Annotated in this window: 81 protein-coding genes and 2 pseudogenes (1 of these 83 running past the window's edge); 37 read left to right on the top strand and 46 right to left on the bottom strand. The window is 42.1% G+C overall.

Annotated elements, in window-relative coordinates:
- Window positions 1-415 precede the first annotated feature (415 nt).
- The gene (gene glmM, locus Q4533_RS01320) at window positions 416-1,771 is read left to right on the top strand and encodes a phosphoglucosamine mutase (protein WP_303501515.1); all 1,356 of its coding nucleotides are present in this window, start codon (window positions 416-418) and stop codon (window positions 1,769-1,771) included.
- Window positions 1,772-1,897: 126 nt separating this feature from the next.
- Here the strand turns inward: glmM and Q4533_RS01325 are convergent, their stop codons facing one another.
- The 4 genes from Q4533_RS01325 to Q4533_RS01340 all read right to left on the bottom strand — a co-directional run bounded on the left by Q4533_RS01325 (window position 1,898) and on the right by Q4533_RS01340 (window position 7,551).
- Window positions 1,898-3,292: an RsmB/NOP family class I SAM-dependent RNA methyltransferase gene (locus Q4533_RS01325; RefSeq protein ID WP_303501518.1), complete on the bottom strand. Its 1,395-nt coding sequence runs from the start codon at window positions 3,290-3,292 to the stop codon at window positions 1,898-1,900.
- Between the two features lie 193 nt (window positions 3,293-3,485).
- On the bottom strand, window positions 3,486-4,820 hold the full coding sequence (locus Q4533_RS01330) for a BamA/TamA family outer membrane protein (protein WP_303410882.1): 1,335 nt from the start codon (window positions 4,818-4,820) through the stop codon (window positions 3,486-3,488).
- A gap of 195 nt (window positions 4,821-5,015) precedes the next feature.
- A complete protein-coding gene (locus Q4533_RS01335; RefSeq protein WP_303501521.1) occupies window positions 5,016-6,695 on the bottom strand; it encodes a phosphoethanolamine transferase in 1,680 nt (559 codons plus the stop codon).
- Window positions 6,696-6,879: 184 nt separating this feature from the next.
- Entirely contained in the window at window positions 6,880-7,551 is a 672-nt protein-coding gene (locus Q4533_RS01340) for a DUF2461 domain-containing protein (protein ID WP_102437567.1), read from the bottom strand.
- 230 nt (window positions 7,552-7,781) lie between these two features.
- On the opposite strand from Q4533_RS01340, the gene Q4533_RS01345 reads away from it, so the two are divergent.
- The 3 genes from Q4533_RS01345 to Q4533_RS01355 all read left to right on the top strand — a co-directional run bounded on the left by Q4533_RS01345 (window position 7,782) and on the right by Q4533_RS01355 (window position 10,117).
- Window positions 7,782-8,210, top strand: a complete 429-nt coding sequence (locus Q4533_RS01345; protein WP_102437565.1) for a RimK/LysX family protein — start codon at window positions 7,782-7,784, stop codon at window positions 8,208-8,210.
- Window positions 8,211-8,350: 140 nt separating this feature from the next.
- The gene (locus tag Q4533_RS01350; RefSeq protein WP_303501690.1) at window positions 8,351-8,989 is read left to right on the top strand and encodes a fumarylacetoacetate hydrolase family protein; all 639 of its coding nucleotides are present in this window, start codon (window positions 8,351-8,353) and stop codon (window positions 8,987-8,989) included.
- Window positions 8,990-9,157: 168 nt separating this feature from the next.
- On the top strand, window positions 9,158-10,117 hold the full coding sequence (locus Q4533_RS01355; RefSeq protein WP_303501522.1) for a diguanylate cyclase: 960 nt from the start codon (window positions 9,158-9,160) through the stop codon (window positions 10,115-10,117).
- Window positions 10,118-10,342: 225 nt separating this feature from the next.
- Here Q4533_RS01355 and Q4533_RS01360 read toward each other — a convergent pair whose 3' ends face one another.
- The 6 genes and pseudogenes from Q4533_RS01360 to Q4533_RS01385 all read right to left on the bottom strand — a co-directional run bounded on the left by Q4533_RS01360 (window position 10,343) and on the right by Q4533_RS01385 (window position 16,758).
- Window positions 10,343-10,903, bottom strand: a complete 561-nt coding sequence (locus tag Q4533_RS01360) for a CBS domain-containing protein (protein ID WP_102520744.1) — start codon at window positions 10,901-10,903, stop codon at window positions 10,343-10,345.
- Window positions 10,904-11,148: 245 nt separating this feature from the next.
- Window positions 11,149-11,293 (bottom strand): annotated as a pseudogene (locus Q4533_RS01365) (IS3 family transposase); the annotation flags it as partial.
- Window positions 11,294-11,538: 245 nt separating this feature from the next.
- On the bottom strand, window positions 11,539-12,408 hold the full coding sequence (locus Q4533_RS01370) for a DMT family transporter (RefSeq protein ID WP_102437559.1): 870 nt from the start codon (window positions 12,406-12,408) through the stop codon (window positions 11,539-11,541).
- Window positions 12,409-12,514: 106 nt separating this feature from the next.
- The gene (locus Q4533_RS01375) at window positions 12,515-14,104 is read right to left on the bottom strand and encodes a PAS domain-containing methyl-accepting chemotaxis protein (RefSeq protein ID WP_303501526.1); all 1,590 of its coding nucleotides are present in this window, start codon (window positions 14,102-14,104) and stop codon (window positions 12,515-12,517) included.
- A 306-nt stretch (window positions 14,105-14,410) separates the two neighbouring features.
- Window positions 14,411-15,886, bottom strand: coding sequence for a CotH kinase family protein (locus Q4533_RS01380; protein WP_102531624.1), 1,476 nt, complete (start codon window positions 15,884-15,886; stop codon window positions 14,411-14,413).
- A 308-nt stretch (window positions 15,887-16,194) separates the two neighbouring features.
- Entirely contained in the window at window positions 16,195-16,758 is a 564-nt protein-coding gene (locus Q4533_RS01385; protein ID WP_102520740.1) for an isochorismatase family protein, read from the bottom strand.
- Between the two features lie 280 nt (window positions 16,759-17,038).
- Here Q4533_RS01385 and lgt point away from each other — a divergent pair, with 280 nt between their 5' ends.
- Window positions 17,039-17,836, top strand: a complete 798-nt coding sequence (gene lgt, locus Q4533_RS01390) for a prolipoprotein diacylglyceryl transferase (RefSeq protein ID WP_102531625.1) — start codon at window positions 17,039-17,041, stop codon at window positions 17,834-17,836.
- Between the two features lie 135 nt (window positions 17,837-17,971).
- Here lgt and Q4533_RS01395 read toward each other — a convergent pair whose 3' ends face one another.
- Together Q4533_RS01395 and Q4533_RS01400 are read right to left on the bottom strand one after the other, a co-directional pair.
- Entirely contained in the window at window positions 17,972-18,394 is a 423-nt protein-coding gene (locus tag Q4533_RS01395; protein ID WP_198589356.1) for a YeeE/YedE family protein, read from the bottom strand.
- Window positions 18,387-18,806: a YeeE/YedE family protein gene (locus tag Q4533_RS01400; protein WP_076537249.1), complete on the bottom strand. Its 420-nt coding sequence runs from the start codon at window positions 18,804-18,806 to the stop codon at window positions 18,387-18,389. The genes Q4533_RS01395 and Q4533_RS01400 overlap by 8 nt, the downstream gene beginning before the upstream one ends.
- 331 nt (window positions 18,807-19,137) lie before the next feature.
- Between Q4533_RS01400 and Q4533_RS01405 the strand changes: the two genes are divergently transcribed.
- Window positions 19,138-20,841 (top strand): FAD-dependent oxidoreductase, encoded by a 1,704-nt coding sequence (locus Q4533_RS01405; protein WP_102437550.1) that lies wholly within the window; start codon window positions 19,138-19,140, stop codon window positions 20,839-20,841.
- A 907-nt stretch (window positions 20,842-21,748) separates the two neighbouring features.
- Here the strand turns inward: Q4533_RS01405 and Q4533_RS01410 are convergent.
- Genes Q4533_RS01410 through Q4533_RS01435 form a run of 6 tightly spaced genes read right to left on the bottom strand, consistent with a single transcriptional unit; the run spans window position 21,749 to window position 41,211 of the window.
- Complete coding sequence (locus Q4533_RS01410) at window positions 21,749-22,006, bottom strand: hypothetical protein (protein ID WP_076537243.1); 258 nt, start codon at window positions 22,004-22,006, stop codon at window positions 21,749-21,751.
- 47 nt (window positions 22,007-22,053) lie between these two features.
- The gene (gene pfaD / locus Q4533_RS01415; protein ID WP_303501530.1) at window positions 22,054-23,682 is read right to left on the bottom strand and encodes an eicosapentaenoate synthase subunit PfaD; all 1,629 of its coding nucleotides are present in this window, start codon (window positions 23,680-23,682) and stop codon (window positions 22,054-22,056) included.
- 9 nt (window positions 23,683-23,691) lie between these two features.
- A complete protein-coding gene (locus tag Q4533_RS01420) occupies window positions 23,692-29,760 on the bottom strand; it encodes a beta-ketoacyl synthase N-terminal-like domain-containing protein (RefSeq protein ID WP_303501693.1) in 6,069 nt (2,022 codons plus the stop codon).
- Between the two features lie 14 nt (window positions 29,761-29,774).
- Window positions 29,775-32,054 carry a PfaB family protein gene (locus tag Q4533_RS01425; protein WP_303501532.1) on the bottom strand — a complete coding sequence of 760 codons (2,280 nt, stop codon included), beginning with the start codon at window positions 32,052-32,054 and terminating at the stop codon, window positions 29,775-29,777.
- On the bottom strand, window positions 32,051-40,357 hold the full coding sequence (locus Q4533_RS01430) for a type I polyketide synthase (protein WP_303501534.1): 8,307 nt from the start codon (window positions 40,355-40,357) through the stop codon (window positions 32,051-32,053). The genes Q4533_RS01425 and Q4533_RS01430 overlap by 4 nt, the downstream gene beginning before the upstream one ends.
- Window positions 40,354-41,211, bottom strand: coding sequence for a transcriptional regulator (locus Q4533_RS01435; protein WP_241901113.1), 858 nt, complete (start codon window positions 41,209-41,211; stop codon window positions 40,354-40,356). The genes Q4533_RS01430 and Q4533_RS01435 overlap by 4 nt, the downstream gene beginning before the upstream one ends.
- Window positions 41,212-41,730: 519 nt before the next feature.
- On the opposite strand from Q4533_RS01435, the gene fusA reads away from it, so the two are divergent.
- Together fusA and Q4533_RS01445 are read left to right on the top strand one after the other, a co-directional pair.
- Window positions 41,731-43,761: an elongation factor G gene (fusA, locus tag Q4533_RS01440; protein ID WP_303501535.1), complete on the top strand. Its 2,031-nt coding sequence runs from the start codon at window positions 41,731-41,733 to the stop codon at window positions 43,759-43,761.
- Window positions 43,762-43,953: 192 nt separating this feature from the next.
- Entirely contained in the window at window positions 43,954-44,781 is an 828-nt protein-coding gene (locus Q4533_RS01445) for a 4'-phosphopantetheinyl transferase superfamily protein (protein WP_277869087.1), read from the top strand.
- A gap of 106 nt (window positions 44,782-44,887) precedes the next feature.
- Here Q4533_RS01445 and queF read toward each other — a convergent pair whose 3' ends face one another.
- Window positions 44,888-45,742: an NADPH-dependent 7-cyano-7-deazaguanine reductase QueF gene (gene queF, locus Q4533_RS01450; RefSeq protein WP_102437534.1), complete on the bottom strand. Its 855-nt coding sequence runs from the start codon at window positions 45,740-45,742 to the stop codon at window positions 44,888-44,890.
- 121 nt (window positions 45,743-45,863) lie between these two features.
- Between queF and syd the strand changes: the two genes are divergently transcribed.
- Window positions 45,864-46,517, top strand: a complete 654-nt coding sequence (gene syd / locus Q4533_RS01455) for a SecY-interacting protein (RefSeq protein WP_303501537.1) — start codon at window positions 45,864-45,866, stop codon at window positions 46,515-46,517.
- 139 nt (window positions 46,518-46,656) lie between these two features.
- Here the strand turns inward: syd and Q4533_RS01460 are convergent, their stop codons facing one another.
- A complete protein-coding gene (locus Q4533_RS01460; protein ID WP_303501539.1) occupies window positions 46,657-47,430 on the bottom strand; it encodes a Zn-ribbon-containing protein in 774 nt (257 codons plus the stop codon).
- 44 nt (window positions 47,431-47,474) lie between these two features.
- Window positions 47,475-47,807 (bottom strand): hypothetical protein, encoded by a 333-nt coding sequence (locus tag Q4533_RS01465; protein ID WP_102437528.1) that lies wholly within the window; start codon window positions 47,805-47,807, stop codon window positions 47,475-47,477.
- 191 nt (window positions 47,808-47,998) lie between these two features.
- Here Q4533_RS01465 and Q4533_RS01470 point away from each other — a divergent pair, with 191 nt between their 5' ends.
- The gene (locus Q4533_RS01470; protein WP_102437526.1) at window positions 47,999-48,385 is read left to right on the top strand and encodes a DUF3192 domain-containing protein; all 387 of its coding nucleotides are present in this window, start codon (window positions 47,999-48,001) and stop codon (window positions 48,383-48,385) included.
- Here the strand turns inward: Q4533_RS01470 and Q4533_RS01475 are convergent.
- Window positions 48,382-48,612, bottom strand: a complete 231-nt coding sequence (locus Q4533_RS01475) for a DUF2789 domain-containing protein (RefSeq protein ID WP_102437524.1) — start codon at window positions 48,610-48,612, stop codon at window positions 48,382-48,384. The two genes, Q4533_RS01470 and Q4533_RS01475, sit on opposite strands and share 4 nt — an antisense overlap.
- Window positions 48,613-48,777: 165 nt before the next feature.
- On the opposite strand from Q4533_RS01475, the gene Q4533_RS01480 reads away from it, so the two are divergent.
- On the top strand, window positions 48,778-49,416 hold the full coding sequence (locus tag Q4533_RS01480; protein WP_102437597.1) for a GNAT family N-acetyltransferase: 639 nt from the start codon (window positions 48,778-48,780) through the stop codon (window positions 49,414-49,416).
- Window positions 49,417-49,731, top strand: a complete 315-nt coding sequence (locus Q4533_RS01485) for a DUF962 domain-containing protein (RefSeq protein ID WP_102475703.1) — start codon at window positions 49,417-49,419, stop codon at window positions 49,729-49,731.
- 1,608 nt (window positions 49,732-51,339) lie between these two features.
- On the opposite strand, the gene Q4533_RS01490 is transcribed toward Q4533_RS01485, so the two are convergent.
- The gene (locus Q4533_RS01490) at window positions 51,340-51,726 is read right to left on the bottom strand and encodes a DUF3301 domain-containing protein (RefSeq protein ID WP_102437520.1); all 387 of its coding nucleotides are present in this window, start codon (window positions 51,724-51,726) and stop codon (window positions 51,340-51,342) included.
- On the bottom strand, window positions 51,723-52,751 hold the full coding sequence (locus tag Q4533_RS01495) for a DUF3549 family protein (protein ID WP_102437518.1): 1,029 nt from the start codon (window positions 52,749-52,751) through the stop codon (window positions 51,723-51,725). The genes Q4533_RS01490 and Q4533_RS01495 overlap by 4 nt, the downstream gene beginning before the upstream one ends.
- A 119-nt stretch (window positions 52,752-52,870) precedes the next feature.
- On the opposite strand from Q4533_RS01495, the gene Q4533_RS01500 reads away from it, so the two are divergent.
- The 5 genes from Q4533_RS01500 (at window position 52,871) to purU (ending at window position 57,437) form a co-directional block, all read left to right on the top strand.
- Window positions 52,871-53,188, top strand: a complete 318-nt coding sequence (locus tag Q4533_RS01500; RefSeq protein WP_102520705.1) for a YqcC family protein — start codon at window positions 52,871-52,873, stop codon at window positions 53,186-53,188.
- A gap of 1 nt (window position 53,189) precedes the next feature.
- The gene (gene truC, locus Q4533_RS01505; protein WP_102437514.1) at window positions 53,190-54,035 is read left to right on the top strand and encodes a tRNA pseudouridine(65) synthase TruC; all 846 of its coding nucleotides are present in this window, start codon (window positions 53,190-53,192) and stop codon (window positions 54,033-54,035) included.
- 440 nt (window positions 54,036-54,475) lie between these two features.
- A complete protein-coding gene (locus tag Q4533_RS01510; protein ID WP_303501541.1) occupies window positions 54,476-54,940 on the top strand; it encodes a flavodoxin in 465 nt (154 codons plus the stop codon).
- Window positions 54,892-56,364 carry a PTS transporter subunit EIIC gene (locus Q4533_RS01515; RefSeq protein WP_303501543.1) on the top strand — a complete coding sequence of 491 codons (1,473 nt, stop codon included), beginning with the start codon at window positions 54,892-54,894 and terminating at the stop codon, window positions 56,362-56,364. Before Q4533_RS01510 ends, Q4533_RS01515 begins: the two co-directional genes overlap by 49 nt.
- A 200-nt stretch (window positions 56,365-56,564) precedes the next feature.
- The gene (purU, locus tag Q4533_RS01520) at window positions 56,565-57,437 is read left to right on the top strand and encodes a formyltetrahydrofolate deformylase (RefSeq protein ID WP_102437509.1); all 873 of its coding nucleotides are present in this window, start codon (window positions 56,565-56,567) and stop codon (window positions 57,435-57,437) included.
- Between the two features lie 100 nt (window positions 57,438-57,537).
- Here purU and Q4533_RS01525 read toward each other — a convergent pair whose 3' ends face one another.
- The 14 genes from Q4533_RS01525 to Q4533_RS01590 all read right to left on the bottom strand — a co-directional run bounded on the left by Q4533_RS01525 (window position 57,538) and on the right by Q4533_RS01590 (window position 74,504).
- Window positions 57,538-57,873 carry a rhodanese-like domain-containing protein gene (locus tag Q4533_RS01525; RefSeq protein WP_102520711.1) on the bottom strand — a complete coding sequence of 112 codons (336 nt, stop codon included), beginning with the start codon at window positions 57,871-57,873 and terminating at the stop codon, window positions 57,538-57,540.
- Window positions 57,874-57,967: 94 nt separating this feature from the next.
- On the bottom strand, window positions 57,968-58,177 hold the full coding sequence (locus tag Q4533_RS01530) for a DUF2892 domain-containing protein (RefSeq protein ID WP_102437507.1): 210 nt from the start codon (window positions 58,175-58,177) through the stop codon (window positions 57,968-57,970).
- A 22-nt stretch (window positions 58,178-58,199) separates the two neighbouring features.
- On the bottom strand, window positions 58,200-61,463 hold the full coding sequence (locus Q4533_RS01535) for an efflux RND transporter permease subunit (RefSeq protein WP_303501545.1): 3,264 nt from the start codon (window positions 61,461-61,463) through the stop codon (window positions 58,200-58,202).
- Window positions 61,464-61,466: 3 nt separating this feature from the next.
- Window positions 61,467-62,540, bottom strand: a complete 1,074-nt coding sequence (locus tag Q4533_RS01540) for an efflux RND transporter periplasmic adaptor subunit (RefSeq protein WP_102530718.1) — start codon at window positions 62,538-62,540, stop codon at window positions 61,467-61,469.
- Window positions 62,541-62,754: 214 nt separating this feature from the next.
- Window positions 62,755-64,059, bottom strand: coding sequence for an OmpP1/FadL family transporter (locus Q4533_RS01545; RefSeq protein WP_303410832.1), 1,305 nt, complete (start codon window positions 64,057-64,059; stop codon window positions 62,755-62,757).
- A 404-nt stretch (window positions 64,060-64,463) separates the two neighbouring features.
- Window positions 64,464-65,915, bottom strand: a complete 1,452-nt coding sequence (gene putP / locus Q4533_RS01550) for a sodium/proline symporter PutP (protein ID WP_303501547.1) — start codon at window positions 65,913-65,915, stop codon at window positions 64,464-64,466.
- A gap of 161 nt (window positions 65,916-66,076) precedes the next feature.
- The gene (locus tag Q4533_RS01555; protein ID WP_102475695.1) at window positions 66,077-66,781 is read right to left on the bottom strand and encodes a DUF3379 domain-containing protein; all 705 of its coding nucleotides are present in this window, start codon (window positions 66,779-66,781) and stop codon (window positions 66,077-66,079) included.
- Window positions 66,774-67,337 (bottom strand): sigma-70 family RNA polymerase sigma factor, encoded by a 564-nt coding sequence (locus Q4533_RS01560; protein WP_102437495.1) that lies wholly within the window; start codon window positions 67,335-67,337, stop codon window positions 66,774-66,776. Before Q4533_RS01560 ends, Q4533_RS01555 begins: the two co-directional genes overlap by 8 nt.
- Window positions 67,338-67,433: 96 nt before the next feature.
- Complete coding sequence (locus Q4533_RS01565; protein ID WP_303501550.1) at window positions 67,434-69,056, bottom strand: BatD family protein; 1,623 nt, start codon at window positions 69,054-69,056, stop codon at window positions 67,434-67,436.
- Window positions 69,050-71,038 (bottom strand): VWA domain-containing protein, encoded by a 1,989-nt coding sequence (locus tag Q4533_RS01570; RefSeq protein WP_303501552.1) that lies wholly within the window; start codon window positions 71,036-71,038, stop codon window positions 69,050-69,052. Before Q4533_RS01570 ends, Q4533_RS01565 begins: the two co-directional genes overlap by 7 nt.
- Window positions 71,038-72,042, bottom strand: a complete 1,005-nt coding sequence (locus Q4533_RS01575) for a VWA domain-containing protein (protein WP_303501554.1) — start codon at window positions 72,040-72,042, stop codon at window positions 71,038-71,040. Before Q4533_RS01575 ends, Q4533_RS01570 begins: the two co-directional genes overlap by 1 nt.
- A complete protein-coding gene (locus Q4533_RS01580) occupies window positions 72,030-72,581 on the bottom strand; it encodes a DUF4381 domain-containing protein (protein ID WP_303501557.1) in 552 nt (183 codons plus the stop codon). Before Q4533_RS01580 ends, Q4533_RS01575 begins: the two co-directional genes overlap by 13 nt.
- Complete coding sequence (locus Q4533_RS01585; protein WP_241904013.1) at window positions 72,582-73,529, bottom strand: DUF58 domain-containing protein; 948 nt, start codon at window positions 73,527-73,529, stop codon at window positions 72,582-72,584.
- A gap of 18 nt (window positions 73,530-73,547) precedes the next feature.
- Window positions 73,548-74,504: a MoxR family ATPase gene (locus tag Q4533_RS01590; RefSeq protein ID WP_102437486.1), complete on the bottom strand. Its 957-nt coding sequence runs from the start codon at window positions 74,502-74,504 to the stop codon at window positions 73,548-73,550.
- A 400-nt stretch (window positions 74,505-74,904) separates the two neighbouring features.
- On the opposite strand from Q4533_RS01590, the gene fadI reads away from it, so the two are divergent.
- The 3 genes from fadI to Q4533_RS01605 all read left to right on the top strand — a co-directional run bounded on the left by fadI (window position 74,905) and on the right by Q4533_RS01605 (window position 78,793).
- Window positions 74,905-76,215, top strand: a complete 1,311-nt coding sequence (gene fadI / locus Q4533_RS01595) for an acetyl-CoA C-acyltransferase FadI (protein WP_076537168.1) — start codon at window positions 74,905-74,907, stop codon at window positions 76,213-76,215.
- 5 nt (window positions 76,216-76,220) lie between these two features.
- Window positions 76,221-78,341, top strand: coding sequence for a fatty acid oxidation complex subunit alpha FadJ (gene fadJ, locus Q4533_RS01600; protein ID WP_303501559.1), 2,121 nt, complete (start codon window positions 76,221-76,223; stop codon window positions 78,339-78,341).
- Between the two features lie 263 nt (window positions 78,342-78,604).
- Entirely contained in the window at window positions 78,605-78,793 is a 189-nt protein-coding gene (locus tag Q4533_RS01605) for a hypothetical protein (protein WP_241901111.1), read from the top strand.
- Between the two features lie 198 nt (window positions 78,794-78,991).
- On the opposite strand, the gene Q4533_RS01610 is transcribed toward Q4533_RS01605, so the two are convergent.
- From Q4533_RS01610 to Q4533_RS01620, 3 genes are all read right to left on the bottom strand, one after another.
- Window positions 78,992-80,143, bottom strand: coding sequence for a hypothetical protein (locus Q4533_RS01610; RefSeq protein WP_303501561.1), 1,152 nt, complete (start codon window positions 80,141-80,143; stop codon window positions 78,992-78,994).
- A gap of 88 nt (window positions 80,144-80,231) precedes the next feature.
- The gene (locus Q4533_RS01615) at window positions 80,232-84,521 is read right to left on the bottom strand and encodes an EAL domain-containing protein (protein WP_303501563.1); all 4,290 of its coding nucleotides are present in this window, start codon (window positions 84,519-84,521) and stop codon (window positions 80,232-80,234) included.
- Window positions 84,522-84,811: 290 nt separating this feature from the next.
- Window positions 84,812-87,544 carry an insulinase family protein gene (locus Q4533_RS01620; RefSeq protein ID WP_303501696.1) on the bottom strand — a complete coding sequence of 911 codons (2,733 nt, stop codon included), beginning with the start codon at window positions 87,542-87,544 and terminating at the stop codon, window positions 84,812-84,814.
- 374 nt (window positions 87,545-87,918) lie between these two features.
- Here Q4533_RS01620 and sixA point away from each other — a divergent pair, with 374 nt between their 5' ends.
- Window positions 87,919-88,392 (top strand): phosphohistidine phosphatase SixA, encoded by a 474-nt coding sequence (sixA, locus tag Q4533_RS01625; protein ID WP_102437476.1) that lies wholly within the window; start codon window positions 87,919-87,921, stop codon window positions 88,390-88,392.
- 140 nt (window positions 88,393-88,532) lie between these two features.
- Here the strand turns inward: sixA and smrB are convergent, their stop codons facing one another.
- Window positions 88,533-89,060: an endonuclease SmrB gene (smrB, locus tag Q4533_RS01630; protein WP_102437474.1), complete on the bottom strand. Its 528-nt coding sequence runs from the start codon at window positions 89,058-89,060 to the stop codon at window positions 88,533-88,535.
- Between the two features lie 80 nt (window positions 89,061-89,140).
- Here smrB and prmB point away from each other — a divergent pair, with 80 nt between their 5' ends.
- From prmB to Q4533_RS01660, 6 genes and pseudogenes are all read left to right on the top strand, one after another.
- Entirely contained in the window at window positions 89,141-90,085 is a 945-nt protein-coding gene (gene prmB, locus Q4533_RS01635) for a 50S ribosomal protein L3 N(5)-glutamine methyltransferase (RefSeq protein ID WP_102437472.1), read from the top strand.
- A gap of 56 nt (window positions 90,086-90,141) precedes the next feature.
- Window positions 90,142-91,236: a chorismate synthase gene (gene aroC / locus Q4533_RS01640; protein WP_303501566.1), complete on the top strand. Its 1,095-nt coding sequence runs from the start codon at window positions 90,142-90,144 to the stop codon at window positions 91,234-91,236.
- Entirely contained in the window at window positions 91,236-92,402 is a 1,167-nt protein-coding gene (locus Q4533_RS01645) for an MFS transporter (protein WP_102476950.1), read from the top strand. The genes aroC and Q4533_RS01645 overlap by 1 nt, the downstream gene beginning before the upstream one ends.
- On the top strand, window positions 92,399-93,538 hold the full coding sequence (locus Q4533_RS01650) for an ATP-NAD kinase family protein (RefSeq protein WP_303501568.1): 1,140 nt from the start codon (window positions 92,399-92,401) through the stop codon (window positions 93,536-93,538). Before Q4533_RS01645 ends, Q4533_RS01650 begins: the two co-directional genes overlap by 4 nt.
- 3 nt (window positions 93,539-93,541) lie before the next feature.
- Window positions 93,542-93,817 carry a YfcL family protein gene (locus tag Q4533_RS01655; RefSeq protein ID WP_076537149.1) on the top strand — a complete coding sequence of 92 codons (276 nt, stop codon included), beginning with the start codon at window positions 93,542-93,544 and terminating at the stop codon, window positions 93,815-93,817.
- 18 nt (window positions 93,818-93,835) lie between these two features.
- Window positions 93,836-94,357 (top strand): annotated as a pseudogene (locus Q4533_RS01660) (RNA methyltransferase); the annotation flags it as partial.
- Window positions 94,358-94,459: 102 nt separating this feature from the next.
- Here Q4533_RS01660 and Q4533_RS01665 read toward each other — a convergent pair.
- Window positions 94,460-94,885 carry a hypothetical protein gene (locus Q4533_RS01665; RefSeq protein ID WP_303501571.1) on the bottom strand — a complete coding sequence of 142 codons (426 nt, stop codon included), beginning with the start codon at window positions 94,883-94,885 and terminating at the stop codon, window positions 94,460-94,462.
- 147 nt (window positions 94,886-95,032) lie between these two features.
- On the bottom strand, window positions 95,033-97,039 hold the full coding sequence (mnmC, locus tag Q4533_RS01670; protein ID WP_303501698.1) for an FAD-dependent 5-carboxymethylaminomethyl-2-thiouridine(34) oxidoreductase MnmC: 2,007 nt from the start codon (window positions 97,037-97,039) through the stop codon (window positions 95,033-95,035).
- A 328-nt stretch (window positions 97,040-97,367) separates the two neighbouring features.
- Here mnmC and fabB point away from each other — a divergent pair, with 328 nt between their 5' ends.
- From fabB to purF, 9 genes are all read left to right on the top strand, one after another.
- Entirely contained in the window at window positions 97,368-98,579 is a 1,212-nt protein-coding gene (fabB, locus tag Q4533_RS01675) for a beta-ketoacyl-ACP synthase I (protein WP_076537142.1), read from the top strand.
- Window positions 98,580-98,809: 230 nt separating this feature from the next.
- Complete coding sequence (locus Q4533_RS01680) at window positions 98,810-99,943, top strand: 4-phosphoerythronate dehydrogenase (protein ID WP_102437460.1); 1,134 nt, start codon at window positions 98,810-98,812, stop codon at window positions 99,941-99,943.
- A gap of 2 nt (window positions 99,944-99,945) precedes the next feature.
- A complete protein-coding gene (locus tag Q4533_RS01685; RefSeq protein WP_102437458.1) occupies window positions 99,946-100,962 on the top strand; it encodes an aspartate-semialdehyde dehydrogenase in 1,017 nt (338 codons plus the stop codon).
- A 197-nt stretch (window positions 100,963-101,159) separates the two neighbouring features.
- Window positions 101,160-104,615 (top strand): FimV/HubP family polar landmark protein, encoded by a 3,456-nt coding sequence (locus Q4533_RS01690; RefSeq protein WP_303501574.1) that lies wholly within the window; start codon window positions 101,160-101,162, stop codon window positions 104,613-104,615.
- Window positions 104,616-104,758: 143 nt separating this feature from the next.
- Window positions 104,759-105,544: a tRNA pseudouridine(38-40) synthase TruA gene (gene truA, locus Q4533_RS01695; RefSeq protein ID WP_102437454.1), complete on the top strand. Its 786-nt coding sequence runs from the start codon at window positions 104,759-104,761 to the stop codon at window positions 105,542-105,544.
- A 90-nt stretch (window positions 105,545-105,634) separates the two neighbouring features.
- A complete protein-coding gene (folC, locus tag Q4533_RS01700; protein ID WP_303501576.1) occupies window positions 105,635-106,936 on the top strand; it encodes a bifunctional tetrahydrofolate synthase/dihydrofolate synthase in 1,302 nt (433 codons plus the stop codon).
- Window positions 106,937-106,940: 4 nt separating this feature from the next.
- A complete protein-coding gene (locus Q4533_RS01705; RefSeq protein WP_102437449.1) occupies window positions 106,941-107,567 on the top strand; it encodes an SPOR domain-containing protein in 627 nt (208 codons plus the stop codon).
- A gap of 115 nt (window positions 107,568-107,682) precedes the next feature.
- Window positions 107,683-108,171 (top strand): CvpA family protein, encoded by a 489-nt coding sequence (locus tag Q4533_RS01710; protein WP_076537127.1) that lies wholly within the window; start codon window positions 107,683-107,685, stop codon window positions 108,169-108,171.
- A 39-nt stretch (window positions 108,172-108,210) separates the two neighbouring features.
- Window positions 108,211-109,722, top strand: coding sequence for an amidophosphoribosyltransferase (purF, locus tag Q4533_RS01715; RefSeq protein ID WP_102476956.1), 1,512 nt, complete (start codon window positions 108,211-108,213; stop codon window positions 109,720-109,722).
- 171 nt (window positions 109,723-109,893) lie between these two features.
- Here purF and Q4533_RS01720 read toward each other — a convergent pair whose 3' ends face one another.
- On the bottom strand, window positions 109,894-111,855 hold the full coding sequence (locus Q4533_RS01720) for a hypothetical protein (protein ID WP_303501579.1): 1,962 nt from the start codon (window positions 111,853-111,855) through the stop codon (window positions 109,894-109,896).
- Window positions 111,856-112,258: 403 nt separating this feature from the next.
- On the opposite strand from Q4533_RS01720, the gene Q4533_RS01725 reads away from it, so the two are divergent.
- Window positions 112,259-114,244 carry a DNA topoisomerase III gene (locus Q4533_RS01725; protein ID WP_303501582.1) on the top strand — a complete coding sequence of 662 codons (1,986 nt, stop codon included), beginning with the start codon at window positions 112,259-112,261 and terminating at the stop codon, window positions 114,242-114,244.
- Window positions 114,245-114,528: 284 nt separating this feature from the next.
- Here the strand turns inward: Q4533_RS01725 and Q4533_RS01730 are convergent, their stop codons facing one another.
- Window positions 114,529-115,343, bottom strand: partial view of an alpha/beta fold hydrolase gene (locus tag Q4533_RS01730; RefSeq protein ID WP_102437441.1) — the 3' portion only. 484 nt of this gene lie beyond the right edge of the window; 815 of the gene's 1,299 nt are visible here — the last part of the coding sequence; its start codon lies beyond the right edge, outside the window — the gene reads right to left on this strand; its stop codon occupies window positions 114,529-114,531.

Genomic DNA, 115,343 nt, shown 5'->3' on the forward strand with positions numbered 1-115,343 from the left:
TCATGAGTATCTGCCTATCCTTGACTCTCTATAGAGTACGTGTTGATAAGCAGTTACACAAAATTAGTTACAGTCTCTAGCGGAATGTAGCCGTTCTAGTTGTAATGTTTCATATAAGTAGCCACGCCTTTTTAGAGACTGTTACACCCTCCCAGATTTCTTCATCCATTAAAGATAACAGCACTACATAATCACTATTTTATATATTTGAACTCTTTAAATACCAGTAAGGCTGCACCAAATCACTTTGCTGCTTTGCTTTAACCCACAAAATCCAATAAAGATTGCTGTGGCTTAAAAATGTCGCAATTAGATGAGTCATTGTGCGGGCTTTTCGTATATAATTTGCCTCCACTTAAAAGTGTGACCTTATTTTTGTTTTATACCAACATGGACTGTTGGTTTTGGAGTTGTTATGTCTCGTAAATATTTTGGCACTGATGGTGTGCGAGGAAAGGTGGGTGAGTTTCCGATTAACCCGTCTTTTGCGATGAAATTAGGTTGGGCTGCAGGGACGGTTTTAGCGTCAGCAGGCACCAAAGAAGTGATTATCGGTAAAGATACTCGTATTAGTGGTTACATGTTAGAAACCGCCATGGAAGCAGGCTTTTCTGCAGCAGGGATTAATATTGCTTTGGTTGGCCCAATGCCAACACCGGCTATCGCGTATTTAACTTCGACTTTTAGAGCTGATGCAGGGGTGGTGATCAGTGCATCCCATAACCCTTATTACGATAACGGTATTAAGCTGTTCTCAAACTCGGGTACCAAGCTTAACGATGCTCAAGAATTAGAAATTGAACACTTACTTGATCAAGCCATTAATCATGGCGCAATGTCGTGTGTGGACTCGGCAAAGCTCGGTAAAGTTCGCCGTATTGCTGATGCTGCTGGGCGTTATATTGAGTTTTGTAAAGGGACGTTTGATAAAAATAAATCCCTTGCAGGTTTGAAAATCGTCGTTGATTCGGCTAATGGCGCAGCGTATCACATCGCTAAAGAAGTGTATGCTGAGCTCGGCGCTGAAGTGATCAGCATTAATGATAAACCAGATGGGTTAAACATTAATGAGCGCTGCGGCGCAACTCACCTTGATAGCCTGCAAACTGCAGTGATGGTACATGAAGCTGATTTAGGGATTGCCTTAGATGGCGATGCTGACAGGGTGTTGTTTGTTGATCATAACGGCCATGTGGTTGATGGCGATGAAATCATCTTTATTTTAGCGCAAGCGTATCAACAAGCTGGTGAGTTAAACGGTGGCGTTGTTGGTACCTTGATGTCAAACCTAGGTTTAGAGCTGGCACTTAAAGAAATGGATATTCCCTTTATTCGCGCTAAAGTAGGCGATCGCTACGTGGTTGAGCAGCTTAAAGAAACCGGTTGGCTATTAGGCGGAGAAGGCTCAGGCCATATCTTAAGTCTTAAGCATACCACCACGGGTGATGGTATTGTGGCATCGCTGCAAGTGCTTGATGCTGTAATTGAGTCAGGTAAAAGCTTAGCTGAAGTTAAGTCAGGTATGACAAAACTGCCGCAAGTGCTGATCAATGTGCGCTTAAGTGCTAATAATGCAGACGAAATCATAGCGTCTGAAGCTGTCCAGCAAGCGGTAAAAGCGGCTGAGGTATTTATGGGTGACAATGGGCGTGTATTTTTGCGTAAATCTGGCACGGAACCATTGATTCGTGTAATGGTTGAGTCTACTGATGCTGATATGACCCTAGCTCAAGCACAATCTATTGCTGATGTGGTTAAAGCGGCAAGTTAACTCACCAAGCATCAATGAGTTAAATTTGAATCATTGACAGTATTTTAATAAAAAGGCCTTCACAAATATTTGTGAAGGCCTTTTTTGATAATAGTTATTGCCATCGTTTATTGATAAATAGGGACATTACTTTCTCATCATTCTCGCCACATACATGCCGTCACTATTGGCTTCAAAGGGCCATACGGTAATATGCTCAAGCTTAGCTTGGGTAAATGGGTGTACGCTGGTGATCAACTCAAAGTCACTATTGTGTTGTAAAAATTGCTGCACCACTTGTTCGTTTTCAAGCGGTGATAATGAGCAGGTTGCGTAGACGAGTTTGCCGCCTGGTTTTACCGCCTTTGAACTGCGAGTTAAAATATCTAACTGCAGTGCGGGTTTATCTTCGATACAGCTTGGCTCATCTATCCAGCGCATATCTGGGTTTCTGCGCCATGTGCCAGTGCAACTACATGGGGCATCAACCAGTACGCCATCAAAATGGGCTTTGGCTACCGGTAAAGCATCGCTTTTCCAGCGCGCCACAGTAATGCTGTCAAAATTTGCCCGTTTAGCGCGCTTATTAAGCTCTTCTAGGGCTTTTGAACGAATATCTGATGAGGTAATAGTACCTGCTGTATTGTTGTTTGAGGCGGCATTTTGCAGCATCAATGAGCGCAGCTGTAATGTCTTACCGCCCGCGCCACTACAGGTGTCCCACCATTGCTCGTTTGCTAAAGGCTGACAGACATTGCCGATAACTTGCGAGGCTAAATCTTGAATTTCAAGTTTGCCCTGTTTGTATAAATCAACGTCATTGAGGTTAATGCTTTTGCTGCCAAGGCTTAATGCATCAGTAAAGTATTCATTGGCTAGGGCATCAATACCAGCTGCTTGTAATGTGGTAACAGCTGATGCTGTATCAATGCGCTGCGCTCTTGCCCAAATGGGAGGACGGCTACTCATGGCTTCAATCAATTTTAGTTTGTTTTGCTGATCATCAATGGTGCATAGCGCCCAAAACCAATCGGGTAATAGTTGAGTTTCAGCAAATTCAATGGTCGTGAATAACTGGCCCATAAGGCTATTTTTATGGCTAACATCAAAGTTTGCACTTGATTGCGGATTAGATGAGTTAGCAACAGCATTAGCGTCAATGGTGTGATTTATCAAGCTGACTTGTTCGGGACTTAAGCCGCCAAATTGTTGCCACGCATCAGCAAACTGACGCCATTGATGCTGCTCAAGTAAGGCACAAGTGCTGAGCATTTGATACCAAGTTTGTTGCTCATGCTGAGAACCCAGCTGTTTTAACCAGCCCCACCAACGAAATAGCCCAAATAAGGTTTCGCGGATCACGCGGCGATCTTTTGAGCCATGCTTTTTGTGCTCACGGAAGTAGTTTGCCACAATCCTATCAGCAGGCATTTTGGTGTCTAATACTTCATCGAATAACTTTTTGATGGTGGCAGAGTAGCTTAATGCTCTTTTTTCTGCGGGAGTATTAGCTTGAAGATGGGGTTGATTAACTGGTTCCATGACTCACTCAGGTTGGCTTTGCAGCGCAATGGGGATAATAGTGCTGCAGTTTACCATGACTGCTACTGTTGTTAAATCCGTGGTTGCAAGGTCAACAGCGGTTAAATCAAGGTATGTGACCTCAAATGCGACTAATCCTTAGATTAGTCGCCTTCCATTTTGTGGATAAAAGACAATTTAGTAAACAGCTCTATTAAAATGGGTGGTCTACCATCACCCAAGCATTGGTGGCTTCATCTGATTGGGCGATATCAAACCTTACAATGATCCCTGCGGTTAATGCCCTAAGTGACACGCCGTAATCAAATTTCAAATCGGTTAATAATTCATTGGCGGTATAAGCCTCGCCAACGCGGCCAGCTTCAACAAAGCCCACCAATTGAAACCAATCTAGACGTAAAAATTTAAGCCAGTTTACATCTTCGATGGGGTTGTTTTTGAAGGTATAGCGATATTCTGCAGTGCCGTATATGGAGGCTTTATCATGAAAACGACTGTTGTCATAACCGCGCATTCGATAAAAACCACCAAGTGTTGCGCCTTCGCTGTAAGGGGCATCATTGGTGATCCGCCTGCCTCCTTCGTCGTTATACTCAAGCTTCCATGATGGCGAGTAACCAGTCCAAAAATTTAACGCTAATATACGCTGGGATGCCCAGTCGGAGGCGCCAAAAGAGAAGTATTTACTGGCTTCAAATTCGATAAATGTCCACTGATTATCAGAATCTAGCCAAGCCGCATCATGGGAAATGGCGACAAACTGCTTACTGCCGTAACTGGGGTTTCGTGAAAAGTCGGTATTATCATAAAGCAGTCCTAAACTCATCGCATGAACGGCGCCATCTAATTCTCCGTCTTCAAATTCAAAGGTTTCAAAGCGGTTAAATTGTTTCAGTGTCGCCACTGTGGCTCCAGACTCAAGCGGATTCCAGCTGTCACCGCCAGAGGGTTTTGAGCTCAGCAAGCCGCGGGTTAGTTCATAGTGTACTTGGCCTTTATCACGTGTTGCGCCAATGGGTAGGGTGTATTCAAGCTGTATATTCCACCAGTTTGACGAGCCATCAGCTTGTAAAAACTGTTCATTTGATGAGTCATTACTACCAGGGATAGGTGTGCCTGCAGGGGTATAATTTAAGGTGCCCCCTGCGTAGGCTTTTTTCTGTGGATAATAACCGACAAAGCCAACGGCACTTAAAAAGAAGCGTTCGGTTCGTGGTATTTTAAAGTTCCAAATTCCTGCGCCAACACCGTAACTGACATCGCCACCATAGACAGTAGCGCCAATCGTCATTTGTTCTTGTCCATAACCACTGACCATAGTGCCAATGCCTAAGTTTAATCCCATTGAGTCAGTGCTGAAAGCGTAGGGGAGTATCAGCTCTTCGGTACCAACCCTTGGGGACTCAGCGCGATTAACGATGGATTTGATATTCTTTGGCGCGCTATGGGCAAAAGATTGCGTCAGTAATAGTGAAAAGGCCAAAAGGGCGGTGAAATAGTATCGAGTCGAAGCTCGGGAAAAGCGCATTTTTATCATCCGTGAGCCTTTAACATTGTCGGTGAGTACGTAATTAACGGGCTGATAGCTAATCATTTTATTTATTAGATAAATATAGATGAAGTTGATTAAAAATCTAATTTGGCGGCTAATTTAGGCCATATTTATTGCGACTAGTTTGAGGGCGACGAGTGATAGCAGAGATTAAATCGCTATCACTAAATGCTATTTTGTCCCCAAAAGCTCAGTTGTTTGCTTGCAAGAATGGCTAAGATCAAGCGAAGTATCGAGTAAATGGGTATCGACGCCATACAAGCCGATAAGCGTATTAAACAAATTGTCATGGGAATGTGTCCCCTGACTCACTTGCGTGATGATACATTGACGGTCGAGTTGCTTTGACTGGGTGTAGCTTTCTGGTAACCATAGATACCAAGGCACATGGGTTTGCTCTGCTGGCGCAAAGGAATAAGGGGTGCCATGAAGATACATGCCGCTTTCACCTAGTGATTCACCATGATCAGAGATATACATCATTGCCACTTCATAATCGCTGGCATATAGCTCTAATAGTTTTACGATTTCTGACAAAATATAATCGGTATAAACTAAGGTATTGTCATAGACATTGATGATTTCTTCATCACTGCAATTTTCAAGATCGCTGCGCTCGCAGGCGGGGCTAAAATGCTGCTTATCTTTAGGGTAACGCTTGAAATAGGTAGGCCCATGGCTCCCTATCGTGTGCAATATCAATAATTGATTGGTTAAGGTTTGCTGCTTGTTTTCTAATCTCTGCTCGATATGTGAAGCGAACTCGCGCACCAGAACTTGATCATAACAGCTACTACCGTCACACAAGTCATCACTTGAGTCAGTCGGAATATTAAACTCAATCACATGGGCTGCCAGATGTTTATCACCGCCATCATTGTCAAGCCACACCACTTCTGCGCCTGCTGTATGAATAATGTCTAGTAGGTTGTCACTGGCCAGTGCTTTTTCACGGTTATAATTATCGTGAGTGAGGTCGGAAAACATGCAAGGTAATGAATGCGCGGTCGCGGTGCCACATGAGCTGACGTTATTAACAATAATGAAGTCTAAATTTTCAGTGTAAGGATTGGTGTTTCGATGATAACCGTAATAAGCCATATTTTGAGCGCGGGCTGTTTCGCCGACGACCAGTACAAATAAAGTTGGCTTAGTTGGGTTGATATCGATTAAGCGTGCATCTTGGCCTCTAACGGTATAAGGCAAGGGGGTGACAAAGTTGTTTTTATAAAGATATTTTACCGTATTGAAAGCATGGGCTGGTATGATCATTTTTTTAAGGTAAGTATTATTTCGCCCCATGGACACATAGTCCTTATAAAAGCCTAGCAGCACGACTCCTATTAAACCTAAGCCTACAACCACTAATGTTGAGCGTCTCATTAAGGATTTAACTACGCTTTGTGATGGCGTTAGGCGCACTCGCCACAACCATATGGTTGGAATTAGTCCAAACACCACGATATATAAAATAGACGTGGTGCTGATATAGGACAGGGCTTCGCCAGTATTGGTTTCAAAGATATTTTCAATCATGGCGTAATCAAAATATACCTGGTATTTCATGGTGCCATACATGGCTGCTGCAGAGGTGAGCAGTAAGATTGTCAGTAAGGGTTTAAAGATAAACCGAGACGAAAATAAGCAAAAAACAATGATAAAAATGCCCAAGAGTACGAGCGCCGGCGTAAGAGAGAACACTAAATGGCTATCAGTTGATAATTGAAAAATACGTTGGATAAGCCCAAAGTTAATCACCAGCGCAAAATACAGCGCCATCAGCACTATCATCGTTTCTTTGCTGAGTTCTTTTGGGTTAATGGCAGAATATAGGCGCGAGAATGCTGTCATCTTAAATGCCTGCTGGTGATGTTAGTCTCTAGTTTTATACTAGTTGCAATTTGGATAGTCGTCCGCTAATTCACCGACACTGGTTTTCAGTGTCTTGGTTAGTCTCGTTTAGCGGCGAATGTTTATCTCTTTAAAGCAAACTCTATCCACGGCCGTTTTATCACGATGATATAAGTCATTATCACTAAAAATCTAAGTCTAAGGCAAAGCATAAATAGCTCATTAAACCGATGGTATGCTTGAACTCTTCAGCGCAGAACTCAACAAAATTATCAGCGCAGACTTGCTCAATGGTGACAGGTTTGATGGCAATAAAATCTTTGCGCTTTAATTCTTCAATGAATGGATGATCTTTATCAAATCCACGCGGTGGTCTTATTAAACGGTCCCCAGATAACTCAAACCCAGCTGCGGCTAATTGTACCGAAGCCTTTTTATAACCGTTAGGGTTTTCATCAATACAATGACGAATGGCATTGAGGGCTTTTGATTCAGGATGCCATATTCCTGCCGCTAAAAAACAACCATCATTGGCAAGGTGTAAATATATGCCCGGGGCATGGACATCTTTTGCTTGAAAATGCCGAAACTGAATACCGACGTTAAGCTTATAAGGGCTTTTATCTTTACTGAATCGACTGTCTCGTTGAGGGCGCATCATACTGCCACCGACTTTTTTAGGTACTGCAGTCAGCCTTGGCGATAAGCTGAGGATGGGCCCTTGCATGGCTTCGATAAACTTAAGGGTTGGGGTGCGCACCAAATCTTCATAGGTTTGCTGATGTTGCTTAAACCATTCTCGGTTGTTGTTATCAGCTAACTGACTTAAAAAATTAAAGCTTTGTTGAGAATACATTGGCTGCCTTATTAGTCTTAATCATTCATTGTCTCATAACGGCATATGATAACCATTAGTTCAAATACTTGTTCAATCATATAGATTAAGGTTAAATTCAATCTATTAACAGCTAGGGTTAAGTATCAGAAAGGCTTATATTAAGCTAGCGCTATGCACTGTCAAAGGCTAATTATTGCAGTATTGATAGTCTAGCCTTGGGATTAAACAGAAAACGTTAAAGGTTTACCATGACGACATCGTTACAAGTGCTTGGTTGGTGTGAATGGGCCACATTTCCAGAAATTGCTAATGAACGGGTCAATATGAAAATTGATACCGGCGCCAAAACATCATGCTTACATGCTTTTAAAATTGAACCCTTTATAAAAAATGACCAAGATTGGATTAAAGTGTGGTTTCATCCTCAGCAAAAGTCGCTGCGTGAAGTTGTGTGTGAGTTTGCGGTGTTTGATCGTCGTAATGTCAAAGATTCTGGCGGACATATAACCAGCCGTTATGTGATAAAAACGCCGATTATCATTGGTGAGCATCATTTTGATATTGAGCTGACATTGACTGCTCGTGACAATATGCAATTTAGAATGCTGCTGGGCAGAAGGGCATTATCAGGAAGATTTTTGGTAGATTCATCCGCATCATACTTGCTTGGCGCTTAATTTAAATTGGTTTTTATTCACAAAACTGAGTCATAAAATAAGGACTTATCGTGGCTTTACATTCCGTATCAATCATCAACCCAACCGTTAGCTCATCGTCTTCGGCTTTAGCTGCTATTTCTAATTCAAGCCCTGTAAAGATGACGCCTTCTAAAATCGTCTGTATTGGTCGTAACTATGTCGATCATATCCAAGAGTTGGGCAATGAGATACCTGCAGATATGGTGGTATTTTTAAAACCCAATTCGGCCATCACAACAGAGCTTATTGCCTTTCAACAAGAGCCTATTCATTACGAAACTGAGTTATGTTTTATTATGGAAAACAATCAGTTCTCAGCAGTGGGTGTCGGTTTAGATTTAACCAAAAGGGCACTGCAATCGACACTTAAAGCTCAGCAATTACCCTGGGAGCGGGCAAAAGCCTTTAACGGCTCGGCGCTGTTCAGTGATTTTATTTCCCTAAAGGGATTAGGCGCAACAGCCTGCAGTAAATGGGCTTTTCAATTATCTATCAATGAAAACATTGTCCAAGTGGGTCACAGTGATTTGATGATGTATGACACCACAGCGATTAAGCAATCGTTAACTGAATTTATCCATTTAGAAGACGGTGATATTGTGATGACCGGTACCCCAAAAGGTGTGGGAATGGTTAATGCTGGTGATGTTTTTACCATTAAACTATGGGCAGGAAAAGAGTACCAGGATAGTCATTCAATTGAGGCTTACATGTCGAACAATACGCCTTTGCTAACCCAGCAATGGTTGGCTAAATAGTTTTGTTCAAGATAGTAATCTGATGCTTAGCCGCGAAAGCTTAAAGAGGAAGTTTTGATTTTAAGGTCTATACTTTTAGCGAAAGACCTTTATCTTAAATCCTGCTAAAAGGAAAGTTAGTCTGTTATCAGGCTAATAAATTAGCTATAAATGAGCGGCTAATTAAATATGACATTTCCTAATTCCTGTATAGAAAAGTATTATCATTTATATCAAAACTTGTTCAATTTCTCTGGTGTGTCATGGTGGTTAATCGATTTATCTGAAGACAGTAATACCTACTATTGCAACGATAGTATGTGTGACATGTTTGCTTTAGATAAACAATTAAATCATCACAGCGTTAAAAAAACCTGTCCCATTGCTGGTGATTACAATAAAAATATTGCTATCAAAGACTCCCAAAAAGCCAACAAGATTCGAGATGATTATCTTAAATTAACAAACGGTGTCATCGAAGAGTTTAATAATCGTTTTCCTTACTACGACAGTCGCGTTGACGATGTACTTTATTTTACCAGTAAAGCAAGGGCGGTACTGCGTGATGATAAAGGCAACGCAATCATTTTATTTGGAGTAATTGAGTGTGAACGCACCAGTGCAGAACTGTTTAAACTATTGAAAATAGATAGTTTAACTGGGCTTAATAACCGCCGAGAATTTGATTCTCAATTAGATTTTGTTATTAACTTAGCCAAAAGAGAGCATCAAAATGTCTCTTTAATCATGTGTGATATTGATTACTTTAAAGCTTACAACGATAGTTTGGGTCATTATCAGGGCGATCAATGCTTAATAAAAGTGGCTCAGTGTATTGCCCGAGTATGCAGCCGTTCGACAGATGTGGTGTGCCGCTATGGTGGCGAAGAGTTTGCCATTATTTGTTATGGCGAAAATGTAGATACGGCTGCACTGGCAGAAGATATTCGTAAAAGTGTCTTTGAGTTAAGTATCCCTCATTTTCATGGGGTAGAGCCCGTAGTCACAATGAGTGTGGGTTTTGTTACCATGACGCCAGATGTTGATACAACGGCCAGAGAGTTTATTGAAAAAGCGGATAGTGCGCTTTATCGCGCCAAAGATCAGGGCAAAAATTGCAGCATTGAATTTACACTTGAAGTGGCTTAATCACGGTGTCTTTATCAATATCTGTCGAGATCCCCGTGATCCGAGCGAAGCGAAAGTTGCGGGGTAGTTCACTAAGTTGACTGGATACGGTTTGGGCGATGGTATAAGTACAATTTGGGTTTATCTGAATATATGAATCTAGAATGATAAATCTATAAGCCTTTGAAGTAAGGCTTATAGATTGAATTTGTATCATTGCTAAGAGTTAATTTGCCGCTAATTTCTCTAGCCGGCAGTATTAAAAATGTGGCTAAATGAAGGGCGTTGATGAATTTCAATAGGCACACTGAGTTTTCTGGCTAAGTCACTGGCAGCAATGATACCGCGAATATGATCCTGTTCGTGATCAATCACTAACATATGGTGCAAGCTGTTTTCTTTTAAAATACGTACCACATCGCTGACTTTTGCAGTGGCAATTTGATCATAGTCAAACGCTTGAAGATCTTCTCTTTTTACCATGACATCAGTCACTAGCACTTCATCAATGTTGTGTTCTAGCTTTTTCGCTGTCATTAATAAATTATGATGTGAGAGCTCTTGCATGGTAACCACACCAAGGAATTTATCATCCTTATCAATAACAAGTCGCATATAAGCATGGGTTTTTTCCATGATTTTACCTGTGCCTACCGCAGTGGTTGACGCATCAACTACGATTGGACGGGCAACATCAAAGTCAGTAAAAATATCTAATGCAGGTGAGTCCATATGTGCAACTTGAACTTTGCTTGACCATAGTAAGTGATCGACAGATGCGGTGCTGAATAGTTGTAAATTTCTCATTGGCTAACTCCGTTACATTAAAATAAGTAGATCTGGTAACTGAATATAGCGTTGGCTAACTTTCAGGATTGGTGCGACGTTTAAAATTGAGGGGCATCAAAAAAACCATAACCTTAGGCAGTAAGAATAGCGCTGCTTAAACATGTAAGGCAAGTACATGAATGACATTTAATATTGGTTAGGCCATTGTTGTGGTTGTGAGTTTTATGTGTGGTGTGTGCCTACTTGTGTTAATGTCGAACCTCTCTAAATTGACGAATCCATTTATCCATGGTTGGCTTGCCTACACTCATGGTTTGAGCAGCTTCAACAATTGAGTAATTTTGAGCTAGCACTAAATTGAGAAGATTCAAGTTTGAACCCTGCGCGAAAAAGTCTTCTTGTACGTTGCTCATAGTGTCACCTGTTAACTTATGAGGTGATGATATCATCTCTAACTAGGTGGCCAAATTAGCTATGACACTACTGACTCCACTCCACAAACTAAGTGCTGCTGTTGCAAGACAACGGCTATCAACAAAGTATGGCGACACAGAAATACAACACAGGCATTTTTACAAACCTAAAAACAGCTACGTTGGAATGTGCTACGACCTAAGGCCAACACTTAACGCGAATAGCGCTATAAAGATGCCTTATTGCTTTCGCATCAGTAAATACATTGCCGCACTAAGCAGTAGCATGGCAATGGTTGTATAAATCCAGTTAACATCGATATTGCCACCTGTCATTAATACAAACACCGGGATTAGAAAAATATAAGCTGAAACTTGTTGCGGTGCTAATTTTACACTGGCTTTTTGAAACAGGAAAAAGCTAATCGCAGTGGCAAAAACAGCAAGGTATAAGCACGCCAACCAAGCATTGCCAGAGACCTGTTGCCAGTTGAAGTCGATTATCTGTGGGGTTAAACAAACCGATAATATAATCGCGGCAGCGATTAGGCTCCAGCCAGTAAATACCATAAAGTTCTCTTGTCGATAGCAGGCTTTTATGACCAGAGGATTAGCTGCCATAGCAATGCAGCCCAGCATAAACAGACTGTAACCTGTGTTCCATTCAAAATCCAAGTTAGCATTCGATTGCTGCAGGACTAAAAAAAGTGACGCACTAAAGCCGACAATAAGTGCTAACCAATGGCTTAACTTACCCACCTTTCTATAAATTAGCATGGTTAATACAGCCGTAATTAACGGCAGCGCAGTGGAGAGTGCACTGGTGGCAAAGGCCGAGGTTTTAGTTAAGGCACTAAACATGGCAGAAAAATAACCCAGTGCGGGCAAGGATACTAAGGCATAACGCAATAGGCTTTTAGCGCTAGGTAAATTAAAGCGCCGAGTAACAATTAATAGGACCACAAATAATGAGGCAGCAATAACGTATCTAAGCCAAGTGGCAATCATTGGTGGAACCTCAAGCATTAATTGCTTGCCTACAGGAAAAGTCATCGCAATGATGAAGGTGAAAAATAGCATTTGGATATGGGGACGCGCCGACTTAAACATATGTAAACCTTAAATGAAAAAAGGGGCGAAAACTCGACCCTTTAGTGTTAATTCTAGCGACTTTTTCACATCGTGCTTTTTAAATAGCGACTTTGCTCTATGGGAATTAATGCTCCCTTTGAACGCTTTGTTGCCAAAACTGCTTCGACAAGTTGGCCGTTTTATTGGATAAACGAGTCATTTGCTCACATTTGATTTTAGCTTGGTCTGTTTGCGCTAAGCTGGTATTGGATAACTCATTAATCACCACGATGGATTGACTGATATCTTCGGCTACCGAGGCTTGTTGGCTCATGGCGGTGGCATTCATTTCTGCCATCGCCTGAATATTATCTAACGAGGCGCGTAACTGATCAAAAGCGCTATCGGCATCCTCTGCTAATTTCACTGAAAGATCTGCTTGTGCCTGACCTGCATCCATAGCTTTAGCTGCGCTTTGGGTACTTTGCTGAAAATTGCTCACAATGCTACCAATTTGAGTGGTGGACTCAGTAGTTCGCATCGACAATTGACGCACCTCATCAGCCACTACGGCAAAACCTCGACCAGATTCCCCCGCTCGGGCGGCTTCAATGGCGGCGTTAAGCGCCAACAAATTAGTTTGCTCAGCAATGCCTTTTATCTCACTAAGTACTGTTGAAATAGCATGGCTGTCATGTTCAATTGATTCAACAATGGTTGAGAAATGGGTCACTTCTTGTCTTAACTTACTAATGGCAGCAACTACATTCACCATACGTTCATGACCTAATGTGGAAGCGTTATGACTACGGGTAATTTCTTGAGCTGTGTTATTGGTGTTATCACTGACTTCAGTAAAGCTGGTGGTCATTTCCTCCATGGCTGTGGCGACCTGAGTAGTTTGCTGGCATTGGCTTTGAGCACGCTCACGCGTATCAATAATAGTCTGATTAAGTTGCTCACTTTGTTCACTAATTGATGTGGCTGAATCAGCCATGCGGCCAACGACGCCACCGGTTTCAGTGATTAAGTAATTTAATGCTAAATCGATTTTGCTTATGTCAGTTTGGCTACCGGTTAAAATGCCGCAGGCAATGGGGTCGTCAATGATGGTAGTGGCTTTAACCATTAACGCTTTCAAGGGTTGGCAAAGGTAGTTTATGCCTAGTGCTGCGACAATAGTGCAGATTGTCGCGGCCGCAATGCTAAGGGCTGGAGTTGAAATCATGCTGGTGGCAATTGTGCTGATTAACAAGATAAACATTGCCCATAAACTTAGCTTGCCAACAAAACACATGATGGGACTAGCGAGTTCTTTTGGCGCTATGCCATCATTGAGTTGCTGATAAACCTTTTCTGCAGTCGCAATTTGGGCTTTGGTTGCTTTACGACGAATCGACTGAAATTCATGTATTTCACCATTTTCATATACTGGCGAGATATAGGCATTAACCCAGTAGTATTTACCGCTTTTAGTACGGTTTTTGACGATACCAACCCAAGGTTTTCCGGAGTTAATACATTGCCACATAGACTCGAATGCTTGGGGCGGCATATCTGGATGGCGAACAATATTATGGGGCTGCCCATGTAATTCATCTGCGCTAAATTCTGAGATGTTGATGAACTCTTGATTGGCGTATTTAATGTTTCCTTTAAGGTCGGTGGTCGATAACAGAATGCAGTTATTGGTGAGTGCTCGCTCACTATTTATAATAGGTTGATTTATACGCATGGTAACCATTAGAGGATATAAAAGTGGCTACATTTTGCCTGAGCTGCATTATGGATAAATTGATAGCGGTCAAGTATTTATGATCTATTGTTAAGATTTAAATATTAGCATTTCAATATGTTAACTTTAAAATTAATCTGTTTCACCGTGTCTTATTATTACAAGGGCAAAATGACCAAGTGAGATAAAACAGCTAAGCAGCCAAAAGGGGGAATTACTTTCCTCAGGTCTTTTGTCATTCCCTAATTTGTTGCTTAGACCGAATTTTGCAATAAATAGATTAACAATTTAAAGCTTCAGAAATCACTATTGCTTATCAAGATAATCAACCACGGCCTCAGTGCGATTTTCTGCATGTTCGATTAACTCATCAATAGCGCGATAGAAGTCACTTGAGCTTTCTAAGAATGAATAACCTGACAATTCAGTGGTGGCATAGGGCTCAATTAATGCTGAGTAACTGTTGTAGATCGCCTGCATTTTATTCGTTTCATAGGCATCATTAATTACAGTGAGTAAATATTGGTTATAGGTATCGCGATAAGTGTCATCGGCATAAATTTTAGCAATCAGTGGCCAGCTGTTTGAATTAATATCGGCAAAATCTAACGCTAGAGCGCCGCCCATTTTGCCATCTTGTAAGGCTTCATTATTGTCCCATGGGATCCAGGTGAGTTTTGCGGTATCTGGGTCGTTGTATAAGTAAAAATTATGCGGCATTAGGCCATAGGTGTCCCAGTTTTGAATCACCCCGTTTACGGCTAAATACTTAAGGAACACATCCACATCAAATACCGCTTCAAGGTTTGCGCGCCAGGTTTGTGGGTCAGTGCTGGCAGTATCGTCATGTAAGGCGTCAAATAATGCGAGGATATCTGACCAATCCTCATCATCTTCATTGGTTTTCTTCTCAAAGTTGTCTTGGCTAAATGTGCCTTCAATAAACATGGCACCATCATCTTCTGGTTTATATAGGTTGCCATCATCGCTAGCAAACTGGCTATCAATCACAGTATCGTCGACTTCTTCAACCAGCGTATATAAGCCAAAATATTCAGGGCCGTCACCATGATCAACATACAAGGTGTAAAAAGCGGTATGTGATACTGCAAGGCCCGCATCTTTAAAGACATCAGCAGCGACTTTTTCACGTAAAAGTGACTCATCATCATAGTTATTTTTCAGGCTTAACTTTTTGAAACCATAAAAGCGTTGGTTATCGATTTGGGGGTAATCATCTTCAAATTCATCAAAATCTAACTTAAACGACAACTTAAGCACGCCGTTCTGCCAGCTTGATTGCAACGACGAGTTACCTTTAAAGCGGATCCCAACGCGATACCATTGCTTGCCTTCATAATAGATATCCGCAGGCACCATTATTGGGTTTTCATCGCTATCTAGAAGACTATTAGAACCTGAAGATGTGCCAAAACTGCCGTAGGTGTTCGTCATATCATCGAGCATGCTATTCCAGCGGTCTTCGGTAACCACAAAATCTAAGCGTTTGACTTCAGTATCACTGAATACTTCTTCAAAATTAGGATCGACATTTTTACTGTGAGTCTCATCAGTCCAATCAATGGTCTCAAAATCTGTGTCACTGTAATCCTCTTCTGGAATGATAATGCCAGTTTCAGGTGTGGTGTCTTCGGGCTCTGTGGTTTCGTCGTTACCGCTGCAACCTGAAAGTAATAAACCACAGCTAAGGCTTGCGAGTAATAAAAACTGTAAGGGGATCCCGGTTAATCGAGTCGATGAAAAGCAAGCAATATTGAGCATAAGAAACTCCTGATAATGACGCTATTTTTTGGTAAATGAACGGAATACAAGGTTATTGTCAGGTTAGGGTAATCAATTAAAGTGCAGAACTGGTGCAGAAAGGGTGGAACAAAGCAGTAGTTTTATTGAACTGTCTTGATTGAACCGCCTTGATGGCACCATTTTGATAGGTCGTTAGTTAAGCGGTGCAGTCAATCGCTGCAATCAACTATGGATTTAGGGGGCTGAAAGCGGTTAAAACGATGGGACTGTATTATTAACCTAGTGCTTACTCGTTGTCAGTTAAGACTATACGTGGTCAGTTAAGACTAGGCGTGGTCAGTAGAAACTCTAGCGACAATATCTGCAGTGGTACCGGTTTCAGCCAGCTTTGGGAATATAGAGTTAACGCTATTGTTATGAACATCCATATTAAAATCAGTAATGGCATCTGTAGCGATGGTGACATTGTAGCCCAGCTCAAATGCTTGTCTTGCGGTTGATTCCACCCCCATGCTGGTGGCGATACCACTAATGACTACTTGGGTGACTTTTAATGATGCTAAGTACTTATGCAGCTCAGTTGAAGCAAAAGCGCCCCAAGTGTTTTTGGTTAACTGTAAATCCTCTTGCTGAGGTTGTAACTCATCAATCAAGTGGCTCCAATTTTCTGGTTTTTGTTGCTGCACTCTGACTTGTTCGGTGCGCCCAGGAGCGATGCCATCAACATTAACTAATACAATGGGCAAACTGGCATAGCGAAATAATGACACTAACTTACAACTATTCTCGATGACTTCTTGGATGGGGTGGCAAGTATCTAAGGTCACCAGACCTTGTTGTAAATCGATTACGATCAAGGCTGTTTGGGCATCAATGGTGGTAATACTCATAACGATAGCTCCTAGTTGTTAAGCGGCTTTGACTGACGAGGATCAATACACCCAATATACCATCATAGCTTAACGGACAAGGGCTAGCATTTCTGAGTCGGCAGTATCGTTGGTTTTTGGTGATAAATGACAGCAGTAACGGAAAATAATTTTACTTGGGATAAGGATGATTTTGCTGCTAACTCAGAGCCCTGAGTAATAACTGCTTGAATTACCACCTAGAAGCACGTAATACTCTTGCTAGCATGTTTATTGTTCAATCTGATATGGAGCATCGATTTTGGAGCATATAGTTTGGAATTTAGACCCTGTTATGTTGTCGTTTATGGGGCTAAAAATACATTGGTATGGCGTGTTGTTTGCCACCGCCATTATCAGTGGTTTTTTGGTTATGAGGCGTATTTATGTGCTTGAAGAGCTTGATGTTGAGTCATTAGATGATTTAGTCATATATTGCGTAGTTGGCATTGTTGTGGGGGCGCGTTTAGGGCATGTAATGTTTTATGAACCTGGCTATTACTTTGCCAATCCTTTAAAAATATTTGCCATTTGGAAAGGCGGGCTTGCCAGTCACGGCGGCACGGTCGGCGTGTTATTAGCCATGTACCTTTATAAACGCAAGGTGCAGTTACCGTTTTTATTCTTGATGGATCGCATTGCCATTGCTACGGGGATTTTCTGCTTTTTTGTCCGTATGGCTAATTTTACCAATTCAGAAATTGTCGGGGTGCCAACAGATAAGCCTTGGGGAATAATTTTTCAGCGTATTGATATGCTGCCACGTCATCCGGCGCAATTATATGAAGCAATCACCTATTTAGGGCTATTTATTCTAATGTGGCTGCTATATCGCTTTACTGAGATGAAACAAAAACAAGGGGCATTATTAGGGCTATTTCTAGCGTTGGTTTATGGCTCACGTTATTTAATTGAATTTGTAAAAGTAAGACAGGCTGACTTTGCCCAAGATTGGAGTATGAGTGTAGGGCAAATGCTTAGCGTGCCATTTGTGCTATTGGGGCTAGGGTTAGTGGTTATGGCTTATATGAAAAAGCTGCCAGATGCTTCAGTCAGTTAGCTTTAAGCGATAAAAAAATGCCAGCGATTATATCGCTGGCATTTTTCAAAAAGGGATAGATATTTTGGTGCTGCAAAATGCTAAGCGCTCACTTGAGCTTAATCGCGCAAGGTCCTACTGCGTTTCTTAAGGGGACTAGCTTTTCATTGGCCAAGAGATTTTTTTACTCCCGTAGTAGCCAAGCAGCATACTGGCCATGAACCAGTAAATCGCCGACTCACCGCGTAACAAACTTGCCACCGCAGGTCCTGGGCAAATGCCTACCATTCCCCAGCCAAGACCAAAAATAACTGAGCCAATAATTAACTTAGGTGTAAGCCCCTGTGGCGTCGTTGGCATTTCATCGCCATTAACGGCATGAGTACGGGGTTTGATTAAAAAATGATAACTTGGCAAAAATACCAATAGTGCGCCACCAATAACAAACGCTAAGCTGCCATCCCAATTGCCGGTGACATCCAAAAAATTAAGCACCTTGTAAGGGTTTACCATTTGCGAAATATTCATACCTAAGCCAAATAACAGCCCGGTGATTAACCCTACTAAGACCTTAAACATGCACACCTCCAGACAACCACACCACTAACGCCGCACTTAACATAAATATCACAGTGGCAATCATTGAGCGCATTGATAGGCGACCTATGCCGCAAATACCATGGCCGCTAGTGCAGCCATTAGCGAGTTGGGTACCAATACCGACAGCTAACCCGCCAACCAATAACCAAGTTAATGAATAGTCAGGTAAAGCGGCAGTGTGAAGGCCCATTAAAGGGTCAAACAATAAACTGGCAGCCATGGCGATAACAAAAGCCACTCGCCATGCTCTGTCTTTGTTGTTAGCGCCAAAAATGCCGCCTAAAATGCCACTGATCCCGGCTGTTTTGCCACTCAATAGCATGAGCATGGTTACCGAAAGGCCTAATAGCATTCCGCCAAATAAGGCACTCCAAGGGGTGAATTCTGTCATTCAACACTCCAATATAATTTAACGGCTGTAACACTTAATTGTCAGCGTGGTAACAATTAACGCCATCGTGCAGCATTAATTTCACACAAGCCATTGTTAAAGCAAGGTTTTAGAGCAGTATACAAGAGCGGGTATATTAATAAAATCTAATCTTATGAAATTTTGTTTAACTAGTTGTGCATTAGAAAAAACTTATGGATAATGTGTTTTATTTAATATGTGAACTATATAGAACGATGAATAAAAAGTATGGCAGACGACATCGTCGCAAAACACTAAGTTGCCATTACAGTTATTTCAGTTCAGCAATCGGTTGTAACGGGAGAGAGTCATGTCAAAAATTTTAATTATCGGTGGTGTAGCGGGTGGCGGATCAGCTGCAGCGCGTGCTCGTCGTCTTAGTGAAGATGCTGAAATCATCATGTTTGAACGAGGCGAGTTCGTATCGTTCGCCAATTGTGGTTTGCCTTACCATATTGGTGGTGACATCAAAGATAGAAGCAAGCTATTGCTACAAACGCCAGAAAGTTTCTTGGCACGCTTTAACGTTGATGTTCGCGTCATGAATGAAGTAACTGCAATCAATAGCGTAACTAAGTCGGTCACGGTAAAAGATTTGATCAGTGGCAATGAATACACTGAAACTTATGACAAGCTGTTACTTAGCCCAGGTGCTGGCCCCATTGTTCCGCCTATTGCTGGCATTGATAATCCGCTGACGCACTCGTTACGCAATATCCCAGATATGGATCGCATTCTTAATACCATCAAAACCAATAAACCCGAGCACGCAACAGTGGTTGGCGGTGGCTTTATTGGGTTAGAAATGATGGAAGCGTTTCATCAACTAGGAATAAAAACCACTTTAATTGAAATGGCCGAGCAGGTGATGACTCCTGTTGATCGTGAAATGGCAGGATTTGCTCATGCTGAAATTCGCCAGCAAGGTGTGGATTTAAAACTTGGAGTAGCACTTGAAGCTGTTGAGTTTACTCCTTGCGATCATATCTTAAGTATTGAGTCGGGCGAAAATGAAGCCCACCAACACAAGCAAGGTAAGTTAAGCCTTAGCCTTAATAATGGTGAGTCCTTAGAGACTGATATTCTTATTATGGCCATTGGTGTTCGACCTGAAACCAAACTTGCTAAAGAAGCGGGTTTAAAAATTGGCGATTTAGGCGGTATTTATACCAATGAAAACATGCAAACCAGTGATCCAGATATTTATGCCGTTGGTGATGCAGTAGAAGACAAAGACTTTGTGACTGGTAAGCAAACCTTAGTGCCGCTAGCAGGGCCAGCTAACCGCCAAGGGCGTATGGCAGCAGATAATATGCTTGGCCGCAATGAAACCTATAAGGGTACACAAGGCACCGCAATTTGTAAGATTTTTGACCTTGCAGTTGCTTCAACAGGTCAAAATGAAAAGCAATTAAAGCGTGATGGCGTTGAATACCAAAAAGTGTATGTGCATACCGCAAGCCATGCAAGCTACTACCCAGGCGCAGAAATTGTCTCGTTTAAAATGCTATTTGACCCTAAAACAGGCAAGATTTTTGGCGCTCAAGCAGTGGGCAAAGATGGGGTCGATAAACGTATTGATGTGATGGCGGTTGCCCAACGTGCCGGTATGACAGTTGAACAGCTACAAGACCTTGAACTGACCTATGCACCGCCTTATGGCAGCGCTAAAGATGTCATCAACCAAGCGGCATTTGTAGCCAATAACCTTATCAAAGGTGATGCAAGCGCGATACATTTTGAAGAAATGGATGATTTATCGGCAGATCAACTCTTGTTAGATGTCCGTAACCCAGGCGAGCTTGAAGCGGGTGGCTGTATCGCTGGCGCGATTAATATCCCTGTAGATCAACTGCGTCAACGCATGAGCGAATTACCAAAAGACAAAGAAATCGTCATTTATTGTCAAGTAGGCCTGCGCGGTAACGTCGCTTATCGTCAGCTGGTGAATAACGGCTTTAAAGCCCGAAACCTTATCGGCGGTTACCGCACCTATAAGTTTGCTAAAGCATAAAAGCTTTTTTTAATTTTTAGTTGTTATTAAAAAGCCTGCAGTAATTTGCAGGCTTTTTTTTAAGTTAACTGTCCCGTCCTGAGATAAGTTGAATATGCTTTTATTTCTAATTAGTTATTGTGCTCAGTAATTCAATGGCTAAAACTTTAGTATTGAAATTCAACTTAATCATTTAAATTTACCACTTGTAAGCTGAATTAGCTTATTTTTAAGGCTGTAGGTTACGGCTTATAGCTGTAGCAAGCTAAATAATGTATGTGAGCCTAGAAGATAATAACTGCGACACCCCATGGTGAAAGTACTTTGAGAACAAGGAGGTGGCTACATACTTTTAAACCTTAGGTAAACATGATGAATTACTCAAAGTTATGTCCATGCTGTAAAGAAGAAACCGTTTTTTATAAGATTCATCGTACTTTTTGGGAAAGAAACTTTAAGTATAAAGAGTGGGATAAGCTATGTTGTCACGCTTGCGAATCTATTTTTTTTATTAATAAAGTACACCCACAGCAACATAAAATAGTGTTGAATACTGTACTTAAATCACATTGAATTTTTAAAACATTAATTTAAACAACAAGGATAATTGTGCGTTTTTGACAATTATCAGTTACTTCAAATCATGGCTTTTAATAAAGTTAATTATTATAAGCGAATGGACTACAGCCTTAGATTCGTCATTTGATGGATATGAATACACAAATGTCACAGCTGTGCTTACACGAAAGGTTGACCTTTCACATCCATGTGATCGTGATATTTGTATCTTATACTGCCCCTACGGCAGGTAATTGGGGCTTAAATGCAATCCCCAACTCCAGCCAGATGTTAAAACCTAAAAAAACCAACAAAAAAGGCATCTTTCGATGCCTTTTCTTTTTAGCTTTAAACCCGAAATAACTAAAGGTTATTTCAACAGCGCCACTGCTTCCATATCCAGTTCTATATCAGTACAACCTTTGGCACAATATATTCCTGGTGCTTTGTCTGTCGGCTTCGCCTTTTTAGTATTAGGCGGTAATTGCAGCGTGAGCGGTTTTTTACATTCACTGCATTCTGCGCTGTTGCCTTTCAGCATGCGCTTTATCAAGTTCTTTTGTTGGTTAAATGACTCTTGTGTGGTGCCATTTACCGCTGAAAAATCCAGTTTTTGTGTTTCGCTCATTACCGCTACCTATATGAAAATTGTCTTAGCTTGATTACAGCACTTAATCACTTGACCTGATCAAGCGGGCTCCAACGTTGTAATGCTACTGGTATTGCTACGCCTTGGGCGGTCAGTAGATTAATACGTGCTTGATAAGCTGCGCCGTGCATCAAGTGTTTTGCTAAGTCTACCGCATTTCGCTGGGTATAATCATCTAAATAGCTACCTTTTGCCCATTCATTGAACGCGCCAAGTGCTGGACCTGCCCAAATTTGGTAATCCATTTCACGGCCAACTTCACCTGAATTCGACCAGCGACTTGAAAGGCCAAGGTACCAACGGAAAATAAGCGCCATTTTACGTTTTGGATTACCTTGTGCGCGTTCGATTTGCTTAGGATCGCGTTCGTTAAAATGCGCCACAGTTCCTGCCCAAATCTCATCAAGGCTTGCACGGAATACTTGTTTTTCAAGTTTTTCACGCTCCTCTGCTGGAATCGCTTCAATTGACTCATAACGGCTATAAATCTCATAAAGCTTGTTCGCGCGCATCGGGAATAACGTGCCGCGTTTAACCACTTGCAGTTTCACGCCCATTTCGAACATGTCCGCAGCTGGTGCCATGGTCACGTCAGCCATTTCAGTGGTGGCAAGCAGTTTACGAGTATGTTCACTGGCGCCTGCTTCAACACACGCTTGGTTGATAGAGCCGGTAACAATATAAGCTGCGCCCATATTGAAGGTCGCCAGCGCGGCATCAGGGGTACCCACGCCGCCACCACAACCGACACGAATAGGCGGGTTGTAGTTGTATTCAGCTTGTACCTTGTCTTTTAAGGCCAAGATAGTCGGCAGTAACGTCACTAAAGGTCGGTTATCGGTATGACCGCCAGAGTCAGCTTCTGCAGTAATATCATCAGCCATAGGAACAAGCTGTGCTAGCTCCATTTGCTCGGGGGTGATTAAGCCTTCATCAACCAATTTTTGCAGTATTTTAACTGGCGCAGGTTGCATGAACTTAATCGCGACTTCGGTGCGGCTCACTTTGGCGATAACTTTGTTAGCAACAACCACATTGCCGCTAGCATCACGGCTTAAACCTGCCGTGCGGTAGTAAACAATTTGCGGTGTTAAGCCTAAGAAAGCCGATGCTTCAACGGTGCGTACTTTATGTTTTAAAAATAACTCAACGCTACCACGCTCAAGGGCTGGCTCGCTTGGGCTGTGAATTAAGTTAAACATGTATGGGCCGTTTGGCAGCGCCGCTTGAATGCGGTTAATGGCTTGCTCTACCCGTGAAGGAATTAAGCCCGCAGCGCCAAACGAACATAAGATGCCCGCTTGACCGAGGGCGATAACTAATTCTTCAGATGATATACCATTAGCCATTGCGCCAGCATAGTATGCGTATTTAACCCCGTGTACACGGCGGAAGTTACTATCGCCTAAGCTCTGGGTGCCAAGTGCGGGTGCAAAAGCGCTGACAGGTAAGTCTTGGCCGCTGCTAATGCTTTCTGTGACCACTTGGGCTTTTTGAGAAACCCCTAAGCCTTTTTCAGGATGGCTCACCAAGTAACAAGCTTGGGAAAGCTCTTTTAATTTATTACCGATAGCGGCAGGGTCAAAGCTGGCATCACTTGGGGCAACTTGCCAAGGCCATGGAGATAGCTTTTCGTTTTGAGTGCTAATTGTCATTATTAATCCTTATGCCTCTTCGATACAGATTGCGATATCTTTTACTTCGTAAATTCTTAAGCCATCTTTGCTTAAGTTTGCGTCACCAATAATGATGCGCTTGCCGTTTTCATCTTTCACGGCGCTGATATGCACGTCTAATGACATTTGCTTGTTCAGCGGGTTAATTTGACCGCGATACTTCCACTTTATGTCAGATAAAATCTGGCCAAACTTCGGATTGGTAAAGCCTTTACCTAAGTCTTTACTGATGGCGTAAGTTTGCATTAACTCGATAATAGCTTCAACGCCTAATGAGCCAGGCATAACCGGATCTTGATGAAAATGGAACTGGAAGAACCAATCGCTTGGGTCAATGGTGCGTGAACCCGATAGGTAACCTAGACCATTTTTACCGCCTTTATCAACGATTTCAGCTTTGTCGATAAAGTTAAGCTGACCGCCAGCTAAGCGATAATGTGGCTGGTTAGCAGGGGCGTGGAATACCCGCGACAGCTTATCGAGTAAATCGACAGTAATATCAGCGGCGACATTATTATCAATATGCCAAGGATGAGTAATACGGCCGTTATCAATCCCTAATTGGTTTTTAAGGGCGTCGCCTTTAAAGTAACCAAATACTGCGCTGCCTTTATAAAATGGCTCGCCATCAACACTTAATTCAAAGGTAAAGCTTTGAATGATGTTACTACCTGCAATCACGGTGGATAATAACTTTGAGTCATTGACGATAGTTTTACCGCGTAAATCAACATCACGTAATAGCTCACCGCTACCATCTAGGTTACGGAAGAATAACTCTTGGCCCGGGAAACCTAGTGTGGTGCCCATATAGCCTGAGATAAAGCCGTTAGGTTGCAGAGAAATTTCCATTAATACCGAGTAAGGCATCACTGAAGCGTGGCTGTTTTTTGTAAAGTACCAAGCGTCTGCAGGCACTTCGTATTCAGCGATACACGATGACGGCTTTTTAAGTTCGCCACGTTTACCTTGAATATCGACCACTCGCGTAGTGAGCTGCAAATCACCACAGGGAGTACGCGGTGGAATAAAGCCGCGGTAAATGCTGAAGTCTGGGCCAAAACAGTTTTCAATGTTGCCGGTTGCAAATTCGAACATGTGGTATGGCGTAAATGGTAGCGTATCAGGGCTGCGGTTTGGGTAATCAGGAATAAGCGGCGCTTCAACATGTTGCAGCGGAATAACGCCTTTATTGGTTGCTGCAGATAGGTCAGGTATTTGTGACATTAACGGTGCATTTTTTGATGCTTGGCCGTTGGCTTGATTCGTCTCAGTACTCGAAACAGTCGCAGTGTCGTTAATAACAGTATCGTTAATATATCGCGCGCACTCGCTCTCTTCTTTAAGCATCACACCCAGATTTTGGAAATCAACCACAGCTTTACCGTTAAGCAAAATATCAATATTGGCTTTGGCATATGGGCGAGGGTGAATACCAATCTCAGTCACTTCCATGCGGTAAGTCAGTTCACCGTGTTGTGGCAGAACTTGACCACGACAACGCACTTTTTGCGAGGCATTTTCAAGTGGCTGGAAACGACCATTTTCAACTAAGGTGTGCATACCAATATGCAGCATGAAGAACTGCAGTAATTGACCACAACCTTCAGCCATTAGTGAGCCAGCCATGACTTGGTCGCCCTTAAAGTGACACGGGAAATACCAGTGATCAGGTGCCAGTGTTTTATGACCTTCAATGAAGCCTAAGCCCCATGCGCCGCCATGAACATCTAGATTGACAACTTGCTCAATCATTAAGAATTTTTCAGAGGCGAAGCATAATGAATCTTGCTTACCTGAAGCCAGTTGATGGTTTTGATGCTCACCCGCAAAACAAGCGCCGATATCGGCGTGCAGTAAGTTATGGATTTGACCATAATCAAACTGGGTTTGAGCGCAATGCAATAATGGCTCAAAACGTGGCTTATTCGGGTTGTTAAACGCATCTTCACGCAGTTTAATTTCATCTTCGGTGCGAATTACGCCTTTACCATCATCAAGTTCTTGGTCAGTAAAGAATCCAGCACAGCCACCGTCCATTTTCAGGATCATCTTATCGCCAACAAAACACTCGTAAGAGAAGAAGAATAATAAGGTGTCGCCATTTTTAGCGAAATTATTAATCTTAATGTCATAACGAAGCGTGTCGCCACCGCGTGGTAAGTCGTCTAAAAAGGTCAGCGTACAATCAAGTAAACGATAAACGCGCTCACCTTTGTTTTCAAAATCAATGCCCAAGTAACTGATCAGCATTAAGTCACATTGACCAGATTCAACCGCGACAGCCCAAGGTATTTGGCCATCAACTAAATAGGGCGCATCAACTGGGATGTCATATTCAGTGGTCATTGAACATGGCTTATATTGGTTCATGGTGGCATCTAATTTAGTGACGCGCGAGACCAATAAGTAATCAGTGGTAGGCAGGCGTACGCGGCGTGAGTAGTTATCAATAACAGCGTAATCAGGACCAAATACCTTGGCGATGTCGCCTTCAGCGTATTCAACTAAATCAGCATAATTCCAGATACATGGCTTATCCGCAGGGATAGGCGCGATATAAGGTGGCACACTGGCATGATTTGGGCGCAGTGTCGGCGCGACTGCGACTGCAACTGGCTGAGCTAGCACGTTTACTGCTTGAGTCGGGGCGCTTTGTACTGGTAAAGCGTACGACTGACCATTGGCCTGCGCAAGTTGCTGCTTCATCAGTGCATCAGCAACTTTCAAACCTTCATTACGGCTTTTTAAGAATGCCAGTTGCGCTTGATGTGCTAACCACTGGTTTTGTTCAAAAGCCGTTAGATGTGCTGGCGGAACTTGTGCTTGAGCTTGTGCAAGCGAAGGTGTTTGCACTGAAGATGCAGGTTCCTGTTTAGCAGGGCTGAACTGGGTAGAACGATCTGAAAACGGCATAGGGGACTCTATTATTGTTGATGGTGAATTCACCATCGCTTGTTTAGTCGTTGAAGTATTTTGCTGCTCACTCATTTGAGGTGCTTCAAAATGTCCTCGGCTCGTCATTGCTGTGACAGCAGCAGACGCTAAGGGTTTTATTTGGGCTGTTTTAGCTCGGATGCTATTAATCTCAGCGAGTGGCGCATCGACAATATGTTGGTAAATATCGCGGCCACCAAGGCTAACTTGCTTAACTAAGCTGAGCTTCTTGGCTGTTTGCTGCTGGATATCGATGTCTAAACGCTGCTGACTCGCACCTTGTTGCTGTGAAGTTTGACTCAGCAATAGCTGTGAACATTGGTTTTCACTCAATGTGGCTATGATTGCATGTTGAGGCTCTGCTGCGTTATTGAGAGCAAAAGACTTAGGCAGTGCTAACAAACCATGTAATAAACTGGCGATTCCAGATGCAGCAAAGGTATGGCCAATACAAGATTGAGCAGTAGTGCTTAGGGACTGGCTAAACAACTGCGATAAGGCTTGCGAAGCCTTGATGCTTGACGTGTTTAAACAAGCAGGTGCTTGGTTTAATTCTACTAATTTAATATCCGTACTAGTTAACCCTGTTTGAGTCAGCAAGGTATCAGCGATTGAGTCGATTTGTTCACTATAACCAAATTCAAGGCTTTCAATGGTGCCGTAACTGCCAGCAAAGCCAGATGCATTTATATCTGAATCTGTCATATCTTGATCAGAAAGCGCGCCTAGGGCTTGATGGATCAAATCTATATTGGAAGCATTTGCTGTAGCGGCTTGTAATACGATTGCGCCAGCACCTTCACCAATTGATAAGTTCTGCTTACTGGCACTAGCTTGAGCAAGCGAGGCTGTCTTTAGGACGATATTCTCAATGCTACCTGATAAGTCTACTGCAGCAATAATCACTGCATCCAAAGGCTCTTGGCGAGATTCCATAGCCAGTAGATTTTGCGCCACATCAATACAGCGGTTAACCGATTGCTCACCGGCAGAAATCGTGAAAGCAGGGCCATTGAAGTCCCAAAGTGATGAGATGCGCGATGCCATAATATTACCAATGAAACTGGTATATTGATTTAACTTCGCCGCATCTAACACGCTATCCATCGCAATGGTTTCAAGGGCTTGGTATTCAGACTCTGACAAGTTAACGCCATGAGCTTTTAGGCTGGCTGCTATTTGCGTATGCAAGTTAACACGGCCACGGAATTGATGTAATTCAAGCTCTGTTTCCATTGCGACTAGCACAGCAACCTTACTGCCAGATTCAAGCTTTGCGTCATGAATGGCTTCATCTGCGACTTTCATTAATAGCAATTGTTGCGAGATTAAGCGGTCATCTTCATTTGGCGGCACTTTGAAGCGCAAGAAGTCAAAATCAAACTGATTGATGTACGCACCTTTTGGCGCCGCTTCACCTTCAAGGTTAATACCAAACTGTGATAATAATTCTGGGTGTTTATCTAAGCCTTTCCAACGTTGTTCAGGCAGGGCTGTAAATGCCGATTGTTTAGCATCAATCGCTTTAGCAAAGGCATTAATACTTGATAGTGGCCCGAAATGAGCCGCCATACCGGTAATGTGCATTGGCGCTTGGGCATTGATTGTAGAAGCTTGAGTCGTAGAAGCATTAGTCTTCGAATCAATCGTTTGAGCTTTACCTTGATAAGACTCAATTAATAAATGCGCGTTACAACCACCAAATCCAAATACCGAGACTCCCGCATGGCGAGCATTATTCCCTGCCTTATCAGGCCAAGGCAGTACATCACTTGGCAAGTTAGTGTTACCAAAAGTACTGTTTGGTGAATTGATGGGGGCGCTGACATTGATACTCGGTGGTAACACGCCTTGGCGCATGGCAAAAATCATTTTCATGATCCCTGGCATACCGGCAGCCGTTAATAAGTGACCTAGATTTGATTTAGCCGAACCAATTAACGGCGTATTAGTGCCATTAAGCTTATCTTCAAAGAAGCGCTCCATTGAGGTCAGTTCAACTTTATCACCTAGTGGGGTTCCTGTTGCATGGCACTCAATCACTTCAATATTGGCAGGGCCAAAGCTTTCATCATGCATCGCTGCATCAGCATAAGCACGTTCAAAGGCTTTTACCTGGCCGTCGCTATTTGGGCTTAGTACAAATTGACCTTTACCGTCATTAGATAATCCAATACCGCTCACTAATGCGTATATATGGTCACCATCACGCTCTGCATCTTCAAGGCGTTTTAGTACTAATACGCCAGCACCTTCACCAGCAAACAGACCTTTTGAATTACTGTCAAAAGGCGCTGAAATACCATGATCTGGGTAAGCGTGGAATATGGAAAAACCCATATTAATAAAGAATGGGTCGGCACCTGATACAGCGCCCGCTAACATCATGTCAGCTTTACCAGTATGTAAGTAATCACAGGCAAGTTTTAACGAGTAAACTGAACTAGCACAGGCTGCATCAAGGCTTAATTGCGCCGCGCCTAAACCCAGTGCATCAGCAACCAGTTTGGACGCGTTATGGGCAATGGCACCATTTGACAGTGATGCTGGGATTGGTTGTTGATTAAAGCCTTCACTATCAAATGATTGTAAATTGAAGTTGGGTTGCTGCAATTTATGCTGCAAGGCTTTTTCAACTGCGCTGTGATATAGCGGTACAAATAATTCATTTGATTTTGCGGTTGGGAACGACAAGGTTCCCATGACAATACCGGTGCGATTAAGCGTTAGATTGTGCTCAGCATTATTAATATCTACGCCGGCATCAACCAGTGCTTTACGGGCAGTATCGGTAGCCCATAAAAAGCTGTCGTCTAAGCCGCTAAATTGCTGCGCTGGAATGCGGTATCCTTCAGCATTGAAACTGAAGTTTTGAATGTAGCCGCCTTTGTCACAATAAAAACGGTCTGACTCACCTTGTACACCTTGATAATCGGCCGGATTAGCATTCAGTTTTTGACTGCTAATGGTGCTACGAGAATCTTTTTTATCCAGCAGGTTTTGCCAAAATTTAACCGGCGTGTCTGCGTCAGGGTATTGGGTGGCTAAGCCGACGACTGCGATTTTAGGGACGCTGCCAGCGTTATTTTTATTAGCATCGCTAGAGGCAATATTTTTCATATTCGATTGAGAACTCAAGATTGTTCTCCTTCTAATTGTGGGGCTAAAGTAGCATCCGCTTGAAGATTGTTCACTTCAAACTTAAGTGTGCTAGCCAACAAATTCGCTAACCCTTGTGTAAGGCAGGTCAGCGAAACAGGTGCTTTGTGGCTGATAAGCTGGGCAATACATTTAAGCAGCGCAGTTTGATCGTCTCCACCTTTGGCATTGACGGCAATGGCTTGGCAAGGCTCTGAAACTGTAGGACTTGTGCGAGCAATTTTATCAATCAAGGTGGTTGTTTGGCGATCTGCACCGATTTCAACAAAAAGTTTCGCGCCTAATTTACGTGCGTTGTTAACCAACTCAGTAAAGTTAAGCGGCTGACAAAAGGTGTCAGCGATTGAGGTTGCAATATCAAGGCTGCTGACATTAATCGGTTGTGAACTTGCTGCGCTGATAAATTTTATCTGTGCAGTTTGTTCAAGCTGCTCATTGTGGTGAAGCGCTTGTTGATAGAATTGAGCCACTTCGCGATGAATTAGCATGGCTGGCGCAGTATGCATTGCGGTCACGCGATTTGCTGCAATGCCGCGTTTGCCGATTTGTTTTAGCAGCGCTTTACAACTGGCTTCACATCCTGCCAGCACGCAAGTATCACCTTGAATGATAGCGAGATAACAACGAGGATATTGGGTTAAAACCGCTTCAATATCGGCTGGGGTTGCTCTAACCACAAAACTATTCCACACGATATCGTCGCTTTGATTCAACTGCCATGCCTGGCGCACGCAATCTAAACGACCTGAAATATCTGTAGTAAAAATAGTACTGGTTTGCGTCGCCTCAATCATACTGTGGGGTTGCTTCCAAATACCAAGACTTGCCCACATCGCCGCTTCGCCCATGGAGTAACCCATGGCAAAGTTAGGTTTTACATTAAAATATTCGCTAAGCACTTTGGTTAAGATATAACTTGCACCCACACCTGCAATCGCCAGTTCACCCAAACTCATATCAGTGACTTTAGCGTTATCAGCATAAATGCTATCTGCTTGCAGCATGGCTTTTACATCACCATCACGTTCTAACTGAGCATATAAGTCAGGGAAGAAGCGTGGCAGTTGACTGAACATCTGTGGGTATACAGTGCCGACACCCGGGTAGACGAAACAAAGACCATTCGTGCCCAATGGCTCATTGGCCGTGAGTATCAAACAGCTACCTGATGGGGTCTTGTATTCAACTTCCGATGGCGAGCTTGCTAATGTATCTGAAGTACTTAGCATCGCCAACATGGCTTCAATCTCGCTGCATGCAGTTTCAATTGAATTGGCCATGATCACCGCAGCTTTACCTGCTTGGTGATCAAACTGGTTCAGATTGTTCAACATCAGTGCTAACAGCGTGCTGTGGTTAACATTGATTGCTGCACTGGCGCTAGAACTAGAAATAGCGTTTAACTGGCTTTGTAACTGGCTTTGTAACTGGGTTAGCTGCTGCTGTATACCTGAGACAGTGTTGGCAGATACAGGGAAAAACAATCTGGTGTTATCAAGTAATGAGCTTGCCTCACCAAGTTCAGTTCCCTGAACTAATACCACTGCGTGTTGCATTTCGGCTTCAATAAAATTGAAACTGGCGACGCGGCTTTGGTGCATTTCACTAAACCAATACTGTTTATTCGTACTGTTATTCTCACTGTCATTCGTTGTTGGCAAGCTACGAGTCGCAAGGTGGCCAATCAACTGAATCAGTTCAAAAAATTTATCTTTATAGCTAGTGCAATGAGTCGCATCGATTTGAGTTGGACTAACATGAGCCCGTTTGGCTTGAGTGAGTGCTTGTTGCACGGCATCTGATAACTCGTGGCCTTCGCCCATACCGGTTAAATAGGCATGGGGATGACACCGATGTTTTGCTGCAACAATGGCTGGCATCATTAACAAGCGGTATGGCAAAGCTGGATGGCTTAGCAATACCGTTTGTTGTTGCTCAATACGTTCAATCGCTTGAGCTAAATAGTCGCGAAAACTCATGTTTAAGTTTGTGGCGGTAGTTGATGTGCCATCTAATGACGACACATCAATTTCAAGCGGGATGGCTGTCGCGCCTAATGTTTCAGCCAATGAACAAGGTTTGATAGCAGCAAATGCATTGTTATTTGCATGCAAGGAACCATTAGCTCCATTAGCAGCTTGCGCCAATGATGCAGCATCATTGGCAATCAGTTTTAAGGCGATGCGCATGCTTTTTACTGATGCAACTTTTGTTGGCTCAGGCTTTGACATCACAGAAGTTGATTGATTGCTCACACCGACTCCTGCAAATCAGCAAGTGCTTTAGCCGGGGCTAAAAAAGCCTCATTCAAGCTTTTGCTAATGGTTGTTTTTGCCGCTGTCATGGTGCAACTTAAGCGACCATCTTCATGGTAAAGCGCAATGTCAGCAGTCAAAGAGCGACTAGTACTTTTTACGACATTAAGCACTAAATAACCTTGGTCATTTGATGCAAATGGCGCATAAGTGGTTAGCTCACCAATGGTTGATGGCAAACTTGCTGCGTCATGCTTTATTCGCGCCCACACTAGCATTGCTTGTAGCAGTAGATCTTCTGCAAATGCCTGACTACCACCGATTTCAAGTTGCGCTTCAAAACCTAAACAATCAGTTTGTTCAATTTCTGGTAAGGTCACTTTACAAATAAGCTGGCTATCATTTGCAACCAATACTTGCTTGATCCCTTGTAAACGTGGGCCATGAAATAAGCTGCCGTTTGAATAAAGTTCACTGTCAGTACTAATGGCCTTGTTGTTTTTAACCTTATCAATGATTGACGCTAACTGAGCCATTTTATCGGTTGCTGTAGTGGCAACTTCATTAAGTAATGCACTGTTGACGATTAAGTTCGCTTGGTATTGCGGTCTTAATAACGCGTTAGCATCACTGTTACCGTCAAGTACCCGGCTAGAAATCAATGCTTTTAAGCCTTCAGCGGTTTCAGTTAACTGCAGAGTTAACTCTTGTGGCTGGGCCGACTCAAAAATAATGCCTTTAAGTAACTTATAATCTTTGGTGCTTACAGGTAAACCACATAGCTTTTGCGCTGATTCACGCATCCATTGTATGGCGCACACTGTCGGCAGTACTGGATTACCCGCGATGCAATGATCTTCAATGAAGGGCATTGCAACCGGATTAAGTACTCTTACAACAGATAAGCTGCGAGGCTTATCTGCTGCAGTTGCACTGTTAGATACAGTATTTAAAAAAGATAATGTCAGCGAACTCTCAGCATTTAGCGCAGAGTCCGCATTAAGCTTTTTTACAGCTGAACCAGTTGCTTGTGCTGAAGAATCTGAACCTTGCATGCTCGAACCAATCAGCATTTGAACACCAGTTTCAGATAACAGACTGTGGGCAAATAAGTTTGCGCCTTTATCTAACGGAATAACATAAACGCCACGTTCAACAAACATCTTCTTCAATGCTGAGCTAACCATTCCGCCATCCCAAGGGCCCCAGTTAAAGCTCATTACTTTGGCTTGCGGATAGTTATTGGCAAGTTGTAATGCGGTTTTATTGAGGATCTCATTGGACATTGAATAGTCACTTTGTCCGGTGTTGCCGTAGAAACCAGCAGCAGATGAAAACATAGCAACCAGCTTTAATTTACTGGCATCAATGGCATTAATGATACCTGCAAAGCCGGTGACTTTAGTGCCGTATACACGACCTAATTCAGCTAAGGTTTTGTCTTGGATATGCTTATCAGCCAATACACCTGCGCCATGAATGATGCCGGTAATTGATTTGAAAGCTGAAAGCGATTGCTTAATGGCATCATCTGAGCTGACATCCATACTGATATATTCAGCACTTGCGCCCACTTCAGTGAATGCTGCTAAGGCGCGGTCAATTTCTAAACTACTGGTAATTGGCCATACTAACGCGTCAATTTGTTTTGGCGTTGGCTTGTTACCTTGAGATTGAATAAAACCAATTGCAGCTGCTTTTAACTCTTTAGCTTGCTTGCCTTGAGCCCATGTCGGCAAGTTTGCCCCAAGGTGTTGGCTACGACCTGCAAGGATAAAGTGAGACTTTGTCTGTTTAGCAAGTGTAAGCGCACATTCAAATGTGACGCCCTTAGCACCGCCAGTGACTAACACAGTATCATTGCTATCAAGGGTCGTGGTTTGATAGCGCGTTTTCGCAGTTGTGGTCGCTGTTAATGTATGGCGACCTTCGCTGCTAATACCTACCTCAACAATTTCATTGGCAGCATTAACATCAAATAACTCAGCAATAACGGCATCAGCAAGGTCCACAGCTTCAAAGCCTGGCGCGATATCTAATGCTCGACAAAACACTGTTGGCCATTCATGGCTAAGGGTTTTACTTAGACCTGAAAGCGCTGCTTGATTTAACTCTGCAGTGGCGAGTTCATTAGTGTTTAAGTAACCAAAACCACCATCAATACGACTTACCGTCATAAAGCTTACACGTTCAGTTTTTGCTAATTCGGTAAAGCTTTTCTGTAGGTGCTTAGCCATTAAGAAAGCTTGTTCAACAGCAACAAAACCTGCATCACTTAGCGGCATGACATTGTTCGCAGTGGCAAGTTGTGGTTGTAGGTGAACAAAGCCAGCAACTTTATGATCTTTACTGATTTGTGCAATGACATCACTAATCGCTTCATCATTTACAGCCGTTAGGTTGTAACTTTTGATATCACTGCTTAGCGGTGATTGTGCGCTAGTGACTGATTCTGGACTACGAATAACGGCGACGGTTAGGCCTGTTGCGGTGAGTTTTTCTGCTAGAACGCCTGCATTATGACCATCATCATTGATGACGATACACGCTTCTTTAGAAAAACAATCAACTAACTTATCCGCCGCTGGTAGCTTTTTTAGCGCGACTTCCTGATGTGGAGGTAAGTCAGTTGCTAAATCAGATACCGTTGTCGTTGTCGTGTTGGAAACTACATCAGCTGATAGCTTGCTGTTTATAGCGCCTGTGGCGAGTTTAGAGTTCATATAAGATACGATTTCACCAAGAGTGCGACACTCTGCTAAATCTTCTGGGTTAAGCTCCGGCAAGCCTGGTAGCTCGTCTTGTACCGTACCAAGAATCTCTACACGTTTGATTGAATCAATACCAAGGTCTGCTTCCATGTCCATGCTAAGTTCTAGCATTTCAGTTGGGTAACCGGTTTTTTCAGCAACCACTGACATCATGGTGCTTTGAACTTGTTCGGCTGTTAGACCTGAAGCGACAGGTGCCACTTGAGTTGCAGTTGCTGACGCAGTAGCAGAACCAACTGGTAACTTAGAGTTCATATAAGAAACGATTTCGCCAAGGGTACGACATTCTGCTAAATCTTCAGGGTTAAGCTCAGGTAAGCCTGGTAGCTCATCTTGAACAGTCCCTAAAATTTCTACACGTTTGATTGAGTCGATGCCTAAGTCTGCTTCCATATCCATGCTAAGTTCTAGCATTTCTGTTGGGTAACCAGTCTTCTCAGCAACAACTGACATCATAGTGCTTTGAATTTGTTGGGCGCTCAAGGCTGTCTCAGCGGATAAACCAGAAGCTACAGCAGCGGCAGAAATCGCTGGTGATTCAGAGCTCATAGCGCCTGCGGCTGGCAGTTTGCTGTTCATGTAAGATACGATTTCGCCAAGGGTACGACACTCAGCTAGATCTTCTGGGTTAAGTTCAGGTAAGCCTGGTAGCTCATCTTGTACTGTGCCTAAAATCTCAACACGTTTGATCGAATCAATACCTAAATCCGCTTCCATATCCATGCTAAGTTCTAGCATTTCAGTTGGGTAACCGGTTTTTTCGGCAACCACTGCTAGCATGGTATTCAATACAGTTTCAGCCGATAAACCTGAAACGACATTAGAAGCAACTGGCGCAACTGAAGCTGTAACGGCTCCAGCGGCAGGCAGTTTAGAGTTCATGTAAGATACGATTTCGCCAAGAGTACGACACTCAGCTAAATCTTCAGGGTTAAGTTCAGGTAAGCTTGGTAGCTCATCCTGTACAGTGCCTAAAATCTCAACACGTTTGATTGAATCAATACCTAAATCCGCTTCCATATCCATGCTAAGTTCTAGCATTTCAGTTGGGTAACCGGTTTTTTCAGCAACCACTGCTAGCATGGTATTCAATACTGTTTCAGCCGATAAACCTGAAACTACAGCAGAAGCAACTGGCGCAGCTGCAGCTGTAACGTTTCCTTCCGCTGGTAGCTTAGAGCCTTCAGCGGGTAACTTAGAGTTCATAGCGCCCGCGGCGGGCAGTTTGCTGTTCATGTAAGATACGATTTCGCCAAGGGTACGACACTCAGCTAAATCTTCTGGGCTAAGCTCTGGTAAACCAGGTAGCTCATCTTGTACCGTGCCTAAGATTTCAACACGCTTGATTGAATCGATACCTAAATCCGCTTCCATATCCATGCCAAGTTCTAGCATTTCAGTAGGGTAACCGGTTTTTTCAGCAACCACTTCGAGCATGGTATTCAATACGGTTTCAGCAGATAAACCTGAAGCTACTGGTGCGGCTTGAGCTACTGAAATTGCTGGTGGCGCAGAGTTCATAGCGCCCGCGGCTGGTAGTTTACTATTCATATAAGCTACGATTTCGCCAAGGGTACGACACTCAGCTAAATCTTCTGGGCTAAGCTCTGGTAAACCAGGTAGCTCATCTTGTACCGTGCCTAAGATTTCAACACGCTTGATTGAATCGATACCTAAATCCGCTTCCATATCCATGCCAAGTTCTAGCATTTCAGTGGGGTAGCCAGTTTTTTCAGCAACCACTTCTAACATAGTGTTCAAGACTGTTTCTGCTGATAAACCAGCAGGCATTAATTGCACTGGAGCTGCTGACGCTGAAATAGGTTCTGCAGTAACGGTTCTTGCTGGTGCTAATGGGGCTGTTACTTTTGCTGCAGGCTCTTGTGCTATCTGTGATTGTGTTACCGGAGCTTTTGCTACTGGCGCTGCAACAGGCGCAGGTACTTGAGTTGGCGTTTGAACTGTCGCTGTTGCTGCAACAGCCTGAGTCATTGCTGGAGCTGCTGTTGTTGCTACTGTCTGCGGCTGAACTGGCAGCGAAGTGCCTGTTAGCATAGCAAGGGCAGACTGGCTTGATTGTGCTTGCTGCTCAAGGAACAATGTATGGCTTTGTAGTGTTTGTGCTTGATGCTGGTGGAATAGCTCCATTGAGCGCTGTAAGCTCTCTGGAATAGCGAGTCCTGCCGCAACCATTTTGCTTTGCTCTGTCATCAGGTGAGTAAAGGTATCACCGTATTGTTGAGGAATAGCCAAGAACTGCTGATGTAAGTTTGCAGCTTGTTGCTGGGCATTGAAAAATGCTTCTAAGCTACCAGTTCCTGCAGCAGGTTGCGCTAGTGCATTGCCAGCTACAGGCGCAGTGGTTACTGTATTGCTAACAGCTGGTGCGTTGGCATTGGCTGAGGCCACTTCAATATATTCAGTTTTTATCACTTCTTTTTCCACAATCTTTTCTACGATTTTCTCAACTGGCTTTTCAACAATCTTCTCAACGATGGTTTCAACCACTTGTGATGTTACTTGGCCTGTCGCCAATGATTTTTCCATTTTTGCAAGGGTTGGCGCGCTAATATGGTTCGATGCATTCAGTTTGACGTTCATGCCTTTAGGTTTAGCAGGCGCTGCAATGTCAGCTTGGTATGGATCAATTTCAGTCAAGGGTGCGCCCAATACACAAAGTTGCATAGCAGCAATGCGAAGCTGGGTATCACTATTACCTTTAGGATTCGGGTTTATGCTGACAACAGAAACTGACTCAGCTTTATCGCCCAAGGTGGCTTGTACCAGTTTTTGAAGAATGTTCTTAGGACCAAATTCAACAAATACCCGTGCACCCGCGTCATACATATTATTTAGCTGATCAGTAAAGCGCACTGATTGCAGCATATGTTGCTTGAATGCCGCTTTAATTGATTTAGCATCTGTTGGGTGTTGCTCACCGCTAGCATTTGAGAACAAGGCCACTTTACTTGCGCTAAATTTGGCTTTATCGATCGCTTTAGCAAATGGCTTTTGTGCATGACCCACAAGCGGAGTATGGAAGGCGCCAGATACTGGCAGTGCAATTGCTTTAAAGCCTAATGCGCTAATGGCTTTAGCCGCAGCTGCGCAACTTTCAGTAGGACCTGCAATAACAAGCTGAGTCGCTGAGTTGTAGTTAGCCACTTTTACGCCATCAAAATCACTGATGCAGCTTTCTAATTTTGCGATATTTTCAGCATTGGCCGCGTCAGCATCATTTGCTGGCAAGATAATGGCGTACATGGTGCCTTTATCAAGTGCATTACCGTCTTTATCAACAGCAGATGCTGCCATTGACTCGCCGCGTGCAAAAGATAATTGGTAGTAGTCATCATTAGAGATAACACCCGCTGCACATAATGCAGAAAGCTCACCAAAGCTGTGACCCGCAAACATGTCAGCAGCAAATCCTGCTTGAGTGAATAACTGGTATTGACTCATGCTGACGACACCAATGGCGCTTTGGGCGTTATCAGTGCTCGTCAGTAAAGCTGCTTGAGCCTCTTTATCTGCTTTTTCAAATGCAGGGATTGGAAATAATACTTGTGAAAGCGGCGTTTTGTTAAAGCTAGCAAAGACTTTATCAGCCTTGTTAAGCTGCTGACGCATTTCTGGGAAATGACAAGCGACTTCAATACCCATGTTTAAGTATTGAGAACCTTGACCTGCAAATAACGCAGCGACTTTTGGACTATTAGCAGACTTGCTAGCTTTAGCAGCAGTTATCAATGCTGCAGAGCGGTAGCTAGTGCCAGACGGCAATTGCCAAGCATCACTGTTTTGGCTTTCAAGCTGTTTTAATGCCAATTGTAATTGAGCCGTTAGCTCTGCTAAATTCGCAGCAACTAAGCCTAAACGTGGCGCGTTTACATCTAATGTTCTAACGGCATATTGCTTAGCAATGCGGGTAAGTTCAGCTTGAGCAATACTGGTGTTGTCAGTATCAGTTAGCTTAGCGATGGCAGCGATTAACGTGCTAACTTCAGTTTGAAGTGCCGCTTTATTATCGGCGCTAATTAACACACTTTGAGGTACTTGGCGTTGACGGTATTTCGCATCACGAGCATGTTCTGCTGTGTATTCTTCAAGCACCATATGGAAGTTAGTACCGCCGAAACCAAATGAGCTAATACCAGCACGACGCGGGGTGCCATCAGGGCGCGGCATCCAAGGGCGGGTTTCGGTATTTAAGAAAAACGGCGAATCTTCAACATTTAGTTTGGGATTAGGCTTAGACACGTTTATGGTTGGTGGCAGCACTTTATGATGCAGGGCTAGGGCTGCTTTAATAACACCTGCCGTGCCAGCTGTTGACTTAGTGTGACCCACTTGAGACTTAACTGAACCTAAAGCAATGTGTTGTTTAGTGTCATTAAACTCGCCAAAAACGGACTTAAGACCGTTAAATTCAGCTACGTCACCTGCAGCAGTACCTGTACCATGTGCTTCAATTAAACCAACAGTGTGAGGCTCAAAACCGGCATCATCATAAGCTCGTTTTAATGCTTTTGCTTGGCCTTCTGGGCGTGGCGCATAAATTGATTTAAATTTACCATCTGATGACGCGCCCACACCTTTAATAACAGAGTAGATTCTATCGCCATCACGTTCAGCATCTTCAAGACGCTTCAGCGCCACCATGCCGATACCTTCACCGATCATCATACCTTTTGAATCGATATCAAATGGTTGAATGGTTTCGTTAGTGGTAAATGCAGGCGTTTTAGAGAAACTCATATACATAGAAGGTGAGTTATCAGTACACACACCACCGGTGATCATCATTTCACTGCGGCCTTCAACCAGCTCTGTTAATGCCATACGCATAGCGGCTAGTGAGCCTGCACATGCTGCATCAACCACACAGTTCATGCCACCTAAATCAAAGCGGTTAGCAATACGACCAGCGATAACATTACCTAAAGACCCCGGGAATGAGTTTTCTTCCCAGTGAACATATTGGTCTTGGAATTTCTTGATCAGCATATCGCTGTCAGCATCACTTAAGCCGCTACTTTTAAATACCTTTTTAAGTACAGGATATTGTAGGCGCGCAGTTAGGCTAGCATTGATTTTTTGACCGCCGCCCACGCCGAGCGTAATACCGATTTTATCGGTGTCATATTCAGGTGTTACACCCGCATCGGCAAGCACCTCTTTGGCGATAACCAATGATAATAATTGTGAGGTGTCAGTGAGTTCTAGGATATTTGGCGGTAGGCCAAACTCCATAGGGTTAAAGTCAACGTCAGGGATGAAGCCACCGCGCTTACAGTAACTTTTATCTGGGGTTGTTTTGTCTGCATCGAAGTAATCTTCAGGGCGCCAGTGCGACTTAGGTACTTCAGTAATGGCATCAATTTTTTCACTGATTAAGTCCCAAAACTTATTCAAGTAACGCGAATTAGCAAAGATACTTGCCATGCCGACAATGGCGATAGGCATATCTTTAAGACGCTTATTGAGTCGTTTGTCTTCAACTAACTCTTGTGGGGTCGGTTCTTGGCTCATTTTGAGTCTCCGTTGTTCAGTCTATCCATAGCTGAATTATTTGTAGAGTGTGCTGCTTCCGAAGCATGCATGGTTTTAGCGCCCGGGAAGCGAGCTAAAAAAGTGTGGTAATTTTTTACGAGTAATTTTCTTAAATGAAACGGGCCGTGCTTTAACACATAAGCGATATAGCGATTAGTCGCTTGGGTATGGCTGTCTTGATAGATGTCGAGATAAACCCAGTCAGTTGCGAAATCAACACCCAGTAAAATCGAGTAACTTTCTTTATCCGTTAATTGTGGTGGAATCGTCAGTGACACCACTTGCACCACATTGTCTTGAGTGGCTTCAGGTAAGGATAAGGTTTTGGCTAAGGTTTCTGGGTTCAAAGTATAAGTGGCGACATCAGTGCCTTGAACAATAGGTAACTGGTTGAAATAGCGCTCGGGCACATAGGGGCTTTCGAATTCATCAAGCTTTGATACCCCGTAGCGTTTTAAGCAGCGGGCAAGCCCTGAGCGAGAGACATCCTTATTAATAAACTGCTGGGTTACCTTAAGCAGTCTGTCCAACGGCATTTTTAATTGGTAGCGCAAACCGATCACCACATACTCTTCCATTGGCGACAATGTGGTTTTGAGGTGATGTGGCGTGGTGGGGGTATCGCTGACAGAATCACGCTTACGCCACTTTCTCACGGTGGCCTCTGAAATATTGAGGATTTTAGCTAATTGGCTCACGCTAAAGTCAGACGTTTGAATGAACTGACGCATTTCAGGGGTGGTGGTGGCATTACGGTGACGCACCACTGGCGTGCTAGTGTCTGTCGTCACTGATTTCTTTATCGCAGCTTTTGCGCTTGGCTCTGCTGTCATTTATATAATGCTACTGTCATTAAGGCTTAACCTTGGTCTGTATTTTTGCAATACAATCTGTTGGGACTAGTAAAGATGAACAATAGTTAATCTTCATAATCATCGTTTTAGCACAATCGAGCAAGCAGAGTACCTGAGGTTTCGGGTCGATACAATCACCCGAGACTGATTATTCACAGATCAGACCATAACTAGCGAGCAGTTGTAAGCTCAAATGAGTATTTGTTATGAAATTTAATTGGTGAGTTAAAGCCTGATCTAGGTCAACTTTTAATCATAGTTACAGTTCTATACTGAATTTAAATAGCGCTAGGCACTTGCTTTAAATGACATGAATTATCTCACTTGATTTGCAAGGCGGACAGGCTCTTAAAAGGTGAACAGCAAGGTTTCACTGACTAATCAGTTAATCCTGTCGGCATACTTTTACTGAGATTGAGTTATTACAGCTAAACATGTGAAGCTAACAGTGCTTAAAGCGAAATGGATTGATTAACTATGTGATAAAGGGAGGCCACAATGGCTGATTTCACCACTGAGCAAATCCGTAATTTGGCTGTAATGGGTCACACCAACGCAGGCAAATCCTCTTTACTCGAAGCATTACTGTTTAGCGCCAATGCAATAACCTTAAAAGGCAGGGTCGACAAGGGCACAAATCATGCCGATTTCACTGCCCAAGAAAAAGCCCACCACCACAGCCTAGAACCTTCCTTTCTTAATTTTGACTTCCAAAACCACCATTTAAACGTTATTGATACTCCAGGTTTACCTGATTTTATTGGCAGAGCATTATTGCCTCTTTCTGCCGTTGAATCGGTATTATTGGTGGTCAATGCCAGCACTGGGATTGAATCGGTAACCAAAAGAGCCTTTGAAGCAGCCCGAGCGCAGGGCAAAGCAGTGATCATTGCCATTAACCACTTAGATGGCAACGAAGCTTTAGTTGCTGAATTGCTGACTAATATCCAGCAGCAATTTGGTCATCGCTGCTTACCCGTTAATCTCCCCAATGAAATGGCTAATGATGTGGTGGATTGTTATCTGCATTGCGATCTAAAAGCGAAAACCTTATTCAGCGATGTGGAAACTGCCCGTGATGAACTCATTGATACCGTGCTTGAAGAAGATGATCGGTTAATGGAGCTGTATTTAGAGCAAGGTGATTCATTAACCCCAGAGCAATTGCATGCGCCGCTAGAAGCCGCATTGCGAATGGGTCATTTAGTACCAGTATGTTTTACCAGTGCAGAACAAGACATTGGTATTAGCTCGTTACTGGAAATGCTGACTAAGTTGATGCCAAGCCCTCTTGAAGCTAATCCGCCGCAATTTATCAAAGGCTTTACTGAAAATGCCACCCCTATTGATGTTAGCCAAAAAGCTGATGACCATGTATTAGCCCATATCTTTAGAGTGTCAATCGATCCATTTTTAGGCCGCATGGGCGTTTTTCGTTTATACCAAGGCACCATAGAAGTGGGCATGAAACTGTTTATCGGTCATAGCCGTAAACCCTTTAAAGTGACTAACATTCTTAAGTTACAAGGGGACCAGCATAGTAACGTCAATCAGGCTATCCCGGGTGATATCTGCGCCATTGCTAAAATTGATGAGTTAGAAGTTGGCGCTGTGCTGCATGACAACCATGATGAAGATGAATTTCATTTACCTGAGCTGGTATTGCCGCAACCTATTTTTGGCTTGGCCGTGTCAGCAAAGCGCCGCGGTGATGAACAAAAAATATCGGAAGTGCTACATAAGTTAGTGGCAGAAGACCCAAGCTTACAGATTGCCCGTAATGAGGCAGAAGGACAAACTGTGCTGCAAGGCCAAGGTGATTTACATCTGCAAATTGCATTAGAAAAAGCGCAAACGCAGTTTAATGTTGATATGGACACTGACACTCCAGCCATTGCTTATCGTGAAACCATAATGGGTGAGGCGAGCTTTAGATATCGTCATAAGAAGCAATCCGGTGGCTCTGGCCAATTTGGAGAAGTAGAGCTTAAAGTTGAGCCCCTTGAGCGTGGTCAAGGTTTTGAGTTTGTCAGCAAAGTGGTCGGGGGCTCGGTACCCACTCAATATATTCCCGCGGTTGAAAAGGGAATTAAAGAAGCTATGACAGCAGGTGAGCTTGGTGGGTTTCCGATGCAAGACATCAAAGTTACTGTATTAGATGGCAAACATCACAGTGTGGACTCTAAAGAGATTGCCTTTGTGATGGCGGGTAAAAAAGCCTTTATGGAAGCCGTTAAACTTGCTCAGCCAGTGGTTTTAGAGCCTATCGTTGAAATGAATATTTGTGTTGCTCAGCAACATGTGGGCGATATCACCGCCGATATCAGTAGCGAGCGAGGTATGGTGTGCGGCACACAAGCCGATAGCTCTGGCATGGTTACAGTTGAAGTCGAAGTGCCCTTGGCTAATGTCAGTGACTATTCTACTAGACTAAAATCGATGACGGGTGGTGACGGTCAGTTCTCGATGAGCTTTAGTCGCTATGACGTACAACCTCAGCAAGCGGCAAAGACCACCGCGATGGCTTAATCGCCAAGGGTTCACTATGAGTAGTTAATCGTTGCCAACGGCAATAAACGGGTCTTAATCGCAAGCTAATAGGATTAAAACGGCAGGGGCTGTAATGTTCCAGCCGTTTTTATTTATTTGGCGTATTACACAGACTATAAATTCAGTTAGAAACAAGCGACAATGGCTTTTTGTTTTACTATTGAGTTGATTTTGAATTCTGACACCAAGATAAATCTATTTTTCTGTCCGCTTACCACGGCAGTATTGGATCAAGAAACCACCTCATTGGTGTCATCTTGGTTGCCTGCAGATGAAACCCAAAAAGTGAATCGCTATATTCAACAATCAGCCCGTGAAAAAGGCTTAATGGTTAGAGGTTACTTGCGGGCTTTGTTGTCGCGTTTTGCCGATATAAAGCCCAATGAATGGGTATTTGAATATGGCGAAAAAGGCAAACCGCGTTTAACTGATCTGCAATTTCAGCAAACGGGTTTAGGTTTCAACATCAGTCACAGTGGTGACTGGTTATTGGTGGCTATTTATCAAACTAATGCCCCAATGCAAGCGTTTGAGCTGGGGGCGGATATTGAGCGGCGCCGTGATAGCACCAATATTCATTCGATATTAAATCATTACTTTTCTGAACCTGAAGCGGCAGCTTTATTAGCTTTACCAGCAGTGGAGCATAGGGAACGTTTCTTTGATTTATGGACCTTAAAAGAGTCTTACATTAAGGCCAAAGGCTTAGGCTTAGCTTTATCGCTTAAATCATTCGCATTTGATTTTCAATCGGCTGAAAAAAGCGAGCTTAAGCTGAATAAAGGCGCTGTCATACCTTTACAATTCAATGTCTCTTTGCGGCTGATAAATGATGACAAAGAGCGCTTTGAGATTGAAAACCAATGGCATTGTAGTTTAGGTAAGCTTAATGAGAGCTATCGGTTTGCCATTAGCTTTTATAGTGGATGTGTTGCGAACGAGCCTGAATATAACGCTGAAGTAATAGATTGGGCTGAGCTTATTATTGATTCTCATTAAGTTGCCTTAAAGGCATGCCTAAATTGATCGTTAGCTAAGTCGGTTTACCTGCAGATCAAAAAAGGCACTAAAAAGTGCCTTTTAAGTTGTAATATCATTTTTGAAATTACTGTCTCGCTAAACGATGTGTCTCAGGCGGCTGCTCAAAATCACTTCTAAATGGATTAATATCTAAACCTCCACGGCGAGTATAACGGGCATAAACCGTTAATTTAGAACATTGGCAATAACGTTTTAAGTCAGTAAAAATACGCTCAACACATTGCTCGTGAAATTCATTGTGTTGACGGAATGAAATCAAATAACGCAGTAACTTCTCTCGATCGATTTTAGGACCTTGGTAGCGGATCATCACGCTACCCCAATCAGGCTGAGAGGTAATTAAACAATTCGACTTTAGCAAGTTGGATGTAAGTGTCTCAGCAACATGTTTCTCTTCAGTGCTGTCTTCAAGGTACTCAGGTTTAAATTGATAATCATCAACTTCAATATCAAGTTCATCAATACAGTTACCCGGTAACTCGACAATGCGCTGGGTATTAAAATGTTTTGGCTCGATGATTTTTACCGTGACCTCGCCATTGGCACAGCGGCTAAGATCTTGTTGTAAAGTTTGTTGTACTAGTTCAACACTGTCAAAGCGGGTTTGATTAAAGCTATTTAAATAAAGCTTAAATGACTTCGATTCAATTAAGTTATCACTTTCGATGGCAAGGTAAACTTCAATGATGGCTACCATAGGCTTGCCTTTGGCATTAAGCCAAGATAGTTCATAGCCAGTCCAAATATCAGCACCTTGAAAAGGTAACTCAGCCGTTAATGCAATGGCATCTCTATTTAGCTTACGAGGAACCCCTTGCAGCAATGATGCATCATATTCAGCTTGATATTGCGTCGCTTGACCTAAAGTTAAACCTTTAAGTGCTTCAGCATCACTATAGGGATCGTGATTGTGTGTCATCTAGTGTGTTTCCGTGTCAAAATAGGCCTTTATTATAATACCAATTTATATAATTAGGTAATCACTGTACGTGACAAATACACCAATCTATTTGGTCACAAACAATATTGGAGCATCTTAAGTGTCTTGTTCAACATCATTGGATCAATTTTCTAACCGTTATATTCAAGCTTACCAAGATACCTTAGGGGAATTACCGCGATTTTACCCAATGGGTCAAGGGTCTAGTTGTATTGAGGGCCAGTATGATCTTGAATCTGATGAAGCGGTATTTTGGCAGACTGTTAAGCGTAAAAGCACCGCAGACTTTAGTAATGTCGAACGGGCTTTAGAGCTTAAGCTGCATGATGATATCAATGATTTTTACGGCCACTTCTTTTCAGCATCACTGTATTTTGATTCAAACTGGGGTGAAGGCGAATTACTGCAAGTTTGGAATCAGCAAGACTTTGAATCTTTGCAGCAAAATATCATTGGCCACTTGATGATGAAGAAAAAACTCAAACAAGCACCAACCTGGTTTATCGGTGTATTGGGTGATGGCGATAACATGCTAACGGTTGATAATGAAGATGGCAGTGTGTGGATTGAAGTGCCAGGCAATAAGCCCCATGAAAAGCTTGCTGATAGCCTAGCTGGGTTTATCGATAGCCTAACGCCAAGAGTCACACCAGCAATTGAACCTGTAGAAGAAGATCATGGCCATGTGCCACATCCGGGGATTTGGCAGCGAATGAAAATGATGTGGAATGACTTATTGAGACGAAAGTCATAGATCAACGTTATTAATTTGCGATAAACCAAAAAGCCTGACTTATAGATTAATTAAGTCAGGCTTTTTGTTGAAAAGAAGGTTAATGATGCAGCTGTTCTGATCGATGTTAGATACTTCAGAACAATAACGTTTGAAATTATTACTGATGATCCCATGAGATATTCGACACAATTCTGCATGGCTCACATCTGAAGTGAAACATATCCAATAATGGCTCATCCAATAACCACTGTTTCGATCCACAGCGTGGACAGGCTCGTTTTTTTTCAGACTGTAAACTTTCGCCACCAACGCGATAAAGATAATAGTAAGTCGGAATTTTGGTAATAAATTCAATTCTGCCGCGGATATCCCAGCCTCGTCTAAATAAATCACTTTTATGACTAGTCAGTTCTTCTAATGCTGCAAATTCAGCTTTGGTTGCCGCCGCCATTTGCAGTTCATCACAAGCTTGCCACTCTGTTTGCCAGCGAATAACTCGCTTATGGTCGCCATTAAAGCTTGCTGGAATTTGATATAGCGGAATAGGGAGAAGGTTGTCGCCACTTCTTAATGGTGAGCACATATGTACATAGCTGGTGTAAAGCACCTGCCAGCTGGGAGTGTCGATATTACTTTGCTCTGAATTGATATCTTGGCCGATAAACTTTTCACGTGGCGCCAATAACTTTGCTTCAGTTAGCATAGTTAATGCTTGTTTGACCCATGGGCTGTTGTTACGGGCTGATAAACTGTTTTTTTCAGGTATTAATAGCCTGACTTTAAACTCACCTTCATTAAATGCGACAGCAAATTCTCGTCCTAATACTTGGCCATTGGCTCTGAGTGCTTCTAGAAAGTTATTAATGGCTTTTTCTGCCGCTGTGATAGTGGTATCGGCGAAACATTCAAATCTGAGTTCAGTGACAAACATGGTTTTCCGTTTTTAGCTGGTTAAATGTATTGAGGATGTGGTGCTTAACTTTCTAATTGTACAATTCGTTTTTCAAGTGCTGCTATCTTTAGGGCAAATTCACTTTCGACAGCGTCAAATTTAGCCTGCCATTTTTGTTCTAGCGCCGTTAATGGGTCTTGAGCCGTTTCAGTATTAGCTGGCTGTATCATGGCTGCTAAATCGGGTAAGTCTTGCCATTGCTCTTTGGGGATGGCTTTAAATTGCTGCAACCCCTGAATAAGGGTTGGCATGGCTATCCGCGTACCTAATTTACCTTTTATTAACGCTAATGTTGGTGTATGACCTGCTACAGCAATGGATTTTGCCGCCGCAAGGACTTGTTCAATTGGACTCATAATTAGTGAAAATCCTTAAATATTGGTAGTGAAATTACTCAAAAAGTGAGACATGGTTTTAAATAGTGAATAAAATCAAGCTTTTAACTTTTGGCACACTTTTAGCTTAATCAGTATTGAGAACAGTATAACTTACTCTGAAAAACAGTTTCAGTAGAAATTACATTAGAACCATTTGAAAGGGACGTATTATGAAAGCAAAATTGGGTGCAGCATTAATTATGGCTATAGCAGCGACTTCACTAACTGGTTGCGTATTGAATGTGGGCGATCACGAAGGTAAGCGTAGTGATTCATATTGGCAAAAACAACAACAAACTAATCGTAATAACTTAGCGAAACTTTCAATCGGAATGGCAAAAGATCAAGTCACCATTTTGATGGGAACGGCTGATTTCAGTGAGGCTTATGTGACCCAAGCAGATGCACAAAGTCCGAAGAAAGAGGTTCAGGTGTTTTTCTACCGTACTCAATGGAGTAAAGGTGACGGCAAAACCACAAAAAGTGAATGTACCCCAGTTGTAATAAGTGACAACAAATTAGTGGGTTGGGGTGAAACTGCTTACCAAAACATTTAATTTCTTAATAAAACGTCCAGTTGGTCTATTAATTCAGACCACTGGCCGTCTTGATGTAAGGCCTCTTCAATAAAGTGTCTTTGCGATTCTGACCAAAATCCAGCCTGTGCAATGGTGCTATTTTTAGCCAGTTTATGTTGTTCGATAAACTGGTTAATATCTTCCTTAGATGAACTTAATCCTAATTGCTGAAATAAGTGTTCAAATGTTGTCGTTGTCGTATCCATGAGCTTTCACCATGTATGAATGATATTACTTTACTAAGATTAGGTGACCCTATTTAAATTGCAATATGTTTCAAAGTTGTTAAGTTGAGACTATCAACTGGATTAGTTAAGAGTGACATCATGGAAAACAACACTTTGCCCCCGAAAACTCAAGCTGCGCCGTCTTTGGATGAACAAACTAACGATCAACCTAGAGCGGTTTATTTGACTGCGGAAGATCTAAGAGTTGCAGCATCGATTATTTATAATGCCTATCATGATGATCCATTTTTTATTGAAGCTTTAGCCACTGCTAATAAAGCCAATTACGAACAAAAACTGCGGGCTGCAATCAGAGAAGAGCTCACAGAGTTATGGCAGCAAGAGCAACCATTAATTGGTTGGTTTGAAGGCAAACGTCTCATCGGTGTCGCCTGTGTGATCACCCATCAAGTGCCTCTTGGTGAAAGTCGTTACTGGCACTGGCGTTTAAAAATGGTACTCGGCACTGGTTGGAGTTCAACCCAAGCATTTATTAAAAAAGAGCATACCATCTTAGAAAGTTTACCGAGTAAACAATACGGTATTTTACAATTTATCGCTTTGAGCCCTAATGAGCAAAGAAAAGGTAATGGGGCAAAATTAATTCAAGCGGTGTTGAGTTGGTGCGATGAGCAGTTAGAGCTCGATGGGATCGGAGTATTTGTTAACAACGATAAACATGCAGCGCTTTTTATTGGTGAAGGTTTTGGCCATTTGTCTGATCAAACCATTGGCTCTGTTGATGGTGAGATATTAATTTATCAAAGTAAATCGGAGCAATAAATGGCTGATAAACAGTATCAAGACTTTAAGTCGTTTTATCCTTTTTATTTATCACAACATCAAAATGCCACATGTCGGCGCTTACATTACCTCGGCTCTGGACTGATAGTGTTATTGCTGTTGGTGACTCTAGTTAGCCAGCAATGGTGGCAACTATTATTTATCCCTGTCATCGGTTATGGATTTGCATGGATTGGTCACTTTGTATTTGAAAAAAACAAACCTGCTACTTTTGAATACCCGCTATACAGTTTGCTCGCTGACTGGGTAATGTTTGCGCAAATGTTAAAAAAGCTATTCCTCTCAAAGTCATAAACAGGCAAGTTTCACTTTGGCGTGTAAGACTTATCTCACATACCCTGTAAGTTATCTAACTTTAGTCTGTATGCATTCTCTAGCTGAATTTGTTTTTTACCAATTAAAACATAGCCTTAAGTTTTTAGGTCTGTTTTGGTGACGAGAATTTATTGGTTTGTGAGTAAATGGGGTGTTTTCTCGCCAATGAATTTAGCTAAAATATTCCACAAGGTCGCAACATAAATAAAACAGGGTGTTTTGTTTAATATTGCACTTATAATGAATAGTCATATTGTAAAGCCAACAACCTTTGGTCGTTAATGTCTCAGGATGAGATGAAAATTAAAGGAAGGGGGCTGGTTATTCATTGAGATATTTATATGAGAAAACCTCTTATTAGCTATCTCAAAATATGAATTCAGGACGAAGTCAGGACACGCTCAAGGAAAGGGCATAAGCTCAGTTATGGATAACTGAAACTAGGATGAACCCTCATCAGGATGATGACGGATTGCAGGATGCAGCATACCAGGATGGTAATCTAGGAGTAAAACTGTCAGTCAAAGGGATAGACTGTTCAATGGATTGAAAACTCAAGTATTCAGCAACTGGCAAGAATACAAGGAAATTGAGTAACAGGGAATAAAGGGAGCAGGGAGCAAATAATCGCATGGATGGAGCAGGGAAGCACAATTTAGCCGGATAAGCTAACAGAGCGTAAAATAGGCGCAATCTTAATTTATTAGGATTGCGCTTTTTTACATTTCAGAAATACAAATGTTAAATATGTGAATTTTTTTGCAGTGGTTAATTTCCCTAATAGCCAGATTGTTTGTGCGATATATCTCACAAGGGGTGTAAGCCTTATCGCATTTGAAACGCGCCTTAAATTAGGTTTATTTTAAAGTTGTTGTTTTTATTGATTTTAATTTGACGCCTGCTGGTTTAGTGGTGTTACTACTTTGTAATTACGCTGTAATGTGAATACTTATGACTTACCTGTTGAACCATATGAACTATAATAGATACCAAGAAAGCAAATATGCACAGGAAGTGCTTAAGTTGTATCAATAGGATTATAAGTAAAGTGTTTTCTGCTCTACAGTGACTTTCAAATCAAGGTAAAATGTACGCTATGGACAGTGGCATGATTAAAAGGTTAGTGACAAGGAGTTAACTAATACCCCATCACTGCAGTTTATGGATATAAGCGACTTTATTAGATTGAAGGACATCAATTAAGGGATTTACGCCATAAGGGATTTATGGTGATTGCATTGGATGCAATAACTTGATTAAAGGATGTCATGGAAGAACCCCAAGGATGAATTAAGGACACGCTTAAGGATTTGAGCAGGCTCGGTCAATGGATAATCGAGTAAGATGGAAAGTACTTAAGTGTACAAGGAATATCAAGGATTGAATAAGGATAGCGCTCGGAGCAAGTTAGACGCATGGATGGTGCAGGGAGCACAACAATAGCTGGATGGCTTAACAAAAGCACAAGAGACCGCGGCAATGATTTGTCGCGGTCTTTCTTTTGGCTAGCGTTTAATAAATAACGATTTTCAAGTAAAAAATGGTTTATGCAGTATGGCTTACCTATTGAGTCGTTAAGCCAATAAATTACTTACACTTTCCGGAGTTGCAGCTAGATGCGCCGCCACAACCACCAAACTTACCTTTTGCCATCGGCGCATCCATCCATTCTGGCTCTGGGAAAATAGGCCAATTTATTTTTTCTATTTTTTTACCATGCATTTGGATATGCGCGCGATATTGGTTCATGCCATCGGTGCTAAATTCAAACAAAAATTTAGCACGCCAACAAAGGCCAGTAGTACCACCCAGGCTAGGTCTTGCTGACTCCATTGCGATAGCAAGGAGTTGTACTTTTTGCTTGCCGCAGGCGCTTTCAGCATACTTACGGCTAATTTCTGCCATTTGTCGTAATTGCCAAAAGAATGCGCCCACAACCACGACTGCTACGATTAAAATAAAATCTGACATCATTGGCTTAGTGCCTTAAATAAACCGCCAATAGCCGCTGATAGTTTCTCACTTCGTTCGGTATTTCTTAGTTCAAGCAACAGCGGCTGGCGTAAACTCGGTATAGACACGATATCAGCAAATACTTGGTTAAAGAAGATTTGTGGCTGATTTGCTAAGACTTCTAGATAAAGTTTGCGAGTTTGGTCATCTTTTAATGCAATCCAGTTTCTGGCAGCAATGGTGATCAATAAGTTTTCATCAAGTTGTTGGTAATTAACCAATTGCTTAATGGCTTTTTGAGTTAACTCAGCTTGTGAAGCAAGGGCTCTAAGATAGATATGCTTATGCTCAACCGGCGCTTGAGATAACTTATCAAACAAGGTTTGTGCAAGCACTGCATCAATGGTCACATGTTCTAAGCATTGGCAAATAGCTGCTTGAACTTCAACTGGGGCAAATTCAAAAGCGGCATTAATTTCTGCAGCGTGGTTATGTTGATCTAGGCGCACACAGATGTCGGCAATGCCTTGAAGCCCTAATTGCTGCCACGAGTCATCCACTTTCTTTGGACTTGCTATCAGCGCAGCAAAGTAGCTAGCGGCAAATTGATATTGCGCTGATGGTTGCTGGCTTAATTGACGTTTTACTAAGGCATTAAATAGCGCTAGCTTTTCCTGGCTAGGCTTGAAGCTAAAAGGGTGATTAGCATAGCGCTCTTGTTCTTCATCACTTAATGCTTTGGTTGGATCTTGCCCTAGAGCTTCGAGGATCATTTTGATGAATTGACTGCGCTGCGCTGGAGACAACAAGCCTTGCTCATCCAGTGGCAGCTTTAAAAACCAAATAAAAGGTGGCTGTGCTTCGCGCCAAAACACGATGGCAAATTGTGCATGACCTTGAGTTGGAAAAGGGTAAGGGGTTTTTAATGCTTCAATTTGATTAAACAACATCATATCGATGTTTTCGACTCTGCGGCCTAAATCATAAACCTGAAATTGAGTATTAGCGGTGTCTAAAAATTCACTTAGGGTTTCGAGTTGTGTCATGGTGTTTTTATATAGCGATTAACTTGTGCGTATTATAGGGTTAACTGCCTCCTGATGATATAATTAGTCGCACAAACAATCGTGTTATTTCAAACTTGTGTGAGCGATAAATCACAGTTATGCCGTATATTAAAACAGAGCAATACTTAATTCAGATAGAACAAAACCTTAAAGATGCAAACCTTTGGTCATCGACTAAACCTTCTGCTCAAGCGCTTGCGAGCAGTTCTCCTTTTGCCTGCGATACCATGGGGTTTGAGCAATGGTTGCAGTTTATTTTTATCCCTAAGATGCAACAGCTTATTTGTATGAAGCAGGCTTTACCTACTCAAATAGCCTTAGCCCCTATGGCGGCACATGTGTGGAGTCAGCGTGATGATCTTAATCCTTTGATACGTTTATTGGCTGAGTTAGACACCTTTTTAAGTGAGCAATAACATGATAGATGATGAATATTTCGATGACCAAGAAGATGCAGCGAGCCTTCAAGCTGAAACGCTAGCAGCGGAGGGGCTTGAAGATGAAACGCCGCCTGAGTTAGAAATTCTTTTTGAAGATGAGCATCTGGTGGTTATTCATAAGCCGGCTGGTTTGTTGGTGCACCGCAGTTACCTTGCAAGAAAGGAGCGCTTTTTTGCGATGCAACTGACTCGAGACCTAGTGGGCTGCCATGTGTTTCCGGTGCACAGATTAGATAGACCCACATCAGGAGTGTTAGTTTTTGCCAAAAGCAGTGAAGTCGCCAGAGCGCTTTGTGAGCAGTTTGAACATCATCAAGTGACGAAAGAATATATCGCTTTGGTTCGAGGCAATATGCATGAGGCAGGCCGTTTAGATTACGCTTTAAAAGTAGAACTAGATGATGTTGCCGACAAAAAGGCCAATAAAGATAAGCCCGCACAAGAAGCGGTAACTGATTATAAGCCGTTAATGAATGCAGAGATCCCATACAGTTCTGGACGTTATCCCAGTAGCCGCTTTTGCTTAATTAACCTTACACCGCAAACGGGCCGTAAACATCAACTGAGACGACATATGGCGCATTTACGTCATCCTATTATTGGTGATACCACCCATGGTGATGGTAAGCAGAATAAGTTTTTTAGATCGCACTTTGAGATAAATCGTTTATGGCTTATCGCTAAGTCAATTCGTTTTACTCATCCTGTGACCTTAGAGAAAATGCATATAGAAACAGAATTGGAGCAAGAATGGCTGAGGATATTTGAGCAGTTTGGCTGGGATGATGCGCTTGATTGCTCAGCACCTATGGATATTGCTTAGTAGGCTATAAAAAATTCTTACGTAAAAACTATCACGTAATAATAAGTTACGTAAGAATCTTAAAGATAAATCCAAGTACTTGGTAAGTGCGCTTATTAAGTACTTTGTTTTAAAGGGGTTTTATTGTGTTTTAACAATAATGCCTTCAACTTCTCGAACTCATCAATTTTTGCAAGTGGCTCGCTAGTATCTTGTTGTTCACATCTAAAGTAAAAGTTTCGCCTAATATGGGCGGCCTTATGCTGGAGTTTGAACAATCTATGCCGGTTGGCTTGGCGCATAACAATAACCTTAACGTTTAGATAAGTTGTTACTTTTGTTTGTATTTCATACTTGCAGCCCAGCGCTGGAATGCAGTATGGTGAAGCTATTAACTCAAATTAGTCAGCATTTAAGCTGTAATAATCAATGCAGTCAGTGAGCTTGGGGAAAAGTATATCATGGATAAAGTTAATATAGTGTTCGGAACAGTGTATGGAAGTGCACAATTTGTTGCTGAAACATTAACCGATAAGATCGCACAATTGGATTTTAATACCCAATTGTTTCAGCCAACTGAGCTATTGGGCTATGTTCCAGCTGAAGATGAATTACTGATCATAGTGACCTCTACCACTGGTCACGGTGACTTACCTGAAGATATTGTGCCATGGTTTAATGAGTTGCGCTCAGTAGCGCCTTATTTGCCTAAGCTTAACTACAGCGTTATTGCCTTAGGTGACTCAAGCTATGAAACATTCTGCGGCGCAGGAAAACAATTTGATGAACTGCTTACTGAACTCGGTGCAACCAGTATTACGCCGCGCCTTGAAATTGATGCCTGTGAAACCATGGAACCAGAAACAGAATCCACACAATGGATAACAACTTGGCAAACCGCAGTAACCCAGTCGCAAGACAGTTAAGGTTATTAAGCCAGCGGTGGTTTAAATTTGCTCAGCGTCTTAGTCAGGCGCTGTTAATTCCCATCGCCATTTTACCCGCTGCAGGTGTCATGCTCGGGCTTTCTGCCAATCCCCTTCCTTTTATATCTATCGAACTCGCCATCGTGCTTTCGAATGTGGGTAATCTAATTTTTACCATGATGCCGCTATTATTTGCGATAGCTATTGCCATTGGCTTTTGTCAAGACCAAGGAATTGCCGCCTTTGTCGCAGTTTTTGGCTTTGGCGTTTATATTTCAAGCCTTGGAGCAATGACAACCCTTTATCACTTACCCTCGAGGCCCATTTGGGGGATGGAGACAATGGATACCGGAATTGCTGGTGGTGTGCTCATTGGCGCGCTGACTTGTTTGGTGGTGCGATTGAGTGAAAATGTAAAACTGCCAGCAGTGTTCTCATTTTTTGAAGGCCATCGAAGCGCTGCGTTAATCATTATTCCATTTTCCATGCTGATGGCGTTTATCTTGGCCCATATTTGGCCCACACTGGCCTATGAAATCGATTCTTTATCCTTATGGGCTGTATATCAAGAGCCTGCTGTCGCCTTTGGTGTTTATGGCGCCATTGAACGATTACTTATTCCATTGGGCCTACACCACATTTGGAACGCGCCATTTTACTTGGAAGTGGGACAATATATTGATGACGGTAAATTGGTGAGAGGTGAAATAGCTCGCTATCTTGCTGGTGATCCTGCTGCGGGTAATTTTGCTGGGGGTTACCTCATAAAAATGTGGGGACTCCCTGCTGCAGCGTTGGCTATTTGGCGTAGCGCGGATAAATCTGAACGTAATCGCGTTGCCGGGATTATGCTGTCAGCGGCAACCGCAAGTTGGTTAACTGGGATCACCGAACCCATTGAATTTGCCTTTATGTTTGTGGCGCCGATATTGTTTTTAATTCACGCCATTCTGACTGGTGTGGCCTATAGCGTTTGTGTTTTGCTTGAAGTAAAACATAGTGTGGTGTTTTCCCACGGACTGATTGATTTCAGTTTGTTGTTTGCTCAATCAAGTAATACTCAATGGATTTGGTTTTTAGGGCCATTAACGGGGTTTGTTTATTATCTTTTATTTAGGGTGAGTATTGTAGCATTTAACTTAAAAACCCCTGGGCGGTTAGAAGCTGATGGTCACGGCAATAAAGAAAGCCTACGCAGCATGATTAGTGCTCTTGGCGGGGCAGACAATATTGTTGAATTAAATGCTTGTTTAACCCGCTTACGCATTACAGTCGTGAATCCAAAACTTGTCGATAAACCCAGGTTGATGCGCTTAGGCGCGAAAGGGGTGATCAAAGTGGGGCATGGAGTACAGGTGGTATTTGGGACTAAGGCGGAAAGTTTGCGCAAACTACTGCAAAAGTACCTCGACACCCGTAAATGATTATTAAAACCTCATAAATATAGCAACTCTTTTAACTATTTAATAATTAGGTTGCTATAAAAAAATCAATTATTGATATATCTGGTTATTTAATTACATCTCCCATAAAAGCTATGTTAAAAGTAAAATATAGTTTTTAGCCAGCTGCATTTTATTTGAATGTAAACGTCATCGATTTAATTCTTGTGAGCCAATAGTTTATGAAGTCTAAAAGTAACCCAGTTAACAATACAGCAAGCCTAGAGCGAAAAATTTTGATCACTGATTGTGAAGATGCAAAAGGCCTTATCGCTAAAATTACCGGGGTGTGTTTTGCCCATAAGCTAAATATTATTAAAAACACCGAGTTTGTTGACCATGAACAAGGGCGCTTTTTTATGCGTACTGTGCTTGAAGGGCAAATTAACGATCAGCAGTTATTGGCCGACTTAACTGAGGTGCTGCCTCTACAAAATCACATGAAGCTGGTGGATGCAGGCCGAAAACGTATAGTCATTTTAGTCACCAAAGAAGCCCATTGTTTAGGTGATATTTTAATGAAGTCCTATTATGGCGGTTTAGATGTTGAGATCGCTGCAGTGGTGGGTAACTACGATGTGTTGCAAGGCTTAACTGAAAAGTTTGATATTCCATTTCATCATGTTAGTCATGAAGGTTTAGACCGAGCCCAGCACGAGCAAGCGATGCTTGAGGTTATAAAAAACTATAATGCTGATTACATTGTATTGGCAAAATATATGCGAATTTTAACTCCTGAGTTTGTCGCTGAGTTTCCCAATACCATTATCAATATTCATCACTCATTTTTACCGGCATTTATTGGCGCCTCACCTTATCGTCAAGCGTGGGAGCGTGGGGTAAAAATCATTGGTGCGACAGCCCACTTTGTCAATAATTGCTTAGATGAAGGGCCTATTATCAAACAAGATGTGATTAATGTTGATCATAGTTTCAGCGCAGAAGAACTCGCTCATAATGGCCGCGATGTTGAAAAAAGCGTGCTGAGTAAAGCCCTGCAGCTTGTCCTTGATGAACAAGTAGTAGTCTATGGTAACAAAACCGTGGTTTTTTAGACTTTTAATGAAGTAACAAAAAGGTCTGTCAGAGTTATCTGGCAGACCTTTTTTATATCCAATAAGGGGCTCATTTAGCTGTAAGCGTTAATAAAGCGGGCTATTGCTTATTTGCTGATAAAGTAGCAATGCCGCCACCGTTATAAGTTTGAGTGTAGCCTGCAGCGGCTAACTCATCGTTGGCAATACCGCTTCTGCGGCCGCTGCGGCAATACAATACGATGGCTGTATCTTTGGCAATATTTTGTTTATTTAGCTCTTTAAGGGCGATATTAAAGGGAATATTAATCGCGCCCTCAAGGTGACCTGCGGCAAACTCTTCAGCGGTTCTTACATCCAATATCATCGCACCCTTGTTAATTTTCTCCCACGCAATAACGGGATTCATATCTTGGGCAAGGCTTATTTTACTCACTGTTAATACCATTAAGCACATGGCAAGTAGGGTGAGGGCTTTAACAGCTTGAATAGTAAATTTATTACAATCTAATGGCTGCACTGTGGCTCCTTATTGATATATTTTTGCAATGCTATTGGGTTGCTTTTTCTGCTTCGGTTTTTAGACCGAGTTTTTTCATCACCATAGCGGCGGGACAAAAACCAGTAAAAGCACTTTGAAATAGATTAGCACCAACAAATGCTGTCAGCCAAATAAAATGGTGACTGACGGTAGCGGTAAGCACTAAAGATAACAGCACCATAAAGCCGGCAAAAGCCATAATTGATCTTTCAATAGACATAAGTAACTCCTTAAACGTTAGATTAGTTGTGGATCCCTTGGCGGTTTTTCATTACTGCGTAATACAGCACTGGGATAACGACCAAGGTTAAAATGGTTGAAATAAATATCCCGAAAATAAGGCTGATTGCTAGCCCACTAAAAATCGGATCATCAATGATAAATAGTGCGCCAATCATGGCGGCAAAGGCCGTTAACATAATCGGTTTGGCGCGCACTGCAGCGGCATTGATCACGGCTTGTTCAAACGGCACACCTTCGGTTGCCTGTTGATGGATAAAATCAACCAGCAAAATTGAGTTTCGCACTATGATACCGGCCAGCGCGATCATGCCTATCATTGATGGGGCGGTGAATTGCGCCCCGAGTATTGCGTGTCCTGGCATGACCCCAATAATGGTTAATGGAATGGGCGCCATAATAATCAGCGGCACGGTATAAGACTTAAATTGTGCGACCACTAATAAGTAAATCGCAATCATACCCACCGCATACGCAATGCCCATATCGCGGAAGGTTTCATAAGTGATTTTCCACTCGCCATCCCATAGTACGGCAACTTCATCTAAGCCGTCGGGTTGATTGGCAAAGTATTGGCTCATTGGGTATGCAGCTTCACCACTTTCTTGCTCATGGTTTATTTGAGCTACCATATCAAACATGCCATACAAAGGGCTGCCTGTCGGGCCTGCCATATCGGCAATGACCATGATCATGGGCACCATATTTTTATGGATAATAGTGGTATCAATGCTGGTTTGTTTAATTGAAGCCACATCAGCAAGGGTGACCATTGCTCCTGAGGCTGAAGGGATTTTTAATAACATCACCTGATGCATATCCACCTTGGCGGCTTCATCAAGCTGCAGCCTGATTGGTGTTGGCAGGTGCAAGTTGCTTTGATAAAGGTAACTGGCATCTTTGCCATCAATTGCCGCTTGAATAGTATTAACAATACTTGAGTAAGCCACCCCAGCAATTGCAGCGCGATTACGATCAATACTCACTTGCCATTTGCTTTGCTGTGCGGGTAAATAAATATCCACATCTACAACATGCTCAGTTTGCTGAAAACGGCTCATTAAATCGTTAGCCGCTTGTTCGCGCAGCGCTGTGGTTGGCGCGTAAACTTCAGCTACAATCGGCGACCATACTGGTGGGCCAGGAGGCACTTCAACAATTTTGATATTGGCATTGTAAGCGACACCAATGGCTTGCAAAGGCTCTCTCACTGACATAGCAATATCATGACTGTTTCTATCACGTTCTGACTTTTCAACCAGATTGACTTGAATATCAGCCACTTCTTGGCTTTCACGTAAAAAGTAATGTCTCACTAGGCCGTTAAAATTCATTGGCGAGTGGGTGCCTGCGTACAACTGCAAGTGTTCAACTTCTTCAACAGTCGTCAGATAAAGTCCAAGCTCTTGTAGCAGTTTTTGATTTTGCTCAAACGGCGTGCCTTCAGGTAGATCAACAATCACCTGAAACTCCGATTTATTATCAAAAGGCAGCATTTTAAGCACAACGGCTTGCATGAAGGGTAATGACACTGCCAATGCGATTAACAGCGAAATGCCTAACGCCATAGCTTTACGCGCCTTACTGGCGTGTTCACCATCAAGAAATGGTTTCATGATGAAAGTGAAAAAGCTCAGTAATTTAGTTGAGGCTGTTTCTGTATGGGGTTGCTCATTTAGGTCACTGCTGGTGTTACCTCGGTGAGCTTTGGCATTAAGCCATTTATTACTCAGCCATGGGGTCATCACAAAAGCAATCAATAGCGAGATAAGCATGCCCATACTGGCATTGATGGGAATAGGGCTCATGTAAGGCCCCATTAAGCCAGAAACAAACGCCATTGGCAGTAATGCCGCAATAACGGTAAAGGTGGCCAAAATTGTCGGCCCGCCCACTTCATCCACAGCCTGTGGGATTAATTCTGTGAGCGGTTTATTACTCATCGCCATATGACGGTGAATGTTTTCTACCACAACAATGGCGTCATCCACTAAGATCCCAATTGAAAATATCAGTGCAAAAAGTGAAATACGGTTAAGGGTAAAGCCCCATGCCCATGAGGCAAATAATGTCAGTGCTAAGGTAATGATAATCGCGACGCCAACAATGGCTGACTCGCGGGCGCCCATGGTTAATAGCACCAATATCACCACTGCAGCGGTAGCAAAAATTAATTTAAATATCAGTGTGTTGGCTTTTTCGCCCGCGGTAGCGCCATAGTTACGGGAAACAGCGACATTGACGTTATCAGGAATAAGTAAGTTATCGAGTTTGGCAACTTTATCTGTAATTAAATTGGCAATATCTACCGCGTTTTCACCGGCTTGCTTACCAATAGCAATGGTTACAGCAGGGAATTGACCTTGCTGATTAGCATGCCAGACCTGCTGCTTTTGAATATCGCTTTTTAAGGTGATATCAGCAACATCGGCTAAATAAACCACCTTGGCGCTGGCAGGCTCAGTGATTGAGTTATTAGCGGGTATTACTTTGATAACCAGGTTTTTAAGATCGTCAATTGAGTCTAAAAACTGTCCAGTTTGAACCTTAATCTCTTGATTATTTTGGGTTAATGAACCTGTTGTTGAGACGGAATTATTACTGTTTAGCACTTGCTCAATTTGTTCAATCGTGATCCCAAAACTGTTTAGCTTACTAGGATCTAAGCGAACATTGGCAATAAGCTCATGCCTACCTTGAGAATATATCTCACGGGTGCCTGGGATACGTTTTAGTTCAGTTTCTAGTACCGTAGCGACTTTAGTGAGTTGCTCAGGGTTCATGGTGGGATCATCTGACCATAAGGTGAGACCAAAAATAGGTACGTCATCAATACCGCGAGGTTTAATCAGCGGCTCACCAATGCCTGCGGCTTGATTGAATTTATCAAGGTTGGAATAAATTTTATTGTATAAATCGACAACAGCTTGTTCTCGAGCAATGCCCACTTTGAAGATGGCAATGATTAAGGCGCCGTCAGGCTGTGAGAATGAGTAAAGGGTATCAACACCTTTAATTTCTGAAATAATTTTTTCGGCAGGTAAGGTAACCTGATTAGCGACTTGCGTAGGACTTGCACCTGGATAGGGGATAAACACATCAGCAAAGGTGACATCAATTTGTGGCTCTTCTTCTTTAGGGGTTATGAGCACCGCAAATAAGCCGAGTAGTAATGCCAAAATAGCCAGTAAAGGGGTGATAGCACTGGTTTGAAAGTTCTTAGCAATGGTGCCAGAAATACCTAAACGAGGTTCTGAATTAGCCATGAACTACTCCTTACTTTGGTTAGCTGCGCGCAGTAACACGTAGCGACTGGCGTTAAGGATAATTTCATCACCTTTATCAAGACCTGATAACACTTCAACGGTTTGCTGTTGCTTGTCAATTTTTCCGAGGCGAATTTGTGTTAACAAGGTGTGCTGACCCACTTTTCGGTACACGCCATCCAGATCATTGACCTGATAAAGAGCACTTAAGGGAATAATGACCACGTTGCTGGTTTTAACGGGTACCGCGATTTTAACCCATTGGCCGGTGAGTGCTTGAGGATGACTAAAGTTAATTCTTACTTGATGCTGATGACTGTTGGCATCGGCAAATTGGTAAACATTGATATCGTTGCTGATAACTTTTTCACCATTGGTTAAGGTTAATTCAAGCTGCTTAGCCGCTTGCAGGTTGGCTAAGTAACGCGAGGGAACATTAAAAGTGGCACGTAACTCTCGGGTATCAAAACCGGAAAATAATGGCTGACCGTATGAAATGGTTTCACCGAGTTCAATAAAGCGTTCAGTCACTCGGCCTTCAAATGGCGCAGAAACCACAGTGTAATTTAAACTTTGTTTTGCTTTATTAAGCTGAGCTTTTGCCGCGGATACCGCTTGCTTACTGGATTTGGCATTGGCGGTCGCTTCATCCATTTGCCCTTGAGATATGGCACCTTGAGGAAACAGCGCCGCATAACGAGTTAGTGTCGCTTGTGCTTCAAAGTTCATGGCTTCTGAACTGGCAAGCTGAGCCTCTGCCGCATTAAATTCTGCGGTCTGCTCATCACTGGTAATTTCAAGTAAAGACGCGCCTGCGGTGACCACATCATTGACATCATAATTGACCTGAATAATGCGCCCTGAGGTTTGTGCTGAAACGGTAGCGGCTTTAATCGCTTCCACTTGTCCATCAATGATTATTGATGAAACAGACTCTGTTTCAGTGACTGTTAGGGTATCAAAAGCTTTATCGGTTTTTAGTTTGTCTGTATCAGCTATAGCGCTATAGCTAACAATAGCCAGCAAAGTAGGTATTACTGCACTAAATAAAGATAAGCGTTTGTGAAAGGTTGCCATGTACCACCTCAAAAATTTGTTTATGAGAAAATTCTAATGGACTTTAATGTTAAGCGCAATTCATTTATGAGAAAAATCTAATGAAAGTATAGCAGATATAAAAAAACCACCGATGGATCATCGATGGTTTTTAAATTATTAACCGTTTTAGTGATATAGAATAAGTTTTAATTACTCAATCTGTTTAATGAAGTCTGTTTAAGTCACTGTCTGCTTAAAAAGTGTAGTTGTACTGTAATGAGTAGTAGTTTGCACCTGATTCTGTATAAGCGCCAATAGAAGGAGTTAACAGGCTATCTTCGATAACATGGACTTTCTCGCCAGCAACCAGGGTGTAACCGAAATCAATGCTCGATTTTTCATTAATGTGGTAACTAAAACCTGCTGAGTACCACATACGGTCTGAATCAGGGATTGATAGCGATGATACTTCACCAACCACACCTTGGTCCTTTGCAATACCCGCTCTTACAGTCCATTTATCATTGATGTCATAAGTGGCACCAAGGCTTAAGAACCAAGAATCATCCCAGTTATAATGCTTAAGAATATAACTATCAGAGCCTTTATCACCATCTGTTAATTCGATGTTGTCGAAGTTACTCCAGCTGGTCCACTGGGCTGTATAATGGATAGCGAACTTGTCAGTTAGCTGATGAAAACCAGCAAGCTGGGCAATATCGGCCAGAGGGATATCTATTTCATCAAAATTTTCGGCTACCATAAGTGGTATATTGCCTAGGTTAATATCTTGACCAAATGTAATGTCACCTGAAGCCTTCATGTTCGGGCTTTTGCGATAGCTTAAGCCGATTCTGTTGTTTTCATTGATCTCATAAGCAAGACCGAAAATGGCGCCAAATCCCCAACCATCTGCATCAATATTGACAAGGTCTAGATCTGCAGGTAAATCGCCAATAGGCGTAGAGAATGTGTAATTACCTTGCCTAGTCAGTGTTCCCATACCTTTTATGGCATCAATACCCAGACCTAAACTCAAAGAATCGTTAATACGATATGAAACACTAGCATTAAAGTTAATGGTGGTCACTTCAGTATTACCCAATAAATCAATTGGGGTATTGATGTCATGACCTGAATTTAGCGGGGCTAAATCAGTGCCTGTACCATAGTTACTAAATGCAGCAACACCAAAAGCCCATTTGTCATTAATTGGGTTGATGTAATAAAAACTTGGGATAGGCTTACCTTCAGCGGCATTATCCATAGCACCTAAATATTGACCATCACCAGAACCATCACCAATCATGGCATCAGTCACTTCAACATTCACATCAGCATAAGTACCAACAACCGAAATTGCTGTCTTATCAAATAATGCCATTGCCGCTGGGTTGCGAGCCAATACTGAAGCGTTATCTGCGATGATGGCATCCCCCGCCATTGCGCGGCCTAAACCGGTTGCAGACTGGCTGTTGAGTTGAAAACCTGCTGCGAATGTTTGAGTACTTGCTAAAGCTACAGCTGCTGCCAGTAGTGTCTTGTTGAATTTAGTCATAATTATTGCTCATCTTTATTGTCGCATATGCATGAATACTGCATGTGTTCATATCACTGCCACTTATATTTGAGCGCATCTTAGGTAACACAAGTAAGCTATACAACTCCGACCAGTGACTTTTGGTGTTGAATTTTTGTTAATAATTTGAGCTGTTAAATATAATTGTGAGAAGGTCTTACAAACCTTTGTGGGAGTTAACGCTGTAATTTCAGTGGTTTGAGTTTGATTTTATAATGATAACTTTGTTAGGTTGCTGTAATTAAGAATTGTGACTAGGGCTGCTTTTTAGCTAACACCTGTACGCTGAGTTTAGAATTTTTACTCTAGAAATGAGCCAGCCGACTAATTGTTGTTAACGAAAAAGTCGGCAGGTGTTTACTAAGGGTTAACCTTGTAAAGCACTAAAGTGACTGGCGAAAGACCTTGAATGAGGCCAACGTCTCTGTGCTTGCAGGAAATAGCTTACTGACTAAGATACCTGCCAATGAGGCGAGCAAAAATCCAGGGACTATTTCGTACAAGTCAAAAATACCACCAGAGAGTTGTTTCCAGACCACCACGGTCACCGCACCGACAACAATTGTTGCTACAGCGCCGTTACGACTATATTGCTGCCAAAATAGTGATAGTAATACCACAGGGCCAAATGCTGCGCCAAAGCCTGCCCATGCGTAGCTCACTAACCCTAGGACACTGCTTTCAGGATTAAGTGCAATGACTGCGGCCACAATAGCAATGGCGATAACCCCCAAACGGCCCACGAGCATTAACTCTTTATTACTCGCATCGGGTTTAATCCATTTGCGATAAAAGTCTTCAGTTATTACGCTTGAACAAACCAAAAGCTGTGAATCAATGGTGCTCATGATCGCTGATAAAATTGCTGCAATTAACAAGCCGCCAACCCATGGATTAAACGCAGCATGGGCAAGGTGAATAAATACAGTTTCTGGGTTATCTAGGGGAGTGTCGGCAAAATACAAGGTACCAGCGATACCCGTTGCCAATGCACCAATCAGAGAAATACCCATCCAGCTCATAGCAATGCGACGAGATAACTTAATGTCTTTAGCGCTGCCAATGGCCATAAAGCGAGATAGAATATGTGGCTGGCCAAAATAACCTAAGCCCCAAGCCAGTAATGACACTAAGCCGATGACTGTGGTGTTTTCACTGACAAACGACAGCATGGCAGGGTCAAGTTGCTGCAGGTTTTCTTGAGTCTCAGGTTGGCTGAAGATGGCAACAGGTACAATAAGTAAGGCCACTAACATTAAACAGCCTTGGAAAAAGTCAGTCCAACTGACGGCAAAGAAACCGCCTACAAAAGTGTAAGAAACGATGATTACTGAACCTATAATGAGTGCTAAGGTGTAATCAAGGCCAAATACTTTTTCAAATAATATTGCGCCGCCAACCATACCTGATGAGGTATAAAAGGTGAAAAAGACTAAGATGGTGACCGCAGCAACCATTTTTAATACGCCTTGGTTATCATGAAAGCGATTTTCAAAAAAGTCAGGTAATGTCAGCGAGTTGTCAGCCAGTTCAGTGTAAATACGTAAACGTTTGGCGACAAAAAGCCAGTTGAGCCAGGCACCAAATATCAGTCCAAAACCAATCCAAGCTTCACCTAAGCCGTCTAAATACACTGCACCAGGTAAGCCAAGTAATAACCAACCTGACATATCTGATGCACCAACACTTAATGCGGTGACAGCAGGGCCCATTTTTCGGCCACCCAGAATATAGTCGTCAACGGTATCTGTTTTACGATAAGCCCAGTAGCCAATCCCCATCATTAACGCGAGGTAGCCGATAAAAGTGATTAGAATGGGGGTTTCTATGGTCATGATACTTCCGTATTTTTATTATTGTGGCGCATATGCTAGCAGATGTATGAGCCAGTGCACAATTTGGGAAGTAAATTTGATGTGATAACAAGCACTCAATAAGTTTACATTGACTGCTTATTATCTAATTGATAGGAGATGGTTACAGGTTGTGACTATAACTAGATAAAGGTTTGCTCTATTTCAGATTTAACAAACTGTAAATCAGTATCTTGCTCTGCAACTAACATCATGAATGCCCCAGCTGTTTGAAAGCCCAAGCCCTGATAGTGTTGATCTGCAAAAGCTTCTTCGGTGACCATTCTATTTTCAGCCGGGACAATAAAGAGGGTGACTTTACCGTCTTTACCTTCCATCACTAAGTGCAAGCTTTTAACTCCTTGAAAGTCACAATAGGAGGTATAAAACACTTTTCCGGGCTGTTGAATGAATTTGGCGTTTTCTAAACCGCCAATACCAGCCAGTTTAAAATTAACATCTTCAAAGCCAACATTTTGATCAACCAGCATTGATTTGGGTTCATGGTATACATGAGCGAGCGCATGCTCAGCTAAGTCAACGGGGGCAAATTTTAACATGCTAAAACTTAAACCGATGACTAATGCCACGGATGCAGCCATAGCCATTAAATAACGAGTATGCTTTTTTTGCTCCTGATGTTTATTCAGTTGCTGACGTAATAATAATTTATCTGCTAAATCATTAGGCACATCAATATTAAGCGCATGGGTAAGCTTACTGTCTAATGTTTTTAATTCACTGACTAACTTTGCATCAGACTCAGACGCAGCAATTTGTGCCAAGAAATCTTCATCTTGGCTGTTGGGGTCGTCATAGGCATGGCGACGAAATTGTAGATCATCCATTTGATTGACCTCTAACTTCAGGAGACTCTAAAGCGTCTTTTAATTGATTACGGGCACGAAATAATCGCGTCATGACGGTGTTTCTATTAAGTTCAAGCAACTCTGCAATTTCTTCACCACTAAAACCGCCAATGAGTTGCAGCAGTAATGGCTCTCGATATTCAATCTCTAATAAGCCGATCTGTTTACGTAGCCAATATTGCTCTGTTTGCTCTTCGGTAGTGGAAGACTTTTGGTCTTCAAGCAACTCTTGCTCTACATCACTGTAGTCAAACTGCTTACGTTCAAATCGACGGGCATTCTCTCGGCGCAAGATAGTGATCAGCCATGCTTTAGCGGCTTTGTCATCTTTTAAAGAGTCAAGCGCACGCCATGCACGTAAAAAGGTTTCTTGAGTGACGTCTTCAGCAACATGTTTATCGCCGATAAGCCAATAGGCATATCGGAAGATATCTGCGTGAAGTGCCCGGACGAGGCTGTCGTATCGTCGTTGTTTAGTTAACATGTCAGATATGACCGTGGGTTCGGACTTTTTATTTCGCAAGCTATCAAACATTTTTATCTTTTTGTTAAAAATATTATGTTCGATAGCTTAAAAGGTTACTGATGAATAGCAAGTATAATTATGCTTGCTATTCAATCAGTTTATTCGTTAAGGGTTTAACGAACTCAGCGCAGATGGGGAGTTTACTGCAGAATTATGACTGTAACTCTCAATGGCTTTTAATAAAGCCGCTTTATCAACAAATGTTGAAGATTGGCTGTATTTAGCCTGCTGTAATTGATGAGTTGCTTGAGCTAGCGCAGTTGATAACTGGCTAATATCAGCCAAGTTCATTGGTTTGTTTAGTAATGTAGAAAAATGCTGCTGCAGTAATGTAATGACTTGAGATACATCATTTTTATCACAGGCGAGGCTGATGTCTTTGATGCTCACTCGAGCAGAGGAGGACTGAACATCAACATTTTCAGAGGTAACTGTTAGCGACTTTTGCTTACGGGCGTTTAACCACAGGGCGATTGTGATAAGCCATAATGCGGCAAATAGCAGTGTTAACCAAGGCCAAAAACCAGGATTATTGCTGGGCTGTGTAACCTCAGGTGTAATTGGCGTTGGTGCTTGTTCTGGATTAGCCGCAATGGTCACTATTCTTGCTGAAATGGTGGTAAATTGCTGCTGACGTAGCTGCGAGTTCCACCACGGAATTGTAATTTCAGGAAGGGTAAATGTTCCAGCTTTGGTTGGCACGATAGCAGTGGTAAGGCTGTACTGGGCCACTACATGGTTTTCTCTAAGTACAGTTTGTCTAACTGGTTTTTCTGGATATGATTTCAGCGCACTTGGCATAGCTAATTCAATGTCAGGCAGGCTATTACTGTCAGCATTAGATGCGATGATATTAATGGTGCGGGTGATTGGGCTACCCACTTCAAATTCACTGCTGTCTTCAGGCCACACTTCTTTAGCGATTAATAAATCACTGACGAGCCAATCACCTTGATAGCTGTCAGGTATGGGTTTAATTATGATTTCAGTATCTTCAGCAGCAGCTTGCATCGGACGGCTTTCATTAAAGCCAAACATGCCGCCACGTCGTGGTGCTTCAACTAAAATATCACCTGAAAAACTCGCACCTTTAATGGCGAGTTTACCTGGAGTATCGGCAATCATGGCATAGGTTCGCTCAATTACGCGAAAACGGCGGCCATTAACCACTTCAACACTGTCTTGATCTTCGCCAAGCTGCTTGATCTCAGCACCTGATATTTCTGGGGCGCTAATGACACCACGCTGTAATTCAGCAGCTAAAAATAGCTTAACTTTATAGGTAATTAATTGGCCCACATAAGCTTCTTGAGTGCTAACTTCGCCTTCCACAAACAAATTGCGCATTTGCTGAGGCTGGGAGCCAGCATCTAAAACCGTTAACTCGATGGGATTAGATTGAATACCTTCCATAGTAAAGGCAGGAATAGTCACAGTGCCGCTATTTTTAGCCGATAATAATACTTGCCAGCGGGTTTCTTTACTGGAGTTGAAGTTAACGATTTGCGTGCTTCGTCCCACGCTAGTGCGGCCGACAACAAAGTCTTTTAGCAATATTGAGGTGTCTAATGAGCCTGCATTAACATCATCATCTGCGGTGACGTTTAATACAAAATACTCACCTTGCATGACGGGGTTACGGTCCACCGTTGCTTGAATGTTAGTGACCGCGAGTGCTTGCCCTGTAAAAAGAATAGCGACTAGGGCTAAAATGATTCTGTTTACCACTGTTGTTTATCCTTAGGAAGTTGGCCGTTTTGACGACGCTTTTGATATTCCAATAGCATTTTGTTTCTAATTAATACTTGTGGATCTTCACTGACTGCGCGAAGTGCTCTTTCTAAATCTGCTGGCAGCGGCTCTTCAGATAAAGCCGATGAGGCCACTGGTGTGCCAGACTCAGAATCTGGCTGTTGTTCTGATGTTTCAGCAGCTTGAGCTTGTTGTTGAGTCTTGTCTTGTTGCTCAGCAGTTTCAGGCTCAGCTTGAGCTTGGTTATCTTGACTGTTAGCTTGCATTTCAGCTTCATTATTATCGGCTTGTTGCTCATTTTGTTGAGATGAAGCTGATGAACTTTCGTCAGTCTCATTGGGGCTGTCATCTTGTTGAGAGTCACTAGATTGCTGATCCTGCGGAGAATCATTCGCAGATTGATCTTCTTGTGACGGGTCATTTTGAGACTGCTGCTGTTGAGATTGCTCAGAGCTAGACTCATCACTTTGAGATTGATCTTGCTGTGATTGATCTCCTTGAGATTGATCATTTGATGACTGCTCATCATTTGGCTTCTGGTCAGATGATTGGTTGTCATCACTTTGCTGATCCTGCTCCGACTGTTGCTCTTGTTGCTGCTTCATTTGCTCAGCCAAAGCGAGGTTTTTCTCGGCCTGAGGGAAATCTGCTTGTTGAGTTAATGCTTGCTTATAACGCTTTATCGCCTCATCAATTTTATTCAGCTGCAGTAAACTATTGGCTTGATTATATAAACCATTGGCAGAGTCATCTTGCTCAAAACCGCTTAAGGCATTTTCATAGTTACCAGCCTTATATTGGGCGCTAGCTTGCCATTGAGGCTGGTCAAATTGCTCGGCAGCTTTAGAATAGTCTTCTGCTGATTGAGCCTGATTAAATTGCTCTAAGGCTTGTTGATCGGCGGTTTGCCATAAATCATCCCAGCTATTAGCTGAAGCAGGAGTTGGCTGCATCAATAAGCCTAGCGTGAGGACACTCACCATAGGCAGTACTGTAAACCTAAAACTCAGCAGTACTGGAATAATCAACAGGAGGGCAATATAAGGGCCTAAATCTTGCCAAGCTTCACCTTCAAGTTCGGTGGCTTTTGCATTACCATCATTAGCAAGCCATGCTTCGAGTTGGCCCAGTGCAGCGCCGTCTGCCCGTGCTGGTAACATTAAACCGCCAGTGGGAGTAACCAATTTATCAAGCAATGAAAAGTCAGTTTTATCAACCACGATCTCACCGGCATTATCGCGCATAAGCTGACCATCTGGCAGCTGTATTGCTGCGCCTTGTTGGCTACCAAATGCCATCACCGATACTCGATATCGACTGCCATCCAGCGCTTTTGCTGCCTGCGCATATTGGGCTGCATTAACACCATCGGTCATCACAATAATATCACCGCTGATATGCCCGCCTTGACCTAATAACTGTTGGGCAAGGGTAAGGGCGGCGGCTAAATCTGAGCCTCTAACGGGCATAATGTCCGGGCTTAAGGTTGGGAGCAGATTTAATAGGGTAGAGCTATCACGGGTTAACGGACTAATAGTAAATGCATCTCCCGCAAAAGCGATTAACCCAGTTTCACCTTCTTTTAAATTGGTTAAAAAATCGGTGGCTCGATATTTGGCCTGGGATAGTCGATTAGGTTTTTGATCGGTTGCATACATGGATAAAGACATATCCATTACCAGTACACGCCCTTGCTCGCTAGCGAACACAGGTAGGCTTTGTTTATTCACGGCAGGGCCCGATATGGCCACAACCGCAATAAACCAACACAGCATTAATAACCATTTGGGTTGTTTTTTGATGTGTGCAGACTCACTGATCAGGGTGCTAGCAAGGTGAGGGGCAATATAGTGTTGCCATGCAGAGTTATTTTTACTCTGGCGCCACAAAAATAGTCCAATAATGGTTAATGGAATTAAGGCCAATAGCCATTCAAGGCGGATAAAATGCAAACTCATTATTTATCCTCCTTGTAAAAGGCTGAAGTCAGATTTTTAGGTAAATTCATTTGACTACGTAGACTAATACTTAAACTGATTAATAACGCTAACAACAATGGCCAGTAAAATAACTCGCTTTGGGGGCGGTAGGTTAATTGGTCGCGACTGACTGGCTCTAATTCATCAATTTTTTGATAAATTTCTTCTAGCTCTTCGCTATTACGGGCTCTAAAGTAATGACCATTGGTCATTTCTGCAAGCTGTTGTAATTGCGCTTCATCAAGATCTGCTGACGGGTTTACTTTTTCAGTGCCGAAAATACTGCGTCTTTCCAGTATTTCAGCGCCAACACCGACGGTATAAATAGTGACATTGCGTTCTGCAGCGATGCGAGCTGCCACTTCAGGTTCTATGTTACCTGCGTTATTTGAACCATCGGTGAGTAAAATGAGCACTCGGTTACTGTCGTTAACGTTATCAAAGCGTCTCACCGCCAATGCAATTGATTCACCAATGGCGGTTTGTTTGCCCACTAGGCCAATTTGACTATCGGCGAGGAACTTTGCCACCGAGCGTCTATCTTGGGTCAGTGGCGCTTGTAAATAGGCGTGATCGGCAAATAAAATTAACCCAAGGCGATCACCATTACGGCGTTCGATAAAGTCGCCAATCACATGTTTAATAAGGGTCAATCTATCAACCGTTTTGCCTTCAACAACCATGTCTTCAATTTGCATACTGCCGGATAAATCGACTGCCAGCATTAAGTCGCGCCCTTCAGATGGCAGCTCTATAGGCTCGCCTAACCATTGGGGCCTGACAAGTGCGCACAATAAACATGCCCACATTAACCAATACAATTTACGGGATGGTTTGTCAGCATGGCTTGATATGACCTGATCAGCATTAGCGATGCCAGGAAGTTGCAGGTGACCGCCATTATTTTTTGAAACGCGCTTTGGTTTTAACAGCCAAGGTAATGGCATTAAAAGCAATAACCACGGCCATGCTATAGAGAACATGATGCCTCCTGTGGACTATTTGCTTGCGTATTTGCGCTGTTAGCGATGCTTTTGATGGCATTAAGGGGCGCAAAGCGAGCTTTTTTAGTTAACCAAGACTTGGCTAACTTAAATAACTGCTGCTTTTCAGCTGCATTTAAGCCACAAGCTTGATAACGCTTGGCTAATAACAAGCCAATTTGGCCTTGCTCTGCTTGCGGTAACCTTAGCTCAAGCCATTTGAACCATTGGTCGCCATCAAGTTGTGCAAAATCCTGTCTGGGTAAATAACTCAAGGCAGTTCGTTTTAGTAAGCTATTAATCTGGCTTGGGTATTGACTGTCATTTATATCAAGTTGCTGTAGTTGCGCTAATGCGGCCTTTCTCGGGGCGTGATATTTGGCACGTTTTCGCAGCTTGATGAAAGTGATGACACCAGCCGCGATAATGATAATCGCCACTAGCCAATAACCGGGGGCAAGGGGCAATTGTGATATTGGCTGCGGCAGCACGATATCTTCCATTTGCATTAATGCGGGATTGATTTGAGGAGCATTCATCTAACGTAATAGTTCCAATTGATCGCTAAGACTCTTACCTGCATCGATAAAGCGGGTTTGAACTTTGAGCATTTTCATTAATTCAATAAACTGTTGTTGACGAGCTAACTGTTCATTTAACCACACATCGTAGCTATGGCGAGTTAAGGTAAGTTGTTGCTTACCATCACGTACAGGCAGTGAAAATCGCTTTGGTAACGCTAATGTGCCTTGTCGTAATGGGTCTGTAATAATAAAGGCACCCACATCACAATGGCGTTTAAGCTCGGTGAGTGCCGCTAAACATTCTTGGCTAAAGTGCTGGCCATCAGTAATTATCCATACCAGTGAGCCGGGTTTAGCGATGCGTTGCAATCGCTGGCAAGCCCGTAAAATATGCTGGGGATCTTGGGGTAATTCATCAAAGTGATTTAACTGGTTTTGATGCACTTTGATTAATGCTGATGTGAGCTGCAAAATACCTTGTCGGCGACTGCGGGGTTTTAACTCCACATGTTCGGTTTCACTGGCAATCAATGCCCCCAAACGGTCACCGTGGTTAATGGCGTTCCAGCCAAGTGTTGCTGCGACATGGGCGGCTTGCAGAGACTGTAAAAGCAAACTCGAGCCAAAAAATAAGCTATGACTTAGATCGACCAGCAAGATAATAGGGCGTTCACGTTCTTCAATAAATAATTTGGTGTGGGCCTTGCCAGTTCTGGCCGTAACGCGCCAGTCTATGGTGCGCACATCATCACCATTTTGATAATGTCGCACTTCGGCAAATTCCATTCCACGCCCTTTTATGAGGCTGCTTCTATGGCCTGCAAGGCTGGCTTTTGCGCGGCTACGTTTCTCAGGCATCGCACGGGCAATACTCTGGCAACTTATTAGCTCTTGCTCATTAAGGTTGACGCCATTACTAAATAGCGGCAACTCTTTTTCAATTGACATAGCGGTTACTGACATAGTGGCTATAACTCAACATTAAGGTACAGCCACTTGGCTTAAAATATGATTTATGACGTGATCTGCACTAATCCCTTCTGCCTGTGCCTGATAACTCAACAGTAGACGGTGGCGTAAAACATTAGGCGCCACAGCTTGAATATCTTCAGGTGAGACAAAATCGCGTTGATGTAACCAGGCTCTGGCTCGCGCGCAGCGCTCTAATGAAATTGAAGCGCGGGGACTCACGCCGTATTCAAGCCACTTGGCTAGTTCTGGGCTATAACGCTCTGGCTGACGAGTGGCCATAATAATTTCTACGATATAGCTTTCAAGGGGCTCAGCTAAGTACAGTTCCATCGCTTGTTCACGGGCAGAAAATACATCTGCTTGTACCACAGGCTCGATGGTCGGTAACTGATGAGTCAGTGCTTCGTTACGAGACTGACGCAAAATCTGACGCTCGGTATCGGCACTTGGGTAATCTAAATTTAAGTGCATTAAGAAGCGATCTAATTGCGCTTCAGGTAGCGGGTAAGTCCCTTCGTTTTCAAGTGGGTTTTGGGTTGCCATCACTAAAAAGAGTTTTGGCAGCGGGTAACTGTGTTTACCTACGGTCACTTGTCCTTCAGCCATGGCTTCAAGTAATGCGGATTGTACCTTCGCTGGAGCGCGGTTAATTTCATCGGCAAGGATTAAGTTATGGAAAATCGGCCCCGCTTCAAATTCAAAGGTACCCGTTTGAGCGCGATAGATATCGGTGCCGGTTAAGTCCGCTGGTAATAAATCAGGCGTGAACTGGATGCGATGAAAGTCGCCTTCAACGCCATCACATAATGCTTTTACTGCACGGGTTTTGGCTAAACCTGGAGGGCCTTCAACCAGTAAATGACCATCCGCTATTAAAGCGATCAGCATATTTTCTGTTAAAACCGGTTGTCCCAAAATGACATTATCTAAATAAGCGCGTAAAGAATGAAATCGACTCAAAGGCATGATGATACTCAAATTTATTGTCTAAAAAACGTTATCTAATTCACTCTATGTTAATGAATTTTATTGGCCTTTGGCTAGTAGCATTAACAGAATTTCATTTTTATTTATTCGTGGTGTTCATTAACTGCAACTAAAGGTGCGTTAGCTAGCTTTAATCGATACTTAAATATATTAATAAAGCTAATGCTCTAAAGTTTAACCTTCTGTATTTAATATATAAATCTCAATTGGGTTGTTAATTTTGTTGGAAATTGTCCGGTTATTTTCATACGGGTGTTTTAAACTTGCTAATTAAAAGTTAGAATCAGATCACACTTTTATGGTCAGACCAGATAACGCTGACAAAATGGATTTTCACTGAAAAGCCTATAAAGGCTAAACAATTAAAAGAGGGTGAACAATGAGTGATAGACAACAAGTAACCAATGCCCGCGGCGAGCGCATTGCAATTGTAGCGGGTTTACGAACGCCTTTTGCCAAACAAGCCACCGCATTTCATGGCGTTTCAGCTTTAGATATGGGCAAAATGGTGGTTAATGAATTGCTTTCTCGCTCAGAGTTAGACCCAAAAACCATTGAGCAATTAGTTTATGGTCAAGTTGTGCAAATGCCTGCTGCGCCAAATATTGCTCGTGAAATCGTATTAGGCACTGGCATGGATGTATCAACGGATGCTTACAGTGTCACTCGTGCTTGTGCGACAAGTTTTCAATCGGCAGTGAATGTGGCTGAGTCAATCATGACTGGTAATGTTGAAATTGGTATTGCTGGCGGCGCAGATTCATCTTCTGTTTTACCGATTGGCGTTTCAAAAAAGCTGGCTCATGCGCTTGTGGACTTAAATAAGGCCCGTACCTTTAAACAAAAATTCGCCATTGCACGTCGTTTGGGTTTAAAAGACTTAATGCCGGTACCGCCAGCGGTTGCAGAATATTCTACCGGTTTGTCAATGGGGCAAACGGCTGAGCAAATGGCTAAGACCTATTCAATTAGCCGCGCCGATCAAGATGCACTGGCTCATCGCTCACATACTCTGGCAACAGAAACTTGGAACTCAGGTAATTTACGCGATGAAGTGATGACGGCTCATGTGCCTCCTTATAAGCAGTTTATTGATCGTGATAACAACATTCGTGAAAACTCAGTTTTAGAGTCTTACGCGAAATTACGTCCAGCTTTTGATCGCAAACATGGTTCAGTTACCGCAGCCAACAGTACGCCGCTAACTGATGGCGCATCAGCAATTATCTTAATGAGTGAAGGCCGTGCCAAAGCATTAGGTTATCAGCCTATTGGTTACATTAAGAGCTATGCCTTTACTGCCATTGATGTTTGGCAAGATATGTTAATGGGGCCATCTTATGCTACGCCGCTAGCACTAAAGCGTGCTGGTATGCAGTTAGAAGATTTAACCTTAATTGAAATGCATGAAGCATTTGCAGCGCAAACCTTAGCCAACATGCAAATGTTTGGCTCTAAAAAGTTTGCTGCAGAAAAGTTAGGCCAAAATCGTGCGATTGGTGAAATCGATATGAGTAAATTTAACGTACTAGGTGGTTCATTAGCTTATGGGCATCCATTTGCGGCTACGGGTACGCGTTTGATCACTCAAGTATGTCGTGAACTTAAACGCCGTGGTGGTGGAACCGGTTTAGCCACAGCCTGCGCAGCAGGTGGTCTTGGCGCTGCAATGATAGTAGAAGTGGAGTAATTCTGATGGAAAAGACATTTAATTTACAACGCCGTGAAGACGGTATTGCGGTTTTGACTATGGATGTTCCTGGTGAAACCATGAACACCTTAAAAGCAGAATTTGGCCCAGAAATTAGTGACATTCTTACCGAGATAAAAACTGACGCTAGCATTAAAGGTTTAGTGATTATTTCAGGAAAATCTGACTCTTTTGTTGCTGGCGCTGACATCACCATGTTAGATGCCTGTACCAGTGTTGCTGCTGCCAAAGAACTATCACAACAAGGGCATGTGGTATTTAATGAATTAGAAAACCTCACTATACCGGTTGTTGCTGCTATTAACGGTGCCTGCTTAGGTGGTGGATTAGAGCTAGCGCTAGCGTGTCATTTGCGTGTGTGCAGCGACAGTAAGAAAACTATTATGGGTGTGCCTGAAGTTCAACTTGGGTTATTACCAGGTGGCGGGGGAACCCAACGTTTACCAAGAAAAGTCGGTATTACTACAGCGCTCGATATGATGCTAACAGGTAAGCAGCTGCGTCCGAAACAAGCACTGAAAATAGCCTTGGTTGATGACGTTGTTCCAGAGTCTATTTTGCTTGAGACTGCAGTTGCCATGGCAAAAAAAGGCAAGTCTGCTGCTAAAGTGGTTAAAAAGTCTGCTTTAAACAAGTTGCTTGAATCAACCAGTACGACTCGTGACATTATTTTTGATCAAGCCGCTAAACAAGTGATGAAGAAAACCCAGGGTAATTATCCTGCTCCTGCTAAAATCATTGATTGTGTTAAGCAGGGTATGAATAAAGGCATGATCAAAGGCTTAGAAGTTGAAGCAAGTCATTTTGCTGAACTTATTATGTCACCAGAGTCAGAAGCGCTTCGTAGTATATTCCTTGCAACCACAGAAATGAAAAAAGAAACCGGTGCAGAAGGGGGCAAACCTCGCAAAGTGAACAAGGCACTGGTTATTGGTGGTGGCTTAATGGGTGGCGGAATAGCCTCTGTGACGACAACCAAAGCTAAAATTCCTGCTCGTGTTAAAGATATCAATGAAACCGGCTTAAGTAATGCGTTGGCTTATGCTTATAAGTTGTTAGCCAAAGGCGTTAAGCGCCGTCATATGACTCCGGCAGTTAGAGATAATCTAATGGCGTTAATGACGATAACCACTGAATATAGCGGCGTAAAAGATGCTGATATCGTAGTAGAAGCAGTATTTGAAGATTTAGCATTAAAACATCAAATGGTGAAAGATGTAGAACGTGAATGTCATGAAAATACTATCTTTGCATCTAACACATCTTCATTACCAATCAGCCAAATTGCCGAAGCGGCCAGTCGACCTGAAAATGTGATTGGTCTGCATTATTTCTCGCCAGTTGAGAAAATGCCGTTAGTGGAAGTGATTGCGCACAAGAAAACCTCTCCAGAAACCATTGCTACGACAGTGGCCTTTGCTCGTAAGCAAGGTAAGACACCGATTGTTGTTCAAGACGGAGCCGGTTTTTATGTAAATCGTATTTTAGCCTTATACATGAATGAAGCTGCGCAAGTGCTTCTTGAAGGGCAAAAAATTGAATTTTTAGATAAAGCGTTAGTTAAGTTTGGTTTCCCTGTAGGACCTATTACTTTGCTAGACGAGGTAGGTATTGATGTTGGTGCTAAGATCGCGCCGATCTTAACTAAAGAACTGGGTGAGCGCTTTGAAGCTCCAAGTGCATTTGATAAGTTACTTGCAGATGACCGTAAAGGCCGTAAAAACGGCAAAGGTTTTTACCAATACGGCAACAAGAAAAACAAAGCTAAGCTAGTGGATGAAAGTGTATATCAAGTACTAGGCATTAATAATCAGTTAAGTGGTAGTGAAAGCGATATTGCTATGCGTTGTGTTGTGCAGATGCTAAACGAAGCTGTTCGTTGTTTAGATGAAGGCATTATTGCCAATGCAAGAGACGGTGATATCGGTGCTATTTTTGGAATTGGTTTTCCGCCATTCTTAGGCGGTCCTTTCCGTTATATGGATACCATGGGGATCAATAATCTAGTGTCAAAATTACGTCAGTATCAGCAATTACATGGCGAAAGATTTGCCCCTTGTGAAAGATTAGTCAAAATGGCTGATGAGGGAGCGAGTTTTTATTAGTCTAAACTAAGACTTTAAGGATTACGCATTTAACAAAGCGGCAACATGATGCCGCTTTTTCATTCTAAAGTGGCAGAGATTTGCCTGTTTTATGTACGCTGCGGAATATTTTGACTGTGGCTCAATTAAAAATCCCCATAGCTTTGAGTATTTGGCTTGGTTATAATGTGACCAAAGCTAGCATTGAACACAAAAACTTAATGCTTCGAGCTTAAGAAATGATGTTAACTGAATGAATTGTAGAGGTTTCAGTGGTATTTCTAGTGTTTATTATTTCAATCTTATCGGCGATTTATCTTGGCAATTGTGCTTTTGCTCAAGGTATGGCAGTAAAAAGATGGTCATTTGCCGGTTTGTTGATGGGCCCTCTGGCTTACCCATTGTTCAACAGTCATAAATATTTATTAACCCGTAAACTAGCGGTTAGTAATGAACAGCAACAATACTTTTAGCAAATTCCACGTATTAAAAAGGGAGCTAATGCTCCCTTTTTCTTTGCCTGTAAAATATCACTACAAGACTTAGTTCCACCATGCTTTAGCTGGGATGACCTCTAGATGCTCAAGGCCTTCAGGTAATTTAACTTTCTTACGTTGCGGCTGTGCAATTCCTAGTGCTTTTAATAAAGAGTTAAACATAATTTTATCTCCTTAAGCGATGCTTGAATTGGTGTATTTAATATAAGGGCTGCTGGCTAGTTGAGTACCCGTTTCTGAATACTTGATATATGGGCTGCTGGCTAGTTGAGTACCCGTTTCTGAATACTTGATATATGGGCTGCTAGCTAGTTGGGTACCCGTTTCTGAATACTTGATATAAGGGCTGCTAGCTAGTTGGGTACCCGTTTCTGAATACTTGATATAAGGGCTGCTAGCTAGTTGAGTACCAGTCTCTGAATACTTGATATAAGGGCTGCTAGCTAGTTGGGTACCCGTTTCTGAATACTTGATATATGGGCTGCTAGCTAGTTGGGTACTCGTTTCTGAATACTTGATATATGGGCTGCTAGCTAGTTGGGTACCAGCCTCTGAATACTTGATATACGGGCTGCTGGCTAGCTGAGTACCCGTTTCTGAATACTTGATGTAAGGGCTGCTAGCTAGTTGGGTACTCGTTTCTGAATACTTGATATATGGGCTGCTGGCTAGTTGGGTACTCGTTTCTGAATACTTGATATATGGGCTGCTAGCTAGTTGGGTACCAGCCTCTGAATACTTGATATACGGGCTGCTGGCTAGCTGAGTACCCGTTTCTGAATACTTGATGTAAGGGCTGCTAGCCAGTTGGGTACTCGTTTCTGAATACTTGATATAAGGGCTGCTAGCTAGTTGAGTACCCGTTTCTGAATACTTGATATACGGGCTACTGGCTAGTTGAGTACTCGTTTCTGAATACTTGATGTAAGGGCTGCTAGCTAGTTGAGTACTCGTTTCTGAATACTTGATATATGGGCTGCTAGCTAGTTGGGTACCCGTTTCTGAATACTTGATATAAGGGCTGCTAGCTAGTTGAGTACCAGTCTCTGAATATTTGATATAAGGGCTGCTAGCTAGTTGAGTACCCGTTTCTGAATACTTGATATACGGGCTGCTGGCTAGCTGAGTACCCGTTTCTGAATACTTGATGTAAGGGCTGCTGGCTAGCTGAGTATTAGATTCTGAATACTTGATATGACCACTTACTACTTTAGCTTTCTGGTTAGAAGTATGCAGCCCTTGATTAGAAAATACTGTTTCCGTCGTATTAATAGCAGCGTTAGAAGTTGAAGATAAAATTGCAGCTACGATAATTCCATTAATCATTGTTTAATCTCTCTATTCAGGGTTAATTAAAGTTTTAACTTTTATTTGACATCTGAATAGAGGATTGCAGTTGTTATGCCAATGTTGCTTAAATGGCGGTTTTTTTACTTTGTTTTTTTTGATTGATGTTTAATAATTCGGTGAAATCTTTTTCTGGAACAGGCTTACTAAAGATGTAGCCTTGGATTTCTTCACATTTTAAGGCTTTTAATATATTTAATTGCGCGGTTTCTTCTACACCTTCTCCGACAACAGATAAGCCCATGTTATGTGCGATAGTAATAATGCTATCGACCATTTTTAAATCACGATCTGATTTATCGATATCATCCACAAAAGATTTATCAATTTTCAAACAATGAATTGGGAAATGTTTGAGATATGAAAGCGATGAATACCCAGTACCAAAATCATCAAGGGCTAGAGTCACCCCCATTTGGGCAAGCTGATTCATTACTTTGATGGCATTATCTGGATTTTTAATAATGGTACTTTCAGTAATTTCTAGTTCAAGGTGACAAGCTGGGAGCTTTGTGAGCTCTAATACACTTAATATGCGTTGCTGTAAATCAGGTAGGGCAAACTGTCTTGAAGATAAGTTTATGGCTACACGGCCGTTAAATACACCTTGTTCGCGCCACTTCTGTGCTGCAAAGCAGGCTTTACGTAAAACCAGATCGCCAATTTCGACAATTAAACCATTTTCTTCAGCAAGTGGAATAAATTCATTTGGCGGGATGACACCAAATTCCGGATGAACTAATCTAACTAAAGCTTCCATTCCAGCAAGGCTGTCTTGTTTTAAATCGACTTTGGGTTGGTAATAGACTTCAAAGTAATCTTCTTTTAATCCTTCTCGGATCAAGTTTTCTACTTCTAATTGGCGTAGCGCATTTTTGTTTAAAGACTCTGAATAGAATTGGTAACGATTGCCACCCCCTGATTTGGCATGATACATAGCGATATCTGCTTTTCTTAATAGGGCTTGTTCATTTTGCTCATCTTCAGGGTATAAAACTATCCCGATACTTAAGCTAATAACGAGGGATTCGTTATCAACTTTAAACTCTTGTTTCAATGAGTCTATTATTCGAGAGGCGATAGCCGCACATGAACCAATATCAGGGTTATGGTCAACTAAGATGGCAAATTCATCACCGCCAAGACGATATAAACTAACGTGATTTGGAATATTTTCTTGAAGCCTACGAGCGACATCAATAAGTAACGCATCACCAGTTTGGTGGCCTAGCGAGTCGTTAATACGTTTGAAATTATCTAAATCCAATACCATTAATGTATGGTGGACGTCTTTTTTCACTAGATTGTTCAAGGTTACTTGTAAACTAGAACGGTTAGGTAGCCCGGTGAGCAAATCACTATTGGTTAATTTGCGTAGTTCTTCTTCTTCTTGCTGTTTACGACGAGTAATATCTGAGAATACCCCTACGTAATGACTGGTTTCGCCTTGTTCGTTGTATATAGCATCGACGGTGAGCTCCATTAAGAAATGGCTACCATCGCCGCGATTGGCCTCTACTTCATTACTCCAGCTGCCCTGTTGGGCCAAAGCTGCGTGAATTTGGTTAGAGTAGCTGTCAGGGTAACGAGTAAAGTTAAATAATTGTCCAAGAAATTCAGCTCGGTTTTGGGCGGTTAATTGACAACAAGCATCGTTGACTTCAACAAAATGAAATTTGTCATCTAGAATAAACATGCCTTCAGAAATGTTTTCAATTGCTCTTTCGAATAGTCTTAATTGTTCTTCGGTTTGTTTAATATTATTGATGTTTTTGATGGTACCCGTCATACGCAGCGGTTTTTCTTTGTGATCCCTTTCAACAATTTTTGCTCTATCTAGTACCCAAACCCATTTGTGTTGAAGGCTTTTAACGCGGTATGCAACTTCAAAATGATCTGTTAGCCCTTTAAAGTGGTCATTAAGGGCTGTTTTAACTCTATTTTGATCGAGGGGGTGAATATTGCTTTCTTCTCCAGGTTTTCCTGAGCGATGGCCATCTTGAGGAAACTCTAATGTTCCCCAGATATTGGATCGGTAAATTTCACCGGTTTCAATATCCCAATCCCACATTTCATCACCGCTACCCCATAGTGATAATTTTAATCTTTCTTCACTAAGGGCTATTTGTTTTTGTATTTCTCGTCTGCGTAAAATTGTCTTGGCTATGAGTAGCAATATTAATAAGCCCAATACGGTATAGGATAGTTTTGCTTCAAAAGATAAATACCAAGGCGGGGTTATAGTCACTTGTATTGATTTTGTTTCTCCTTGCTTGCCTGATAAATTATTAATAGCATAAACGTTAAAATAGTAAGTGCCAGCAGAAAGGTTAGTATAAGTTGCTGAGTTAATATTTTGAGCAGGTAACCAATCGTCATTTAACCCTTCCATTTGATAATAAAAAGTGTAATCGTCCAAAGACTTGCCTGGTGTAATAAAAGTAAAGGAGAAAGGATAGTCTGAGTATTTTAACGTTATATTTTCTTGGATGTTAATTGGTTTTGATAAGATATCTCCACCAAGTTTTTCTGTGATGTTAAAAACCTGGAAATCGGTCAGAGCAACTTTTGATGGGATTTCACTAATGATTTCATTATATATTTTTTGAGGGTTGATAATACTTATTCCACTTGAACCAGTAAAAAGCATATCATCCCCAGTAATTATTGAACCTTGAGAGTTATAATCATTTTGCGCGCCATTTTTATTTGATATTGAGGTATTTTTTAGGTTTATTTTGTTAGTGATATTTATTTCTGTATCCGAAGCCGAGACAATAAAACTATCTAAGATTTCAATTGAGTAAACTATTTTGTTATTTTGGAATATTTTTTGTAAACTTAAGTCTTTAGTTGAAAGCTTTAAAAGTGAATTTATTGTACCGAATAGTATGTGATCTCCATCTAAGGCAAGGCTCATTACCATATTTTTATCATATACTTTATCTTTGTTCTTACCCGTGATTCTGAACAAACCACCTTGGGTAGCAGCCCAAAATGTATCATTTTCCCTTAGTACTTGAAATACCGGATAACGCTCACCTGTGGTTATAGTTTGAATTAAATTATCATTTTTTAAAATTAGTATTTTTCCATCAATGGTTGATGCATAAACCAACTTCCTTGCTTTATCAACTGTTACATAGATTACTTGTTCATCAGATAGTTTTATTGTCGTTAATGAGTTTAAATCAACTTTAGTCAATCCATTGATGTTACCGATGTACAAATTGTCATCTAATAATTCAATAGATTTTGGTCCTTGTATATTGTTCAGTTTTATAGTCGATTTTTCTTTTAAATTATTATCTAATATTTTTACTTCAGAATTGCCAGTTGCAATAAAAATACTATTCTCATTTGCTGTTATTGACCAAGTATTTCCATTGATTTTTTTAGAGGTCTTTATTAGATTCTTATTTCTATCGATTTTTATTAGTCCGATATTAACGTCTGCAACAAAAATAGATGATTTTGTTTCTGTTATGATCGGTCTTGTTATTGAAGTGTTGGCAGTAATATAACCGATATTTTTTATTTTTTTATTTTTTGAAACGGTGACGAGATTTGAATTGATTATTGATGTTATACTATCGTTTCTTTTTGATTGTTCCAAATACATGAGTTGATGATTTGAAAACTTCATCTTTAGGTTGTTTTTGAAACTATAAAGACCATTTGGAGATGATATAATAAGCTCATTGTTTAAAAGTCCAATATCATTTGAATTGTGCTCTATGATAGATAAATTGTTTTTTGATAGTTTAAATACTAAGCCATTATAATTTCTGATAAAAAAATCATCATCAATTTTAATTATTCGTTTTACTTCTTGTAATATTTTACTTTCATAACTCCAAATAACCCGAGTTAATTGCTCATTTAAAATGATGATTCTATTATTAAGACCAAGCGCGATACCTTCTGGTAGATGTGCAAGGTGCCAAATCGATTCATCAATAATCTTACCATCTATTACGATGGGGATAAATTTTTCTGAATTTTCATCAAAAACAGCTAAGCCTTTATCAGTGCCAACAATAAGCCTATTTTTTTCATCAATAAGCAGTGTTTTTACAAATGAGCTGGGCAAGTTTGTATTGTTATTTTCTGCATAGAAATGCTTAAAATTGACTCCGTCAAATCGATTAAGTCCGTTTACTGTACCGACCCATATATAACCTTGGTGGTCTTCGACAATACTTGTCACATTCGGTTGTGATAAGCCATTATCGACAGTAAAGGTTTCAATGTTAAGGTTCAACTCATAATCATTACTTTCAATAGCAAAAGCCGAAGACGAAATGCTTTGAAGAATAAAAAATGCGCATATTAAGAATGGTCTAATCATTGACATATTAAGGATACTTTTGTCTGCTGCAATTGATAATTATTTACAATAAAGTACCACTTTTTCAGAAAGTTAAGCCTTTGTCAAAAAATGGTTGATTTCTAAGGTTGTGAATGATCAGTATAGTGTTTTCTTTGTAGGGCATATAGTGTTTATTTAGTGTTATTTATTTCATAATTATCTAATTTTAACGTTTTTATAGCGTATTCCACTGGGTTGCTGTATTTATGCGCAGTTTAGTAAAGTAGTAACAATTAATTATGTGATTAAGTTACGGGTGAAAAATATTACGTTTCTCAAAAATTAAACTTCTCTGCTTGCTGCTTAAAGCCTTTCAAGTCTGTTATCACTTGAGTGTTAGCAATAGGCTCAAGTTGTTGATGCTGCTCTCCAACATTAAATAACACTAATCGGTCACTGTGCTTTGAGCGCATATTTTCTACGATAAACTTAATCAAATCAGCGCGGGTGAGCTTTTTAATTTCCTCTATTACTTTTTCCCTTTGATTAAATTCATAATCACGATTACCAAGACAGACCCAGTAGCGTTGGCTTCGGCTTTTCAAACTAGCATCTTTTTCTGAAATTTGGTTGATCAAACCTTGCTTAGTAGCTTCCCACTGCCCCTTGGTTATCTGCATGACTGCATAGTTAAAGTCCGCGATAAATTCATCGATGGCTTCAAGAAGCTTTCGTGGCGCAGTTGTGGGTGATTGGATGTAGAAAATCATCCCCGGGTGTCGATTTAAAGGTAAATAGCCCGTTCCGACCATATAGCCAAGTTGTTTTTCTGTTCTGAGTTCATGGAAAAATGTCGAAGACATCGTATGATTTAATAAACTAAACAGCCCAATTTGATGGGGAGTTGTTTGTTTTGATTGGTAGTAAATAATGATCGCGCTGTCTTGATGCTCAATGTTGAGTTCGCGCATTAACATGCCGCGATTAGACAGATTAATGAGTTCGCGACTAGATTCGTTACTGGGCTTTGTTACCAATGACAGAACCTGTTTTAAGCGTCTCGCCAGTTGCTGGGCTTCACTCGCTAACCAGTCACCATAGACTAAACCTTCAACATAAATTTTTTCATAAAATGCCCCTACGTGTTCATGTAATTCATCTAGTGTCACTTCCTCTAGCATTTCTGCCATTCTAGTGGGCTCGTAAGAGCGTTTCTGCAGTGTCACAGTCAAGCTAGTGAAGAGCTGCGCGATGGGTTTGGCTTGGGCTGCGTTAGTCCAACTGCGGATAAGCTGCTTTTTGATAAGCTTAAACCTATCTTGGGTAAAGTTTCGCTCTCTGGCTTTTTCAATTACTAAAGCTAATAGCGTTTCTTGATTACCGGTAAAGCCGGTTAGATGCAGTGTTATTCCACCTTGATGAGGGTAAATATTATAATTTAGTCCTGCTACTTCAGCCTGATAAGTGGCTTCAGCGAGGTAATCTAGCACCATCTCAACATACAGTCTTGTTAACGCGGCATGCTTTGGGGTGGGGCTAGCTTGATCTGAGTCCAAGGATAAATATAAATGTCCTTTGGGTACGTTAAACTCATCATCTTTACGATGCCAAAAACGGTAACCTTCATCTTCAGCCACAATGGTCGGCACAGCACTGGTACTTAGTTCACTTCTAGCTTGTGGGTCGTCAACGATAAAAGGATTTTTAAGGGGTAATTTTAGTTCTTTTCTTGGTTTTACCTGCTGCCAATGGGCCACTTTTTCTTTTGAGATCTCCTCAATAGAGTAAGGGGTAAAATACCATTGCGCCTGAGTGTCAGTACTTACTTCCTTTGAGAGTAACTGAGTACGCATGTTGTTAGGATTAAAATAATGAAGTAACTCAAGAGTTTCTGTCTCAATAAGTTTATCCATTCGGTAATCACCGTAAACCACATCTTCAACATCATAGTGCTGCATGTTGATACTAAGGTGGCTGGCAAGATCTAGATTTTTGATTTGTTCTTGAAATTTAAAGGCTGTAGATAACAGGCTTGCTCTTTCTTGATAACGCCAAGGCTCAATGCCTGACTCTTTAATTAATTCAAGGTATTCAAATGTGCAGGTTACGATTTCATCAACTTGCGTTAAACCTTTGTCGGTTAGCTGGATACTGATGCTGTAATCTTTGAAGTTGTAACCACTGACCCCACCACCTGCCGATAAATTATTGGCTAGACCATGCTCTTTTAAATATGACAGTAAACTACCAGGACTTTCATTGCCTAATAAGTGACTAATGAAAGTCAGTGGTTTGGTTTTATAAAAAGGTTCCATGCTAGGCAGGGCAAAACTAATATTGAGCCTCTTTTGCTCTTTTACTGGCATGATATTAATTTTTTTTAGTAATAACTCTTGGCTTAAATAAGGGGTGTCAGGGTAGCTCTTTATTATCTTTTTATTATTAATAGCACTGAAATATTGTTGTACTTTTTCAGCTTGCTGGTCTAACGATAGCGGCGATATTAGGCATAATGTCATAATGTTGGCGCTGTATTTTTCTTGATAGAAATCCAGTAATTCTTGGCGCACATCAGCTTCGTCGCCTGCTAAGGTTTGCAGATTGCCCACTGAAAATTTACTGAATGGATGTGCTGGATTGATTGATTCTTTTTGTACTTGGTAAACCCGTCTAATATCGTCTTTAAGCTTTAAACTGTATTCAGAATCAATGGCATGCCTTTCTCTATCAACGAGTTCTAAGTCAAATTTAGGAGCGATAAAAAATTGACTAAATCGGTCTAAAGATTCTTCAAATTGCTCAGCATCAATACTATAGAAAAAATTAGTTTGTTCAGTGCCTGTCCAAGCGTTGTTGGTACCACCATGGTGATTGATAAACTGATGATATTCACCAGAATCTGGATACTTTTCAGTGCCTAAAAACAGCATATGCTCTAAAAAGTGCGCCATGCCGGGTCGTGAAGTGGGGTCGTCAAAGTGACCCACAGATACGGTCATGGACGCTGCCGCATGGGTAGCCTTGGTATCTTCAACTAATAACACCCGCAATGCATTTTCCAAAACCATATATTGGTATTGGCGATGATCATTTGGGCTTTTCACTATTTCAGGCTGTGTAGTGTCTGGTTTTATGGTCAAGATAATGCTCCAGATGAGAAGGCACTGTATAACGACTTGAGTAACTACTTGGGTTCTTTGTTGCTCACTTTGCAACTATTAAAAAAGTAGTTTGAATATATATAGTGATATTGTTAGCGGTTTTTAGCAACTTTTAGTCACACTGTTGAAAGAGTTTAATAGCTTTTCAGAATAATACGCATAAAATTCATAGAAACATCGACTAAAGACTAATTAATTTTACTTCATAGTTTCTTTGTGGATGAATTATTTAAGGCTACAATTAGCCAATAAACACTATAATAATGAGTAGCGAGAGAAGTATGCAGCTATTTTTAATGCGCCATGGCGAAGCAAGTTTTGACGCCCCATCTGATAGAGAGCGTATGTTATCTCAAGTTGGGCGTAATCAATCAAATACCATGGCCAATTGGTTAACGCAGAAAGTAAACAGTGTCGATTTAGTGATAGTAAGTCCTTACCTAAGGGCACAACAAACATGGCAAGAAGTGGCTAAACATCTACCGGAACCAAACAAATGGTTAGTGTTAGATGATATAACGCCTTCTGGCAGCCCTCAAATCGCTGTTGATGCTATTTTAGCTTATGCTGAACATTACAATGCTCAAAAGGTGTTAGTTATCGCTCACATGCCTATTCTAGGTTATATGGTCAGTGAGTTAGTTGCAGGTATGGAGCCTCCGATATTTGCTACATCGGCTATTGTATCGATTGATAAAAACGAACACGGTTTTCATTTTGAGCTAATGCAAACCCCAACTCAAATAAGCGCTTAAGTTCTTCCAATGAGTGATTGGTAACTGCAGTTATTGAATCTTGGTTGAGTATTTAATATAAAAGAGCCTTTTAAGGCTCTTTTTAGTTTTGGCTCAAGATAATTATTTAAATGCTTGTCGTTATTAACTGTAAATAGCCGCTATCTTCTATGGGGATGCTCACCAATATCAATCAATACCAGTAGCGCAGCATCAGCGCCCCATTCTTTGGTGGCTTGATGAAAGGCTTTGACTTTTGGGTGTTGAGCCAGCCACATGGGTAATTGCTGTTTTAAAATCCCTGAGCCATAGCCGTGCATGACGCAGCAACAGATAACATGCTGTTTCACACAGGCTTGTATTAAGGCTGCAAGCTCAAGTTTAGCTTCAGCTTGTCGCATGCCGTGCAAATCAAGTAACAAGTCAGGTTGGTAATCACCACGGCGAAGTCGTTTTAATTCAATCTTTTCAACACCATCGTTTAACCAGCGCATCGGCCCTTCAACGGGGAGTAACGGCTGATAGTTATCTGAAAAATAACTGTCGGCATAAACCTGCTGTTCTTTGATTTCGACTTGTTGTTTAGTTTTGACTGACTGTTTAAAATGATGCTTATCTTGGTTTAATGGCCTAATACCATCCAAGTGCTCTGAAAACAGTGCAAAGTCAGGGTTATTTTCTTTATTCATGCTGCTATTGTATTGAATTCTAGGTCATCTTAATAGACTTCAGTTACAATGTGCGGGAACAATTTTTCAGGAGCGATGTTTTGGATAAAATCTTTGTAGATGAAGCTGTCACCGAATTAAGAACCGTTGGCGATATGTTACGTTGGGCCGTTAGCCGTTTTAACGATGCCAACATTTATTATGGTCACGGAACTGATAATGCTTGGGACGAAGCGATTGCTTTGGTTTTTTACGCACTGCACCTTCCTGAAGAAATCGGCCAGCAAGTGGTTCATGCCAATTTAACCAGCAGTGAAAAGCATAAAATAGTGGAATTAATTATTCGCCGTGTTCGTGAGCGTCTACCTGTTCCATATTTGACTAATAAAGCACGCTTTGCTGATTTAGAGTTTTATGTTGATGAACGTGTGTTAGTACCACGTTCTCCAATTGCTGAAATGATCAACAATAATTTCAGCCCTTGGCTTTATAACAAGCCAGTTCATCGTGTGATGGATTTATGTACCGGCAGTGGCTGCATCGCAATTGCGTGTGCCTATGCATTTGAAGATGCAGAAGTCGATGCATTAGATATCAGTGAAGATGCACTTGAAGTTGCTCAAATTAATATTGAATCCTTAGACGTGCTAGATCGTGTTTTCCCTATTCAGTCAAATATGTTTTCTGCTATCCCAAAAGGGCCGCAGTACGATTTGATCGTATCTAATCCACCATACGTAGATGAAGAAGATATTGGCGATATGCCAGATGAATATCATCATGAGCCTGCCATTGGGCTGGCATCGGGTCGTGATGGTTTAGATTTAACCAAGCGTATTTTAGCTAATGCATCAGACTACCTAACAAAAGATGGTCTGTTAGTGGTTGAAGTGGGTAACTCAATGGTGCATTTAATTGAGCAGTTCCCAGACGTACCATTTACATGGGTTGAGTTTGAACATGGCGGCGACGGCGTGTTTGTATTGACTTATGATCAGCTAGTTGAAAATGAATCACTTTTCGCCATCTACAAAGATAGTGAATAATAGGGATAGTGAATAATAGCTATTAGCATAAAATTTAGCTGAGGTAATCAGAACGCATGTCAGGAAATAGTATTGGTCAAAACTTTGTAGTGACTACCTTTGGAGAAAGTCACGGTGTCGCGTTAGGTTGTATTATTGACGGTTGCCCTCCAGGGCTTGAGTTAACCGTTGAAGATATGCAGCATGATCTCGATCGTCGCCGCCCTGGGACATCTCGTTATACCACCGCGCGTCGCGAAGCTGATGAAGTTCGTATTTTGTCAGGGGTATTTGAAGATAAAACTACCGGTACATCGATTGGCTTATTGATTGAAAATACCGATCAACGTAGCCAAGATTACTCAAATATTAAAGACTTATTCCGTCCTGGTCATGCTGATTACACTTACCAGCAAAAATATGGCTTGCGTGATTATCGTGGTGGTGGACGTTCATCAGCGCGTGAAACGGCGATGCGAGTTGCTGCTGGCGCTGTAGCTAAAAAATATTTAAAGCAAGTACATGGTATTGAAATCCATGGTTACATGTCTCAGCTAGGTCCTATCTGCGCTGAATCAGTTGATTTAAATGAAGTTGAGCAAAATGCCTTTTTCTTCCCTGATGCCAGTAAGCTTGAGCAACTAGACGAATACATGCGCGATTTGAAAAAATCAGGCGATTCTATCGGTGCCAAAATTACCGTGGCAGCTACAGGTGTTCCTGTTGGTTTAGGCGAGCCAGTATTTGACCGTTTAGATGCCGATATTGCTCATGCGTTAATGGGTATCAATGCGGTTAAAGGCGTTGAAATTGGTGATGGCTTTGGTGTGGTAACCCAAAAAGGCTCAGAAGGACGTGATTTAATGTCGCCAGCAGGATTTGAGTCTAACCATGCGGGCGGAGTACTTGGCGGTATTTCTTCTGGTCAGCCTGTTGTTGCGCATATTGCATTAAAACCAACTTCTAGTATTTCAGTACCTGGTCAAAGTATGACTGCTCAAGGTACCACAGCAGATGTGGTCACTAAAGGTCGTCATGATCCATGTGTTGGTATTCGTGCTGTACCGATTGCCGAAGCCATGCTGGCTATCGTATTGATGGATCACTTACTTCGTCATCGCGCGCAAAATCAGGACGTGGTTTCCCAAACCCCTGTCATCGGAATGAAGTAATGCCTAATTTGTTAAGCACTGAGCCAAAAGCAGTTTGGCTCAGTGCTTGTTATTTCTTTTTCTTTTCCATCCTCGGTTTAATGGTTCCTTATCTCGGTGTGTTTTTCGATAACCGAGGCTACAATGCGCAAGAAATTGGTTTTCTCATGGCAATACTCATGGGAACACGCATCATTGCACCTAACGTTTGGGCGTTTGTCGCTGATAGAACGGGCATGCGCAGTGAGTTAGTTAAGTTTGGATCAGCTGCCGCGGCGATAACTTACATCAGTTTTTTCTTTGATGCTGGTGTGGTTTACCTTGCCATTAGCTTGTTTATCTATACCTTTTTTTGGAATGCAATTCTCGCTCAGTTAGAAGTGATTACCCTTGAAAGTTTGGGTGATGAAGCGCATCGCTATGGCGCGATTCGAAGCTGGGGCAGTGTCGGTTACATTTGTTTAGTGGTGGCTGGTGGCTTTGCTATCAGCCAGTTTGGCGCTGACATATTGCCCTCAATTGGCATGCTGTTATTCATCGGTATGTTTTTGTGTTCCTTGGCGTTGCCTGCTAATCGAGTCAAAGTTGCTGACGCATCTTTAAGGCCCCCTTTAAAAATTACCGCGCCTATATTTTGGTTTTTAGTCTCAGCCTTATTATTACAGATGAGTGTTGGGCCATTTTATGGCTTCTTCGTACTTTACCTAAAGCAAGCGGGTTACTCTGAAGCGAGCGCGGGGTTATTTGTCGCTTTTGGTGTTGTGGTCGAGATCTTAATGTTCATGCTAGCACCAAGGTTACTGGGTCGGTTTGGGGTTAAATTATTACTGCTACTCAGTGTGGCATTAACGGCTGTTCGTTGGTTGTTGTTAGCTTATGGGGTTGATAGCATCTTAATTTTATCCATTAGCCAAGCGCTGCATGCCTTTACTTTTGGTTTAACCCATGCGGCTTCTATTCAGTTTATTCATCGTAATTTTGATATTGCCCATCGCAGCAAAGGCCAAGCCATGTACGCCAGTATCAGCTTTGGTTTTGGTGGCGCGCTCGGTATTTGGATAAGCGGGCTTATTTGGGGTGATGGTTCTGGCTCTACCAATACTTGGATTTTTGCCGCTATGTGTGCATTTTTATCTATGCTTGCCGTTATGGCCATTTCAGAGAAAAAAAAGGACGTTATTTCGTGAAGCGTTTTCGTTTAGGTTTGATTATCAATCCGCTTGCTGGATTAGGTGGTAGTGTCGGGTTAAAAGGCTCTGACGGTGTTGCGGCGCAAGCTATTGCAAAAGGCGCTGAGCCCAAAGCGCAGCTTAGAATGCAACAAGCTTTAGAGGTTGTGCTGCCATTTAAAGATCAAATCGATATTATTACCGCATCCGGCGCGATGGGGCATGATTTAGCCCAACAGCTTGGGTTTAATACTGAGTGCGTTTATCAGTCTGCGAATATAACCGAAGCTAAAGACACTCAATCAGCCGTTAAAGCACTGAACAATGAATCGTTAGATTTACTGTTATTTGCCGGTGGTGACGGCACTGCCAGAGATATTTATAGTGTCATTGAGCAAGATGATACTGCGCTTTTACCTGTGTTAGGTGTGCCTGCTGGGGTTAAGATTCACTCTGGGGTGTATGCGATTACCCCCCATGCTGCCGGTGTTGTGGTTGAAATGCTGTTAAAACGTGAATTGGTGAGCTTGATGGACGCTGACGTGATGGATATTGATGAAGTGGCGTTTAGGCAAGGTGTGGTAAAAGCTAAACGATACGGTGAAATGCAGGTGCCTGCAGAGCCACGTTATATTCAAGCGGTAAAAATGGGCGGCAAGGAAGTCGATGAACTGGTGTTAGCTGATATCGCAGCTGATGTGATTAGTCAGATGGAAGATGAGCTGTATATCATAGGCAGTGGCTCTACTGTTGCTGCGTTAATGGAAGACCTCAATATCGATAACACCTTATTAGGTGTTGATGTGATTCATGATCAAACCTTAGTAGCCAGTGATGTTACTGCTAAACAGTTAATTGAGCTTACTCAGCATAAACCCACAAAACTGGTTATTACCCTCATTGGCGGTCAAGGCCACATATTAGGTCGAGGTAATCAGCAGTTGTCTCCAGAGCTAATAAAACAAGTTGGTAAAGACAATATTATTATCCTTGCTACAAAAACTAAGTTAAAAGCACTTGAAGGCAGGCCATTAATTGTGGATAGTGGCGACCCAGAATTAGATAGAGAGCTTACGGGCTATTATAAAATTGTTACTGGATACCACGATTACGTGATGTACCAAGTGGCAAATCCAGATTTATCGGAGAGCTAAACCATGTTAGAAAAATATGATGCTGCATTAGAGTCATGGATTGAAAGTAACGTTGCCCATGGCGATGATGATGCGTTATTTGCCAGTGGTTATTTGCAAGGCCATATCGCTGTTGTATTGTCACAGCTTGAGCAAGAGCAGACTTCTGGCATCGATGCATTAGATGATAAAATGGTCGATTGTTTAGCGCTAGCAAACGATGAACTAGATGAAGCAGATTTCAGTCTAGTCAAGGCTGCATGGTTACAGCTTCGTCAAATTATTAGCGACATTAAATAATCTATGACTAAGCAAACTGTTTCAATTGGGCTTGTTAACCCAAAAACACCAGTAAATGTTGGCGGCATTATGCGCGCTGCTGGCTGTTACCGAGCTAATTCGGTTTTTTACACTGGTAATCGTTATGCATTGGCGGCACGTTCTGGTGAAGCGCAATATGACATCGATACCAAAAATGCGGCCGCTACTATTCCGCTCACCGCTGTTGAGTCTTTACTTGAGCAAGTGCCACAAGGCGCAAAAATCATTTGTGTTGATCTAGTGGTTGGCGCAACGCCGCTGCCTTTGTTTGAGCACCCGCAAGATGCATTTTATATTTTTGGCCCTGAAGATGGCACCATACCCCAGCAAATTATCGATGCCGCGGATGATGTGGTTTATGTGCCAACGGTCGGTTGTATGAACTTAGCTGCGTCAGTGAATGTATTGCTTTATGACCGCTTATCAAAAAGCACTCAAATAGCGGCAGACGATGAATTAATTCGTGAAAGTCGCGACAATAATAATCGTACCAAAGTCAAAACTTGGCTAAAAAAGTAAACGGTTAATTGGTTCAGCGTTAATCGCCTGGTAATAACTAAAGCTCAATAAGATAATGTCCTATTGAGCTTTTTTATGCCTGATTTTTAGATGCTTAAGTGGCTATTTGTTGTATTTGTTCAAAAAAGAGCTTAAATATTCCAAGCCACTTTTTTGTGTTGCTACTTGTGTTGTTACTTGTGTTGCTACTTGAGTTTCTGCTTGTGCATAGGCTCGAGTTAGCTCAGCTTGTAAGCAGTGATAAATTGCAGTTTCATGTTCTGCTATAAGTTCAAATGTCGGTGCTAATTGACGGCTCTCTTGACCATCTTGAAGCTGACATTGCTGTAACCATTGTCGATATTTTACTTCATAAGGTTCAACCCATTGGCTTAAGGTCTGCATTAATTCAAGCCAAGGTAAGTCGCTCCACTTTTTGGCATCGTCATCGCCTTGTGCGGTTAATTCAGCGGTTTTAAACACATATTTTTGAGGTTGTTTCAAAAGATGCTGTAGTAATAACTCTGCGGTAACCGTTTCTACTTCCACTAACGCCTTTCAGAGCTTATTTTGCTCATCATTATCGTCAACATTTTCAAAGTAACTAAAAAATGCAATGCCGTAAATCTCGCCTTCGTAAGCTTGATGGATTAGATGATTCATTGTTATCTCTGTCGATTGAATTAAAACGCTCAATTAGCTTAACGCTTTACCTTTGAGTAACTTTCTTAACCACATTCGATTGGGGTTAAGCATTGCCAGCATTTCATAGCTAAGTGGTGGCGTGTGATTGCATATCATTGCCGCTAATGCCTCTGCAGCTAAAGGCCCAGAACTTAGGCCTCTTGAGCCTAGTCCTCCCAAAATGAATAAATTGTCATAGCTTGGTGCTTGGTGTTGCTGCCAAAACTTTCGGCTAGCGGGACTATGCTGATGTTGCTCTAATGGCTGCTGATTATATTGGGCATAAATGGCTTCAACATTAGGGGCGAGTCCCATCATAGGGCAATGATCACGAGTAACCATTCTAACGCCCACTCTGGCGCTGGCAGCTGATACATCAATATCGCACAGCCAGTTACGCTCAGGAAAACTCTGATGCATTTTTTGGGCATTTTCTAATTGCTCAGTGGGACTGTAATCTACATTATCGGGCGACTTTACATAGCTTGCCCCAACACAGTGGCGCTGATTATTACTGGGAGTGAGATAGCCGTGGGCGCAAATCACCGTATCAAGTTGAGCCAGTTCACCTTGGCTGGGTATATGGCTCACTTGGCCACGAAAGCCTGTGACCTGTAATAATTTAGTTTGTTTAAAATCAGTTAATTGAGCCCCTGAAGCGATGACGACTTTACCATGCCTAAAGCTATCATGTTGCTCGTTGTCATGACTGACGTTAAGTTGCCAGTAAGCACTCTGAGAGGGTACTTTGCCATCTTGTGTTAAGTCAATGTCGTGCTCAAGGCTGTTAACCCGTTCAGGACTGTTAACTCGCTCAAGGCTGCTAACGCGCTCAAGGCTGTTAATTTTAGTGTTGAGCTTAATTATTAATTTACAGCCATTTTTTTCTGCAACTGAAGTGGCATGAGCAATGGCTGCCTGAGCAAATTCAAAAGGGCAGATCCAACCAGCCCAAGGATAGTAAAAGCCATTTTTGTTGATGTCGATTTTTGCCAGTTGATTGGCTTGCTCAGCGTTAACACTGAAAGCAATTTCTTTTGGCCACTGCTGACCAAGCATAATTTTATTCAGTCTGGCATCACTGCGCTCATCAAACCCAGTTTGCAGTACACCACAAAATTGATGGTCAATCTGGTGACCTAACGCTGTTAATTGCTGCAACCTACGGCGACTGAATAAAAAAGCTTGTTGAAAGTACTGACTCATCAGGTTGTTATCAGGAGTGAGTAGGGGATAAATAGCGCCTTGCTTATTACCCGATGCGCCATCAGCCAATTGGTTATCTTTGCAATAAATGGTGACACTCTGCCCACGTTCAATCAGTGATAACGCCAAATAGGCTGCAGCTATACCGCCACCAATAATGGCGATAGTGTCGTCACTGCTTTGATGATGTTCACTGCAAGGGCTCAAGCAATAGGCGTAATGGCTATCAGTACTGCGGCGCAGCGCTTGGCGCTCTTGTAAGGCAATAGAATCGTGTTTTTGAGTATCAGGTTGACATTCACTTTTCTGGTTAAAAATATTATTTACGCCAAAACCGCTTCTGCTGGCTAATAGGTTAAGTTGTTTAAAGCGCGTTGCGTTATCATTGTCACTGGCAGAGTCAAAATAGTGAATATTGGCTGTATCTTCACTCAGTCTGCCCATTTGCCACAGTAACTTTTCACTAAGGTATTGATCTATATATTGGCTTGTAATCGTATGAGGTAAGCAATGCCAGTTTGATATCAACATTTTTTCGGCGTTGGGAATACCTTGGCAATTTTCTAACAATGAACCGAAATACAGATCAACAGTGAATAAACCTTTGGCTAACACCAATCTTTGGCAACCAGATATTTTGGCGATACAAGCTTGCTGAAGGACTAAGGCTAATTCATAAAATGGATCTTGTTTATCAAGATGTTGATGTAAAAAGCCTAATTCAGCTGAATTTATAGGATTAGGTTCAAATATGCTGAGCAGTGTTTTTTGGTTTTTTGTTAGAGATAACTGCCATAGTGACATGAGCTCCATACCAATACCGAAGCCTATTTGAGCAATCGATAAGGTTTTATTTGAGACTGCTGCATCAGACAGGACAGTTTGATGATAATGCCTTATGCTAGAGGCATAATCAGGATTTTGACAGTAACTACTTGGATATTTGGCCGAAAATGTTGCACAATCTCGGTCTATAAAAAGGAAGTCAGTGGTTAATTTGGTCAAAGTTCGTTACTCAAAATGATTCAATTGAGATTATTTTACCTGTGTTTGCTGAAAGCTGACCACTTTATTCATCTAAAGCGGATATCATTGCCACAGCAAAATTAGGTACTGACATGTACAAAATGGATAGCATAAAATGAAAAGAGTCGTAATTACAGGTTTAGGTGTTGTTTCTAGCATCGGTAATAACAAGCAAGAAGTGACAGAGTCATTGAAAGCTGGACGTAGTGGTATCACCCATTCAGATCAATTTGAAGAAATGAAATTACGTAGTCATGTTTGGGGGGATATCAAATTAAACCCTGCTGAGCATATTGACCGTAAGGCATTACGCTTCATGGGAGACGCAGCAGCTTACGCTTATATTGCAATGCAAGAAGCAATCAGTGATGCTAATTTGACAGAAGAGCAGTATTCTCACCATCGCGTGGGTTTAGTGGTCGGTACTGGCGGCGCATCATCTAAAAATCAAGTACAAGCAGCTGACACCTTACGTGAAAAAAGCGTAAAACGTGTTGGCCCTTATATTGTACCGCGCATTATGGCCAGTACGGCGAGTGCTTGTTTAGCGACCCCATTTAAAATTAAAGGTATGAATTATTCAATTAGTTCTGCTTGTGCAACTTCAGCACATTGTATTGGCCATGCAGCTGAGCTTATTCAAATGGGTAAGCAAGATATGGTATTTGCTGGTGGTGCAGAAGAACTAGATTGGACCCTAACCATGGGCTTCGATGCTATGGGGGCATTGTCAACTAAGTATAATGACACGCCTGAAAAGGCTTCACGTACTTACGATGCTGACCGTGATGGTTTTGTTATCTCTGGTGGCGGCGGGATTGTTGTCGTTGAAGAGTTAGAGCATGCATTAGCTCGTGGCGCAAAAATCTATGCGGAAATCATTGGTTATGGCGCATCTTCTGATGGCTACGACATGGTTGCACCGTCAGGTGAAGGTGCTGTGCGTTGTATGCAAATGGCGCTAGCTGATGTTGATACCCCAATTGATTATATCAATACTCATGGTACTTCAACCCCAGTTGGTGATGTGCGTGAGCTTGAAGCTTTGCGTGAGGTTTTTCCGACAGACATGCCTCCAGTTGCATCAACTAAATCATTGACTGGCCATGCATTAGGTGCAGCCGGTGTTCACGAGGCCATTTATAGCTTAGTGATGATGGAAGATAGCTTTATTGCACCAAGTATCAATATCGATACCTTGGATGAACAAGCCGTTGGTATTCCTTTAGTCACTGAGTATCGTGATGCAAAGCTAACGACTGTGATGAGCAACAGCTTTGGCTTTGGTGGCACTAATGCCACTTTGGTTATGCGCAAGTATAAATAAGCTTAGACAGCGACTTTATTAGTCGTTCGTATAAAGTAATCAAAGCCTTCTAGTCGACAGACTAGAAGGTTTTTTTGTGTTTTTTGACCTTTAAAGCAGATTAAAACTATTTTTACACATAGCTAATCAATGCGGCTCGAAAACAATATTTCTAATTCATTGATACCTATGCATTCTAATAACTTGATAGAATAAGCAGATAATCACAGTATTTATGGCTAATTACACTTATGAAAATCGTTGCCGATGAAAACATGCCTTATGTGGAAGCCTTATTTGGGCACCTAGGGACAATTGAGCGCGTAAATGGTCGCTCATTAGCACCAGAGCAACTGATTGATGTTGACGTGCTGCTAGTTCGTTCAGTTACTAAGGTCAATCAAGGCTTATTGTCTAAAGCAAACAAATTACTGTTTGTTGGCAGTGCCACCATAGGTACCGACCATATTGATTTAGCCTATCTTAAGCAGCGTAATATCCCGTTTACTAATGCCCCTGGATGCAATGCTACAGCGGTGGGCGAGTATGCTTTTATCGCCATGCTTGAATTGGCTAAACGCTTTAAGCAGCCAATAAAAAATAAAGTTGTTGGCATTGTCGGTGCGGGTAATACCGGTTCAGCATTAGAAAAGTGCCTAAACGCTTATGGCATGAAAGTACTGTTATGTGATCCTATTTTAGAAAAAAGTGCTGCGGATGAACGCCAGTTCGTGTCATTAGATACCATAATCGAGCAAGCCGACATCATCAGTTTACATGTGCCAATTACCAAAGAAGGCGCAGATAAAACCTGGTATTTATTCGATGAAGCTCGATTACTGCAGCTAAGAGAAAATACCTGGTTATTAAATTGCTGCAGAGGTGAGGTCATTGATAACCGAGCCTTGATAAAAGTTAAGCGTCTACGTGACGATTTAAAACTGGTTTTAGATGTATGGGAAGGTGAGCCACACCCAATGGCTGAGCTGGTGCCGTTAGCTGAATTTGCGACTCCTCACATTGCTGGATATAGCTTAGAAGGCAAAGCTCGGGGCACCTTTATGTTGTTTGAAAAATTGTGTGACATCCTAAAGTTGCCCCATGAGAAATCAGTATCGAGCCTGTTACCGTCATTTTTTATTAATCAATTATCCGTGGCAGAGCAACCGACAGAAAGTCAGTTACTTACCCTTGCTAGACAGGTTTATAACCTCAAAGATGATGACGAATTATTTAGAAAAACCTTTCTAAATCACAATGGCTTCGATCATATGAGAAAAAATCACACTCATCGACGTGAATTTAGTGCATTGTCGCTAGTCAACACGGGTGCTTGTAAGGTAAATTGGGTCTATAAATTAGGTTTTTCAGGAGTCGAGCGTTAATTATGTCACAGGAATTTAATGTTGTTGTTTTAGGTGCGTCGGGCGCAGTGGGTCAAACTATGATTGAGATCCTTGAAGAGCGGAACTTTCCGGTTGCAAACTTATACCCATTAGCCAGTAGCCGCAGTGCAGGTGAAACCGTTAGCTTTAATGGTAAACAAGTCGAAATTCTAGATGTGGATACGTTCGATTGGAGCACGGCTCAAATTGGATTCTTCTCCGCAGGTGGTGACGTCTCAGCTAAGTGGGCCCCGATTGCTGCAGAGCATGGCTGTGTGGTGATTGATAACACCTCACATTTTCGTTATGACATCGATGTGCCATTAGTGGTACCAGAAGTTAATCCGCAGGCCATCGCAGACTTCCGTAATCGTAATATCATTGCTAATCCTAACTGTTCAACCATTCAAATGTTAGTGGCGCTAAAGCCTATTTATGATGCATTTGGTATTTCACGTATTAACGTGGCAACTTACCAGTCTGTATCAGGTTCAGGTAAGCAAGCTATTGAAGAATTAGCGGGTCAGACGGCCAAACTACTTCAAGGTTTACCAGCTGAAAATAAAGTATACCCAAAGCAAATTGCTTTTAACGTATTACCGCAAATTGATGTGTTTATGGACAATGGTTACACCAAAGAAGAAATGAAAATGGTGTGGGAAACGCAAAAGATTTTTGGTGATCACGATATCGTGGTTAATCCAACAGCGGTGCGTGTTCCGGTTTTTTATGGTCACTCAGAAGCAGTGCACCTTGAAACTCGCCAACCTGTTGAAGCAGAAGAAGTAAAAGCCGTCCTACGTGATGCTGAAGGTATCGTGTTATTTGAAAATGATGAAGATTATCCAACGGTAGTGACAGACTCTGCAGGTACCGATCCAGTATTTGTTGGCCGTGTGAGAAAAGATATTTCTCATGATTACGGTATAAATTTATGGGTGACTGCCGATAACATCCGTAAAGGTGCTGCTTTAAACAGTGTTCAAATAGCCGAAGTCTTGATTAGAGATTATTATTAATACGATAATATCCCTATAAATAGAGCTATTTAGATTAAAAAGCCTGCAGCCTGCAGGCTTTTTTCATTTTAGCGTGGTTCACAGTAGCAGGGTAATTAAATCTGGTTTATAGTCTTATGAATACTAAAACTAATAAATACAATTGCCTAAAGCCAGTTGTCATGATGACAACCCCATAGCGCTCAAAGGAAAGATTGATGATTCTTCGTACTGCTTATTTTGTTGGCATAATGGCCTGTGCTTTGGCCGCTGTTTCTGCTTCTTCTACGGTTGAGCCTGTCCATGCTCAGACGCTAAAAATTACCGGCCCCAACGGCGAAGTCAATTCTATCGTTGCCCGTCAATATGGTCCTACAACTTCAGCCGACACTTTTTGGAGTATTGCGCAAAAGGTTAGGCCCAATCAAAATATCACCATATACCAAGTGATGGCGGCACTTTTTGATGCTAATCCCCACGCCTTTAGCAGTGATAATTATAATTCTTTAGAGCGGGGGATGACGCTGTTGGTCCCTTCTGCAGATGTGATGGCGCAAATCCCCAAAGCGGATGCCAAGCTTCGGGCTGAAGATAATGATAAACGCTTCGCGAATGCCAATATAACGGTCAAAGCGCCGCAAAAGCCTGCGGTAAGTGCTGGGCAAACGAGCGCAACTTCAGCTCAAAAACCGTTAGCCATCGTAGCTGAAAAAACACTTAAAAATACAGTCGAGGTTAACCAACCTCTCATTGATGAGTTAACCGTTAAACTCGAGAACGCACAAAGTAAAAGTTTATCTTTAACCGATGAATTGGCGCGTTCAGAAGATATGTTAATGATTAAGGACGCTGACAACGCTGCCTTAAAAGCGAAGATAAAAGAGCTGTCTTTGCAGCTTTCTGTCTCACAAGAAGAGTTACAATTACTTTCTGAAAAGCACACTGAACTTGAAGCGGCCTACGCGCTATTGGTTGCTGAAAATGCTAAGCCAACAGTCATTGAGCAGCCAACTAACTTTTGGCGGTCAATTGCTGACAACATGATATTGCTTGCCGTTATCGCGGCATTACCGCTTATTATAATCTTTCTGATTATTTTCTGGCTGATGCGCCGTAAAAATGAGCAGGATGAAAGCATCAATGAAACACCTCAAGCTGAAACTAGTTCAGAACCCTTAGCCTCAATGGCAGGCCCACAAGCTGCAGTGGCTGAATCATTAGCCGTTACGGATGATATTGACGATCTCAATGACTTAGCGATTCATTTAGATGAAGAAGACTCTACGGAAGATTTGCTTGATCTAGATATCACCAACGAAACGCAATTATCTTTAGATGGTGCTGATGATGTTGATATGTATATCGAAGATGAAAAGGCTAGCGAACAAATAGCTGAAGGCACCTCACTAGATGATTTGTGGTCTGAAGCCATGAATGAGCAAGAAGTCGAATTGGCGTCTATAGAAGACGAAGGAGACTATTTTGAAAGCTTACTTGACGGTCTTGATGAATCAGCAGAAGTTAAACAAACAGACGAAGAAGATTTAGACAGTTTACTTGCAGACTTTGATTTACCAGCAGAGGATACTACTGAAGTTGCACCAGAACTAAGCCAAACAGATACCCAAGATGACATTGACAGCTTACTGGCTGATTTTGATTTACCGACGGATAATGCTGGTGAAGTTGCTGCTGAAGCTGAAGCTGAATCTGAAGTCGCACCAGAACCAAGCCAAACAGATGTTCAAGATGACATCGACAGCTTACTGGCTGATTTTGATTTACCGACGAATAATGCTGGTGAAGTTGCTGCTGAAGCTGAAGCTGAAGCTGAATCTGAAGTCGCACCAGAACTAAGCCAAACAGATACCCAAGATGACATCGACAGCTTACTGGCAGATTTTGATTTACCGACGGATAATGCTGGTGAAGTTGCTGCAGAAGCTGAATTTGAAGTCGCACCAGAACCAAGCCAAACAGATACCCAAGATGATATCGACAGCTTACTGGCAGATTTTGATTTACCGGCAGATGAAGCTATAACCGAAGCAGGCAGTGAAGCAGACGGTGAATTAGATAGCGGATCTTTACAGCAAACGCCAGAAACAGATACTCAAGATGACATCGACAGCTTACTAGCTGACTTTGATTTAGCGCCTGAATCATCAAATGTTGTCGATACACAGGCTGATGAATCTGCCAATAGCGCAGTTGATGATTCAGTTGATGATATTGACGCCTTACTTGCATCCATCGACGTTACTGATGATGTTGAAGGGGCAGAAGATTTTTCTGCCGAAATTGCAGCTGAATTAGAAAGCGATGTTGCCACCACATTAGATGACAGCGAGAATCTTGATGAGTTACTGGCAACAGTCGATCCTGAAAAAGAGTTTACTCCGCTAGCCACTTCAGATGTCGATGTCGAGCAGCAATTAGCTTCTGAGCTAGCCCAAATTGAATCAGAGCTTGAAATTGATAGCGACAATAGCGATCTTGACTCACTCATTTCAGATTTAGAAACACAAACCGAGTTACCTCAACAGACAGCAGAGCCTGAAGAGTCATTTACTGGGGCAGATGATTTCGCCGCGCAAATTGCCGCCGAGCTTGAGCAGGAACAAGGCGAGCACGAACACGCCACCACATCGGATGCCGATTTAGATGCCTTGCTTGCTGACATGAATAATGAGCCAGAAGCCAGCCTTGCAGATACAGATACGCGCCAAGCCGAGCCACTCACATTTGCCTCTGGTGATGATGTCACTCTTGGCCTAGATGATGATCAGCACGATGATCCCCTCGTTAACCAGTTATTAGCGGCTGAGAAATCAACAGAGTCTAATAACGATAGCAATACAGATGCCGACGATCTTGATGCGTTATTGGCAGACTTTGATGTCGATAAGCTCGCCGAGGATGATGAACCGCCATTATTTTCAATCGATGAGTTTTCGGAGGACGAAAGAGGCTCTGAAGCTGAATTTGATAACATGCTGGCAGGCCTGTCAGCACTTGATGATGACTTAGCTGAAACTGATGCAGCTCCAGACACAGTCGCTGATAAAGACACTGACACTGACCATGACAGCAAGCTTAACGAAAACCCTGAATTTGAGCCAAAAGAGTCAGGCTTTTTTGATGATCTAAAATCAAAAAAAGCTGAGCCGGCCAAATTAGATTGGGAGTCAGAATTATTTAAACAAGCCTGCAACCAAGATGATGTTGATAGTGCAGATGAAGTTAATAGTGCAGATGATGGCAGTTATTCTCTTACTGAAGATAATTTAACTGTTGATGAAGCCCTTGCAGCCCTTGACGCTGAAGAAAAGCAATCAACACCATCTGAAGAGACTCTTAATACCTTTGAACAAGAAAACGGTTTCATCGATATTGACGTATTATTAAATGATGCCGATGAAATAGTTGAAGTAAGCGATCAGTACAAAGATGTTGAAGTGGATATGGGCGAAGTTAATGCCCTTATTGGCAATGCGGAAATGATTGATGTTGATGACGAAGAAAATTCAGTTAATGCCAAATTAGATCTGGCCCGTGCCTACATTGAGATTGAAGATGAAGATGCTGCCAAAGCATTACTCACTGAAGTCAAAATTGACGGTAATGAACGCCAACAAAGTGAAGCCTCAAAACTACTGAATGATATAAGCTAATCATAAAGTACATAAAACGGCGCAGTTAACTGCGCCGTTTTTGTATCAGGTATACAGACTCTGACAGTGGGTTGTGCTTTTGCATTACATCTTCAGTTAATTTGTTATAAAATGCGCGCACTTAAAATTAGAGGGTTTAATCAATGCGTGTGGCCTTAGGCGTCGAATACGATGGTAGTCAATATTTTGGTTGGCAAAGACAGAAAGAAGTTGATTCTGTGCAAGCGCAAATCGAAGCGGCGTTATCATCAATTGCCAATGAACCGATTGAAATTATCTGTGCGGGACGTACAGATTCTGGGGTACATGGAACAGGTCAAGTCATACATTTTGATACTCAAGCTAATCGAGCGATGTCAGCGTGGACATTAGGCGTTAATGCCAAGCTACCTGATAATATTGCAATCCGCTGGGCGAAAGAAGTGGATGAGACCTTCCATGCTCGCTTTTCAGCGACTGCACGTCGATATCGTTATATTATCAATAACAGTGAATTTAGACCGGGTATTTTAAATAAGGGTTTAACCCATTATCACTACCCACTGGATCACAATTTGATGCACCAAGGCGCGCAATTGTTTGTTGGTGAACATGACTTTACCAGCTTCAGAGCATTACAGTGCCAAGCCCATAGCCCGGTAAGAACCATTGAATTTGTTAATGTCACTCGTCAAGGAACATTCATTATTATCGATATTAAAGCCAATGCATTTTTGCATCATATGGTGCGTAATATTGTTGGCACCTTACTTGAAATCGGCCAGTCACATCAAAAAATTGAGTGGGTTAATGAACTTCTAGCATTAAAAGATAGAAAATTTGCCGCGCCGACATCAAAGCCCAATGGCTTATATCTGGTGGATGTGACTTACCCAGAGCACTACAACTTACCTAAGCCGCCAATGGGGCCGCTATTTATGCAAGATTAGACACTTAGCTGCTACTGATCGCTAAATAGTCGCATTTTTACTGTTTACGAAACAACAATGTGAGCATGGGACAAATTCAAAAGGGATACAATGAAGACAGATAATGACACGCAATTAACCGTTAAGCCTGCAAAAGACGCAAGCTTGTCCCAATGGTTAGATTATTTATTATCGATTCACCCCACTGAAATAGATATGGGCTTAACCCGAGTAACGGCCGTTGCTGAGCGTTTAAGTCTATTGTCCTTAGCTGACTCTAAAGTGATTACCGTTGCCGGAACCAATGGCAAAGGTACCACTTGCGCCATGCTTGAGGCGGTATTTTTGCAAGCCGGTAAAACGGTTGGGGTTTATAGCTCGCCGCACTTAGTTAACTTTAACGAGCGCGTAAGGCTTAATCATATTGACGTGACAGATGCGCAAATTATTGAAGCCTTTAGTGTCATTGAGCATGCCCGCGCTGAGATCTCATTAAGCTTTTTTGAATTTGCCACCTTAACAGGATTATATATTTTCAAGCTGGCTAAACCTGAGATTATTTTACTGGAAGTGGGCTTAGGTGGTCGTTTAGATGCAACCAATATTATTGATGCCGATGTCAGTGTCATTACCTCGATTGATATTGATCATCAAGAGTATCTAGGTGATACCAGAGAGCTAGTCGGCCGTGAAAAGGCAGGAGTATTTAGAACTGAGTGTTTAGCGGTGATTGGCGAACCTGATTGCCCTAATTCCATAACCGAATATGCCCAAGCGATTAATGCGTATGCTTATAGTGTTAATAAAGACTTTAGCTATGTTATTGCAAATGACACTAGCACAGATAACCGCTCAACTTGGCACTATAGCAGTGCTAATCGCAGCATAGAGGCTATACCATTACCGAGATTACCTTTAGCCAATGCCGCCACTGCCATTGCTGTTATTGAGCAGGCTTTCCCACAACTCAGTGATAACGATATTAAACAGGGCATTGCCAATGCCAGTTTGTCAGGCCGCTTTGAGCAAGTACTAGAACAACCAAAAGTGTGGGTTGATGTAGCACATAATCCCCATGCTGCGAAATACCTTGCTACGCAACTGCAAGGCTTTAAGCCTGCGCGCATTATTGCCTTATGCGGTATGTTAAAAGGTAAAGATGCCGCTGCAGTTTTAAAGGAGCTTGAAGACAGTATTGATGAATGGAACTTTGTATCATTACCGGTTGAGCGCGGAAATGATGCTAAAACATTAGCCAAGGAGTTAAATACAAGCTTGTCTGCATCACAATTTGACTCAATGGATTTGGCTTGGCGCAGTATTAAGTCAAATATAAATGCAGATGATGTAGTAATTGTTTTTGGCTCATTTTACACTGTGGCAGCGTTTAGTGAATTATTAAAAAAGGGATAAAGATTTGTCTGGTCAATTTCAAAACCGTTTAGTTGGCACCATAGTGATCGTTGCTCTTGGGGTTATATTTTTACCTGATTTATTAGACGGTAAAAAGCAGCGCCAAGTTGAAGAGTTTACAGAAATTCCTTTACGCCCAGTGATTACTGAGCAAGCAAGCGATCAAATTGGCGAGGGTTACACTCCTGAAACCTTTGAAGTTGAAGAGATTGCAGCAACCCAAGATTTAGCTCAAGTTTCAGAAAAAACCAGCACTACACCAGCGACTAAAACTGACAGTGGAACAAAGTCAGTCACAAGCGCCAACACCGCAACCGCATTAACAGCAGTAACCTCAAAGCCTGAAACTGTTAAATCAGCCATAAAACAAGCTCAGCCCATCAAAGCGGGATTTACCTTGCAGTTGGGTGGTTTTAATAACGCTAAAAATGTTGAAGGCTTAGTTCAAAAGCTGCGCACTAATGGTTTTACCGCTTATACATTACCGACTAAACCGATTGATGGTTCTTTAACAAAAGTGTTTGTCGGCCCTGAACTCTCAGCAGATAAACTGAAAAGTTATCAACAAAAAATACAGAAAATAACCGGTCTTCAAGGCAAGATTGTGCAATACAATCCCCTAGAAAACTAACTATTCATCATTGTTTTTTTCAGCGCACAGTCAATTTATTCTGCTAGAGGTGTGAAACTTTTCAGTCTCTGTTAGAATCGCGCCGTCTTAACATCTATACCGGATCCCTCTCTCAATGGTTTGGATTGATTACGCTATTCTCATTATCATCGGCCTATCAACTGTTATCAGTTTGATACGTGGATTTGCCAAAGAAGCCATGTCGCTAGTGGTATGGTTCGCTGCTTTCTTTGTTGCTAGCCAATTTTATCAAGATCTCGCTGTTCACCTAACGCAGATGAATGACGAAATGCTTAGAAATGGCGTTGCAATTGCTATTTTATTTATCGCTACTCTCATTCTTGGTGCCTTAGTTAATTACATATTAGGCCAACTGGTGTCAAAAACCGGCTTGTCAGGCACAGACCGCGTATTAGGTTTGTGCTTTGGCGCGCTTCGCGGGGCGTTAATCGTCAGCGCAATATTATTTTTTCTGGATGCGTTTACCGGTGCTTCAAGTCAAGACTGGTGGACGGATTCAGAGCTTGTACCCCAATTTGGTGTGGTTATTCAGTGGTTTTTTGACTATCTGGAAAATACCTCCAGCTTTGTACCCAAAATATAAATATAAATATAAAACATCTTACAATGAGGAAGCTTACCCATGTGTGGTATCGTCGGAATAGTTGGTCTGTCATCGGTTAATCAAACCATTTATGATGCGTTGACCGTGCTTCAGCACCGTGGTCAAGATGCTGCAGGCATCGTGACCGTGGACAAAAATGCATTTCGTTTACGTAAGGCTAATGGACTCGTTAAAGACGTATTTGAAATCAAACACATGCAACGCCTTCAAGGTAATGCAGGTATTGGACACGTACGTTATCCAACAGCAGGCAGCTCGAGTGCCTCTGAAGCACAACCATTCTATGTTAACTCACCATTTGGTATTTCCTTAGCCCATAACGGTAACTTAACCAATACAGTTGAGCTTGCTGAAGGACTGATCAAAAAGCGCCGTCATGTAAATACCACCTCAGATTCTGAAGTGTTATTAAACTTGCTTGCTGATGAGCTGCAAGAAACCCGCAGCTTAACCTTAAGCGCTGATGAAGTTTTTGATGCAATAGCGAAAGTTCATGCACAAACTCGCGGTGCTTATGCTGCTGCGGCGATGATTATTGGCCAAGGCTTAGTGGCATTTCGTGACCCATTTGGGATCCGTCCTTTAGTACTTGGTAAGAACGAAACCCCAACAGGTACCGAATACATGGTCGCCTCTGAATCAGTGGCACTTGATGCAGTTGGCTTTGAAGTGATGCGCGACGTTGCGCCAGGCGAAGCAGTTTATATTTCACTTGATGGTCAACTATTTACTCGCCAATGTGCGGTTGAGCCAAGCTATGCACCTTGTATTTTTGAATTCGTCTATTTCGCTCGTCCAGACTCGAGTATTGATAAAGTGTCTGTCTATGCCAGCCGTGTAAACATGGGGGCTAAATTAGGCGCAAAAATTCAAAAGGAATGGGAAGATTATGATATTGACGTGGTGATCCCAATTCCTGAAACCTCGTGTGATATCGCCCTAGAAATTGCTCGTGGAATGGACCTGCCATATCGCCAAGGTTTTGTTAAAAACCGCTATATTGGCCGTACTTTTATTATGCCGGGTCAGCAAGAGCGTAAGAAATCTGTTCGCCGTAAGCTAAACGCGATTAAAACTGAATTTACTGGTAAGAACGTATTGTTAGTTGACGACTCAATTGTTCGTGGTACCACCTCTGAGCAAATCATTGAAATGGCTCGTGAAGCTGGGGCTAAGAAAGTGTATTTTGCTTCAGCAGCACCTGAAATTCGCTTCCCGAATGTCTACGGTATTGATATGCCAACCACCAATGAGTTGATTGCTCATGGCCGTGATGCTGATGAAATCGCTAAAATCATCGGCGCTGATGGGATTATCTTCCAAGACTTATCAGACTTGGTTGAAGCCGTTGGAATGGAAAATCCAGAAATTAAGCGCTTTGAAACCTCAGTATTTGATGGTCATTACATCACTAACGATGTTGACCAGGCGTACTTGGATCACCTGACTCAACTGCGAAATGATGATGCCAAAGCCAATAATAAAGACATTGGTACTAACTTAGAAATGCATAACGTTTGTCATCCTTAAACGATACTTTCTAAGTAACTGATTAAAGCCAGCTAGCCGCTGGCTTTTTTGTTTTTCTTTTCCTTCAGTAATCGAAACTAGTACTACAGATAAAAAAATGCCTGAATCACTTCAGGCATTTTGCTCGGTTTATTGATGATGAATCAATCTCAGATTATTAATATAAAAATATTAGTAATTATGAGCTTCAGCTAGTCTTGCAGGGGAATGACATACAGAACATGATTCAGTGATAGGTGCAGGGTCAAATACGGCAAAGTCGCCACTTTCACCCGTGTGCATATCAGCTTCTGGCGTGATAGCCACATCGAAATCACCACCTTGTTGTATCATGTGATTTTTCGCAGCATCACCTGTATGACAAGTGGCACAGTTAGCAGAAATCGCCGTGATACCGTAAACACTGCTTTCATCCATACCGTTTAACACAACTGCTGGTGCTACATCTTCAAGGTCAATCATACCAGTGTGACAAGCCTGACAATCAACCGGCATGTTTTTGTCGGTTGTTGGCATGTCATTTAGACCACGGTCTTGCTTGTATGCTCCAAAGTGCATGTTGTGAACCAATGGTCCCCACGCCATAGCGTAGTCTCCTATGGTTCCATCATCCTGTGTTTTACCTGGAGCCCAGTTATAAGCAGAGTGACATTGCGCACAGCCGTCGCCACCTAAGTCAAAACCACCACGTTGACCACCATGACCTTGTAACCCTTCAGTGTGACAAGTTAGACACTTCATGCCATCAGAGGTTGTACGACGGACATCTTTGATGTTCGATACTGATATAGGTGCACTTGCCCCATTTTCAGCTCCCCAACGAGCAGTGTAGGTAATGCGACCATCTACACCACCGAATAACACTTCACCTTCTACATAGGGTAGCGCGTGTTCGATGATATAAATTACCTCACCATTTTCACCAGCCATAGCGTCCACTGAACGTGCCACATGACCTTCGTCACGGCCTGGAAGCACTGCTTCGCCATTCTTAACTACTGTTGCCCAGCCACGTGGAGATGCATCGGTAATAGCTAGAATATCAACTGGCTTACCTTCGCTATCCGTAGCGGTTGCAGTTACTTCAATCGCAGTTTTATCTTCGCTACGAACAACTGAAAATACTTCAAACTTGTAACGGTTTAATGCTTCATCACGCGCCTTACCATTTTCATGATCATGTTGGAACGAATTGTGACAGGTTGCACAATCAAGGTCAGTAAAGTTACTGTGATTAACAGCTAAATCTTTATCTGCATCTTGTAAATCAGCATGACAAGTTGCACAGCCATTGAGTGACGCAGTAAATACCACATCGTCAATGTGACAAGTTGAACAACGGTATTTATCCATTGAATAACTTGTACCCAATGAAGCGTGGCCAGAAGATATTTTACCGCCTTCACCATCAGCTAATTTGCCATGCCCTAGCATTGCCATGGTGTTTTGAGCCCAGCCGCCATCTTTTTGTTCAGTTTGAGTGTGACAAACTAGACATGCTTCAACAATAATAACTTCTTGGTCATTGTCTAATGCATGGTGATGCTGATGCCAGCCCCAAGTTGCGTTGCCTGTAGCATCTTCAAACTCACCGTGACAGGCGACACATTTAGCATCATCTGTGGTGCTCACTTGTGCATAATGATCGTTCTTAGTAAACATCACACGCTTAGTACGTGGCATACCATTTTCGCCATTACCTGGTCGAATATAGCCAGTACCAATTGATTCAGATGTCGCAGCTTCATGTGGCATAGATAAGTTGTAGATACCGTCACCAGCATGGGTCAAGGTACCTGGTGCGTTATCATCACCCGCAACCCAAGTCACATCAACAGTGTCAGCAAGTAAACCTGCTTCATTTTTGATTGTTGACATTAACTGGACTTTATCTAAATCTTCTACTGGAACCCCATCTTGGTTCTCAACCGAAAATTCAACATTAACTAAGCCATCGGCATATTGCCATTCCATCACTTTTGCTACTGCTGATGTGGTCACTACTGGTGGTACCCAAGGTGCACCGGGGTCACCAGGTAGACCATCGTTTCCATCTTTACCATCATTACAAGCACTCATCCCCAGTGCAGTAGCCACAAGTAAAGCAACACGACATTTGCTCATTAATTTCATCTCATACTCCAAAATGTTTTTCTTACCTCTTAATGGGTAATTGGAGCGTAATGTAAAGATTGCTTGGCAACTGTTGACTAGATCACAAACTAGGGGTATTACTAGTTTAATTGTTTATATTCAATAGTTTGAATATAAACCTCCTAGCTGAACATTCTGAATTAAAGCTTAATCTCCCGATGTGTTTTTGCATTAAGATCACAAATTAAAGTAAATTTTTATTGGTTGTTTTTGGTTAAGTTTAGCGCCTTAAAAGCGTGTTTTTTGATGCTTTAGCCTAGTATTTTGAGTGGCAGATTATCTTTCTAAGAAACCTGCCATTGCATTAACAGTTGCACTTATTTTTGCTATTCGCTAAATTACACTGTAATTTCATACAGTGTTTTAAAAGTCTAATAAATCTATGATGCTCTATATTGCTGAAAAACCCAGTCTAGGCCGTGCTATTGCCGATGTATTACCAAAGCCTCATAAAAAAGGTGATGGTTTTATCATGAGCGCCAATGGGGATTGCGTGTCTTGGTGTATAGGGCATTTGTTAGAGCAAGCAGAACCAGATGTCTATGATCCCGCTTTTAAATCATGGCAATTAGCCCATTTACCCATAGTGCCGAGTAAATGGCAGTTAAAACCTAAAACTAATACCCGCTCACAGTTGAGCATCTTAAAAAAGCTCATCAAACAAGCATCGAGTTTAGTTAATGCTGGCGATCCTGATAGAGAAGGGCAGCTGCTGGTGGATGAAGTCATTTCCTATGCAGGTGTAAAGGCCGACAAGATTGCTCAAACCCAGCGTTTACTTATTAGCGATCTTAACCCTTCGGCGGTAAAACGCGCCTTAGGGCAATTGCGCACTAATAAAGAGTTTGTCCCCTTATCTACCTCAGCCTTAGCCCGCAGCCGCGCAGATTGGCTATATGGCATGAATATGACCCGCGCTTATACCATTCAAGGCAAAAAAGTAGGTTATCAGGGAGTATTGTCTGTTGGTCGCGTGCAAACCCCGGTACTGGGTTTAGTGGTAAGGCGAGATGAAGACATTGCCAATTTTCAGCCCAAAGCTTTTTATGAAGTACTGGCGCATTTACTGACCGAAAACCAAGAAGGCTTTTCGGCTAAGTGGAAACCCAGTGAAGCATGTCAGCCATATATGGATGAAGAGGGGCGAGTGCTCGCCAAAGGCTTAGCAGAAAATGTGGTGGGGCGGATAACTAACAAGCCAGCTGAAGTGACCAAACTTGAATCAAAAAATAAGCGTCAGAACCCCCCATTGCCTTATAGTTTATCCAGCCTGCAAATCGATGCCGCCAAACGCTTTGGTATGAGTGCCAAAGAGGTGCTTGATACCTGTCAGAGTTTATATGAAAGGCATAAATTAATTACGTATCCGCGCTCAGATAGTCGCTATTTACCTGCTGAGCAACATGGCCTTGCACCCCAAGTTATTCGCGCAGTATTAAGTAATGATGCAGGCTTAATCGCTAAAGTGGATACACCCAATGCCAAGCTCAAGTCCAAAGCTTGGAATGACAGTAAAGTTGATGCTCACCACGCGATAATTCCCACTGAAAAAACCACTAATTTGGCAAACTTATCAGCCAAAGAGTCGCAGTTATATTCTCATATTGCACGGCAGTATTTAGCCCAGTTTTACCCCGCCTATATTTATGATGAAACCCAAGTTGAAGTGACCATTGCGGGTGGCTTATTTACCACTAAAGCTAAGCAAGAGTTATCGTTAGGTTGGAAATGTTTGTTTGCGAAAATGCAGGGTAAAGATAATGCAGATGGTAGTGATGACGAAAATTTAGCGACCTTACCGCCACTGAAAAAAGGTCAACAACTCCATTGTGAGCGAGGCGAATTGCTTGAAAAAACCACTCAAGCGCCAAAACATTTTACAGATGCGACCCTGCTTGGCGCCATGACGGGTATCAATCGCTATGTCACTAACCCTGAAGTGAAGAAGATCCTAAAAGACACCGATGGCTTGGGCACCGAGGCAACCCGAGCAGGCATTATTGAATTACTGTTTAATCGCGGTTACTTATTAAGGCAGGGTAAATCAATCATTGCCACCCCAGTTGGCGTTGGCTTGATCCATTCATTACCAGAAACAGCCACCACACCGGATATGACTGCGCTGTGGGAAAGTAGCCTTGATGCCATAAGTCAAAAGCAGCTTAGGTATGATGCCTTTATGGAGCCATTGTTAGCGCAATTACAGCAACTGATTGAGCAAGCTTCAAATCAATTACCTACAGCTCTTGAGGGGATTAAAGGGCCTGGCTATAAAAAACGCCGCTCCAGTAGTGGCTATAAACGCAAAGGTGCAGCAAGCAAAACCTCTACGGCTAAAACTTCCCGTAAGCGCAGCTCGAGTAAATAAGCCGATAAAAGAGAGTTTGTATGAATAAATCATGGGATACAGGTATTGCATCGTTCGCACTCGATTGTTCTTAAAGGGAATAGCGGAATTTCAGGCAAAAAAAATGAGTAAACCGAATCAGGGTTTACTCATAAAAATTCACTAGTTCACAACATAAAGGGCGGAACAGGTTAGATTATGGCCGAACTTACTTAACTGAAAATTAATTTAATCTGTCGACGTGCAGTGGAGTGTGATCGACTTCAATATTAATCAATTTAAAACTGAACATTAAATTACATTTGTTATCGAATGCTATCCTTTCGGCTCAATGAAATGAGTTTATCTAAAATATGCTCACCATCCATACGAATGCCATTATGCTCATATTCTGATGTTAGCCAATAGCTGAGGTTATTCACTAGCTGCGCAGTTTCAAGGCTGTAATTCATATCAACATACATATCTTCACTGTAAATAGCCGCAGTGACCGGGACGGTGTTTTGCAGTAACACGTCCACATCGTATAAATTGCTCCAATCTGATTTTTGCGCAATTAATTCTGCCACCTCTTTGAGAGGCTTTAACTGATTAAATTGTTCAAAGAACCATGGATAAATCATTTCGCCAGTAAACAGTAAGCGCTGCCCTTGTTGATAATTGAATTTAGGGAACTGCTCTCTGACTCTATGGGCTGACCAATTAGCCCCTTGTTGATGAAACTGCTGGCAATAGATCGATTCATGCAATAACGCGAAAATTGGGTTGGTGTTGTAATCCAAAAATTGACTAAATTGATGCAAAAATAGCGGGTTTATTGTGCGACCTTGGGCAGTATCGATCATGGCTTGCTCAAGTAAGTAATAGAGGGCTTCAGGGCCTTGCTCCATACCTATATTAACCCCGAGCAGCTGTAGCATCTCAACGGTGAGTTTTTCGCCTGTGGCAAGGTAAACGTCATTATCAGCAATATAGTCAGCCAGTTCTGCTGTTAATGACTCAGCATCTTTGAAACGATGATAAAAATCAGCGTTTTTGGCAAGTACCCGTTTATAGGTTGCTTGATAGACGTCATCTGCTTGACGGGTTAATGATGGAATACCACCTGTGATAAAGGCTT

Origin of the sequence: Shewanella sp. 6_MG-2023 (assembly GCF_030547195.1) — a bacterium.
Lineage (GTDB): Bacteria > Pseudomonadota > Gammaproteobacteria > Enterobacterales > Shewanellaceae > Shewanella.

Coding starts and splice junctions, on each gene's coding strand:
- glmM (WP_303501515.1), top strand. CDS start 416: ATGTCTCGTAAATATTTTGGCACTGATGGTGTGCGAGGAAAGGTGGGT.
- Q4533_RS01325 (WP_303501518.1), bottom strand. CDS start 3,292: ATGGAACCAGTTAATCAACCCCATCTTCAAGCTAATACTCCCGCAGAA.
- Q4533_RS01330 (WP_303410882.1), bottom strand. CDS start 4,820: ATGCGCTTTTCCCGAGCTTCGACTCGATACTATTTCACCGCCCTTTTG.
- Q4533_RS01335 (WP_303501521.1), bottom strand. CDS start 6,695: ATGACAGCATTCTCGCGCCTATATTCTGCCATTAACCCAAAAGAACTC.
- Q4533_RS01340 (WP_102437567.1), bottom strand. CDS start 7,551: ATGTATTCTCAACAAAGCTTTAATTTTTTAAGTCAGTTAGCTGATAAC.
- Q4533_RS01345 (WP_102437565.1), top strand. CDS start 7,782: ATGACGACATCGTTACAAGTGCTTGGTTGGTGTGAATGGGCCACATTT.
- Q4533_RS01350 (WP_303501690.1), top strand. CDS start 8,351: ATGACGCCTTCTAAAATCGTCTGTATTGGTCGTAACTATGTCGATCAT.
- Q4533_RS01355 (WP_303501522.1), top strand. CDS start 9,158: ATGACATTTCCTAATTCCTGTATAGAAAAGTATTATCATTTATATCAA.
- Q4533_RS01360 (WP_102520744.1), bottom strand. CDS start 10,903: ATGAGAAATTTACAACTATTCAGCACCGCATCTGTCGATCACTTACTA.
- Q4533_RS01370 (WP_102437559.1), bottom strand. CDS start 12,408: ATGTTTAAGTCGGCGCGTCCCCATATCCAAATGCTATTTTTCACCTTC.
- Q4533_RS01375 (WP_303501526.1), bottom strand. CDS start 14,104: ATGCGTATAAATCAACCTATTATAAATAGTGAGCGAGCACTCACCAAT.
- Q4533_RS01380 (WP_102531624.1), bottom strand. CDS start 15,886: ATGCTCAATATTGCTTGCTTTTCATCGACTCGATTAACCGGGATCCCC.
- Q4533_RS01385 (WP_102520740.1), bottom strand. CDS start 16,758: ATGAGTATTACCACCATTGATGCCCAAACAGCCTTGATCGTAATCGAT.
- Q4533_RS01395 (WP_198589356.1), bottom strand. CDS start 18,394: ATGTTTAAGGTCTTAGTAGGGTTAATCACCGGGCTGTTATTTGGCTTA.
- Q4533_RS01400 (WP_076537249.1), bottom strand. CDS start 18,806: ATGACAGAATTCACCCCTTGGAGTGCCTTATTTGGCGGAATGCTATTA.
- Q4533_RS01405 (WP_102437550.1), top strand. CDS start 19,138: ATGTCAAAAATTTTAATTATCGGTGGTGTAGCGGGTGGCGGATCAGCT.
- Q4533_RS01410 (WP_076537243.1), bottom strand. CDS start 22,006: ATGAGCGAAACACAAAAACTGGATTTTTCAGCGGTAAATGGCACCACA.
- pfaD (WP_303501530.1), bottom strand. CDS start 23,682: ATGACAATTAGCACTCAAAACGAAAAGCTATCTCCATGGCCTTGGCAA.
- Q4533_RS01420 (WP_303501693.1), bottom strand. CDS start 29,760: ATGAAAAATATTGCCTCTAGCGATGCTAATAAAAATAACGCTGGCAGC.
- Q4533_RS01430 (WP_303501534.1), bottom strand. CDS start 40,357: ATGAGCCAAGAACCGACCCCACAAGAGTTAGTTGAAGACAAACGACTC.
- Q4533_RS01435 (WP_241901113.1), bottom strand. CDS start 41,211: ATGACAGCAGAGCCAAGCGCAAAAGCTGCGATAAAGAAATCAGTGACG.
- fusA (WP_303501535.1), top strand. CDS start 41,731: ATGGCTGATTTCACCACTGAGCAAATCCGTAATTTGGCTGTAATGGGT.
- queF (WP_102437534.1), bottom strand. CDS start 45,742: ATGACACACAATCACGATCCCTATAGTGATGCTGAAGCACTTAAAGGT.
- Q4533_RS01460 (WP_303501539.1), bottom strand. CDS start 47,430: ATGTTTGTCACTGAACTCAGATTTGAATGTTTCGCCGATACCACTATC.
- Q4533_RS01465 (WP_102437528.1), bottom strand. CDS start 47,807: ATGAGTCCAATTGAACAAGTCCTTGCGGCGGCAAAATCCATTGCTGTA.
- Q4533_RS01470 (WP_102437526.1), top strand. CDS start 47,999: ATGAAAGCAAAATTGGGTGCAGCATTAATTATGGCTATAGCAGCGACT.
- Q4533_RS01475 (WP_102437524.1), bottom strand. CDS start 48,612: ATGGATACGACAACGACAACATTTGAACACTTATTTCAGCAATTAGGA.
- Q4533_RS01485 (WP_102475703.1), top strand. CDS start 49,417: ATGGCTGATAAACAGTATCAAGACTTTAAGTCGTTTTATCCTTTTTAT.
- Q4533_RS01490 (WP_102437520.1), bottom strand. CDS start 51,726: ATGATGTCAGATTTTATTTTAATCGTAGCAGTCGTGGTTGTGGGCGCA.
- Q4533_RS01495 (WP_102437518.1), bottom strand. CDS start 52,751: ATGACACAACTCGAAACCCTAAGTGAATTTTTAGACACCGCTAATACT.
- Q4533_RS01500 (WP_102520705.1), top strand. CDS start 52,871: ATGCCGTATATTAAAACAGAGCAATACTTAATTCAGATAGAACAAAAC.
- truC (WP_102437514.1), top strand. CDS start 53,190: ATGATAGATGATGAATATTTCGATGACCAAGAAGATGCAGCGAGCCTT.
- Q4533_RS01510 (WP_303501541.1), top strand. CDS start 54,476: ATGGATAAAGTTAATATAGTGTTCGGAACAGTGTATGGAAGTGCACAA.
- Q4533_RS01515 (WP_303501543.1), top strand. CDS start 54,892: ATGGATAACAACTTGGCAAACCGCAGTAACCCAGTCGCAAGACAGTTA.
- purU (WP_102437509.1), top strand. CDS start 56,565: ATGAAGTCTAAAAGTAACCCAGTTAACAATACAGCAAGCCTAGAGCGA.
- Q4533_RS01525 (WP_102520711.1), bottom strand. CDS start 57,873: ATGTGCTTAATGGTATTAACAGTGAGTAAAATAAGCCTTGCCCAAGAT.
- Q4533_RS01530 (WP_102437507.1), bottom strand. CDS start 58,177: ATGTCTATTGAAAGATCAATTATGGCTTTTGCCGGCTTTATGGTGCTG.
- Q4533_RS01535 (WP_303501545.1), bottom strand. CDS start 61,463: ATGGCTAATTCAGAACCTCGTTTAGGTATTTCTGGCACCATTGCTAAG.
- Q4533_RS01540 (WP_102530718.1), bottom strand. CDS start 62,540: ATGGCAACCTTTCACAAACGCTTATCTTTATTTAGTGCAGTAATACCT.
- Q4533_RS01545 (WP_303410832.1), bottom strand. CDS start 64,059: ATGACTAAATTCAACAAGACACTACTGGCAGCAGCTGTAGCTTTAGCA.
- putP (WP_303501547.1), bottom strand. CDS start 65,915: ATGACCATAGAAACCCCCATTCTAATCACTTTTATCGGCTACCTCGCG.
- Q4533_RS01555 (WP_102475695.1), bottom strand. CDS start 66,781: ATGGATGATCTACAATTTCGTCGCCATGCCTATGACGACCCCAACAGC.
- Q4533_RS01560 (WP_102437495.1), bottom strand. CDS start 67,337: ATGTTTGATAGCTTGCGAAATAAAAAGTCCGAACCCACGGTCATATCT.
- Q4533_RS01570 (WP_303501552.1), bottom strand. CDS start 71,038: ATGAGTTTGCATTTTATCCGCCTTGAATGGCTATTGGCCTTAATTCCA.
- Q4533_RS01575 (WP_303501554.1), bottom strand. CDS start 72,042: ATGTTCTCTATAGCATGGCCGTGGTTATTGCTTTTAATGCCATTACCT.
- Q4533_RS01580 (WP_303501557.1), bottom strand. CDS start 72,581: ATGAATGCTCCTCAAATCAATCCCGCATTAATGCAAATGGAAGATATC.
- Q4533_RS01585 (WP_241904013.1), bottom strand. CDS start 73,529: ATGTCAGTAACCGCTATGTCAATTGAAAAAGAGTTGCCGCTATTTAGT.
- Q4533_RS01590 (WP_102437486.1), bottom strand. CDS start 74,504: ATGCCTTTGAGTCGATTTCATTCTTTACGCGCTTATTTAGATAATGTC.
- fadI (WP_076537168.1), top strand. CDS start 74,905: ATGAGTGATAGACAACAAGTAACCAATGCCCGCGGCGAGCGCATTGCA.
- fadJ (WP_303501559.1), top strand. CDS start 76,221: ATGGAAAAGACATTTAATTTACAACGCCGTGAAGACGGTATTGCGGTT.
- Q4533_RS01610 (WP_303501561.1), bottom strand. CDS start 80,143: ATGATTAATGGAATTATCGTAGCTGCAATTTTATCTTCAACTTCTAAC.
- Q4533_RS01615 (WP_303501563.1), bottom strand. CDS start 84,521: ATGTCAATGATTAGACCATTCTTAATATGCGCATTTTTTATTCTTCAA.
- Q4533_RS01620 (WP_303501696.1), bottom strand. CDS start 87,544: ATGGTTTTGGAAAATGCATTGCGGGTGTTATTAGTTGAAGATACCAAG.
- sixA (WP_102437476.1), top strand. CDS start 87,919: ATGCAGCTATTTTTAATGCGCCATGGCGAAGCAAGTTTTGACGCCCCA.
- smrB (WP_102437474.1), bottom strand. CDS start 89,060: ATGAATAAAGAAAATAACCCTGACTTTGCACTGTTTTCAGAGCACTTG.
- aroC (WP_303501566.1), top strand. CDS start 90,142: ATGTCAGGAAATAGTATTGGTCAAAACTTTGTAGTGACTACCTTTGGA.
- Q4533_RS01645 (WP_102476950.1), top strand. CDS start 91,236: ATGCCTAATTTGTTAAGCACTGAGCCAAAAGCAGTTTGGCTCAGTGCT.
- Q4533_RS01655 (WP_076537149.1), top strand. CDS start 93,542: ATGTTAGAAAAATATGATGCTGCATTAGAGTCATGGATTGAAAGTAAC.
- mnmC (WP_303501698.1), bottom strand. CDS start 97,039: ATGGAGCTCATGTCACTATGGCAGTTATCTCTAACAAAAAACCAAAAA.
- fabB (WP_076537142.1), top strand. CDS start 97,368: ATGAAAAGAGTCGTAATTACAGGTTTAGGTGTTGTTTCTAGCATCGGT.
- Q4533_RS01680 (WP_102437460.1), top strand. CDS start 98,810: ATGAAAATCGTTGCCGATGAAAACATGCCTTATGTGGAAGCCTTATTT.
- Q4533_RS01685 (WP_102437458.1), top strand. CDS start 99,946: ATGTCACAGGAATTTAATGTTGTTGTTTTAGGTGCGTCGGGCGCAGTG.
- Q4533_RS01690 (WP_303501574.1), top strand. CDS start 101,160: ATGATTCTTCGTACTGCTTATTTTGTTGGCATAATGGCCTGTGCTTTG.
- truA (WP_102437454.1), top strand. CDS start 104,759: ATGCGTGTGGCCTTAGGCGTCGAATACGATGGTAGTCAATATTTTGGT.
- folC (WP_303501576.1), top strand. CDS start 105,635: ATGAAGACAGATAATGACACGCAATTAACCGTTAAGCCTGCAAAAGAC.
- Q4533_RS01710 (WP_076537127.1), top strand. CDS start 107,683: ATGGTTTGGATTGATTACGCTATTCTCATTATCATCGGCCTATCAACT.
- purF (WP_102476956.1), top strand. CDS start 108,211: ATGTGTGGTATCGTCGGAATAGTTGGTCTGTCATCGGTTAATCAAACC.
- Q4533_RS01720 (WP_303501579.1), bottom strand. CDS start 111,855: ATGAAATTAATGAGCAAATGTCGTGTTGCTTTACTTGTGGCTACTGCA.
- Q4533_RS01725 (WP_303501582.1), top strand. CDS start 112,259: ATGATGCTCTATATTGCTGAAAAACCCAGTCTAGGCCGTGCTATTGCC.